The sequence below is a fragment of the Aestuariibaculum scopimerae genome, from assembly GCF_059428085.1.
The window spans coordinates 87672-203014 of the sequence record NZ_CM182089.1; the positions used below are offsets into that span (position 1 = coordinate 87672).

103 protein-coding genes, 1 tRNA gene and 1 pseudogene (2 of these 105 cut by a window edge) are annotated in these 115343 nt (G+C 35.7%); 44 read left to right on the forward strand and 61 right to left on the reverse strand.

Translation table 11 applies throughout. The annotated features are described in order from the left end of the window. The 4 genes from AC5SR4_RS00410 to AC5SR4_RS00425 form a co-directional block, all read left to right on the forward strand. On the forward strand, window positions 1-355 hold the 3' portion of the coding sequence (locus AC5SR4_RS00410; RefSeq protein WP_495357571.1) for an L-threonylcarbamoyladenylate synthase. The gene continues 206 nt to the left of window position 1, outside the view; 355 of the gene's 561 nt are visible here — the last part of the coding sequence; its start codon lies beyond the left edge, outside the window; its stop codon occupies window positions 353-355. Window positions 356-575: 220 nt separating this feature from the next. Continuing rightward, entirely contained in the window at window positions 576-1994 is a 1419-nt protein-coding gene (locus AC5SR4_RS00415) for a CCA tRNA nucleotidyltransferase (RefSeq protein ID WP_495357572.1), read from the forward strand. A gap of 23 nt (window positions 1995-2017) precedes the next feature. Beyond that, the gene (locus AC5SR4_RS00420) at window positions 2018-3034 is read left to right on the forward strand and encodes a COX15/CtaA family protein (RefSeq protein WP_495357573.1); all 1017 of its coding nucleotides are present in this window, start codon (window positions 2018-2020) and stop codon (window positions 3032-3034) included. A gap of 37 nt (window positions 3035-3071) precedes the next feature. Next, window positions 3072-3587, forward strand: coding sequence for an IS1096 element passenger TnpR family protein (locus AC5SR4_RS00425; protein WP_495357574.1), 516 nt, complete (start codon window positions 3072-3074; stop codon window positions 3585-3587). Between the two features lie 13 nt (window positions 3588-3600). Here the strand turns inward: AC5SR4_RS00425 and AC5SR4_RS00430 are convergent, their stop codons facing one another. Beyond that, on the reverse strand, window positions 3601-4662 hold the full coding sequence (locus tag AC5SR4_RS00430; protein ID WP_495357575.1) for a hypothetical protein: 1062 nt from the start codon (window positions 4660-4662) through the stop codon (window positions 3601-3603). Between the two features lie 114 nt (window positions 4663-4776). Here AC5SR4_RS00430 and AC5SR4_RS00435 point away from each other — a divergent pair, with 114 nt between their 5' ends. The 6 genes from AC5SR4_RS00435 to uvrB all read left to right on the forward strand — a co-directional run bounded on the left by AC5SR4_RS00435 (window position 4777) and on the right by uvrB (window position 19176). Further along, window positions 4777-5688: an ABC transporter ATP-binding protein gene (locus AC5SR4_RS00435; protein ID WP_495357576.1), complete on the forward strand. Its 912-nt coding sequence runs from the start codon at window positions 4777-4779 to the stop codon at window positions 5686-5688. Between the two features lie 11 nt (window positions 5689-5699). Continuing rightward, window positions 5700-6524 carry an ABC transporter permease gene (locus tag AC5SR4_RS00440; RefSeq protein ID WP_495357577.1) on the forward strand — a complete coding sequence of 275 codons (825 nt, stop codon included), beginning with the start codon at window positions 5700-5702 and terminating at the stop codon, window positions 6522-6524. Between the two features lie 47 nt (window positions 6525-6571). Beyond that, window positions 6572-9322, forward strand: coding sequence for a T9SS type B sorting domain-containing protein (locus AC5SR4_RS00445; RefSeq protein WP_495357578.1), 2751 nt, complete (start codon window positions 6572-6574; stop codon window positions 9320-9322). 127 nt (window positions 9323-9449) lie between these two features. Then, window positions 9450-12131, forward strand: coding sequence for a T9SS type B sorting domain-containing protein (locus AC5SR4_RS00450; protein ID WP_495357579.1), 2682 nt, complete (start codon window positions 9450-9452; stop codon window positions 12129-12131). 124 nt (window positions 12132-12255) lie between these two features. Beyond that, window positions 12256-17145: a T9SS type B sorting domain-containing protein gene (locus AC5SR4_RS00455; RefSeq protein WP_495357580.1), complete on the forward strand. Its 4890-nt coding sequence runs from the start codon at window positions 12256-12258 to the stop codon at window positions 17143-17145. A gap of 27 nt (window positions 17146-17172) precedes the next feature. Next, window positions 17173-19176: an excinuclease ABC subunit UvrB gene (gene uvrB, locus AC5SR4_RS00460; protein WP_495357581.1), complete on the forward strand. Its 2004-nt coding sequence runs from the start codon at window positions 17173-17175 to the stop codon at window positions 19174-19176. Window positions 19177-19239: 63 nt separating this feature from the next. Here uvrB and AC5SR4_RS00465 read toward each other — a convergent pair whose 3' ends face one another. After that, the gene (locus AC5SR4_RS00465; RefSeq protein ID WP_495357582.1) at window positions 19240-19647 is read right to left on the reverse strand and encodes a TerB family tellurite resistance protein; all 408 of its coding nucleotides are present in this window, start codon (window positions 19645-19647) and stop codon (window positions 19240-19242) included. 372 nt (window positions 19648-20019) lie between these two features. Between AC5SR4_RS00465 and AC5SR4_RS00470 the strand changes: the two genes are divergently transcribed. Beyond that, the gene (locus AC5SR4_RS00470) at window positions 20020-20271 is read left to right on the forward strand and encodes a DUF1456 family protein (RefSeq protein ID WP_495357583.1); all 252 of its coding nucleotides are present in this window, start codon (window positions 20020-20022) and stop codon (window positions 20269-20271) included. 53 nt (window positions 20272-20324) lie between these two features. Here AC5SR4_RS00470 and sucC read toward each other — a convergent pair whose 3' ends face one another. Further along, a complete protein-coding gene (sucC, locus tag AC5SR4_RS00475; protein ID WP_495357584.1) occupies window positions 20325-21515 on the reverse strand; it encodes an ADP-forming succinate--CoA ligase subunit beta in 1191 nt (396 codons plus the stop codon). 199 nt (window positions 21516-21714) lie between these two features. On the opposite strand from sucC, the gene lysA reads away from it, so the two are divergent. From lysA to AC5SR4_RS00490, 3 genes are all read left to right on the forward strand, one after another. Beyond that, window positions 21715-22950 carry a diaminopimelate decarboxylase gene (gene lysA, locus AC5SR4_RS00480; RefSeq protein WP_495359131.1) on the forward strand — a complete coding sequence of 412 codons (1236 nt, stop codon included), beginning with the start codon at window positions 21715-21717 and terminating at the stop codon, window positions 22948-22950. Between the two features lie 316 nt (window positions 22951-23266). Continuing rightward, window positions 23267-24637: an MFS transporter gene (locus AC5SR4_RS00485; RefSeq protein ID WP_495357585.1), complete on the forward strand. Its 1371-nt coding sequence runs from the start codon at window positions 23267-23269 to the stop codon at window positions 24635-24637. 71 nt (window positions 24638-24708) lie between these two features. Continuing rightward, entirely contained in the window at window positions 24709-25653 is a 945-nt protein-coding gene (locus AC5SR4_RS00490; RefSeq protein ID WP_495357586.1) for a TolB family protein, read from the forward strand. 7 nt (window positions 25654-25660) lie between these two features. Here AC5SR4_RS00490 and AC5SR4_RS00495 read toward each other — a convergent pair whose 3' ends face one another. The 3 genes from AC5SR4_RS00495 to AC5SR4_RS00505 all read right to left on the reverse strand — a co-directional run bounded on the left by AC5SR4_RS00495 (window position 25661) and on the right by AC5SR4_RS00505 (window position 28660). Next, window positions 25661-26224, reverse strand: coding sequence for a hypothetical protein (locus tag AC5SR4_RS00495; protein WP_495357587.1), 564 nt, complete (start codon window positions 26222-26224; stop codon window positions 25661-25663). Between the two features lie 112 nt (window positions 26225-26336). Next, complete coding sequence (locus tag AC5SR4_RS00500) at window positions 26337-27713, reverse strand: M20/M25/M40 family metallo-hydrolase (RefSeq protein ID WP_495357588.1); 1377 nt, start codon at window positions 27711-27713, stop codon at window positions 26337-26339. A 74-nt stretch (window positions 27714-27787) separates the two neighbouring features. Further along, window positions 27788-28660 carry a PPK2 family polyphosphate kinase gene (locus tag AC5SR4_RS00505; RefSeq protein WP_495357589.1) on the reverse strand — a complete coding sequence of 291 codons (873 nt, stop codon included), beginning with the start codon at window positions 28658-28660 and terminating at the stop codon, window positions 27788-27790. A 349-nt stretch (window positions 28661-29009) separates the two neighbouring features. Between AC5SR4_RS00505 and AC5SR4_RS00510 the strand changes: the two genes are divergently transcribed. Beyond that, on the forward strand, window positions 29010-29759 hold the full coding sequence (locus AC5SR4_RS00510) for a hypothetical protein (RefSeq protein WP_495357590.1): 750 nt from the start codon (window positions 29010-29012) through the stop codon (window positions 29757-29759). Window positions 29760-29941: 182 nt separating this feature from the next. Here AC5SR4_RS00510 and AC5SR4_RS00515 read toward each other — a convergent pair whose 3' ends face one another. The 6 genes from AC5SR4_RS00515 to AC5SR4_RS00540 all read right to left on the reverse strand — a co-directional run bounded on the left by AC5SR4_RS00515 (window position 29942) and on the right by AC5SR4_RS00540 (window position 36277). Continuing rightward, window positions 29942-31105, reverse strand: a complete 1164-nt coding sequence (locus tag AC5SR4_RS00515; protein ID WP_495357591.1) for a sigma-54-dependent transcriptional regulator — start codon at window positions 31103-31105, stop codon at window positions 29942-29944. Next, window positions 31098-32015 (reverse strand): mechanosensitive ion channel family protein, encoded by a 918-nt coding sequence (locus AC5SR4_RS00520; protein WP_495357592.1) that lies wholly within the window; start codon window positions 32013-32015, stop codon window positions 31098-31100. Before AC5SR4_RS00520 ends, AC5SR4_RS00515 begins: the two co-directional genes overlap by 8 nt. 56 nt (window positions 32016-32071) lie before the next feature. Next, entirely contained in the window at window positions 32072-33388 is a 1317-nt protein-coding gene (locus AC5SR4_RS00525; RefSeq protein WP_495357593.1) for an ABC transporter permease, read from the reverse strand. A 5-nt stretch (window positions 33389-33393) separates the two neighbouring features. After that, a complete protein-coding gene (locus AC5SR4_RS00530; RefSeq protein ID WP_495357594.1) occupies window positions 33394-34320 on the reverse strand; it encodes an ABC transporter ATP-binding protein in 927 nt (308 codons plus the stop codon). A 283-nt stretch (window positions 34321-34603) separates the two neighbouring features. After that, window positions 34604-35719 carry a molecular chaperone DnaJ gene (dnaJ, locus tag AC5SR4_RS00535; protein ID WP_495357595.1) on the reverse strand — a complete coding sequence of 372 codons (1116 nt, stop codon included), beginning with the start codon at window positions 35717-35719 and terminating at the stop codon, window positions 34604-34606. A gap of 9 nt (window positions 35720-35728) precedes the next feature. Next, window positions 35729-36277, reverse strand: coding sequence for a nucleotide exchange factor GrpE (locus AC5SR4_RS00540; protein WP_495357596.1), 549 nt, complete (start codon window positions 36275-36277; stop codon window positions 35729-35731). Between the two features lie 168 nt (window positions 36278-36445). Between AC5SR4_RS00540 and AC5SR4_RS00545 the strand changes: the two genes are divergently transcribed. Next, window positions 36446-37699, forward strand: a complete 1254-nt coding sequence (locus AC5SR4_RS00545; protein WP_495357597.1) for a hypothetical protein — start codon at window positions 36446-36448, stop codon at window positions 37697-37699. On the opposite strand, the gene AC5SR4_RS00550 is transcribed toward AC5SR4_RS00545, so the two are convergent. Further along, entirely contained in the window at window positions 37691-38596 is a 906-nt protein-coding gene (locus tag AC5SR4_RS00550; RefSeq protein WP_495357598.1) for a TIGR01777 family oxidoreductase, read from the reverse strand. The genes AC5SR4_RS00545 and AC5SR4_RS00550 overlap by 9 nt on opposite strands. A gap of 214 nt (window positions 38597-38810) precedes the next feature. Beyond that, on the reverse strand, window positions 38811-39497 hold the full coding sequence (gene mnmC2 / locus AC5SR4_RS00555; RefSeq protein WP_495357599.1) for a tRNA (5-methylaminomethyl-2-thiouridine)(34)-methyltransferase MnmC2: 687 nt from the start codon (window positions 39495-39497) through the stop codon (window positions 38811-38813). An 82-nt stretch (window positions 39498-39579) separates the two neighbouring features. On the opposite strand from mnmC2, the gene AC5SR4_RS00560 reads away from it, so the two are divergent. Then, a complete protein-coding gene (locus AC5SR4_RS00560; protein WP_495357600.1) occupies window positions 39580-40647 on the forward strand; it encodes a branched-chain amino acid aminotransferase in 1068 nt (355 codons plus the stop codon). Between the two features lie 44 nt (window positions 40648-40691). On the opposite strand, the gene AC5SR4_RS00565 is transcribed toward AC5SR4_RS00560, so the two are convergent. Further along, a complete protein-coding gene (locus AC5SR4_RS00565; RefSeq protein WP_495357601.1) occupies window positions 40692-41078 on the reverse strand; it encodes a pyrophosphohydrolase domain-containing protein in 387 nt (128 codons plus the stop codon). A gap of 452 nt (window positions 41079-41530) precedes the next feature. Continuing rightward, window positions 41531-43561 (reverse strand): dipeptidyl-peptidase 3 family protein, encoded by a 2031-nt coding sequence (locus tag AC5SR4_RS00570; protein ID WP_495357602.1) that lies wholly within the window; start codon window positions 43559-43561, stop codon window positions 41531-41533. A 242-nt stretch (window positions 43562-43803) separates the two neighbouring features. Between AC5SR4_RS00570 and AC5SR4_RS00575 the strand changes: the two genes are divergently transcribed. Both AC5SR4_RS00575 and crcB read left to right on the forward strand, forming a co-directional pair. After that, window positions 43804-44826 carry an SRPBCC family protein gene (locus AC5SR4_RS00575; RefSeq protein WP_495357603.1) on the forward strand — a complete coding sequence of 341 codons (1023 nt, stop codon included), beginning with the start codon at window positions 43804-43806 and terminating at the stop codon, window positions 44824-44826. Beyond that, on the forward strand, window positions 44827-45198 hold the full coding sequence (gene crcB, locus AC5SR4_RS00580; RefSeq protein ID WP_495357604.1) for a fluoride efflux transporter CrcB: 372 nt from the start codon (window positions 44827-44829) through the stop codon (window positions 45196-45198). Here crcB and AC5SR4_RS00585 read toward each other — a convergent pair. Then, on the reverse strand, window positions 45195-45800 hold the full coding sequence (locus tag AC5SR4_RS00585; RefSeq protein ID WP_495357605.1) for a DUF1684 domain-containing protein: 606 nt from the start codon (window positions 45798-45800) through the stop codon (window positions 45195-45197). The two genes, crcB and AC5SR4_RS00585, sit on opposite strands and share 4 nt — an antisense overlap. A gap of 263 nt (window positions 45801-46063) precedes the next feature. Here AC5SR4_RS00585 and AC5SR4_RS00590 point away from each other — a divergent pair, with 263 nt between their 5' ends. Next, window positions 46064-47290 carry an MFS transporter gene (locus AC5SR4_RS00590; protein WP_495357606.1) on the forward strand — a complete coding sequence of 409 codons (1227 nt, stop codon included), beginning with the start codon at window positions 46064-46066 and terminating at the stop codon, window positions 47288-47290. After that, window positions 47275-48243, forward strand: a complete 969-nt coding sequence (locus tag AC5SR4_RS00595) for a YpdA family putative bacillithiol disulfide reductase (RefSeq protein ID WP_495357607.1) — start codon at window positions 47275-47277, stop codon at window positions 48241-48243. Before AC5SR4_RS00590 ends, AC5SR4_RS00595 begins: the two co-directional genes overlap by 16 nt. A gap of 15 nt (window positions 48244-48258) precedes the next feature. Here AC5SR4_RS00595 and AC5SR4_RS00600 read toward each other — a convergent pair whose 3' ends face one another. Then, the gene (locus AC5SR4_RS00600; RefSeq protein ID WP_495357608.1) at window positions 48259-48702 is read right to left on the reverse strand and encodes an Lrp/AsnC family transcriptional regulator; all 444 of its coding nucleotides are present in this window, start codon (window positions 48700-48702) and stop codon (window positions 48259-48261) included. 125 nt (window positions 48703-48827) lie between these two features. On the opposite strand from AC5SR4_RS00600, the gene AC5SR4_RS00605 reads away from it, so the two are divergent. Continuing rightward, a complete protein-coding gene (locus tag AC5SR4_RS00605) occupies window positions 48828-49223 on the forward strand; it encodes a hypothetical protein (RefSeq protein ID WP_495357609.1) in 396 nt (131 codons plus the stop codon). A gap of 308 nt (window positions 49224-49531) precedes the next feature. Here AC5SR4_RS00605 and AC5SR4_RS00610 read toward each other — a convergent pair whose 3' ends face one another. The 3 genes from AC5SR4_RS00610 to AC5SR4_RS00620 all read right to left on the reverse strand — a co-directional run bounded on the left by AC5SR4_RS00610 (window position 49532) and on the right by AC5SR4_RS00620 (window position 54183). Then, window positions 49532-50113, reverse strand: a complete 582-nt coding sequence (locus AC5SR4_RS00610; protein WP_495357610.1) for a Crp/Fnr family transcriptional regulator — start codon at window positions 50111-50113, stop codon at window positions 49532-49534. Window positions 50114-50193: 80 nt separating this feature from the next. Then, window positions 50194-50613, reverse strand: coding sequence for a hypothetical protein (locus AC5SR4_RS00615; RefSeq protein WP_495357611.1), 420 nt, complete (start codon window positions 50611-50613; stop codon window positions 50194-50196). A 156-nt stretch (window positions 50614-50769) separates the two neighbouring features. Further along, the gene (locus AC5SR4_RS00620; RefSeq protein WP_495357612.1) at window positions 50770-54183 is read right to left on the reverse strand and encodes a methylmalonyl-CoA mutase family protein; all 3414 of its coding nucleotides are present in this window, start codon (window positions 54181-54183) and stop codon (window positions 50770-50772) included. 181 nt (window positions 54184-54364) lie between these two features. Here AC5SR4_RS00620 and purU point away from each other — a divergent pair, with 181 nt between their 5' ends. Next, entirely contained in the window at window positions 54365-55219 is an 855-nt protein-coding gene (gene purU, locus AC5SR4_RS00625; protein WP_495357613.1) for a formyltetrahydrofolate deformylase, read from the forward strand. Between the two features lie 13 nt (window positions 55220-55232). Here the strand turns inward: purU and AC5SR4_RS00630 are convergent, their stop codons facing one another. Next, window positions 55233-55808 (reverse strand): hypothetical protein, encoded by a 576-nt coding sequence (locus AC5SR4_RS00630; protein WP_495357614.1) that lies wholly within the window; start codon window positions 55806-55808, stop codon window positions 55233-55235. Between the two features lie 195 nt (window positions 55809-56003). Between AC5SR4_RS00630 and AC5SR4_RS00635 the strand changes: the two genes are divergently transcribed. The 3 genes from AC5SR4_RS00635 (at window position 56004) to AC5SR4_RS00645 (ending at window position 57243) form a co-directional block, all read left to right on the forward strand. After that, window positions 56004-56705 carry a DUF4197 domain-containing protein gene (locus AC5SR4_RS00635; protein ID WP_495357615.1) on the forward strand — a complete coding sequence of 234 codons (702 nt, stop codon included), beginning with the start codon at window positions 56004-56006 and terminating at the stop codon, window positions 56703-56705. A 107-nt stretch (window positions 56706-56812) separates the two neighbouring features. Beyond that, window positions 56813-57001, forward strand: coding sequence for a Lacal_2735 family protein (locus AC5SR4_RS00640; protein WP_495357616.1), 189 nt, complete (start codon window positions 56813-56815; stop codon window positions 56999-57001). Window positions 57002-57090: 89 nt separating this feature from the next. Beyond that, entirely contained in the window at window positions 57091-57243 is a 153-nt protein-coding gene (locus AC5SR4_RS00645) for a hypothetical protein (protein WP_495357617.1), read from the forward strand. Here AC5SR4_RS00645 and AC5SR4_RS00650 read toward each other — a convergent pair. Genes AC5SR4_RS00650 through prfA form a run of 3 tightly spaced genes read right to left on the reverse strand, consistent with a single transcriptional unit; the run spans window position 57200 to window position 59875 of the window. Continuing rightward, the gene (locus AC5SR4_RS00650) at window positions 57200-57982 is read right to left on the reverse strand and encodes an ABC transporter substrate-binding protein (RefSeq protein WP_495357618.1); all 783 of its coding nucleotides are present in this window, start codon (window positions 57980-57982) and stop codon (window positions 57200-57202) included. The genes AC5SR4_RS00645 and AC5SR4_RS00650 overlap by 44 nt on opposite strands. A 1-nt stretch (window position 57983) precedes the next feature. Then, window positions 57984-58802 (reverse strand): orotidine-5'-phosphate decarboxylase, encoded by an 819-nt coding sequence (pyrF, locus tag AC5SR4_RS00655; RefSeq protein WP_495357619.1) that lies wholly within the window; start codon window positions 58800-58802, stop codon window positions 57984-57986. Continuing rightward, complete coding sequence (prfA, locus tag AC5SR4_RS00660) at window positions 58799-59875, reverse strand: peptide chain release factor 1 (RefSeq protein WP_495357620.1); 1077 nt, start codon at window positions 59873-59875, stop codon at window positions 58799-58801. The genes pyrF and prfA overlap by 4 nt, the downstream gene beginning before the upstream one ends. 405 nt (window positions 59876-60280) lie before the next feature. Between prfA and AC5SR4_RS00665 the strand changes: the two genes are divergently transcribed. Beyond that, window positions 60281-60946, forward strand: coding sequence for an ATP-binding cassette domain-containing protein (locus AC5SR4_RS00665; protein WP_495357621.1), 666 nt, complete (start codon window positions 60281-60283; stop codon window positions 60944-60946). A 139-nt stretch (window positions 60947-61085) separates the two neighbouring features. Here AC5SR4_RS00665 and AC5SR4_RS00670 read toward each other — a convergent pair whose 3' ends face one another. From AC5SR4_RS00670 to AC5SR4_RS00685, 4 genes are all read right to left on the reverse strand, one after another. After that, window positions 61086-63641, reverse strand: coding sequence for an adenosylcobalamin-dependent ribonucleoside-diphosphate reductase (locus AC5SR4_RS00670; protein ID WP_495357622.1), 2556 nt, complete (start codon window positions 63639-63641; stop codon window positions 61086-61088). A gap of 184 nt (window positions 63642-63825) precedes the next feature. Further along, window positions 63826-64788 carry a DUF3078 domain-containing protein gene (locus tag AC5SR4_RS00675; protein WP_495357623.1) on the reverse strand — a complete coding sequence of 321 codons (963 nt, stop codon included), beginning with the start codon at window positions 64786-64788 and terminating at the stop codon, window positions 63826-63828. 75 nt (window positions 64789-64863) lie between these two features. Next, complete coding sequence (locus AC5SR4_RS00680; protein WP_495357624.1) at window positions 64864-66042, reverse strand: AIR synthase related protein; 1179 nt, start codon at window positions 66040-66042, stop codon at window positions 64864-64866. A gap of 71 nt (window positions 66043-66113) precedes the next feature. Continuing rightward, on the reverse strand, window positions 66114-68300 hold the full coding sequence (locus AC5SR4_RS00685) for a glutamine synthetase III family protein (protein WP_495357625.1): 2187 nt from the start codon (window positions 68298-68300) through the stop codon (window positions 66114-66116). A 262-nt stretch (window positions 68301-68562) separates the two neighbouring features. On the opposite strand from AC5SR4_RS00685, the gene AC5SR4_RS00690 reads away from it, so the two are divergent. Further along, entirely contained in the window at window positions 68563-69585 is a 1023-nt protein-coding gene (locus AC5SR4_RS00690; protein WP_495357626.1) for a glutamine synthetase beta-grasp domain-containing protein, read from the forward strand. Between the two features lie 96 nt (window positions 69586-69681). On the opposite strand, the gene AC5SR4_RS00695 is transcribed toward AC5SR4_RS00690, so the two are convergent. Further along, window positions 69682-70626 carry a calcium/sodium antiporter gene (locus AC5SR4_RS00695; protein WP_495357627.1) on the reverse strand — a complete coding sequence of 315 codons (945 nt, stop codon included), beginning with the start codon at window positions 70624-70626 and terminating at the stop codon, window positions 69682-69684. Between the two features lie 312 nt (window positions 70627-70938). Here AC5SR4_RS00695 and AC5SR4_RS00700 point away from each other — a divergent pair, with 312 nt between their 5' ends. From AC5SR4_RS00700 to AC5SR4_RS00715, 4 genes are all read left to right on the forward strand, one after another. After that, entirely contained in the window at window positions 70939-71769 is an 831-nt protein-coding gene (locus tag AC5SR4_RS00700; RefSeq protein WP_495357628.1) for a hypothetical protein, read from the forward strand. Between the two features lie 203 nt (window positions 71770-71972). Beyond that, window positions 71973-72332: a BlaI/MecI/CopY family transcriptional regulator gene (locus AC5SR4_RS00705; protein WP_495357629.1), complete on the forward strand. Its 360-nt coding sequence runs from the start codon at window positions 71973-71975 to the stop codon at window positions 72330-72332. A 1-nt stretch (window position 72333) separates the two neighbouring features. Further along, window positions 72334-74031 carry a M56 family metallopeptidase gene (locus AC5SR4_RS00710; protein ID WP_495357630.1) on the forward strand — a complete coding sequence of 566 codons (1698 nt, stop codon included), beginning with the start codon at window positions 72334-72336 and terminating at the stop codon, window positions 74029-74031. Window positions 74032-74142: 111 nt separating this feature from the next. Next, a complete protein-coding gene (locus tag AC5SR4_RS00715) occupies window positions 74143-74295 on the forward strand; it encodes an SsrA-binding protein (RefSeq protein WP_495357631.1) in 153 nt (50 codons plus the stop codon). 81 nt (window positions 74296-74376) lie between these two features. Here the strand turns inward: AC5SR4_RS00715 and AC5SR4_RS00720 are convergent, their stop codons facing one another. Together AC5SR4_RS00720 and AC5SR4_RS00725 are read right to left on the reverse strand one after the other, a co-directional pair. Continuing rightward, window positions 74377-75654 (reverse strand): mandelate racemase/muconate lactonizing enzyme family protein, encoded by a 1278-nt coding sequence (locus AC5SR4_RS00720; RefSeq protein ID WP_495357632.1) that lies wholly within the window; start codon window positions 75652-75654, stop codon window positions 74377-74379. 259 nt (window positions 75655-75913) lie between these two features. Then, complete coding sequence (locus AC5SR4_RS00725) at window positions 75914-76276, reverse strand: endonuclease domain-containing protein (protein WP_495356048.1); 363 nt, start codon at window positions 76274-76276, stop codon at window positions 75914-75916. Window positions 76277-76642: 366 nt separating this feature from the next. Here AC5SR4_RS00725 and AC5SR4_RS00730 point away from each other — a divergent pair, with 366 nt between their 5' ends. After that, window positions 76643-77722, forward strand: coding sequence for a formylglycine-generating enzyme family protein (locus AC5SR4_RS00730; RefSeq protein ID WP_495357633.1), 1080 nt, complete (start codon window positions 76643-76645; stop codon window positions 77720-77722). Window positions 77723-77801: 79 nt separating this feature from the next. Here AC5SR4_RS00730 and AC5SR4_RS00735 read toward each other — a convergent pair whose 3' ends face one another. The 9 genes from AC5SR4_RS00735 to AC5SR4_RS00775 all read right to left on the reverse strand — a co-directional run bounded on the left by AC5SR4_RS00735 (window position 77802) and on the right by AC5SR4_RS00775 (window position 88324). Beyond that, window positions 77802-78503: a DUF4469 domain-containing protein gene (locus AC5SR4_RS00735; protein WP_495357634.1), complete on the reverse strand. Its 702-nt coding sequence runs from the start codon at window positions 78501-78503 to the stop codon at window positions 77802-77804. Between the two features lie 164 nt (window positions 78504-78667). After that, a complete protein-coding gene (locus tag AC5SR4_RS00740) occupies window positions 78668-79075 on the reverse strand; it encodes a hypothetical protein (RefSeq protein WP_495357635.1) in 408 nt (135 codons plus the stop codon). A gap of 108 nt (window positions 79076-79183) precedes the next feature. Beyond that, a complete protein-coding gene (locus tag AC5SR4_RS00745; protein WP_495357636.1) occupies window positions 79184-79426 on the reverse strand; it encodes a hypothetical protein in 243 nt (80 codons plus the stop codon). Further along, on the reverse strand, window positions 79413-79754 hold the full coding sequence (locus AC5SR4_RS00750) for a hypothetical protein (protein WP_495357637.1): 342 nt from the start codon (window positions 79752-79754) through the stop codon (window positions 79413-79415). Before AC5SR4_RS00750 ends, AC5SR4_RS00745 begins: the two co-directional genes overlap by 14 nt. A gap of 12 nt (window positions 79755-79766) precedes the next feature. Then, window positions 79767-79934, reverse strand: a complete 168-nt coding sequence (locus AC5SR4_RS00755) for a hypothetical protein (protein ID WP_495357638.1) — start codon at window positions 79932-79934, stop codon at window positions 79767-79769. Window positions 79935-80239: 305 nt separating this feature from the next. Then, window positions 80240-81595 (reverse strand): TlpA family protein disulfide reductase, encoded by a 1356-nt coding sequence (locus AC5SR4_RS00760; protein ID WP_495357639.1) that lies wholly within the window; start codon window positions 81593-81595, stop codon window positions 80240-80242. Next, complete coding sequence (locus tag AC5SR4_RS00765; protein WP_495357640.1) at window positions 81595-83013, reverse strand: RagB/SusD family nutrient uptake outer membrane protein; 1419 nt, start codon at window positions 83011-83013, stop codon at window positions 81595-81597. Before AC5SR4_RS00765 ends, AC5SR4_RS00760 begins: the two co-directional genes overlap by 1 nt. Window positions 83014-83025: 12 nt before the next feature. Next, window positions 83026-86247 (reverse strand): SusC/RagA family TonB-linked outer membrane protein, encoded by a 3222-nt coding sequence (locus tag AC5SR4_RS00770; protein ID WP_495357641.1) that lies wholly within the window; start codon window positions 86245-86247, stop codon window positions 83026-83028. Between the two features lie 865 nt (window positions 86248-87112). After that, complete coding sequence (locus AC5SR4_RS00775) at window positions 87113-88324, reverse strand: FecR family protein (RefSeq protein ID WP_495357642.1); 1212 nt, start codon at window positions 88322-88324, stop codon at window positions 87113-87115. Window positions 88325-88433: 109 nt separating this feature from the next. Here AC5SR4_RS00775 and AC5SR4_RS00780 point away from each other — a divergent pair, with 109 nt between their 5' ends. The 3 genes from AC5SR4_RS00780 to AC5SR4_RS00790 all read left to right on the forward strand — a co-directional run bounded on the left by AC5SR4_RS00780 (window position 88434) and on the right by AC5SR4_RS00790 (window position 90419). Next, window positions 88434-88997 (forward strand): RNA polymerase sigma factor, encoded by a 564-nt coding sequence (locus AC5SR4_RS00780; protein WP_495357643.1) that lies wholly within the window; start codon window positions 88434-88436, stop codon window positions 88995-88997. A gap of 40 nt (window positions 88998-89037) precedes the next feature. Continuing rightward, complete coding sequence (locus AC5SR4_RS00785) at window positions 89038-89382, forward strand: hypothetical protein (RefSeq protein ID WP_495357644.1); 345 nt, start codon at window positions 89038-89040, stop codon at window positions 89380-89382. Between the two features lie 113 nt (window positions 89383-89495). Beyond that, the gene (locus AC5SR4_RS00790; protein ID WP_495357645.1) at window positions 89496-90419 is read left to right on the forward strand and encodes a TolB-like translocation protein; all 924 of its coding nucleotides are present in this window, start codon (window positions 89496-89498) and stop codon (window positions 90417-90419) included. A 65-nt stretch (window positions 90420-90484) separates the two neighbouring features. Here the strand turns inward: AC5SR4_RS00790 and fucP are convergent, their stop codons facing one another. Genes fucP through AC5SR4_RS00810 form a run of 4 tightly spaced genes read right to left on the reverse strand, consistent with a single transcriptional unit; the run spans window position 90485 to window position 94526 of the window. Continuing rightward, entirely contained in the window at window positions 90485-91804 is a 1320-nt protein-coding gene (fucP, locus tag AC5SR4_RS00795) for an L-fucose:H+ symporter permease (protein WP_495357646.1), read from the reverse strand. A gap of 49 nt (window positions 91805-91853) precedes the next feature. Next, the gene (locus tag AC5SR4_RS00800) at window positions 91854-92651 is read right to left on the reverse strand and encodes an SDR family oxidoreductase (protein ID WP_495357647.1); all 798 of its coding nucleotides are present in this window, start codon (window positions 92649-92651) and stop codon (window positions 91854-91856) included. 6 nt (window positions 92652-92657) lie between these two features. Continuing rightward, window positions 92658-93497, reverse strand: a complete 840-nt coding sequence (locus tag AC5SR4_RS00805) for an amidohydrolase family protein (protein ID WP_495357648.1) — start codon at window positions 93495-93497, stop codon at window positions 92658-92660. Window positions 93498-93515: 18 nt separating this feature from the next. After that, entirely contained in the window at window positions 93516-94526 is a 1011-nt protein-coding gene (locus AC5SR4_RS00810; protein ID WP_495357649.1) for a zinc-binding alcohol dehydrogenase family protein, read from the reverse strand. Window positions 94527-94633: 107 nt separating this feature from the next. On the opposite strand from AC5SR4_RS00810, the gene AC5SR4_RS00815 reads away from it, so the two are divergent. Next, complete coding sequence (locus AC5SR4_RS00815; RefSeq protein WP_495357650.1) at window positions 94634-95653, forward strand: LacI family DNA-binding transcriptional regulator; 1020 nt, start codon at window positions 94634-94636, stop codon at window positions 95651-95653. Window positions 95654-95735: 82 nt separating this feature from the next. On the opposite strand, the gene AC5SR4_RS00820 is transcribed toward AC5SR4_RS00815, so the two are convergent. From AC5SR4_RS00820 to AC5SR4_RS00860, 9 genes and pseudogenes are all read right to left on the reverse strand, one after another. Beyond that, window positions 95736-96503 carry a toxin-antitoxin system YwqK family antitoxin gene (locus AC5SR4_RS00820; RefSeq protein ID WP_495357651.1) on the reverse strand — a complete coding sequence of 256 codons (768 nt, stop codon included), beginning with the start codon at window positions 96501-96503 and terminating at the stop codon, window positions 95736-95738. A 164-nt stretch (window positions 96504-96667) separates the two neighbouring features. Next, entirely contained in the window at window positions 96668-97324 is a 657-nt protein-coding gene (locus AC5SR4_RS00825) for a hypothetical protein (RefSeq protein WP_495357652.1), read from the reverse strand. A 273-nt stretch (window positions 97325-97597) separates the two neighbouring features. Next, window positions 97598-98512, reverse strand: a complete 915-nt coding sequence (locus tag AC5SR4_RS00830; protein ID WP_495357653.1) for a pentapeptide repeat-containing protein — start codon at window positions 98510-98512, stop codon at window positions 97598-97600. Window positions 98513-98521: 9 nt separating this feature from the next. Further along, window positions 98522-99388 (reverse strand): hypothetical protein, encoded by an 867-nt coding sequence (locus AC5SR4_RS00835; RefSeq protein ID WP_495359208.1) that lies wholly within the window; start codon window positions 99386-99388, stop codon window positions 98522-98524. 45 nt (window positions 99389-99433) lie between these two features. Next, window positions 99434-99607: pseudogene (locus tag AC5SR4_RS00840) on the reverse strand (RHS repeat-associated core domain-containing protein); the annotation flags it as partial. 177 nt (window positions 99608-99784) lie between these two features. Further along, the gene (locus AC5SR4_RS00845; RefSeq protein ID WP_495357654.1) at window positions 99785-100678 is read right to left on the reverse strand and encodes a tyrosine-type recombinase/integrase; all 894 of its coding nucleotides are present in this window, start codon (window positions 100676-100678) and stop codon (window positions 99785-99787) included. After that, window positions 100671-101585: a tyrosine-type recombinase/integrase gene (locus tag AC5SR4_RS00850; protein WP_495357655.1), complete on the reverse strand. Its 915-nt coding sequence runs from the start codon at window positions 101583-101585 to the stop codon at window positions 100671-100673. The genes AC5SR4_RS00845 and AC5SR4_RS00850 overlap by 8 nt, the downstream gene beginning before the upstream one ends. Window positions 101586-101643: 58 nt before the next feature. Continuing rightward, a complete protein-coding gene (locus AC5SR4_RS00855; protein WP_495357656.1) occupies window positions 101644-103344 on the reverse strand; it encodes a hypothetical protein in 1701 nt (566 codons plus the stop codon). Between the two features lie 82 nt (window positions 103345-103426). Further along, entirely contained in the window at window positions 103427-104077 is a 651-nt protein-coding gene (locus tag AC5SR4_RS00860) for a recombinase family protein (protein ID WP_495357657.1), read from the reverse strand. An 801-nt stretch (window positions 104078-104878) separates the two neighbouring features. Here AC5SR4_RS00860 and dcm point away from each other — a divergent pair. The 3 genes from dcm (at window position 104879) to AC5SR4_RS00875 (ending at window position 107202) form a co-directional block, all read left to right on the forward strand. Then, the gene (dcm, locus tag AC5SR4_RS00865; protein WP_495357658.1) at window positions 104879-105760 is read left to right on the forward strand and encodes a DNA (cytosine-5-)-methyltransferase; all 882 of its coding nucleotides are present in this window, start codon (window positions 104879-104881) and stop codon (window positions 105758-105760) included. A gap of 424 nt (window positions 105761-106184) precedes the next feature. After that, on the forward strand, window positions 106185-106862 hold the full coding sequence (locus AC5SR4_RS00870) for a hypothetical protein (RefSeq protein ID WP_495357659.1): 678 nt from the start codon (window positions 106185-106187) through the stop codon (window positions 106860-106862). Next, the gene (locus AC5SR4_RS00875) at window positions 106846-107202 is read left to right on the forward strand and encodes a 4-fold beta flower protein (protein WP_495357660.1); all 357 of its coding nucleotides are present in this window, start codon (window positions 106846-106848) and stop codon (window positions 107200-107202) included. Before AC5SR4_RS00870 ends, AC5SR4_RS00875 begins: the two co-directional genes overlap by 17 nt. Before the next feature lie 80 nt (window positions 107203-107282). Here the strand turns inward: AC5SR4_RS00875 and AC5SR4_RS00880 are convergent, their stop codons facing one another. Then, a complete protein-coding gene (locus tag AC5SR4_RS00880; RefSeq protein ID WP_495357661.1) occupies window positions 107283-107861 on the reverse strand; it encodes a hypothetical protein in 579 nt (192 codons plus the stop codon). 129 nt (window positions 107862-107990) lie between these two features. On the opposite strand from AC5SR4_RS00880, the gene AC5SR4_RS00885 reads away from it, so the two are divergent. Together AC5SR4_RS00885 and AC5SR4_RS00890 are read left to right on the forward strand one after the other, a co-directional pair. Beyond that, window positions 107991-108239, forward strand: a complete 249-nt coding sequence (locus AC5SR4_RS00885; protein WP_495357662.1) for a helix-turn-helix domain-containing protein — start codon at window positions 107991-107993, stop codon at window positions 108237-108239. A gap of 140 nt (window positions 108240-108379) precedes the next feature. Next, window positions 108380-108802, forward strand: coding sequence for a JAB domain-containing protein (locus tag AC5SR4_RS00890; protein WP_495357663.1), 423 nt, complete (start codon window positions 108380-108382; stop codon window positions 108800-108802). Window positions 108803-109325: 523 nt separating this feature from the next. Here AC5SR4_RS00890 and AC5SR4_RS00895 read toward each other — a convergent pair. The 6 genes from AC5SR4_RS00895 to AC5SR4_RS00920 form a co-directional block, all read right to left on the reverse strand. Continuing rightward, entirely contained in the window at window positions 109326-110306 is a 981-nt protein-coding gene (locus AC5SR4_RS00895) for an RHS repeat domain-containing protein (protein WP_495359132.1), read from the reverse strand. Between the two features lie 400 nt (window positions 110307-110706). Beyond that, window positions 110707-110997: a hypothetical protein gene (locus AC5SR4_RS00900; RefSeq protein WP_495357664.1), complete on the reverse strand. Its 291-nt coding sequence runs from the start codon at window positions 110995-110997 to the stop codon at window positions 110707-110709. 8 nt (window positions 110998-111005) lie between these two features. Then, window positions 111006-112061, reverse strand: a complete 1056-nt coding sequence (locus AC5SR4_RS00905; RefSeq protein WP_495357665.1) for an RES domain-containing protein — start codon at window positions 112059-112061, stop codon at window positions 111006-111008. Window positions 112062-112484: 423 nt separating this feature from the next. Further along, window positions 112485-112967: an ankyrin repeat domain-containing protein gene (locus AC5SR4_RS00910; RefSeq protein WP_495357666.1), complete on the reverse strand. Its 483-nt coding sequence runs from the start codon at window positions 112965-112967 to the stop codon at window positions 112485-112487. A gap of 11 nt (window positions 112968-112978) precedes the next feature. Next, on the reverse strand, window positions 112979-114187 hold the full coding sequence (locus AC5SR4_RS00915; RefSeq protein ID WP_495357667.1) for a GH-E family nuclease: 1209 nt from the start codon (window positions 114185-114187) through the stop codon (window positions 112979-112981). 125 nt (window positions 114188-114312) lie between these two features. Continuing rightward, window positions 114313-114386, reverse strand: a tRNA-Arg gene (locus AC5SR4_RS00920). A 214-nt stretch (window positions 114387-114600) separates the two neighbouring features. On the opposite strand from AC5SR4_RS00920, the gene AC5SR4_RS00925 reads away from it, so the two are divergent. After that, complete coding sequence (locus AC5SR4_RS00925; RefSeq protein WP_495357668.1) at window positions 114601-115158, forward strand: YeeE/YedE family protein; 558 nt, start codon at window positions 114601-114603, stop codon at window positions 115156-115158. Between the two features lie 3 nt (window positions 115159-115161). Further along, on the forward strand, window positions 115162-115343 hold the beginning of the coding sequence (locus tag AC5SR4_RS00930; RefSeq protein WP_495357669.1) for a DUF6691 family protein. The gene runs 232 nt beyond the window's last position; only the first 182 of its 414 coding nucleotides appear in the window; it begins with the start codon at window positions 115162-115164; the stop codon falls past the right edge of the window.

The following is a 115343-nucleotide window of genomic DNA, read 5'->3' on the forward strand; positions in this document are numbered from 1 at the left end:
TGTACCCCAAGTGGCCTTGAACATTATAGATATTACTGATAAACCTACTACTATTATATATGACGAAGCCCAGAATTTGGCCGCTAACTTAATTGCTGATGATGGGACTATTGCCATTAGAATTCCAGACGATGAATTTTGCTATCAGCTTTCAAGAAAGTTTAATGGCGCTATTGTTTCAACCTCAGCCAATATTAGTGGATACCCCACACCAAAATCGTTTAAAGAAATACACCCAGCCATTTTAAAAGGTGTAGACTATGTTGTAAATTTGCACCACGAAAAAATCTGCGCCAAACCCTCTTCTATTATTAAATTGAGCAATAATGGGGTTGTAAAGATCATTCGTCAATAAGCCTTAAATAGCCACGAATACACGAATATGTATGTCTAAAATTATTTATAAAGAAGAAAGTTATGCCATTGTTGAGCATTATTTGAAGTTTATAATAGTTTGGGAAGCGGATTTTCTAGACCATAAAAGAATCATTTTATAAAAAAGTCAATGCAGATCAACCCATTTAACATAAAAAAACATTCATGTCCCGACAGTTATCGGAATCGTGGCTAAAAAGATGAATTACAAGGAAGCACTACAACATAAAGTATTCAGAATAATTTCAAAATCTGCTAAGGAATTACATTTAGATAGTTATGTTATTGGCGGTTTTGTACGTGATTATATTTTAAAACGTGGCTCAGCCAAAGATATTGATGTAGTTGCTATTGGTGATGGTATTTCTCTGGCCAAGCAGGTTGCCAAAAACCTTCCTAACAATCCTAAGGTACAAGTATTTAAAACCTATGGCACTGCCATGTTAAGGTTTGAGGAAATTGAAATTGAATTTGTTGGTGCCCGTAAAGAATCTTATGATGAAGCCAGCAGAAATCCTGCTGTTGAAAATGGCACACTGGAGGACGACCAAAACCGTAGGGACTTTACCATTAATGCATTGGCCCTAAACCTCAATGATAATAACTTTGGGGATTTATTGGATCCCTTTAATGGTCTTAAGGATTTGGAAAACAAAATCATTCGCACACCATTAGACCCTGATGTTACTTATAGTGACGATCCGCTTAGAATGATGCGTGCCATTAGGTTTGCTACGCAACTTAATTTTACTATTGAAAAAGAGTCGTTAAATGCTATAACCAGAAATAATCATCGCATAAAAATTATTACTAAAGAACGTATTGTTGTTGAGCTTCATAAAATACTGGAAAGCGATGTGCCCTCTGTGGGCTTTTTGCTGATGGAACGAACAGGGCTACTTCGATATATTTTACCAGAACTTATTGCTTTAAAGGGTATTGATGAAGTGGAGGGTCAACGCCACAAAGATAATTTTTACCACACCCTGGAAGTGGTTGATAATATTGCACAAAATACCGACAATTTATGGCTGCGTTGGGCAGCGCTATTACATGATATTGGAAAAGCGCCTACTAAAAAGTTTAGTAAGAAGGTGGGATGGACATTCCACGGACATGAATTTGAAGGTTCTAAAATGGTGTACCGCTTGTTTAAACGCCTAAAGATGCCATTGAATGACAAAATGAAGTTTGTACAAAAAATGGTGCTTATGAGTTCACGCCCCATTGTATTGGCCCAAGATATTGTGACGGACTCTGCCGTAAGGCGTTTGATTTTTGATGCTGGTGATTATGTTGAGGACTTAATGACGCTTTGTGAAGCTGATATTACGACCAAGAACCCTAAAAAGTTTAAAAAATACCATAACAACTTTAAGGTTGTTCGCCAGAAAATTGTTGAAGTTGAGGAGCGCGACCATGTGCGGAATTTTCAACCGCCAATTTCGGGCGAAGAGATTATGGAAACTTTTGGTTTAAAACCGTCTAGGGAAATCGGAATTATAAAAGAAACTATTAAGGAAGCTATTTTGGAAGGCGATATACCTAATGAGTATCATGCTGCTTATGCATTGATGCTTAAGGAAGGTGAGCGACTTGGGCTAACAACTAACAACTAACAACTAAAAGTTAACAGTTAAGGATGAAAAGGGATAATAAGAACGTTATTTACTGGCTATTATTAGGCTGCTTGCTAATATTTACTATGGTAGTGGTTGGGGGTATTACTAGATTGACACATTCTGGTTTATCTATTTCAAATTATAAATTGATTTCTGGAACCATTCCTCCCATGAATGAAACGGAATGGCAAGAAGCTTTTGATCTGTACAAGCAATACCCTGAATACCAAAAGCTCAATAATCATTTTAATCTAGAAGATTTTAAGGATATCTATTTTTGGGAATGGCTGCATCGTGTTATTGGGCGCTTTATTGGATTGGTATTCTTGCTCCCTTTTTTATATTTTTTAATTACCAAACAGCTTACCAAGCCTACTATTAAAAAAGCGATTGTACTATTATGTCTGGGTGCTTTTCAGGGGTTTTTGGGCTGGTATATGGTAAAAAGTGGCTTGGTAGACAATCCTGATGTAAGTCATTACCGCTTGGCAGCGCACTTAACTACTGCTTTTATAACTTTTGCCTATACGTTTTGGGTGGCTTTAGATTTAATGTACCCTAGCAAAAAAGATATCCATAAGGGTTTTAGAAATCTAGTTCGCTGGGGTATGGCTATTTTATTACTGCAAATTATTTACGGTGCTTTTGTGGCCGGTTTAGATGCTGGTTTTATACATAACCATTGGCCCATGATGAGTGAAGGTAAATTTGTGCACCCCACGGTTTATATTGAGCAAACGCCTCTTTATAAAAATTTTATTGAAGGGAAGAGTGGTGTGCAGTTTGTTCATAGAATTTTAGCGTACCTCGTGGTTTTGGTTATTCTTATTATCTGGAATAAGTCTAGAAAACTGCCCCTTACCGCATTACAAACTAAATCTATAACCTTCTTATTGATTATTGTGGGGGTACAGTTTGTGCTAGGGGTGTTTACCATTCTTTTGCAGGTGCCTGTATGGTTGGGGGTAGCACACCAGGTTGGTGCTTTTTTCTTATTAAGTGCTATGACTTTTACCCTACATCGCTTTACTAAATAGTTTAAAAAAACATACCTTTGCATTTTACTTATTTGCCATGATTTATAGATTTAGAGTTATACTTGATAACGATACTGATGAAGATGTTTTTCGTGATTTAGAGATTCGGGAAACGGACACGCTAGAGGATTTACACAATATTATTACGCAGTCTTTTGGGTTTGATGGTACTGAAATGGCCTCATTTTATTTGAGTGATGACCAATGGAATCAAGGTGAAGAAATATCTCTTTTTGATCTTAGTGAGGATGGTTCTGCACGCCTTATGGAGGAAACCAGCCTTAATGATACGGTACATGAAAAACAAACCAGGCTTATTTATGTTTACGACTTTTTAAGTATGTGGACTTTTTATGTGGAATTGGCTGAAATTGTTGAGGAAACCAACGGTATTGACTATCCTAATTTGATGTTTGTACATGGGCAGATACCTGACAAGGCCCCAGAGAAAACATTTGAAGCTGATAATGACTTTAGTGATTTTAATGAGTTTGAGGATGATTTAGATTTGGATGACTACGATCATTTGGATTTTGATGAAAACTGGAATTAGCCCCCCCTTACGTTTATTTAAAGTTTTTGGGATTTACATTCTCATAATTGTTGGTTAAAAACTCTAAGGCATTTTTTAATATCTCCCCCATGGTTTTACAGGCTTTAAATTTGGGATCGGTGGTATATTCAAAGATTTTGTTTTTTAATAGGTCTATGTTTTCTGGCTTGGAAATACTATCTGTTACCATGCATTTTAAAAGTTCGTCTATTCTTCCATGAAAACTTTTTAGTCGTTTTACCAAAATGGAGCGTTCTTCTATTTTATATTGGTCGATAGATAAGCGTTGGAAGGTTTCTGATACCAATTCTACCATCTTTAGGTTTTCTTTAAAAAACTGGGGGCGGTATATGTTAAACTTGCCTTCGTAGGACTGCTGATCGAAATCTATAGCTCTTATTTTATATACAACATGGTCAAAATCGTGGGTTGGCACAATAACGTAATTGTATGAGCGCATATCGCCCAACAGTCTAATCATGCAGCGCTCGTTAAACTTTACAAACTCTTTTGCTATTTGTGATTTTTCTGATTTATCACATTTTGGCAAAAAGTTTTTTATAAACTCATCGCCCGGTATACCTGCTATGTGCTCTTCTATTAGGGTGTCTTCGTAAACTAAAAAGTTCAGGTTATAGGGCGATAGCATATGTTCTAGCTCTAAACCATACACGCGGGACGCATCGGCCCGCTTTATGTAAAAATAGGTGTAATTATCGTTTAGTATGTTCCTTATTTTTATTCTAAAAGGCTTTGAGTTTCCAAATGTACAGTAGTCTATGGCATCTACACTTAAAAAAGGTAGTGTGTTTTCGTTTCCATCGGAATGTAAAATGGTGTATACTTTTTTTAGGGACAGTTCTATCTCTTGGCGTTCATGCTCGTTATAGTAAACACGTATCCACAGCGTATCGTTGTCTTCTTTATCATAAACTACTATAGAGCCCTGAAAACGCAACAAGTCGTCGTAAAAAATGGGCAGCTTTATGTTTCTGTTATACTCAGAAAGATAGGCATGCAACTCTGTCGTAATGGGATACGAGGGTTTCTTTTTGGATATTATTAAATCGTCCATAAGCTCAAAGTTAAAGTTTTTATTCGTACCTGTGTAACAAAATATTTTATATATCGTCTTACTTTTATCTAACCCATACTAACCTTATTTTAGTAGCAATATAATATTAAACGTTTGGAACCTATTCTTACTATTAACAATCTCACAAAAAAATTCGGGTATTTAACAGCGGTAAAAGATTTATCTTTTACTATAAACAAGGGCAATGTGTATGGCATATTGGGTCCTAATGGTAGTGGAAAATCGACTACCTTGGGTATTGTTTTAAATGTTGTTAACAAAACTGCTGGTAGTTTTAAATGGTTTGATGGGCATACTTCTACGCATGATGCTTTAAAAAAAGTGGGGGCTATTATTGAGCGCCCAAACTTTTATCCTTACATGACTGCGGAACAAAATTTAAAACTGGTATGTAAGATTAAGGGGGTTGCTTTTAGTAATATAGATGAAAAGCTAACGATTGTGGGGTTACTGGACCGCAAAACCAGTAAGTTTAGTACTTATTCCTTGGGAATGAAACAGCGATTGGCCATTGCCTCTGCCCTATTGAATGATCCTGAGATTTTAATTCTTGATGAGCCTACTAATGGTTTAGATCCCCAAGGTATTCACCAAATACGGGAAATTATTAAAGCGATTGCTGCTAAGGGCACTACCATACTATTGGCATCGCATTTATTGGATGAAGTTGAAAAAGTATGTACCCATGTGGTGGTTTTAAGAAAGGGTGAAAAACTATATTCTGGCCGGGTAGATGAAATGATTACCAGCCATGGCTTTTTTGAGCTTAAATGTAACGACCAAGCCGCTTTGGTTAAACACCTTGAAAACCATAAAGCTTTTTCTAATGTGCGGATTAAGGACGATCTTGTTACAGCATTTTTAAATGAACCTTTTAGTTCTGAGGATTTTAATAAGGAGCTTTTTAATAACGGTATTATTCTTACCCACTTGGTACAACGCAAAGAAAGCTTAGAGGAACAATTTTTACAATTAACAGACAATTCCGATAGCTATCGGGACTAACCAATCATAACATGCTACGACTTTTAAATTTAGAACTCCAAAAGCTTTTGCTTAATAGAACCAGTAAGGTATTAATATTCATCTCTTTTATTTTACCGTTTTTCATTATTTTACTATCATCTTTAAAAATAAATGTCTTTGGTTTTTTCACACTGGAATTGGGCGAGTTGGGCATTTTTAATTTTCCAATTATCTGGCATTTAACTACCTTCTTTGCTTCGCAATTTAAATTCTTCTTTGCTATTGTAGTAGTGAGCATGATTGGAAATGAGTATAGTAATAAAACTATTAAGCAAAATCTTATTGATGGATTAAGTAAAGAAGAGTTTATTCTATCTAAGTTTTACACGATTGTTTTCTTTTCATTGGTTTCTACCCTATTGATAAGTCTAATTTCTTTATGCATCGGGTTGTATTATTCTAGTTATAATGAATTTGGCATTATTATAAGGGAAACTAATTTTTTAGTGGCCTACTTTATTAAGTTGGTTGGCTTTTTTAGCTTATGCTTATTTTTTGGGATGCTTGCTAAACGTTCTGCTTTTGCCCTCGCCTTTTTGTTTATACTATATATTTTAGAATGGATATTATTTGGCCTAATGTCTTGGAAATTGAATATGGATATTGCTGAAAAAATTCAGAATTTCTTTCCTCTTAAATCTATGTATAAGTTAATTGATCAACCTTTCCAGCGTATTGCTATGACCAAGTTTCCTGATAAAAATAACTTGACTTACGACTATGCTGTACATTGGTACGAGATAGCTATTGTATTGGGTTGGACAGCCTTATTTATCTTTTTGTCGTTTAGATTATTAAAAAAGAGGGATTTGTAATATCTTTAGAAGCAAAGTTTTATAAACTTTTTGGTTGCTAGTTAAAGATGAAATATTTACTTTCCATTACTTTTTGCTTTTTAAGCATGGGCCTGTTAGCGCAAAGTGAAGCTGCTAATTGGTTTTTTGGGTATGGTGCTGGTATTAGATTTGATCAACTTAACAGTACCGTTAGTTCTGTAAATAATGGCCGTATTATTACTAATGAAGGCTGTACTTCTATTTCGGACGACTTAGGAAATTTATTGTTTTACACGGATGGTTCTTCGGTATGGAACAAAAACCATGAGTATATGTACTTTGGCACGGGGTTGTTGGGTGATCGATCCAGCACACAATCGGCCATCATTGTTCCTAAACCAAATGATCCTGATATCTATTATGTTTTTACAGTAGGCTCTAGACAAAGCAATACGGGTTTGCATTATTCTGAAATTGATATGACCCAACAAAATGGTTTGGGTGCTGTTGTTTCTAAAAACAATCGACTTCTCAATTTATGCTCAGAAAAAATTACTGCTGTATTAAAGGATTGTATTTCTAACTCTATGTGGGTGGTTACTTTTGCTTCAGAAACAGGTAATCTTCCAGAGTATAACACATTTCATGCTTTTGAAGTTAGCACGAATGGCGTAAGCAATACATCGGTAACCTCAACATTTCCTATTAGCATACAAGATGCTAGGGGGTATTTAAAGCTATCTCCAGACGGCACTAAAATGGCCTGTGCCAACCAAAGTGCTGATGATAATAATTTAAGTTCTAAGGACGAACTTTATTTATATGATTTTGATACTGCTACGGGGAAAGTCTCTAACGCTGTTCCATTGACTATGTATGGGGAAGATCACAATCCGTATGGTGTAGAGTTCTCTCCCAATAGCCGATTGCTATACGTGCATTTCTTTAACAATTTTCAAGCGGATGAGGACCGCAGAGAGGAAATGAACAATCCTGCCAACTTCCATTCTACATTAGTGCAATTTGACCTTGCCCAAGCAGACATTCAAGGCTCTTTGAAGATTATAGACGAACGCCGCTTATACCGTGGTGGACTACAGTTGGGGCCTGATGGTAAAATTTACAGGGCGCTTTCTGCTACTTACAGTACTGGCTTACCGTATTTGGGCGTGATAAATAATCCTAATAATTTGGGGGTTGATTGTGATTATAAACATAATGCCATTGATTTGTCCCCGAATCTCTCGGCACAAGGTTTGCCTCCTTTTATACAATCTTTATTCAACATTCAAATTGATATTATTAAAAATGGGGAAAGCGACCTTAATTTGGTGCTATGTGAAGGTGATACTTATGATTTGGTTTCTGAAAGCATTCCTGGGGCTAATTATTATTGGACAAGGGACGGCATTGCGCTACCCAATACAACTTATAATTTAACGGTTACCCAAACGGGGCACTATAAAGTGGTTATTACACCTAATAATGGTGACTGTACTATAGAAGGGCAGGCTTTTGTGCTTTACAATAAAAATCCGGCTGTGAGCAATATTACTTTAACACAATGTGATGAAGATGGTGTAAAGGATGGCATTACCTATTTTAACTTGAACGAGGCTTATTTTCCTTCTTCCACATCGCCATCTGCCAGTAAGACAGCTAGTTTAATGGTGCAATTTTATACTGATGCTGCTAGAACTGTGGAAATAGATGGTGCTTCCTACAGAAATGTTATCAATCCGCAAACCATATATACAAAAGTTACCAATACTGAAACGGGGTGTTATTCTACATCGGAAATTACGCTTAATGTAAGCAGCACAGACGTTAATGATGTTATACTCCCTGCTGTATGTGATGATGATGGTACAGAAGACGGATTTCATTTATTCAACCTAAGAAATGCCAATGCTGAAATGCTACAGGGCATTTCTAACACGGGCTTAAATATTGCATATTATGAAACTTATGATGACGCGCTTTTGGAAACCAATCCTTTGAGTAATTTTTATACCAACACAATCCCATATGCCCAGACCATCTTTGCAAGGGTTGAAAACTCAAACGCCTGCTATGGTATTAGTGAGGTTGGTTTGATAGTAAACAAGCTGCCTGATATTGATACTGATGGCTTTGATTTTTACTGTTTGAATACATCGCCAGACCCTATTACCCTAAACGCCGGACTCTTATCTGGTACCACATCCAACCATACATATATATGGCATAATGGTGATACTACTTATGAAACTGAGGTTACGGGTACAGGTATTTATAATGTTACAGTTACCAATACCAATGGTTGTAGCAAAACGAAAACCATTCGGGTAGAACCATCCAATATTGCTACATTTCAAGAAATAAATGTGGTAGATGTAGCTGCAAGTAATACCATAACGGTTATAGTTACTGGTGAAGGTCTATATGAGTATGCGCTGTATGACAATGAAAACAACCTTTATAAACCTTACCAAAGCAGTCCTGTTTTTAATGATGTTTACCCAGGAATTTATAATGTTTATGTTAAAGATATTGAAAACAATTGTGGTATTGTTCAGGATCAAGTTTCGGTTATTGGATACCCAAAGTTTTTCACCCCAAATAATGATGGCTTTAATGATACCTGGCAAATTATTGGGATTTCCAGTATGTTCCAACCAAATACAAAGATTATGATCTTTGATAGGTATGGCAAATTAATAAAGGAAATAAACCCTTTGGGAGAAGGCTGGAATGGCTTATTTAATGGTAAAAGGTTACCTGCAGATGATTATTGGTTTACAGTAAGGTTACAAGATGGCAGGGTTTTTAAAAACCATTTTTCTTTAAAGTACTAAGCACTTCTCTCTTTAATAGTGATAAGTTAAACCATAGAACCTTAATCGGCACAATAGGTTTTTTAACTAAATTTTAATATTTAAAAAGGATGATTATCCTAAATTTGATATTCGTCCTAAAAGCTTAATGAAAAAGATACTCTACATTTTTACTTTACTGTTCCCTTTATTTCTAATTGGGCAAAAGCAAGCTGCTAATTGGTATTTTGGTCAAGGTTCTGGTTTAAGTTTCAATACCGAACCCCCAACAGTATTATCTGATGGTAGGCTCTATACTTTTGAAGGCTGTGCCACTATATCTGATAAAAAAGGGGACCTTTTATTTTATACCGATGGCATTACAGTTTACAATAAAATACATAGACCTATGCCTAATGGTTTTAGTTTACTTGGAGACCCTTCTAGCTCGCAATCGGCCATTATAGTTCCTAAACCTGATGATGAGAATATATACTATATTTTTACTGTTGGTTTTCAAATACCAGGCCTTCGGTTTTCTACAGTCGACATGCGTTTAGATGGTGGTAATGGCGATGTCATTTCATCAGAAAAAAATGTTATTTTATTAGGCAGTGCTGCAGAAAAAATTACAGCAGTAAAACATTTGGATGGTGAATCTATTTGGGTAATAGCTTTTGATGGTGGGACATTTCATGCTTATAAAGTTGGGGTAACAGGTATCAATAGAACATCTGTAAAATCATTTATTGGTGAATTTGTAGCTGACCCTCGAGGCTATTTAAAAGCATCTCCCAATGGAGAATACTTAGCCATGGCCAATCATGATTCCAATTCTTATTTACTAAGTTTTTTTGCTGGATCAGGTAAAGTTTTTCCAGGCCCTAAATTTGAGTTCAACCAAGTTGGTGAAAAAGCCTATGGTGTAGAATTTGACGCCGAAAGTCGGAAACTTTACGTAGACACCTTTACTGAAGAAGAAACGGACGATCCGGACAATCCTAAAAATACCCGATTTTTATATCAATTCGATTTATTTGCACCTAATCTTAATGCGTCAAGAATTTTAATCCATACTAGTCAAGACACCTACAGGGGAGCCTTGCAACTTGCTCTTAATGGCAAAATTTACCGGGCACTTTCCAGTCAATATGACGTTGGCTCCAGATATTTAGGTGTTATTAACAGTCCAGAATTAGATGGTGTACTTTGTGATTATGAGCACAATGCCATAGATGTTAGTCCAGGATTTAGGGCAAACCTTTCTACTCAAGGTTTACCTCCATTTATCCAATCGTTATTCTTCTTTACCATTAATGTTAAGAATGCCTGTGTTAATGAAGCAGCTGAGTTTTCTTTAAACACACTAGAAGAGGATTATACAGTACTATGGGATTTTGGAGATGGCACTACATCTACAGAAATAAACCCCATCCACCAATATGCTGCTGCTGGTAACTACAATGTAACAGCTATGATGCAATTAACAACTGGAGAAAGTAAAACCATTACAAAGCTTGTTCAAATATTTGAAGCACCTAACTTAATTCCTAACCAAGTACTTGAACAGTGTGATAATGATAATGATGGCATTGCCAATTTTAATTTGAATGATGCTTATAATTTGGTTGTAAACAGTAGTGAGGAATATGTTGTAGAATATTTTGAATCGGAATTAGATATTGCTAACGATAATCCTATAGATGCCAGTGTCCCTTATCAAAATCTAAATGCCAATCCCCAAGAGCTTTGGTTAAGAGCTACCACACAAATTGGTTGTATGGAAACAACAAACTTCTTTATACATGCTAATAGTGTTAACTTAGGCAGTATTGATGATTTTGTAGTATGTGACGATAGTGATAGTATTATTGATGATACTTATGGCCTATTCAATTTAGATGATAAGAAACTTTCTATAAGAAACCAGTTTGCTTTAGATCCAGATATTACACTCACTTTTTTTCCAACAGAGTTTGATGCAGAATTTAAAAGCAACCCTATTGAAGAAATAGAACTTATTTCTATGGCACAAACTTTATGGGTTAGAGCAGAATCTGACAGTCAGGGTTGTAGAGGTATAGAACCTGTTTCATTGGTGGTTAATACACTTCCACCACCAACTTTAAACGAAACATACTTTGTTTGCTTAAATACACCCAATGTTCCTCTAGAGATTATAGCTAACAATAGCTATGAAACTTTTGAATGGCGAAATGAAGACACTAATACACTTATTGAAACCAATAGCAGTGTAGAAATATACGAAATAGGTAATTACAGCCTGACCTCTTACCTAACCACTAATGGCTTACAATGTTCTAGAACTGAATATTTTACTGTAGATCCTTCTAATATTGCCACCCTACAATCTATAGATATAGTAGATGCCTCTAACAATAATACTATAACTGTATTTGTTAGTGGTGAAGGCACTTATGAGTATAGGCTACTAAATGAAAACAATCAAATTTATGCGCCCTACCAGGAAAACAATGTATTTCAAAATGTGTTTCCAGGGATATATAATGTAGAAGTAAGGGACATAAAAAATGATTGTGGGGTTATAAATGAATATGTTTCTGTAATAGGTTTTCCTAAATTCTTTACGCCAAACAACGATGGGCTGCATGATTATTGGCAAGTTTATGGTATTACTAGTATGTTTTACCCCAATTCAGTGATTCGTATTTATGACCGTTATGGTAAATTACTTAAACAATTAAGTCCGTTTGAACCTGGCTGGGATGGAAGTTTTAATGGCAAAAAACTACCCACAGATGATTATTGGTTTACAGTGAAATTAGAAGATGGTAGAGTATTTAAAAATCACTTTACATTGAAACGCTAAATAGAGCTAAATCCCAAAAATATGCATTTCATCCCTTATTATTTGCATTTCGTCTAAATATTATCTATTTTTCGCCCATAATTTGAACTAAAGTGTTATTTAGTACATACCCAAATAAGGTAAAGTGAAAAGACACCTACATTTATACTTTATTATAGCTGCATGCGTTTGTAGCTTTAATTTTATTTATTCACAACAAATCTCAATCAATGATGCTGTTGGGCTGCAACAACTTATTGAAGACTACCTTGTTGAGGGGTGTGTTGAAGTTTCTAATATAACAACAAGTGTTAATGGTAGTGCCAACGGGCTTTCAAGTTATGCGGAGTTTAGTCGTGCAGGTTCCAATTTCCCGTTTGAAAATGGCATTATGCTTTCCACTGGTAATGCGGCTTCTGGAGGCAATACCGCAAATACAAATCCGCTTAATGAAGGAACATCGAGTTGGGGTACCGACCCGGATTTAGAGGCTGCTTTGGGCATATCTAACACGCTAAATGCTACATCTATTGAGTTTGATTTTATATCGATTTCCAACCAAGTACAGTTTAATTATATTTTAGCCTCTGAGGAGTATACGGGCGTTAACCCATGTCAATTCTCTGATGGCTTTGCTTTTTTAATAAAAGAAGCTGGCAGTACTGCACCTTATGAAAACATAGCCTTAATTCCAGGAACATCTACGCCTGTGAACACCAATACCATCCATAACGAAATCATTCCAGGAAGCTGTCCTGCAGTTAATGAACAATATTTTGATGGTTATAATATAGGCGATACCAATTATAATGGTAGAACCACGGTGTTAACTGCTACAAAAACCATAGTGCCCTATGTACAATATCACATAAAATTAGTTATAGCCGATCAAACCGATGAAACTTTTGATTCGGCCGTGTTCATTCAAGGTAATAGTTTTAAGGTTTTAGACTTGGGAGATGATGTTGAAACCTGTGCCAGTTCGGTTCTTTTAGATGCTAATATACAAAACCCACAGGCTACCTATGCCTGGTTTTTAGATAACACCCTAATAAGTGGAGAAACAAATCCTACTCTTAATGCCATACAGACTGGCACATATAGAGTAGAGGTTACTGTTCCTCTGAATAGTTCGTCTTGTACAGAAACAGATGAAATCAATATCGTGTTAGACACTGAAGAGGCCATTAACCCAATATCGCCTTATCAACTTTGCGATGATTCCAGTGGGGATGGTATTGAAACCTTCAACCTCTCAAATAAAGATGCTGAAGTTATTAGCAATATTCCGTTTGTTAATTATACATTCAGTTACCATCTATCTGATGCTTTGGCAAGAAGTGGTACAGATCCAGGTGTTTCTGGATCTATTCAAAATACCATGGGCAATCCGCAAACTATTTATGTACGCATTCAAGATAATGATACAGGATGTTTAGGCTTTACAACTTTTGATTTGGTGGTTAACCCCATACCCAATATTGTTGACCCCACCCCTTTAGAAATTTGTGATAGTGATGGTAACCCTGATGGGCGCACCAGCATAGACCTTAGCCAAAAAGATGATGAAATTACGGGAGGACAAAGTACTTATGTAGTATCTTATCACTACAACCCAATTGATGCAGAAAGTGGAGCAAACCCTATCCCTCCTTTGTATGTTAATAACAATAATAGCGAAGTGGTTTATGTAAGAGTATTGGATTCCCAAACGGGTTGTGTAATTACCTCAACGTTAACAATAAATATAACGGTTAGTCCTATTGTAAATATGGACACACAATATATTGATGCTTGTGACCAAGATAATGATGGCAGTGCCAACTTTGATTTAACGCAGGTACTTAATGATATATTGGGAGGGTTAACTGGGGTTACACCTAGCTTCCATGAAACACAGGAAGATGCAGAAACAGGATCAAATCCTATTTCTAACCCTAATAATTACCAATACACCAATTCTAATCCTGAACCTGGTTCTTCTACCAAATATGTGAGAATTGAAGATGATAATACGGGTTGTGCATCAGTAGTCCCATTAGAAATACATACCAACTTATTGCTTACAGGTACCGATACAGGTGATTTTGCATTATGTGATACTGAAAACAGTACGGGTTATGTAGATTTTAGTTTAAACAGTGTAGAGACTTTTATAGCAAATAATTTACCAAACATCACGGTTACATTTTACGATAACCAAACTGATTTGGACAATGAAACCAATCCTATAGATAAAAGTGTTTTCTATCCTGTTAGTACAACCTTACCAAAAACACTCTATATAAAAATAGATAATGGCAATTGCTCTGAAGAAGCCGAAATTGTTTTACGCGTTAACCCTATTTTATTATTTCAACCTGTAAACCCGTTGCCTTATTGTGATACGGATGATGATGGCACCGTAAGTGTTGAATTGGCAACATTTAATGATTTAGTCACCAATGGAAATACCGATTTTACAGCCAGTTATTTTCCGACAGAGTTTGATGCAGAAAGCAATTACAATCAACTCCCACCATTTTATCCCGTAAACCAACAAGCAACCATCTGGGCACGAATCGAGAATATAGATTCTGGATGTTCTACAGTAAACAGTTTTGATATTGAGATTATCAATGCCCCTGCGGCAACGCCTCCTGCCCCAATTATTATTTGTGATGATGATGGAGATGGTGTTTCAACCATGCGCCTGGAAGATATTATTGATGATATTGTTAATGACCGCACAGGACTAACCATTGACTTTTTCACTTCCTTGGATGATGCCAATAATAATAGCAACCCTGTTAATAAACAAGCTTTTGATGCCGTAACACAAACCTTGTTTGTACGTGTGGATAACTCGCAATGTTTTAATATATTGCCTTTTGATGTTACTGTAAACACATTGCCTATTTTACCTACTATAGTACCTTTGCAGGTTTGTGAGGATGATTCCGATCAGACCGAAAGCTTTATGCTATATAGCAAAGATCCAGAAATTTTAAATGGACAATCAGGTAAAGAGGTGTATTATTTTGAAGACGAAACTGATGCTTTAGCTGGTAATCTAGCCAATGCTATTCCAAAATACAACCCTTACACCAATACATCAAGCCCGCAAACCATCTATGTTCGTGTAGAAAACATTTCAGACAGTAATTGTTCAGCAACAGGATCGTTTCTTATACAAGTAGCCTCCAATCCTGTTTATAGTCCTATGACAGATTATTTAATTTGTGATGACCTAAGCAATGATGAGAAAAATGAATTTGACCTTAACGAAAAAATTAATGAACTAAAGCAAGGTATTGCAAATCCTGACAATTTAAATGTTTCTTTTCACTTAACAGTATGGGAAGCCGATAGTAATATAAACCCTTTACCATTAACTTACACCAATGCCACCAATCCGCAAACCATATATGCCAGAATAGAAAGTGCAGATTCGCAGTGCTCTATTATAGAAGAGTTGGGTATTAACATTATTGCATCTCCCAACATTACCCCGGCATCTCCTTTTATTTTATGTGACGCCGATTATGATGGGCAAACTGTTTTTAATCTGGAAGATGCTGATTTTGATATTTTGGATAGGGTACAATCTGATATGGTTATTCATTATTTTGAAAATTTTGATGATATCAATCAAGATGATCCTCTAGATAATAGTATGGCTATCAGTAACCCCTCTGCTTACACTAACATTAGCAATCCGCAAACTGTTTATATAAAAGTTACCAATACCTTTACTGGATGTTATAGTACGATTCCATTAGAATTAAGCGTTAACCTCCCCCCCGTCCTAAACAATTTAGGCACTGTTGATACTTGTGATAACGATACAGACACTTACGACCTTAGCCAAGTAAATAATATGATAGTGGATGACCCTAGTGATAAAACCATTTCATATCACAACAGCCAAGCAGATGCCGACAATAATGTATCGCCTATTGGTAACATATTTAATTATACTGCTAGCAGTCATACTATCTATGTACGTGTTTCAGATAATACTAATGGGTGCCCCATTGTAGCGTCGTTCATTCTACAGATCAATCAAAATCCTATTGCCAACACGCCACCAGATTTGATAAGCTGTGATGATGACTTTGATGGGTTTTTTGAGTTTGATTTGTCTCAAAACCATAATGCCATAATAGGTGCCCAAAACCCATCTAATTATACTGTGTATTATTATAATAATAACATTGCTAATGCAGAACTAGATACCAACAGGTTAGGTGTTTTACATGCTGCTATTGATGGTGAAATCATTTATGCCAGAGTAGAAAACAATATGACGGGGTGCTACAGTATCACTCAATTTACAACCTATGTAAATCCATTACCAATAATCCCCATTGATGATGTAGAACCATTATGTGTTAATGATTTACCGCAAACCTTAAGTGCTGAAACTGGTAATATTGGAGATACCTATCTATGGGATAACGGTCAAATAACACCTGAGGTTTCTTTTGGTGTAGCAGATTTGGGTGATCATTGGGTTGAAGTTACCACGACAAATGGTTGTTCTTATACCAAGTTCTTTACGCTGATAGAATCTGAAGAAGCTACCATTAACTTTACTACAACCGTTGACTTTGCAGACCCTAATAGCATTACCGTTAATATAAGCGGTGTTGGAGAATATGTTTTTTTATTGGACGGCGGAGAACCACAAACTTCAAATGTTTTTGAAAATGTTACGTTTGGTGTCCATTTAGTTACCATAAGGGATTTAAACGGATGTAATGATGTTACTACAGAAGTTGTTGTGATAGATATCCCTAAATTCTTTACACCAAACAACGATGCTTTTTTTGATACGTGGCATATTGTAGGTATTGAAGAACTACCTGGTACTATTGTTTACATTTACAACCGTTACGGAAAGCTGTTAAAAACCTTACCAGACACTTCTGTAGGGTGGGATGGTACCTTTAATGGCGAAAATATGCCTTCTGATGATTATTGGTTTGTAGCCAAGGTTATCCAAAATGGTAATGCCTTTGATGTAAAAGGTCACTTTGCATTAAAGCGATAACACATTTATTTTGTGTAATTTTGCAAAATGCGTTTTAAAATTGAATCCAGATTTAAACCAACAGGCGATCAACCCCAAGCCATAGAACAACTTGTGAATGGGGTTTTATCCAATGAAAAATACCAAACCCTTTTAGGGGTTACTGGTTCGGGAAAAACCTTTACAGTTGCAAACGTTATTCAAGAAATACAAAGGCCTACATTGGTTTTGGCTCACAATAAAACCTTGGCCGCCCAGTTGTATTCAGAGTTTAAACAGTTCTTTCCAGATAATGCTGTAGAATACTTTGTGTCTTATTATGATTATTACCAACCCGAAGCCTATATTCCGGTTTCTGGTGTTTATATAGAAAAAGATTTATCCATTAATGAAGAAATAGAAAAAATGCGTTTAAGTGCCACCTCATCATTGTTGTCTGGACGACGTGATGTATTGGTTGTTGCATCTGTTTCTTGCTTATATGGCATTGGCAACCCCGTGGAATTTCAAAAAAGTGTTATTTCACTGGAACGTGATCAAGTTATTTCACGAACCAAACTGCTACATAAATTGGTGCAAAGCTTGTATTCTAGAACCGAAGCAGAATTTAATCATGGTAATTTTAGAATAAAAGGCGATACCGTAGATATTTTCCCCAGTTATGCCGATGATGCCTTTAGAATTCATTTTTTTGGAGATGAAATTGAAGATATTGAAGCCTTTAACATCCAAACCAATGAAGTTATTGAAAAATATGACCGATTGAATATTTATCCAGCTAATATGTTTGTAACCTCTCCTGCGGTACTGCAAAATGCCATAAAAGATATTCAGGACGATCTGGTAAAGCAACACGATTATTTTAAAGAGATTGGTAAGCATTTAGAAGCCAAACGCCTTAAAGAACGTACCGAATTCGATCTAGAAATGATACGCGAACTGGGCTACTGTTCTGGCATTGAAAACTATTCCCGCTACTTGGATGGCAGACAACCTGGTACACGCCCGTTTTGTCTTTTGGATTATTTTCCAGACGATTATTTAATGGTTGTTGATGAAAGTCATGTAACCATTTCGCAAGTACATGCCATGTATGGCGGTGACCGTAGTAGAAAAGAAAACTTGGTAGAATATGGGTTTAGGTTACCTGCTGCTATGGATAACAGACCTTTAAAATTTGAGGAGTTTGAAGCCATTCAAAATCAAGTTATCTATGTAAGTGCCACACCAGCAGATTATGAATTGAAAAAAACCGATGGGGTGTATGTGGAACAAGTAATTCGACCAACCGGACTATTGGATCCAGAAATAGAAGTCCGCCCCAGCCTTAACCAAATTGATGACCTTATAGAAGAAATTCAAGTGCGGGTGGAAAAAGATGAACGCACTTTAGTAACGACTCTAACCAAGCGCATGGCAGAGGAACTGACAAAGTACTTGGATAGGATTCAAATTCGATGCCGTTACATACACAGTGATGTGGATACCTTGGAACGTGTTGAAATTATGCAAGATCTTCGAAAAGGGTTGTTTGATGTATTGGTAGGCGTTAACTTATTACGAGAAGGTTTGGATTTACCAGAGGTGTCGTTAGTAGCTATATTGGACGCCGATAAAGAAGGTTTTTTACGTTCGGCACGATCCTTAACTCAAACAGTAGGAAGAGCTGCCAGAAACCTAAATGGGAAAGCCATTATGTATGCTGATAAAATTACCAATAGCATGCAAAAAACCATTGATGAGACAAATTACAGACGAGAAAAACAAATTGCTTACAATACAGAAAACAATATTAAGCCAAAAGCCCTAAATAAAAGTTTGGACAATGCCCTTTCAAAAAATTCCGTTAGTACCTATAGCTATGAATTAGAAGCTCTAAAAGCTGCAGAACCAGAAAGTGAGTACTTGAGCAAACCCGAATTAGAAAAGAAAATTAGAGAAAAGCGTAAACTTATGGAGGAAGCAGCCAAAGCGTTGGACTTTATTATTGCTGCCAAACTACGTGACGAAATAAAAGGTTACCAGCAAAAACTAGAAAAGCTAAAAGTGTAAACTTTCAGCTTTTCTTGTACATTAAAAAACAACTAATTTTAGACTTAGCAGAGAGATTGTTTTCTAATTATACTGTGTTTTAAATATGTCTATCAATACGTCTGGCGGTACAATTTTATTTGGAAAGCTTTCCATTAAATATAGTACTTTTGTTATAGACTCATGGCTTAAGCCCATACGCAAACCAAAATTGTACAACTTTATAACTTTTTTTGAATTGTCTTCAGTTTCACTATCAATATTCATCAATAAAACCAGTCTATGAAACTGTACAATACGCTCACTATGCGATTTTAAGTGAATATAATTAATGGGATGTTCTATTAAATAATCAAAATCTTCTCTTGAAATTTCAAGCTGTTTAGCAACACCAAGCAAAAAATTATACTCTATATTCTTTATATCCTTATCATACTTTGCAAAAGCAATCATTTCTGATAATAGACTTAATTTTTCTACTCTATTAATCATGCGTTAAGGGATTAATTAATTACACTATAAAGATACGAACAACCGCTACTTTTATAATCGTAGATATAATGTAACTTATCGAAAACCACTACGTATTTTATCGTAGTTTTCATTTATTTCATCTCAAAAAAAATTATTATTGATTAAAAACAGCCTCATTATTGCTCTTATAAAGATTGAATTCTAACACCTGAAAAATATTTTAAACTATTGATTAACAGATATTTATAATGTGGTTAAATTATAAAAAATTAAATTATTTTTAATAAATATTTAGGGTATCTTTACAAAAATTCTAAAAACGCTAGAAAGCGCTTAGCTATTTAAATTTCTTTTAAAAAGGGACTGAGCGCTTCTGTTTAAAATAAGGATATGACAAATAATGATATTTTAAAAAAATTACGGGTCGCTTTAAAATTAAGAGATGATGAAATTGTTAAAATTTTAGAGCTAGTGGATTTTAGAATTTCCAAAAGTGAGCTCGGTGCTTTTTTTAGAAAAGAGGACCACCCTAAATATATGGAGTGCGGTGATCAAATTTTGCGAAATTTTTTAAATGGCTTGGTAATTCACATGCGTGGCCCCATGCCAGAAAAGGATAATAGCAAACCACAAAAAAAATAAGGTGCCTGATTATTCCAAACACCTTATTATATATTTTATAAAAGCCAAGCGTTTTACGCCAATACTTCCTGTACTTTGTCTGCCGCTTCTTGAAACTCTGTAGCACTTAATACAGCTAAACCAGAATTATCAATTAAATCTTTAGCAATATCGGCATTAGTTCCTTGTAAACGTACTATAATGGGCACATTAATGGTCCCCATGTTTTTGTAGGCATCAATAACACCTTGCGCAACACGGTCACAACGTACAATACCTCCAAAAATATTAATTAAGATTGCTTTTACCGCTGGGTCTTTTAAAATGATTTTAAAAGCAGCTTCCACACGAGCTGCATCGGCAGTACCGCCAACATCTAAAAAGTTTGCTGGTTCGCCACCTGCTTGTTTAATTAAGTCCATAGTGGCCATAGCCAAACCAGCACCATTTACCATACAACCTACATTGCCATCAAGATCTACATAGTTTAGTCCCTTTTCGGCGGCTTCAACTTCTATGGCACTTTCTTCTCGTATATCACGCAAATCTAAATAATCCCTGTGTCTAAACAAAGCATTATCATCTATAGTTACCTTAGCATCTACAGCCATAATTTTATTATCACTTGTCTTTAAAACAGGATTGATTTCAAATAATGAGGAATCCGATTTAACATAAGCTGTATAAAGACTGGTAACAAATTTTGTCATTTCCTTAAACGCTACACCTGATAAGCCTAGATTAAACGCAATGCGCCTTGCTTGAAAAGGCATCAAACCAATAGTAGGATCTATTTCTTCTGTAAAAATTAAATGCGGTGTTTCTTCCGCAACAGTTTCAATGTCCATTCCTCCTTCGGTAGAATACATAACCATATTACGGCCTGTACTTCTATTTAGCAATACCGAAATGTAAAACTCACTCGTTTCGCTTTCACCTGGATAATACACATCTTCTGCCACTAAAACTTGGTGTACTTTTTTACCTTCGGCAGAAGTTTGAGGTGTAATTAGGTTCATACCTATAATTTGCCCAGCAATATCCTCTACTTCTTGTAAATTTTTAGCAAGTTTTACGCCACCACCTTTACCACGTCCACCAGCGTGTACTTGTGCTTTTATAACATGCCATCCAGTGCCTGTTTCTTCTGTTAATTGTTTTGCCGCTGCTACAGCCTCCTTTGCATTTTGGGCAACAATACCTCTTTGGATACGAACTCCAAAACTGTTAAGTATTTCTTTACCTTGATACTCGTGTAAATTCATAATTTGCTAAAATAGTTTAAGTAGGGCAAATGTAAATAATCATGTTAACTTACCCTAATATTTAATAGTGAAAACATTAGAATATAATAAACCTATTTCTAGTTGTTAAATATTTAACACAATGTTTAATATGTGAAATTTTTTTAGTTATTTATTTTTTATTTGATGTAAAGAAATATCTTTGACGAAAATTAAAATTATGTTGGAAAATCAATTGCTAAAAATTGTAGAGGAATTTGGTAGCCCTATTTATGTTTATGACACTGAAAAGATAGAAACTCAGTACAAAAGACTTACAAATGCCTTTAAGGGTGTAAAGAAGCTACAAATTAATTATGCAGTTAAAGCATTATCTAATATATCTATATTAAAATTGTTTAACGCCTTGGGTTCTGGTATTGATACAGTATCTATACAAGAAGTACAATTGGGCTTGGCCGCAGGCTTTTTGCCCGAGCAAATTATTTTTACACCTAACGGTGTTTCTTTATCTGAAATTGAAGAAGCCGCTAAACTGGGAGTTAAAATAAATATAGACAATCTATCCATCTTAGAACAGTTTGGCACCAAACATCCAAAAACACCTGTGTGCATTCGTATTAATCCGCATGTTATGGCTGGTGGAAACAGTAATATTTCTGTGGGGCATATCGACTCTAAATTTGGTATATCCATTCACCAAATACCTCATATATTGCGCATTGTAGAAAACACAAAGATGACCATTAATGGCATTCACATGCATACAGGCAGCGATATTTTGGATATTGAAGTCTTTTTATACGCTAGCGAAATATTATTTGAAACTGCTAAACAATTTAAAGACTTGGATTTTATCGATTTTGGTTCTGGGTTTAAAGTACCTTACAAAGAAGGTGATATTGAAACCAATATAGAAGAGTTGGGCAAAAAACTATCGGCTAGATTCAATACGTTTTGCAAAAACTATGGTAAAGATTTAACTCTAGCTTTTGAGCCTGGTAAATTTTTAGTGAGTGAATCTGGATACTTTTTAACGAAAGTTAATGCTGTAAAGCAAACAACCTCTACGGTTTTTGCTCAGGTAGATTCTGGATTTAACCATCTAATTAGGCCCATGTTTTATGGATCGCACCACGATATCATAAACATTTCAAATCCTAAAGGCCGCGAGCGTTTCTACACGGTTGTTGGTTATATTTGTGAAACAGATACGTTTGGAAATAATCGACGTATTAATGAAATTAATGAAGGGGATATACTGTGCTTTAAAAATGCAGGGGCTTATTGTTTCTCAATGGCCAGTAATTACAATTCCAGATTTCGTCCGGCTGAAGTTATGTGGCATAATAACAAAGCACACTTAATTAGAAAAAGAGAAACGTTTAATGATATTTTAAACAATCAAATTGAGGTAGATTTTTCAGTTAAAAAAACAAAACAGTTAGTAAAGTAACTGCCTTAATTATTTAAATACATCTTAGTTATAAAAAAGCGCAACCTCTGTTGCGCTTTTTTTTGCATTACGTTTTATTTTATGAATATTTTTCATAAAATTTGTTAATATTCAATATTTTATATATCATTATAGAATATTTACCTAAGTCTTTTTATTTAACGGCTCAAAAAAAATAAAGGCTTATATGTCCAGAACTCAACTGTCAACTACTCCCTATTACAACAAAACTATATATAACCTTTTCTCACATTATCAGTATTTTTTAGTATTAACCGTTTTTTACGCACAATAAAAAACAATCAAAGCAAACTAGATGAAAACTACAAAGGACTCTAACCAAAGTAAAAAACAGTTAAAATTCATATTATCTGAAAGTGCCTTATTAAGATATTTAAACTTTTCTATCTTATATATATGTGAAGGAATTCCCATTGGTATTATGTTTTATGCCATCCCTGCCTGGTTGGCTATGAACGACAAAACACCTTTGGAAATTGCAGCCTACATGGGCATTATTATCATTCCTTGGAGTTTTAAAGTTTTTATGGCCCCCCTTATGGATCGTTATACCTTTTTAGCAATGGGTCGTAAACGCCCTTGGATTATTGTAGGGCAAATAGGACTCATGATTAGTTTTTTTGCTTTAAGTTTTATCAAAGACCCATTAAACAATTTAACTGTTTTAATGGGTATTGGTTTTATTATAAACTTTTTTGGCGCCATGCAAGATATAGCCATTGATAGTTTGGCCGTAGATATTATTCCTATAGACCAACAAGCCAAAGCCAATGGCATTATGTGGGGCTCTAGAATTATTGGCCAATCACTTTCCTTATTAATCGGTACCTCTTTAATTAACAGTGTAGGTTTTTCTACTGCCACTTCGTCTTTAGCACTTGTAGTAGGTATTCTTATTGCCGTACCAATTATACTAAGGGAGCGTCCTGGTGAAAAGCTCTTACCGTGGACCATCGGGCAACCGTCTAAGGCCTCTGCAAGAGCACAGCTGAACAATTGGGGAAGTCTTTTTAAGAATATTTTCAAGGTCGTTATACTTCCTACCAGTCTACTTTTAGGAATTGGCATGTTTTTTACGGGAACACTAAGTGGCATAATCATGTCGTTCTTACCTATTTTTACTGTACAGGAACTAGATTGGAGTAATACTGACTATTCGCATGTTTATTCCCTAGCCACTTTAATTGGTGGTGGCCTTGGCATGCTTATAGGGGGCGTTTTAATTGATTATTTTGGAACCAAGAGAATGATTAATATTTTACTCATGGTCATGGTTATTCTGCTAAGCGGCTTTGGTTATTTTACGGGACTATGGACAAGTACTTTTGTTATTTACGGTTTTGTAATTGTTTATTACATAACCAGTACATTTTTGGACATCGCTATACTTGCCACGGCCATGAAGATATCCTGGGAAAAAGTATCGGCAACCCAATTTACGCTGTACATGACATTAAATAATTTAGGCAATGCTTTTGGGTCCTGGGGCTTAGGGCCAATAAAAGAGAAATTACCATGGAACTATGTCCTGTTCATCATTGCCTTAACGCCTTTAATAGCTCTTTTTATATACAGGCAAATCAACCTTAAAAAACATTTAGAAAGTATAGAAACCTTTAATACAACCAATACATCCACTTTAGCAATGGATGCTGTTAACAACTAACTTTCTTTTAAAGGAATTTCCAGATAAAGACCATTAATATATATTTTATATATTAGTGCTGCTATTAATTTATGACCAATTACATGCCTTGTAATTTCTTTTTAAAACAGATATTCCCTATTCTGGTTTTTTTTACCCTACCCTATGGGTATTCACAAGAAATGGGATTTAAAGAAGTTCAGTTAACGCACGCGGATGGTGATAGTCGTTATGCCAGTTACAATAAAGCAGGCACCGACATTATTTTTGAATCGAACAGAGATGGCCTTTGGCAAGTCTATACCATGGATGTTAACGGCAATAAACAAACGCGTTTAATGAATAGCAGCTCTAACGATCGGCGTCCGAAATGGCACCCGTTTAAAAACATGATTTTATTTGAGTCGGATAGAAGTGGTACCAACGAAATATACACCTATGATTTTGATAGTGGCAAAGTCAAAAAGCTACCCATCCGTCTTGAAGGTCATAAACAATATGCCGATTTTGCCCCCAATGGTATGGAAATGGTCTTTTGCCATCAAGAGCGAGGTGGTATTTGTAACATATACAAGTGTTCTACCAACGGCAAGCGCCTAAAAAAAATTGTTTCTAACGGCTATAACAACCTATATCCTAATTTTATACCTCGTGGGGATTGGCTTATTTATCATTCCAATAAAAACACACAGGGAGAAACGGATGTAATTTACAGTTACAGCATCATTACCGATGATCAAAACCGTTTGAGCTATTATATGGATGATAGCCGCTTTCCCAGTTGGTCTAATAAAAGAGGTAGCCGTGTGGCTTATGCCGCCAAGGTAAACGAGATGGAACATTCCGAAATTTTTATTATGCGGAATGATGGCACGCATAAAATCCAAATCACTTACAATGATGTGGAAGATATCCTCCCCATATGGTCACCCAATGATATCAATCTATTGATTACAGGTTTTAGAAATGGGCATTACCAAATTTGTAGAATATTATTGAAAGAGCCACTATCTCCAAACCAAAAACCTTTGGATTGATTTTTTTTTAATTGTTTTTTACTTTTCCAGAAAACAAACTAACATTTGATGTAAATGGGTTTCCCGAAGCACGGCGCAATAGCACCACCTGCCCGCAATGCCATAGCGCATCCGATATGGGGCCGTTGATAAGATTCCAAAATGGCACTTCAGTACTTTCCAAATCAAAAGGCGTCTCTGCTGCGTTCCTTAAAGCATCAGATACTACCTTAAAATTCGTTAAAGTCTGTTTGCGCTTAGCTGCAAAATCCAACGCATCCTCTGTTATATCTTTATCGGCATTTAAAATACTGTTTCTAATAAATTTGGACAACCCGTAAAGGTGATCTATCGTTTCTCCCGATGTTCTACCGGAGTCGCTTGACTTATATGCTAAATCTTCAGGACGTAGCCCTTCTGTTGCCCAATAATACCTAAACCCCAAGCCATCTACCATCCTGGCAGCAACAGTGCTTGCCGTATAAACCTCTGGATATTCAGGAATTTCATAATACGGTAAATCATCATGTGTTTTTTGAGCAAATCCGTTCATTGCAAAAAGTGTTGTTAAAATTAATAATGTGCGTTTCATAAATGTTTTATTTTAGACGTTAGACCGCTTCGCTATTAAATAAAAGGCTTGTTACTCATTAGCCCTTTGGTATGGTTTAAAACGGTATTTGTTTTTCTCAATTCTCTCCTCCCTACTTCACTCCATATTTATCAAACAAGTATATCAAGGAAGCCATCGTGGCAGCTCCAAGTTCCAACTCGCGTTTATTAATGGCATCAAAAGTATCACTACTAGCATGGTGGTAATCAAAATAGCGTTGCAAGTCAGGCACTAAACCAACCAGCACATTCGTATTGGTTTTTAGTAAATCGATATCACTCCCCGTACTGCCCTTTTCAAAATAGTGCACCAAATAAGGTTTAAATAAGGGTTGCCAACGCAATACTTGATTAAAATTGGCATCATTGCAATCAAAATGAAATCCGCGGGGTGTAAAACCGCCAGCATCACTTTCTAAAGCCAATACATGGTTTTCTCCCTTTTGCTTTATTTCCTCAGCATACTTATTGGCCCCTCTTAAGCCATTCTCTTCGTTCATAAACAATACTACTCGAATGCTGCGTTTGGGCCTTATTCCTACCTCCCTAAACAATCGCAGCACTTCCATTGACTGTACTACACCAGCACCATCATCATGCGAACCATCGCCTAAATCCCATGAATCTAAATGCCCCCCAACTACCATATACTCATTAGGAAATTCACTGCCCTTTATTTCGCCTATCACGTTATAGGACAAAACATCCTTTAGCTGCTTACAGTTGGTCTTAAAATAAAACTTTATGTTACTGTCTAGTTCCAGCATGGTACTTAACACTTCTGCATCATTGGTACTTATCGCAACAGCGGGTATACGATCCTCTGGCGGCAAGTCTCCATAAGTCATACTACCCGTATGTGGAAAATCGTCTAACCTTAAACTCATGGAACGCACAATAACACCAACAGCACCATATTTTGCTGCTTCAAGGGCACCCTTAACACGTTGGTTTACACTACCTGAATAAGCTTTATAGGTATCAATTAAATGAGGTTGCATGGGGCGATTAAAAAATACAATCTTACCTACCACATGTTCCTTTCCCAATTTTGCCAAGGCTTCAAAGCTATCAACCTCTACAACTTGTGCTTTAACACCTAATGATGGTGTAGCCACCGATCCTCCCAAAGCACAAATGTTAACAGTATTCGTTTTTCCTGGTACGGTTTCTATATAGGCATATTCTTTAGAACCGCGCACCCATCTGGGCACCATTACAGGTTGCAACCATACCTTATCCAACCCTAATTTGTCCAATACTTCCTTGGTATAAACTACGGCTCTTTCTGCTCCTAAGGATCCTGATAACCGACTCCCTATCTGGGTAGATAGGTAATTTAACCAATCGTAACTTTTACCATTAGTTAATGAGGCTGTATATATATTTTTTAAAACCGTTTCGTCCGTTTGGGCTCCTAACCCTATTGAAACAGCAATGCAGCTTAATAATAGTGCCTTTCTTAGCATGTAAAATATTTTTGAGTCTAAAAATAGTGTTTATAAAGAGCATTAAGTCTAAACAAAATCATAAAATATAAACGTTATTCGCTTTCTAACTGTTTCTTATACAGCTCTAGATTGGCTTTAACCTCGTCATCCAATTCAGGTTCTTGAATATCGGTATATTCACATAAGGTCTCATACATGGTTTTTGCAACTATGTAGCGTGCTGAAGATTTATCATCGGCAGGAATGGTGTACCAAGGTGCGTGGGGTTTAGACGTCCTATTAATGGCGTCTTCATAGCAGGCTTGATATTGGTCCCATAGCTTACGTTCCTTTAAATCACCTGGTGAGAACTTCCAGTTTTTTTCCTTCTTCTCCAAACGACGTAGCAATCGGTTCTTTTGTTCTTCTTTAGAAAGGTTTAAAAAAAACTTAAATATAATGGTACCATTGCTTGCAATATGTTTTTCAAAATCGTTAATCTGTTCAAATCGGACATCCCAAAAGGCATCATTTATATCGCTAACAGCATTAACACTGGGTATATTTTCACCTAAAATATAACTGGGGTGCACTCGGGTAACCAATACATTTTCATAATGGGTACGGTTAAAAACCCCAAATTTGCCCCTTGGAGGCAAGGCTATATAATGGCGCCATAAATAATCATGCTTAAGCTCTAATGGGGTTGGCACTTTAAAACTGTGCACCACAATACCACGGGTATTAAAATCTTTAAAAACCTCACGGATTAAACTATCCTTACCTGCTGTATCCATGCCCTGCAAGCACACTAAAACAGCGTATTTACCGTGGGCATACATGGTATCTTGTATTTTACCTAGTTTTTCCCTAAGGTCTTCAAGTTCTTTTTCGGCCTTTTTTATAACCACTTTGGTATTGGTATCCTTCAATGTAATGGGTGTTGTAACTTTAAAGTCGTTAGGGTTGATATGCTTTGCTTTCATTATTTTAGTTTTTGGGTTGTTGAGGGGACCGAGTTTCATAAGCCATCGATTTTTGCCAAACCAATAGTTTTCTGTAAGTATAGTTATTATTCATATTTTTTTATTTAAGAACTCCTTAAACTCAGTCCACTTAGTCGAGTTAGAAACTTTAAAACTAATACAAATTCGACGAAATACAAACCATTATATTTTAAAGCTCCATAGAAATTCAGTCCCTCTCAGTCCACTTAGTCCTCTCAGAAACTTCAAAACCTACACATAAATCTACAAATTCGACGAAATGCACCCCATTTTAATCAGTTTTATTTACATTTGGGCAACCTATTTATGAATTTAACCCTTATATACCATGAAAAACTACTACTTTTTTCTATTAGTTTTACTTGCAAATTTTCAATTTTACGGACAAACTTGTGGCGATGCTGATTCTGATCTTGTGTATGCCTATTCTAATGTTAAGTCTTCATATGAATCTAATAACATCTCACATTTAAAATACTATGCCAATCGGTCTTTAGAGTCCTTTAAACGTGCCAAGGACAAATTAAAGGATTGTGGTTGCGAAACAGGCTATGACCTGGTTTATGATGCTATTGATCTATTAGCAAAGGTAGACCCTGCTGAAACCTATGAAGATGGACGCTTTTTTGTAAAGCGTGCCCGCGATATTGCTAAAGAAAGTATTATTGCGCTTGATAAGTTTAATGCAGCCCAGGCAAATAACAACCAAACCCAAGCTAGCGAACTGGCTTCCTTAGAAGAACAACAATCGGTTTTAGAACAACAACGTTTGGATTTGCTTAGAAAAGAACAGGAAATCAAGCAAAAGCTTGCCGCCCAAAAACAAATGGAAACCAAGCTTAAAAAGGAACAATTGATCCATGACTATAAAGCGGTTATCACTACCAATGTAAAAAGCTATAACGAGTCCTTAAAAATTTGTGATTGCAACCATAAACCCATTATCTATAAAAGTTTTGATGCAGCTCTGGAAACTAAAAGTATGGACGAAATTAAAACCTATTTTATTAAGGATTTAAAAGCCCTGACTTCGGAGTATTTGAATACTTTAAGTGCTTGTGATGATTTAGCGGACTAGAACTCTAATTATATATATTATATTGTAAATATGGGGTGTTCTTTTAGAGTTTCTGTTAATTCTACACCCCTGAGGTATTGTTTCAATATATTAAGACAATACAATAATAAGACAATACAATAAAATGTATAGGTAAAAAGGTTGAATTATACCTTGCTTATAACAATCCTAATAACTAAAAGTTACTTAGAAGCAAACAGCTTTACATCTTGCTCACTTACGTCTTTACCTCCTAAAATAATCAATCGTTCCACAACATTTCGAAGCTCTCTAATATTACCTGTCCAATCATAATCCTGAAGTAATTTTACAGCTTTATCAGAAAATGTTTTTTGTGCCACGCCTTGTTCGTTTGCTATCTTCTCTGCAAAGTACTTTATAAGTAATGGAATATCATCCCGTCGGTCGTTTAAGGCCGGTACTTTTATTAAGATCACTGCTAGCCTATGGTATAAATCTTCACGAAACCTACCAGCTTCTATTTCTTTTTTTAGATCTTTATTGGTTGCTGCTACAACACGTACATTTACTTTAATGTCTTTATCACTACCCACACGCTGTATACGGCTTTCTTGTAATGCCCTTAAAACCTTGGCCTGGGCAGAAAGGCTCATATCGCCAATCTCATCTAGAAAGATGGTACCTCCACTGGCAGTTTCAAATTTTCCAGCGCGGTCTTTAACGGCACTTGTAAAGGCGCCTTTTACATGACCAAACAATTCGCTTTCAATCAATTCGCTGGGTATAGCGGCACAATTAACCTCAATCATGGGACCCGAAGATCGCTCGCTTTTTTGGTGCAACCAATGCGCCACCAATTCTTTACCTGTTCCATTAGGGCCTGTTATAAGCACTCGTGCATCGGTAGGAGCTACTTTTTCTATCATGTCCTTAATTTGGGATATGGCTTCGCTCTCGCCTATCATTTCAAAATTTTTGCTCACTTTCTTTTTGAGCAATTTGTTTTCTACCACCAATTCTTTTCTATCTAATGCATTGCGTACCGTATTAAGAAGTCGGTTTAAATCTGGTGGCTTTGAAATATAATCAAACGCCCCTAAACGCATGGTATTTACAGCTGTGTCTAAATCACCATGCCCTGAAATCATAACAATGGGTATTTCTGACTTTACTTTCTTAACAGCCTCTAAAACTTCTACGCCATCCATCTTTGGCATTTTGATGTCGCAAAGAATAAGATCGTAGTCATCATTTTTTATTTTCTCAACACCTTCTAAACCATCTTCAGCCTCTTCTACCTGATAGCTGTCATTCTCTTCTGAAAGGATTTTAACAAGGACTCTTCTAATGGCGGCTTCGTCTTCTATTACTAGTATCTTAGGCATCTTCTTGGGTTTTAGGTGTTGGGTTTAGGGTACCTGGGTTTGAAATGATATGTATATCGCGTTGCGGGAACGGTATAGTGACGTTATATTCCCTGAACAATCTATCTATTTCAAAACGGATATCGCTCTTTGGTATGTTAACATTAAAACTATCGGCTATGGTGAATATAACTTTAAAGTTTAAGGAACTGTCTCCAAAGTCCAAAAACTGAACAATGACTTCGGGCTCTGATAACACATCTGGGTGTGTACTGGCCGCTTGTGTTAGCAACTTTCTTACTAATTGAACATCGCTTCCATAAGCCACGCCAACTAATACACTTTCTCTAGTGGTACTTCCGTTTTGGGTCCAATTGTACAAACTGTTTTCTAGATATAAATGGTTTGGAATGACCAGTACTTTATTATCTATGGTAACGGCACGTGTGGTACGGAGTTTAATCTCTTCTACCCTACCTACTTTACCATCTAATTCAATAATATCGCCTACATGCACCGTTTGGTCTATTAAAATAAATACCCCTGAAATGATATCCTGAAATAGAGTTTGAAGTGCCAAACCTATACCTATTAATAAGGCTGCTGATGCTGCAAAAACGGCTGTGACATCTACTCCTACGGCATGCAAGGTTATAAGCAGGATGATTAGGTAAACCAACCACCTAAAATAACTAAATACAACATTGAACTTGCCTTTATCATCTTCTGGGAGCTTTCTGGTTATTATTCGTAATAAAAACTTTAGGAAAAGTGTTGTTATAAATATAACAGTGATAATAACAATAACATCTTTAACTGAAATACTAATTTTATCACTAAAATCGTAATGCTGGTTTAAAAACTCATTTACTTTGCTCATAAAGGAGTTTTCGCTAATCGTTTTTTCTATTTTATCTAATTCTTGTAGCATCTTTAATTTGATATTGTTAAGCAATTTAAACTTTTTCTTTTACTTGTAAATTTAACTTACTTTAATTTTATCCATTTAATCAATTCTTTATAACTTGGTTTTTTACCATACATTAAAATGCCTACCCTATATATTTTGGCTGCAAACCAAACGGTGAGCATAAATGTTCCTATTAAAATTAAAAACGATACCAATTGTTGCCAAAGTGAAACCCCAAAAGGTATACGCATTAACATAACCACTGGAGATGTTAACGGTATAAATGAAAATACGGTTGACACAGTACCATGCGGATCTTCTATAACTGTAAAGATACCAATATAAACGGCTAATATTAAAGGCATGATGATTGGCAATATAAATTGTTGTGTATCTGTCTCGTTATCTACTGCCGCTCCAATAGCTGCATACAGAGAGCTATACAATAAATACCCTCCTATAAAAAAGAAAATAAATGCAACAATTAAATTTAGTAATGGTAAATGGTAAAATGCGGTTATAACATCATGAACTTGCATATTAAGTTGGGGGTCTGCCACGGCCTGTTGCATCATGGCTTGTTGTGGTGTTTTAAATTGTGCCATATCTATACCAAATACTACAGATATGATGGTTAATAAAATGGCGCCAAAAATCATCCAAATAATAAATTGGGTAACACCCGCTAACGAAGTGCCTATAATTTTACCCAACATGAGCTGTACTGGCTTTACAGATGAAATAATAACTTCTATAATTCTACTGGTTTTTTCTTCAATAACACTTCGCATAATCATATTACCATAAATAATAATGAACATGAAAAGTAAATATCCTGCTGCACAACCAAATACGAGTTTTACAATACTATCAGTCTTGGATGTTTTCTCGCCTTCAAAACTTTCCTGATCTATGTTGACTAAAGTTTTTGAACTGTTAATCATACTAATATCAATCCCTTTTTCTTGCATCTTTTTATTAGTAAGTTCTGCTTCTATTTCATTTTCTAATTCTGAAATCAATGACAGTGATGGCGATTCTTCGGAATAAAACTTAATATGATTAGCAATGGAATCTATGTTAGTGACTTTCTCTATATGCAAAAGGCCATAACCTGAGCTTTCCTGCACCAAAGTCTTGGCCGCTTTTAAGGACATGTGTGATACAACATTGTAGGTAGTATGGTCGGTATTTTTAAAGGCGTTTTGAACAAAACCCGATTCATCTAAAATAGTAATGGTGCGTATCCTATCGTTATTTAATTGTGATAAATAAACTATAAACGCTGCAAGTGCTATAACAATTATAGGGCTTACAAACGTCATCACAATAAATGATTTGTTTCTCACTTTAGTAAAGTACTCCCGCTTTATTATTAGTGGTAAATGGTTCATTTAAATTAATTATTCTTTACAGTTTTTATGAATATATCGTTTACACTGGGTATTAACTCTACAAAATGCGACACATGGCCTTTTGTTGTTAAATAACTTAACAAATCGTTTGGTGTATGATTATTGGAAAGTTTTATATTTAGCTTTAACTCATTATCCAAGGTCTTGAAATTGGCATTGGTAACATCAAACTTTTGTGCTAATTCTTCTCGTAATCTAGTTTCGTTTGCTGCTTTTATACCTACTTCATAGGTATTTATTTTATACTGCCTTTTAATATCAATTAGTTTACCGCCCAGAATTTTATTGGATTTATTTATAAGCGCAATATCATCACACAGCTCTTCCACGGATTCCATTCTGTGGGTCGAAAAAATAACGGTGGCTCCTTGATCTCTTAGTTGCAAAATCTCGTCTTTAATCAAATTGGCATTTATGGGATCGAATCCTGAAAAGGGTTCATCAAAAATCAACAGTTTTGGTTGGTGCATTACTGTTACTACAAACTGGATTTTTTGTGCCATCCCTTTTGATAGTTCCTGGATTTTTTTGTTCCACCAGTTGCCTATTTCTAAACGGTCAAACCAATATTTTAAACGCGTTTTAGCCTCGGCTTTGCTTAAACCTTTTAATTGCGCCAAATACAATGCTTGTTCGCCTACTTTCATGGTTTTGTAAAGACCGCGCTCTTCTGGTAAGTAACCTATATCTTTAATATGCGAGGTGTTAAGCAACTCGTTATCTATATGCACGGTACCAGAATCGGGCATGGTTATTTGGTTAATTATGCGAATTAATGTTGTTTTACCAGCTCCATTAGGACCTAACAAACCAAAAATACTTCCTTTAGGTACAGATATGGATACGTTGTTAAGTGCTTTAAAATCTCCAAAGTTTTTAGAAACTTCGTTAACTTCCAGTAAGTTACTCATTTGCGATTTTTATTCTCTAGTTAATGGTAAATATATTAAATGTTAAGGGACCTAGCTCAGGACTTTAAACTTAATTTAAGAATCAACATGCTTAAAAACAAAACCCACCCTTAAAAAAGATTAAGGATGGGAAAAAAATTGCTATGAAAAAGAAAAATTATCACTAATGCAATATTAGTGATGAATCAAATATAGTTTTTTTTTCTTAAAAATTCCTAAAAACAAATAAGAACTTTGCAAAAAAATTGAAAGGGTAAATATATATATATAGCCTACTATTCTTTTAGGAAAACATATCTTTTACTTTTTCGAAAAATGATTTATCAGTACTTTCTGGTTTAGGCGTGAAATGTTCATCATCTTGCATACTTTCAAAAAACTCGCGTTGCTGTTTATTTAAGGTTTTTGGCGTCCATACATTTACGTGTACCAATAAATCACCCCTACCATATCCATTTATACTTGGAATACCTTTGCCTCGTAAACGTAAAATTTTACCTGATTGTACACCAGCTTCTATCTTAATGCGGACTTTACCTGTTACGGTATCAATTTCTTTAGATGTTCCCAAAACAGCTTCAGGATAACTAATGTATAGGTCGTAATGTAAATTATCACCTTCGCGTTGTAACCTTTCATGTTGCTCTTCTTCTATGACAACTATAATGTCTCCAGAAATGCCATTTCCTGGGGCTTCATTACCTTTTCCTGATACTTTAAGCTGCATGCCATCTACTACGCCTGCAGGTATTTTAATAGAAACGGTCTCTTCTATTACCTTTAGCCCTTGTGCATCAGCATCGGCGGGTTTTTTATCTATAGTTTGACCTGCACCGCCGCATACATTACAAGGTGCCGAAGTTTGCATTCTACCTAAAATAGTATTTGCTATTCGTGTAACTTGCCCAGTTCCGTGGCAAGTAGAACATGTTTTATAAGTGGTTCCTGGCGCTTGTACTTTTCGTTTTACCTTAATTTTTTTCTCAACGCTATTGGCTATTTCCTCTAGGGTTAGCTTAACGCGAATGCGTAAATTACTTCCCTTGGTACGGCGTTGTCCGCCACCTCCAAAACCAGAAAAACCGCCACCACCAAAAGCACCTCCAAATATATCACCAAACTGACTGAATATGTCATCCATATTCATACCGCCACCGCCAAAGCCACCGCCATTCTCAAAGGCTTGATGCCCAAATTGGTCGTAACGCGCTTTTTTGTCAGCATCACTCAATACTTCATAGGCCTCGGCAGCTTCTTTAAACTTTGCCTCAGCTTCTTTATTATCTGGATTTTTGTCAGGGTGATACTCAATTGCTTTTTTGCGATAAGCTTTCTTTATTTCGGCAGCTGTTGCTCCTTTGCTTACACCTAATATTTCGTAATAATCTCTTTTAGCCATGGTTTATCTTTATTGCCCTATTACAACTTTAGGAAAACGAATTACTTTGTCCCCTAGTTTATATCCCTTTTCTATAACATCAATGATTTTTCCTTTTAAATCATCTGTTGGCGCTGGTATTTGTGTAATAGCTTCATGATTATCGGCATTGAAAGCATCACCTTTAGCTGCCTCTATAACCGAAAGTCCTTTTTGTTGAAGTGTCGATTTCAATTTATTATTGATAAGCTCTACACCTTTTAAAAGTTCTTTTTCTTTTGTCTTGGAGATTTCCAAATACGCTCTATCAAAATCATCAAGAATTGGTAATAATGCTACCATGACATCTTGGTTTGCTGTTTTAAACAAATCAATACGTTCTTTAGCCGTACGTCTTTTGTAATTTTCAAACTCTGCAAATAAACGCAAAAACTTATCTTTCTCTTGCTTTAATTCTTCTTGAAGTTTTTCCTCTACTGTTTGTTCTTCAACAACTTGCTCTTCCACTTCAACTGTTTCGTTTTCTACAGCTTCTAACTGTTCTTTATCTATATCGTTTGCTTTGTCTTTTTTACTCATTGCCGTATCTAAATTTTTTACAAATACTAAAATTAGTTGGCAAAAGTACTGCCATTATTGTAAAAATGTCATAATGTCATCAATTAATTTTTACTAAATTTTAAACCTTTTATTTCTATGTAAGAAAAAAGATATATATTTGGTCTTCAATTTTTATATTATTATCAGATGACCAACTCAAAAATTATTAATAAGGCGTTAATCTTAATATTATTAATTGCCTTTGCACAAAACATTACTTCACAAAACAAATTAAACGAGAATTATGTTGAAGGTTATATCATCAATAATAACGGTGATAAAGTTAATTGCTTGATTCTTGATGGAGACTGGAGGAAAAATCCAGAACACATTACCTATAAAAACACTATTGATGCTAGTGCAGTTAAAGGTTTGGTAGAAAATATTTCTGAATTTGGATATGCCAATAACACTTACAAAAGATTTCAAGTAAAGATAGATATATCTAGTGCCAAGACTTATAAACTAAGTGAAAACAAAGAGCCTGTATTTGTAGACAAGACTTTATTTTTAAAATATGTTGTTAAAGGTGAGGCTAGTTTATTTTCTTATACGGATGATAACACCACTTTGTTTTTTTTCAGTAAAGACCATGCAAGTGCTGAACAGTTGGTTTATAAAAAATACCTAGTATCTGCTACTCGTGCAAAAGAAAACAACCAATACAAACAACAACTTAAAACACATTTGAACTGTGATACTTTTTCTATTGAAGATTTGAAAAAAACAAGTTACAATGAAAAAAGCTTAGCAGCGCATGTTGAAGCCTATAACAAATGTAAAAACCCCGATTATATTAATACAGTAGTTAATGAGCGTAAAAAAATAAAGTTTAATTTACTTGTAAAACCAAGTATTAATTTTTCTTCTTTTTCGACTGATACTAAGGCAGATAATATAGACCGATTAGATTTTGGAAGTAATACAAACTTAGGGTTTGGCATTGAAACTGAGTTTATTTTGCCTTTTAATAATGAAAGAATTGCTTTGGTTTTTGAGCCTACTTATCAAAGTTTTAAATCTGATATTGAGGACTATGTCTATGCAAGAGGGGCAACTTTCTCTAATACAACCGATGTTTCTATTGACTATAAAGTCATTGATTTATTATTTGGGGTAAAGTATTATTTCCCTATTAATGATAACTCTAAAATAGCCTTAAACTTCTTATACAATTTCAATTCTATTGATATGGGATCTGAGTTTGATTATGAAACAGAAAGTCTAGTTGACTTAGGGCTAAAAGGTAAAAACTATTTCACCTTTGGCCTTGGATACAGGTATAATAACAAGTTAAATTTAGAAGCCAGGGTTTCTTCAAACCAGCAAGTTATTTCGAACGTTAATTATTCTACTAACTATAAAAGGGTTTCTTTTATTATAGGGTATAATTTATTTTAACAAATCCACCAAAGCAGGCTGCAAATGGTAATATCTAAAATGGAAGCCCTTATCTTCTATTTTTCTAGAACTCACGCGTTGGCTCTCAAATAGTATCGTATGCATTTCTCCTAAAATCAATTTCATTAAGAATTTGGGAATATTAGGAAGGAATAATGGCTTATCAACTACATGGGCCATGGTTTTTGTTAGTTCTCTGTTGGTAACCGGATTGGGGGCAACACCATTAAAAATACCCTCCAACCTATATTTAAAAACATATACAAACAATCGGGACAAATCTTGAATATGAATCCACGATTGCCATTGTTCACCACTTCCAAAAGCGGCCCCTAAACCTAGCTTTATAGGTTTAAGCATTTCGGTTAGTGCACCACCATTACTTGATAACACCAAACCAATCCTTATTTTAGAAACTGTTATATCTAATTTTGAAAAGGCATCTACTTCCTTTTCCCATACCTTAACTACCTTACTTAAAAAAGAGGTTTCTGTGGTTTTAAAAGTCTCATCGTAATAATTTGTCAATGAATCGGGGTAAACCCCAACAGCACTGGCCGAAATAACTTGTTTTATACCATGTGCTTCACCTTTTAAATTATTAACCAGTAATCGGGTAGTTTCTTTCCTGCTAGACAGAATCTGTTTCTTATAATTGGGCGTCCATCGCCTTGAGACTGTTGCCCCCGCTAGATGGATAATAGCATCAACTCCTACAAAACAATTAACATCTATGTCTTGGGTTTTAGGATTCCAATAAAACCCTTTGTAAGTATCTGTTTGCTTTATTTTAGATTTACGTGTGGTAAGGTAATTAACAGCTATTTCCTTTTTAAGACAAAGTTTTACAATTTCCTGCCCAATTAATCCTGTCGCTCCTGTTATTAAAACTTTCATTAATCAATTTTTATATAAAGTTACAAAACGAGAACACCAATAACTATAGATTTATATAAGGTTTAACAGTATTTTGGAAATGTTACGCTTCCTTCCAGGCATAAGACATTTAGCTAACGCTCAATGTTACGCTTCCTTCCAGGCATACGATATTTAGCTAACGCTCAATGTTACGCTTCCTTCCAGGCATACGATATTTAGCTAACGCTCAATGTTACGCTTCCTTCCAGGCGCGCAACATTTCTCGTTTTCCTGGTGGGCCAGGTAGTTTTTCTACGGTAAACCCAACAGCCTGCATAGCTCTACGTACACTGCCTTTAGCAGCATACGTTACCAGTATGCCATTAGCTTTTAAAGCTTTGTACATGTTTTTAAACATAGTTTCTGTCCATAATTCTGGTTGTACCCTAGCCCCAAAGGCATCAAAATAAATTACGTTAAAAACATTTATTTCGTTTATTTCTGAAAAAAAACGCTTTTGCTTAGTCAGTAAGAAATGGGACGATATTGTGTGCGTCTCTCCCCAAGATACTTCATGAAGCATTTTGAAAGTTAATGCCATGTCTTCTACCTGTAATTGCTGTGGGTAATTGAGTTGCTTTATTTCATCCATAGGAACTGGGTAACCTTCCACACCAGTATAATGTATAGAAAGATTTAATTTTTCTGACTCTAAAAATGTTATAAATGCATTGAGCCCCGTACCATAACCTATTTCCAATATCGAAATCTCTTGATGGGGTTCTAAAACAAATTTGGAATTGTAATAGTGTAATCCATGTTTTATAAACACATGGTAAGCCTCTTGTATTGCTCCGTGCTTGGAATGGTATTGCTCATTCCATTCTGGTAAATGAATGGTTGTAGAACCATCGGCTGTAATAACTACTTCTCGCTTCAAATATAGATTTTTGACGATTTGTTACAAAGATACCCTTTTTAAGCGCCTTTTTACTTAAATTTGTAGCATAAAATAATAATATATGAACGCATTAATCAATGATATAGAAGTTATAAAAACCAAGACTTCTAAATTAAATGAGGTTGATTTCGACAATTTGGCTTTTGGCAGTGTTTTTTCTGACCATATGCTAGAGTGTGATTTTAAAGATGGTAAATGGGGTGCACCTAAAGTGGTACCTTATCAACCTATTACTTTAGATCCTTCTGCTAAAATTTTTCATTATGGACAATCCGTTTTTGAAGGCATGAAAGCCTACAAAGATGCTAATGGTGATGTGTGGTTATTTCGTCCTTTAGAAAACTTTAAGCGTTTAAATATTTCATCTAAGCGATTGGCTATTCCTGAATTACCCGAAAGTCATTTTATGGATGGTTTAAAAGCTTTGTTAGAAGTGGATAAGGCATGGATTCCTAAAAAGGATGGTAGCTCACTGTATATTCGTCCGTTTGTTTTTGCTTCTGGTAATGGCTTTCATGCATCGCCCGCAAATGCTTATAAGTTTATTATAGCCACTGCGCCATCTGGCTCTTATTTTTCTGGAAAGGTAAAAGTTTTAATTGAACAAACGTATTCACGTTCTGCAAACGGTGGTGTTGGTTATGCTAAAGCTGGTGGAAATTATGCAGGACAATTTTACCCAACGCAATTAGCCATAGAAAAAGGGTATCAACAAGTTATTTGGACTGATGATACTACCCACGAGTATATTGAAGAAGCCGGTGCCATGAACATTTTTGTACGCATTAATGATACACTAATAACGGGCCCTACCAGCGATAGAATTTTAGATGGTATTACTAGAAAAAGCATTATTGAATTAGCTAAGGCAGAAGGCATATCTGTAGAGGTTAGAAAAATTTCTGTGCATGAGGTTGTTGAAGCCGCTAAAAATGGCAGTTTAAAAGAAATGTTTGGTGCTGGAACCGCCGCTGTTATATCGCCCATTGCGGGATTTGGTTATAAGGATACCGACTATGAATTACCGGAATTAACAGATACTTATGCCAGTTATTTGAAAAAACGTATTACCGATATACAAACTAACAAATCTGATGACCCATTTGGGTGGCGTTATAAAATTGATTAAATTTTTAACTTATAAAAAAGGAGGAGCAATTGCTCCTCCTTTTTTTATTTATCTAAAATGGATGCAATGTTTGGCTTAAAATAATTAGGGCCTTTTAAAACTTTACCGTCTTCTCTATAAATAGGCTGGCCATCTTCACCTAATTTACTCATATTGCTACGTTGTATTTCTTCAAATACTTCTTCTATTTTATACTGCATACCATGCTCTATAATAGTACCACACAAAATATAAAGCATATCTCCAAGCGCATCGGCCACCTCAACCAAATCGTTATTATTGGCAGCTTCAAGGTACTCTTCATTTTCCTCTTTCATTAAATTAAAACGCAATTGGTTCTTTTCAATACCTAAATTGGCTTTGGGTGTTTCCCTATGCCCTATTTTAAATGCTGTATGGAATGCTTTTACGGCCTCTATTTTACTCTTCATTGTTATGATTTCATTAAATTTGCATAAAAATAGCCATATGTTTAGTAAAGGTCAAATCATTTTTGGAGTTTTATTTTTTATTGTCTTTGCTATTGTTATTACATATACATATCGCAAAGACCTTAAACTTCACAAACGCTTCTATGGAGGCAGTATATGGGTACTTATTGCATTTATTGCGTTTATTTTATTTATTTCTGCTATTAAGTTTTTCTTTAAATAGCAGCTGGGAAAAAACAAAGTTTTCTTGTTATATAAATAGTTGAGATTTTTAACGCAACCTTTTTGTAGGTTGTGTATCTATTAAATAACAAAAAACTTACACAATGAATCTACTAATTATCGTTAGCTCACTTATTGTCATTAATTTGCTCCTTTTATTTTTTAGCGTAAACAAAAAAACAGAACCTTAAATAAGGCTCTGTTTTTTTGTTTTTAACACCTTTAAAATACTAGTTGTATTCTGGCAAAAAGTTATAATTTTCACTGTAACTCAACATTTGTTCTGCAAATGTTTTTGGTTGTGTAACCTTAATAGCAATAATCTCACCTGCTTCATTTTTATCGACCATTAAAATAGGATTTACAAAACCACTATAAGGTGCAGAAGTAAATTGTTTATTGCGCTCTAAAACCTCAGCATGTAATTCCTGATCTACTTTTACGCCATAAGTCTCAACCAATGCCTGTACTGCTTCATAATCACCTTCAGATTTTATACGTTGCGTTTCGCGTAATAATTCCCCAAAGAGCTCACGAAGTTTTTCATAATCGTTAATATTAAAGTACGTTTTACCGTTTCTGGTAATTTTCTCAATAACGTTATCGTCCTTTCCCTTTTCAAAAACCCAGGCACTTACCCATTGCCTGTTTCGCATGTGCGCCTCTTCAACATCATCTCCTAAATTCAATCGGATCAATTGTGTCATCAATCCATTTCTTATATAAGAATCGTACGCAGCTTTCCCAACAGATTTCCAATCTTCTACCAAACCCAGTTCTTGCAATTTGGGACTATATGAAAAGTACAAGCCTACTAAGTCGGCACGTCCCTCCTCTAATGTAGATGCATAATTTTTTAATGTCTCCTTGGTAACCCCCACACCCGGATTTAATTGTCCTGATGCATGACCTATAACTTCATGTAAAGCTGTATGCAGTTTATCTGCTAGTTGCCCATAAGTTTCTTCAAGTCGTAATTCTTCATCATCATTTACAAACTCTTTTAAGCGTCCTGTACTACCAGCATTGTTAATAGACTCTATAAGGTTACCAAGAGATACCGATTTACTTCCAACTGCAGCACGAATCCAACTGGCATTTGGTAAATTTACTCCAATAGGCGAACTGGGTGATGCATCACCAGCTTCACCTGCTACATTTACAACTTTATAGGTAACCCCAACAACATTTTTCTTTTTGTGGGCATCCATTAGTGTAGAATGATCTTCAAACCATTGGGCATTTTTTGATAAAACAGCCATTTTTTCAGACATCTCAAAATCCTTTATTTGTACAATTGACTCATAGGAACCACGATAGCCAAGTGGATCGTTATACACTTCTATAAAACTATTAATATAATCTATATTGCCGGCTGTGGCACTCGTCCATGCTACATTATAATCATCCCAGGTTTGTAAATCACCTGTCTTATAATAGCTTATTAAAAGCCCTAAGGCATCCGCTTGTGGTTGATTTTCTGCAACACCTTTTGCTAATTCCAACCACTTAATTATTTCATCTATGGCACTTCCATAAAGACCACCCGATTTATATACACGCTCTTTTAATACACCATTGTCTTTTACCAACTGCGAATTTAATCCAAACGACAATGGTCTTTCTGGGTTTGGTGATTGTTTTGCCTTGTAAAAACTTTCCACGTCTGCATTAGTAACATCCGCCCCATAAAAATTCACTGCAGATAGGGACACATTGTCTATGTTTTTGCCTTGATTTACTTTTTTAACATCTTTATCATTAAAAATAACCTCAAACGGTTCGCCTTCTAATGTTGTATTTGTTTCTGCCAATAAGGTTTTTAAATACGCTTGGGAAAACCCTGGTTTAATCTTATCGTTTGAGTAATGATGGTGTATGCCATTACTAAACCAAACACGTTTTAAATAAGTTGTAAAAGCCTTCCAGTTTTCTGTAGTTTTATCGCCCGTGTAACTTGTATAAACATGTTCCAGGGTCTTTCTTATTTTAAGATTGTGTTTGTAGTTTTGGTCCCACATAATATCACGACCAGACAAACCTGCCTGTGTTAAATAATAAACCAGCTTTTGTTCTTTTAATGTTAGTTTATCCCAACCAGGAATTTGATACCTTAAAACCTTAAGATCTGCAAATTGTTCAACATTGTAATTAAAAGCCGTTTCTGTTTCTTTAGCAACTACGTTTTTAGGTTTATCCTGTCCGCAAGAAAACAAAACTATAGCCACTATAGCCAATACTAATATTGATTTAAATTTCATTTAATATATTTTTTGATTATTGATAAAAAAAGTGATGATAGCACGAACTAAATTATTGATTGTTTTTAATAACGCACATTTTATTATTGATTTATTATTTTCAACATTACAAATGTAACAATTTCCTAATTAAGAATTTTAAAATACCTATCTTTGTTCTAATCAAGCATTAAGGAAAGGATACGGCGCTAATAAAAATTTAGCGCGCGAGTATAAACCATTAATTTCTAAAAAATAAACATATGAAAGCCTTGAAGTACATTTCATTCTTAATACTCATTGCTATTATAGGCACTTCTATATATATTGCAGTACAGCCAAATACTTTTGAAGTTACCAGAACCAGAACCATCCAGGCACCTGCTGCTGTTATTTACAATCATGTTATCGATTATAAAACTTGGCCCTCTTGGTCTTCTTGGGTTGAAGCAGATGCCGATATGAAAATTACATTTCCTGAAGAAACTAAAGGCATTGGGGCTTCCTATTCATGGGAAGATGATGATGGTATTGGCACTATGAAAACGGTTGACGCTACACCTAGCACCTCCATACATCAAGAGATGCAATTTGAAGACTTTCCAGTCTCTAGCATCAATTGGGATTTTAAATCCAATAATGCAACTTCTACAGATGTTACATGGACCATTTCTGGGAAGGATTTACCCTTTGGCTTTAAGGCCTATACAGTTTTTGCTGGTGACATGGAAAAGCAAATAGGACCGCACTATGAACGAAGCCTTGAAAAATTGGATAGTATTGTTACTGAAGGCATGAAAAAATACACCATTACTGTAAATGGCTTAACAAACCATAGCGGTGGCTATTATTTGTACAATACAACTTCCTGTAAAATAACCGAATTAAAAAGCCATATGCAAACCATGTTACCAAAGGTTATTGCCTATGCCAAAGCCAACAACATAACTATGGCCGGAGCTCCATTTATAAGTTATATTAAATGGGACGTAACCAATAATGCCACTATATTTTCTTGCTGTGTACCAACTACTGAAAAAATCATTACAACACAAAGCGATATTCTTACTGGGCAATTCCTTCCCTTTAGAGCTGTAAAAACAACACTAAAAGGCAATTATAGTAATTTAAGCAAAGCTTGGGATACTACTATGGCATACATTCCCGAAAACGGCCTTAAATTTGCCGAAAACGGCCCTATGCTTGAAGTTTATTTAACCGATCCTGAAAGCACACCAAACCCTGCTGATTGGGTTACCGAAATATATATAGCTGTTAAGGAATAAATGAAGAATCTATTACTTGTTTTTTGCGGCGGCGGCGTTGGTAGTGTACTACGCTATATTATTGGTAAATATTTAAATAATACTGGAGATGGTATTCCTTATGGTACTTTTACCGCTAATGTTTTAGGCAGTCTTATAATTGGCATTATTTTAGGGTTGGCCATTAAAAACAATACGCTTTCTCAAAATCAAATCTTGCTTTTGGCAACGGGGTTTTGTGGTGGTTTTACAACGTTTTCTACGTTTGCATACGAAAACCATGTTTTTTTAAAATCGGGCGATTTTACAAGTTTTGCTATTTATACCATTGCCAGTTTTATAATTGGCTTCTTAGCCGTTTTTTTCGGCATCTACGTTGCTAAACTTTTTTAGTGTTTCTTAAAAGCTTTTACGCCAGCTTTAATTGGGGTTCTTAAAAAATTCTGTCTGGGTACCAGCGGGCACGAATACTTATCATTATAAGCACAGTAAGGGTTATAGGCCTTGTTAAAATCAATAATCATCGTATCACCTTCTGGAATACTGGCATCAATATAACGTCCACCCCCATAACTTTCCTCTCCACTTGTTTCATCAAAAAAAGGTAAAAATAAATAATCTTCATAACCTTCCCTGGTCATTAAGTCTTTATCTTGATAGATATTTAATTGATAAGATTTGCCTTGTAATTCAAAAGAAAGCACTCCAAAAATACGCTTTAGGGTTTTCCGTTCCGTGGTGGTTTTCATAGTTTCAAACCTGCTATTGGGCATTCGTTTTAAAGTAGCCGTAACCACATACATAGAGTCAAATTTAAAAAATTCCAAGCCTTTAAAATCCTTTCTGTCCGCATCTTTTAACGGCGAGGTAGAGGCATCTTTATATTCTGCATTCAATTCACGCTGAAATTCAGTTTCCCCCAATAAAGGTTGCTTTTTTTGTGCACAACTGGTAAAGCTAACAATTACAATTAATGCTGTTACTAGGTATTTCATAATAAATATTTAGTTTCAAAAATGCAACTTACAAATATTTTGCATAAGTTTGTGGCTCATAAAAAATTATCATGCGATATAACGTCACCTTTTGTAATAAGCAAATTAAGACTTCTAGAAGTAGATGTTGGGCTTATCATATATTGTGGTGATATAATTATAAAATATTACAATATGTAAAAGTCCGACTTATCAGTCGGACTTTTTATTTTTAGTCGGTAATCGACTTTTAATCAAAATAACACCTGGTTAAAATCAAAATAATGAAAACACTATTCAAAAACTATCTGGGCACCTTTAAAGGTCTATCTAAAGAAATTTGGTGGCTTGCGCTTATAACACTTATCAATAGGGCTGGCACTATGGTCATTCCCTTTCTATCACTTTACCTAAAAGAAGATTTGAATTTTTCGGTAAGTGATGTGGGTTGGGTAATGAGTGCATTCGGGCTAGGTTCGGTTGCTGGGTCATGGCTAGGTGGTAAATTAACAGATATTATGGGCTATTACAAAGTAATGGTAAGAAGCCTTGTTGCTACTGGCATCCTATTTATTGCTCTACAGTTTTTGCATTCATTCGCGTCTATTTGCATTGGCATTTTTGTTGTTATGTTGGTTGCAGACTCCTTTAGGCCGGCCATATTTGTTGCCTTAAATGCATATAGTAAACCCGAAAACAAAATTAGGTCTTTAACCTTAATTAGGTTAGCTATAAACTTGGGGTTTTCGGCTGGTCCTGCTATTGGCGGTCTTATTATTACTGGTCTTGGATATTCAGGTCTGTTTTGGGTAGACGGGCTAACCTGTCTTCTTGCTACACTGGTAATGGTTGAAGTTTTAAACCCTAAAAAGACCAAGGTTTTGGATGATATTAAAAATGAAAACCCTGTCTCAGCTTATAGTGATAAGGCCTTTTTAGTCTTTTTATTAGCTATGATGTTATTTGGTATTGTGTTCTTACAGTACTTTTCAACCATAACTATTTACTATAAAGATGTACATGTGTTAAGCGAACTACAAATAGGCTTACTTTTAGGGCTAAATGGCTTTCTTATTTTTATATTTGAAATGCCGTTGATTAAATGGCTGGAAAACACAAAATACACCAAGTTGGGCCTCATGTTTTTTGGTGCCGTACTAACAGGATTAAGTCTGTTTGTGTTAAATTTAACAAGTTGGTCTGGTATATTGCTTATAGGCATGTTATTTATGACTTTTGGTGAAATGATTGCATTTCCGTTTTCTAATGCTTTTGCAATAGATCGGGCTAAAAAGGGAAATCAAGGGGAATACATGGCCTTATACTCCATTTCATTTTCCATAGCCCATATATTTGGACATAATGCAGGGTTGCAAATGACGGCTAATTTAGGATTTGAAAACACCTGGTATATTATAACAGGTATTGCTGTTGTTTGTGCCTTAATATTGTTTAGTTTAAACAGAACATTAAAAACTCAAAAAAGAATAAAACTTTGGAAAGCAGTGTAGATATTATTATTGTAGGAGGTGGTCCCATTGGTATTGCCTGTGCTTTGGAATGTAAAAAAAGAGGTTGGAATTATGTGGTTTTAGAAAAAGGAGCGTTAACCAACTCGTTGTTTAATTACCCTAAAAACATGACCTTTTTTTCAACCTCTGAAAAATTGGAAATCAATGATATCCCATTTATCAGTAACAACCCCAAACCCAATAGAGATGAAGCTTTAGAATATTATAGACGGGTGGTAACCTCCAACAATCTTCGTATTAATTTATATGAAACCGTAAAAACCATTCAAAAAGAAGACGGCATGTTTTATGTAAGCACCAATAAAAATAACTACAATGCAAAATATGTTGTTATAGCAACAGGTTTTTACGATATACCAAAAACCTTGAATGTTCCTGGTGAAGATTTACCTAAGGTGACCCACTATTACAAAGAAGCCCACAACTATACCCTGCAAGACGTTATTGTTGTAGGTGCCAGTAATTCGGCTGTTGATGCCGCTTTAGAGATTTGGCGAAAAGGGGGACGTGTTACTATGGTTGTTAGAGGTCCATCTATAGGTGAACGTGTAAAATACTGGGTAAGGCCAGACATTATGAACCGCATTAGTGAGGGAAGCATTAAAGCCTATTTTAATTCAGAAATTACAAAGATAACGCCCCATGATGTTGAAATAAAAACACCCGAAGGAACTATTCTGCTACCTAATGATTATGTAGTGGCACTTACGGGGTATTTACCAGACTTTAAGTTGTTAAAGGATTGTGGTATCACATTATCTTCTGATGATAAAAGCATCCCTACCTATAATCCCGAAACCATGCAATCTAATGTTGAAGGGCTTTATCTAGCAGGCGTAATATGTGGTGGCAAGGAAACCCATAAATGGTTTATAGAGAATTCCAGGATTCATGCAGCATTGATAGCCAAGCATATTGAAACATTACATTAAAAACCAAACTATAAATTATTTAAGTGGTTTTAGTTCTTTATACCTTACCACGTGGGATAATACAATTTGCGTTTTTGTTTCTCCGTAAATAATAAGTTGGTCTATAAACGATTCTAAATGTTTTTGGTTTTTAAATACAACTTCCATAACAATGTTCTCATCGCCTGTAATCCTGTAGCAATTTAAAACCTCATCATAAGTCTTTACTTTTTCTAAAAAGGGCTTTAATTTACCAATAAAAGCACGTAAAGTAATTAAAGCTTTTAGTTGATACCCCATATCTAAAGGAGAAACCACTGTTTTGTAGGCTATTATAACACCAGCATCTTCCATTTTTCTAATCCGTTCGGCAACAGCCGGCGAGCTAATGCCCACTTGCCTCCCTATTTCGGCATTAGACTGCCTGGCATTTTGTTGTAAACACCTTAGAATCTTCCAATTAAGTGTATCCAAATTCATATAAAAAGAAATTTTACACTAAATACTTAATATTTAAAGTAAATATACACATTATCTTTAATATCTAAAGACATATATGGATAGTTGTGAGTAATTTTGAGAAAACTGCTAAGGAAAAATAAATTATGCTATCTAATACCCCATCAAACCTATCGGATTTACCGATTTATAAAAAAGCCATTGAGATTTTCGCGTTATCCCAAAGTATTTCTACGTACTTAAGGCACGATTTATCTACTTTAAAACAGGATGGGTCTGAAGATGACAATATTTATTTTACAGGCGACATTGTGCAACAATCCGTGTCACTTGCTCCAGAAATTGTAAATGTAGAATTAGAGCGTTATTCCGATAGAAAACACAAACACATTGCGTCTCTTAAGCGTCTTACTAACATGCTTTACAAAAATTCATATCGTTTAGAGCGTTCCAATAGTAACGGGAAAGATTTTTTACCAATTCTTCGCAGCGAGCTAAAAAAATTCAAGCAATTACAACGAACTTGGTTGCTTACACTATAAAAGAACAAAAATTATCCATACAAAAAACACACATCAAGCCGATGTGTGTTTTCTACTTTCAAGGAGGTTAAAATTTACTCAATGCCCTTGTTGATAATAGCAATTAACACCCGTACAAGAAGTCTTGCACGATGTATGCTGCTAATTTAATAGTTATAAAACCTATTTAATTTAGAAATCTTGCTTTTGAATTGACATATGTCAATATCCATACAAAATTTAAAAAAGGAACTGGGTTATAAGGTGGTGTTTGTTTTTAGTATGATTTAAAAAAACCTAAGCTGGTTTTAGAATGCCCCCATAAGCAATTACTTCTCAATACGCGACAATGTTTCAGGCCGCATGTTAAGCAAAGAAGCTAAATACTTTTTTGGCAGGCGTTTTACTATTTCTGGGTTAGTAATTTTAACAAAATAGAGATACCTGTCTTTAGCTCTTGGAATTCGAGCCATGAAAGCACGATACTCTGCTTGTAGATAATAATATTCCATTAAAATCCTATTTAAATGTGCCGCTTCTTTAAAATTTTCCAACGCAAAATGCATATCTTCATAACTAATACTTTCTGTATAGGTATCTTCTAAGCATTGAATATTTTCTAATGCCGGCTCTTTTTTAAAATAGCCTGAAATGGAGGTCACCATTTCGTTATCTACACTAACCCAAGTGGTAATTTCTTTATCTTTAAAATTAAAATAACCACGCACCAAGCCTTTTCTTATAATGTGAAGCCTATTACACATACCATCATTTTTCACAATAAAATCTCCCTTTTTATACTGTGATGACACTAATACATTAGATAGGTATTTATTAAAGGACTTAGAAAGTGGATATATAGCATTTAAAAAAACAATACTAAAAAGATTGTTGTACTTAGTTGCGGGCATAAATTCGGGTTATAATCTTCCCAAATATACTTTTTTTAAGTAAAAAACATTAATTAATACAAAAAAGTCATGAAATTAGATTAGATTTTTTCAAGCTTAAGTCCGCATCCCTCAATACATAGGTACCAGATAAACAAATAATTTCCTTCTATTTGGTAGTGTAGTTGATTTTCTTCATAGTCACAGTCGTCGGGTATAATTTTACCGCTACTAAAATCCGTCCCTTCAGTTTCCTCAAAAGTACCCAAATTTAGTTCTCCAACCATATCTGTATTGAAACACAAAGATCCATTGGTTACTACGGTACCATCGCTATAAAATTCAAAAGTCACATCACTATCAACGGGCTCAAAAGTACCACTACCATCCCCTGGGTCTGAATATGATTCTATAAGTTTCCATTTTCCAAGTAATTCAGCATCTTCCCTGGGGCGTTTATCCTCGTCGGAAGTACAATTTATTAAAAGCAGGGTACACAGTACTATAGCAATATTCTTCATATGTTTTTATATTTTAGATGTTTAGACCGCTTCGCTGTTAGATTACTCTTGCGCAAAGTTCGTTATTCGTTAATCTTTTCTTCTCTCTTATCTAAAGTAAGATACCTATTTCACCAAATAGTTGCGTATTAATGTAGTGTTTTTTAATAAATGTCCTTACATATTACGTCTGTACTGGCCACCAACTTCAAAAAGGGCATTGGTAATTTGGCCCAGTGAACACACTTTACATACTTCCATTAAGGCCTCAAAAATGTTTTCATTATGTATGGCCTTATCCTGAAGTGCTTTTAAAAGTGCTGTAGTATCATTGCCTTTGTGAAGGTTTTCTAAGGTTTTTATTTGAAATTCTTTTTCTGCCTCGGTGGCTCTTATAACCTCCATAGGAATTACCGTTGGCGAGCCTTTACTGCTTAAAAAGGTGTTAACTCCAACAATAGGAAACGCGCCATTGTGCTTTAAGGTTTCGTAATACAAACTTTCTTCTTGTATTTTACTTCGCTGGTACATGGTTTCCATAGCACCAAGTACACCACCTCTTTCGGTTATGCGGTCAAATTCCAATAATACAGCCTCCTCAACCAAATCGGTCAATTCTTCTATAATAAAAGCACCTTGCAATGGGTTTTCATTTTTAGCCAAGCCCAGTTCTTTATTTATAATTAACTGAATGGCCATAGCACGACGAACAGATTCTTCGGTTGGGGTAGTAATAGCCTCATCATACGCATTGGTATGAAGGGAGTTACAGTTATCATATATAGCATAAAGCGCTTGAAGCGTGGTTCTTATATCGTTAAAATCTATTTCCTGGGCATGTAGACTGCGCCCAGACGTTTGTATATGATATTTTAACATCTGTGCCCTGGGGTTGGCCCCATATTTATGCTTCATGGCTTTGGACCAAATTTTACGGGCCACACGACCAATAACGGCATATTCGGGGTCTATGCCATTTGAGAAAAAGAAGGACAGATTGGGTCCAAAACTATTAATATCCATACCCCTAGACAGGTAATACTCTACATAAGTAAACCCATTTGCCAAGGTAAATGCCAATTGCGAAATGGGATTGGCCCCGGCCTCTGCAATATGATAACCTGAAATAGATACGGAATAGAAGTTACGCACATTGTTATCAATAAAATATTCCTGTACATCGCCCATTAAACGCAAAGCAAACTCTGTTGAAAAGATACAAGTATTTTGGGCCTGGTCTTCTTTTAAAATATCGGCTTGTACCGTACCCCTTACTTGTGCTATGGTTTTTGCCTTAATGCCATTATAAACATCTTGTGGCAGTACTTGGTCGCCCGTAACCCCTAAAAGCATGAGCCCTAAACCATCATTACCTTCTGGTAAGTCTCCATTATATTTAGGACGTTCTACACCTTTCTTCTTATATATAGCATTAATTTTAGATGTTACTTCTTTTTCCAGCCCCTGTTCCTTGATATAAATCTCACACTGCTGATCGATAGCCGCATTCATGAAAAAGCCCAAGAGCATAGGTGCAGGACCGTTAATGGTCATACTTACCGATGTCATTTCATTGGCTAAGTTAAAACCAGAATAGAGTTTCTTGGCATCGTCTAAACAGCAAATGCTTACTCCTGCATTTCCTATTTTTCCATAAATATCGGGGCGGTAATCTGGATCGTTACCATAAAGCGTTACACTATCAAATGCTGTAGACAAACGTTTGGCAGGCAATCCCGCACTTACATAGTGAAAGCGACGGTTGGTACGTTCAGGGCCTCCTTCACCCGCAAACATACGTGCGGGGTCTTCGCCAGTACGTTTAAAAGGGTACAATCCTGCTGTATAAGGAAATTCACCAGGAACATTTTCCTGCAAACACCATTTTAAAATATCGCCCCAAGCCTGGTATTTTGGCAGCGCTACTTTTGGTATTTGTAAATGGGACAGAGACTCTGAGTGCGTTTCAATTTTAATTTCTTTATCTCGAACTTTAAAGGCATAAACTGGGTTTTTATAAATGTTTACCTTGGTTTCCCAACCTATAATAACTTCCCAGTTAAAAGGATTTAAGTTCAACTTCATACGATCGAACTCCCCTAATAACAGCTTTAAAAAATCAGGATTCTTATTGGTTTTTATAGATGTGGTATCAATACCCGTCTTGTCTAATACTGGTGTCTTGCCCGCAACAGTCTCAATGGTTTTGTAAATACCATAAAGTTTTTGGGCTACTTCTACCTGTAGCGCCCCATCTTTATCATAATTACGGTTGTTTTCTGCAATTTCTGAGAGATAGCGCGTACGATTTGGTGGAATAACAAATATCTTTTCGCTCATTTCTTTAGAAATCTGGAAGGTAGATTTTAAATCGGCCGCAGTTTTTTCTACAAGCTTATCCATAATGGCCTTGTAGAGTGTGTTCATACCAGGGTCATTAAATTGAGACGCTATGGTTCCAAAAACAGGTAAATTGTCCGAATTGGCATCCCAAAGGTTATGGTTGCGTATGTATTGTTTTTTAACATCCCGTAGGGCATCTAAAGCACCGCGCTTATCAAATTTGTTAATAGCTACCAAATCAGCAAAATCCAACATATCTATTTTTTCCAGCTGGGTAGCTGCCCCAAACTCTGGAGTCATTACATACAAAGAAACATCACTATGCTCTAGAATTTCGGTATCACTTTGCCCTATTCCTGATGTTTCTAAAACAATCAAATCAAATGCTGCTGCCTTGAGTACTTCTACAGCTTCACCAACATATTTAGATAAGGCTAAATTGGATTGTCTGGTTGCCAAGCTTCGCATGTAAACACGCGAATTGTTAATGGCATTCATACGAATGCGATCGCCCAATAGCGCACCACCTGTTTTTCGTTTTGAAGGATCCACTGAAATAATACCAACGGTCTTTTCTGGAAAATCCAATAAAAACCGTCGTACCAACTCATCCACCAAACTCGACTTTCCGGCACCTCCTGTTCCCGTAATACCTAATATAGGAGTCTTGGCATTGGCATTAATTTTGGCAATTTGTTTTAAAATGGGCTTTGCGGTGTCTGGAAAATTTTCAGCTGAAGATATCACTCTTGCAATGTCTCCAGGACGCTTGTTTTTAAGCGCATCTACATCTATATTTAAAGTGTCTCCTATAGCAAAATCAGAAGCTTTCACCAAATCATTAATCATGCCCTGAAGCCCCATTTCACGACCATCATCGGGCGAGTATATCCTGAAAATACCATAATCCATTAAATCTTTAATCTCAGCAGGTAATATAACACCACCACCGCCACCAAAAATCTTAATGTGTCCCGCGCCTCTTTCCTGTAACAAGTCGTACATGTACTTAAAATACTCATTATGCCCGCCTTGGTAAGATGTTAAACAAATGGCATTAACATCTTCTTGAATGGCTGTATTTACCACTTCTTCTACACTCCTATCATGACCTAAATGAATGACCTCAACACCAGTGGCCTGAATAATACGGCGCATAATGTTTATGGCCGCATCATGACCATCAAATAATGAGGCTGCTGTTACTATGCGTACTTTATACTTGGGCTTATAAGGAGTTATATGCATGATTTTTAAAGAAAATTATTATACAGGGTGCAAATTTACGAAATATTCAAAAAAATAAACTATTTACAAATGATTTTCTAAAATTAGAATTACAAATACCGCTTGTTTAATTTTTAGGTTATTTTTGAGGACGTAAATGACCGGAGAGCATGTATTTTGCTTTATAAAACTTTTTTCTTGCATGAACAAGATAACTATTTTAGTATACTGTAAAGACCGACCCAATATTATAGCAAGTGTTACCAATTTTATTGCTGAAAAGCAAGGTAATATTGTGTATTTGGACCAACATGTTGATAGGGAGCAAAACATCTTCTTTATGCGTTTGGAAAGTGAGTTTACCCACCAATCTTTTTCTACAGATACTTTTAAAAATGCTTTTGAAACAACACTAGCTAATAGTTTTGAAATGAAATGGCGGATTTACTCCTCTGAAACCAAACCTAAAATGGCATTGTTCATCTCTAAATACGACCACTGCTTATATGACCTATTGGGGCGTTATAACGCTGGCGAACTTAACTTAGAAATCCCTTTCATTATAAGCAATCATTTAGATTTAAAGCCAATAGCCGATAGTTTTAAAATTCCGTTTCACCACATTCCTGTTACTAAGGACACCAAGCTAAAGGCAGAAGAAAAACAATTAGAACTGCTTGAAAAACATAATATCGACTTTATTGTTTTGGCACGTTACATGCAAATTATATCTGGCAAGTTAATAGACAGGTACCCTAATAAAATCATTAATATCCACCATTCGTTCTTACCGGCTTTTGTAGGGGCTAAACCTTATCACTCGGCTTTTAAACGTGGTGTAAAGATTATTGGTGCTACCAGCCATTATGTTACTGAAGAGCTTGATGGCGGCCCAATTATAGAACAGGATGTGGCACATGTATCGCATTCCTATACGATTGCCGACTTAATTGCTAAAGGACGTGACTTAGAAAAAATTGTATTGGCTAATGCCGTTAAATTACATACCAATAGAAAGGTAATGGTGTATAATAACAAAACGGTTATCTTTTCTTAAATGCGAAAACAGGTTAATTAATGCGATGCACGCTTAAAGCTTCTTGTATTAAATTCTGTAACAAAGAGCGCTCCGTTTGTTCTGGATTTACATCTTGAAAACGTATTAAAAATGGTGCCATCTTATCCATACCCATGTCATTGTTCATGCTTAAAAGCACACTTTTCCATAGGGCTGTAAGTGTTTCTATAATCTTAAAATTATCCTGGTACTTTAAACTTATTTGGTTGGAAAGGCTTTTAATATAGCTCTTGCAAAGTAGCGGGTTTTTAAACAGTCTTCTAAAAAATATTTGGGTCGCTTCCTTTATAGCGCTCTCGGTATTTAAATCTTTAATATAAAAATCGCTTTTTGTTTTAGCATTGCCATTGGCCAATAACAAAAATGTACTAACTATTAAGTCTTGGTAGGACACAGTAGCATAATAATACACATCTAAACCCAAATTGGTGTTAATAGCCATAACATCATCTTTAATAATATCCTTTAAAAATGCACTTAGTGAAGCTACCTGACCAGACGAAATCAATAATTCCTTCTTTAAACTCTTGTTTGAAATACTTACTATTTTAAGGTTTGGCTTTAGCACAAATTATGTATGATTAAATTATAACACACTCTTTTTAAGAATCCTGCAAATTAAGATAGTTAATTTTATCAAACCTACAAAATATTGTTATTTAAGGTTTTAAATATAAATGGATTGTAATTATCCATAAATAAATTATATTGATAAGCTATATGGGATGTTTTTGTATTTTTGAGCATCTATAAATCTACTTTTATGAAAAAAATATGTATTATCCTTACTGTACTAGTATCGTTTTATTCCTGTGCAGAACTACAACAAGTTGTTAATCAATTACCTCAAGCAGGTATTGGTAATGAAGAAATTGCTTCTGGTTTACGGCAAGCCTTAAACATGGGAATTGAAAAACAAGTAAGCAAACTAACCCAAACTGATGGTTTTTATAAAAATGAATTGGTTAAAATCCTGTTACCAGATGAACTTCAAAAAGTAGATAAAGCCCTTCGTGATATTGGTTTGAGCAAATTAGCTGATGAAGGCCTGAAAGTTTTAAACAGAGCTGCCGAAGATGCTGTAAAAGAAGCCACCCCTATTTTTGTGGATGCCGTAAAAGGTATTACGTTCGCCGATGCAAAAAATATTTTATTGGGGAGCGACAATGCCGCTACGTTATATCTAACCAATAAAACGGAAACTGCTTTGTATGATAAATTCCACCCTGTTATCAATAGCTCTTTTTCCAAAGTAGGGGCCGATCAAGTTTGGGCCAACTTAATTAATAAATACAATAGCATTCCGTTTACGGCAGATGTAAATCCAGACTTAACGGACTATGTTACTGGTGAAGCTTTAGAAGGCGTTTATACCATGATAGCTGTAGAGGAAAAGGAAATACGCAACAAAGTAGCATCTAGAACCACCGATTTATTGAGAAAAGTATTTGCCTTGCAAGATTAAAAAGCTGTTCTTTATACATATCCATACATATAACTGAAAATAATTGCTGTATTTTTTTAGTTATAAATAAAAACATGTATATTTAAGTACTTGTTACACAGTGTCTAATGGATAGAACCAATATTATAATAGGTAATCAAGAAAAGCTGTTTACACGTTATAAAGAACTTGTAGAGCATGCTTACAATTTGCGTCAAACTGACGCAGCGTTGAGTGATATCTCGGAATATAAAGCCATAGAACTTCTCAATAAGCTTAACAGACTAAAGTTCCTATCTATCAAAAGATTACTGTAGTTTTAATTTAATTATTTATTTTCAATTCTTTAACCTTCTACTTACGTCTAAATCGGCATTATTTACGTACTTTACTGAAAAAGAACGTTATGAGCACACATTTTTGTAGAGTAGGGAAGATTAAACCAAATGCCGACAAATTAGTTGGCAAAAAAGAATTGGAAGCCAGTTTAATTAAATTCATAGAAGCTATGAACCCTACAAATGCTTTGGCTTTGGAAAAGCTTGGCGCCAAGCTTTAAAATATGGGAAGGCTTTTATAAGCCGTGATCCATACCAGGAAAACATTTCCCCATCTACCAACGTTATTGTTGCCTGGGGATAATACGCTTTCATTTCCTCAATATGTTTTTCCTTAAAGGGAAATGGTTCACTAGAGAGCAATACCAAATCAACATCCTTTTTTAATGTTTCACGTTCCAGATTGATTGCCGGATAACGCATGGTATCAGAATACACATTCTCTAATTTACAAAGTTTTAATATGTGGTTGATAAAAGTATGGTTGCCTGCCACCATCCAAGGATCTTTCCAAATAAAGTAGGCAACTTTTAAAACAGGCTGATTGGCTATATAGGACTCAAAACTTTCAAATACCTGGCAGATGCTATCGGTAATGGTTTTGGCTTCGACTTCTTTGTTAAAAAGGTTTCCGTATTGCCTAATCAATTCCAAACTATCGGTTAGCGTATAAATATCCGAAACATGTACCTCACATATGGCTTCACAGCTTTCTACAATGGCTTTGGTATTTTCCTCTTTGTTACAAAGTATAATGTCGGGCTTTAAAGCCTTAATCTTATCCAAATGAACTTGTTTGGTGCCACCCACAACGGTCGCCTGGGTTCTGATAGGTTCAGGATGTACACAAAATTTGGTAACGCCCACCAATTGAGCTTCCAACCCTAAATCACATAACAATTCTGTCTGACTGGGAACTAATGACACAATCCGTTTGGGTGTACGTTCCAAATGAAGCATTTTAAAGCGATTTCAAAATACCCGCCATTTCTTGCTGTAACTCCTGCGCCTTTTTAGCGGCGGCCTGGGCAAAATCTTCTGTATTGGAGGCATAAATAATACCTCTTGAGGAGTTGATAAGTAAACCAACATCCTCCGTCATACCATATTTGCATACGTCCTGCAGGTTGCCACCCTGGGCTCCAACGCCTGGTACTAATAAGAACGAATCCGGAATAATTTTACGGATGTCTGCTAAGTACTCTGCTTTTGTTGCTCCTACGACATACATTAGGTTTTCAGCATTTTCCCAGGTTTTGGAGGTTTCTAAAACTTGTTTATACAATTCCTTTCCGTCCACAGTCTTGGTTTGAAAATCGAAAGCACCCTCATTAGAGGTCAATGCCAACAGAATAGTATGTTTGTCTTTAAATGCCAGAAAGGGCTCTACAGAATCTTTCCCCATATAAGGCGCTACCGTAACACTATCAAACGCTAAATCCTGAAAAAAGGCTTTGGCGTACATGGTACTGGTATTACCAATATCGCCACGTTTGGCATCGGCTATGGTAAAAATATCAGGGTACTTTTCATTAAGATACGTAATGGTCTTTTCTAAGGCTTGCCATCCAACAATACCATAGGCTTCATAAAAAGCAATATTAGGTTTATAAGCAACACATAAATGATGGGTAGCGTCTATAATAGCTTTATTAAACTCAAAAATAGCATCTTCTTCCTTTAACAGGTGTTGTGGAATTTTATTCAAATCGACATCCAACCCTATACATAGAAAGGAGTTCTTTTTTTTTATCTGTTTAATCAGTTCGTCTGTTGTCATATAGCGTGGTCGCTGGCTTTTAGCTTTTCGGTATTCTCAGCTAATTGTAATTCATCTATTATTTTCTGGATATCGCCATTAACGATGTTTGATAAATCGTAAAGAGTAAGTCCGATACGGTGATCGGTTACACGTCCTTGCGGGTAGTTATAAGTTCTAATCTTAGCACTTCTATCACCAGACGACACCATACTACCCCGTTTGGCAGCATCTTCTTCCTGTTTTTTGGCCAGCTCTAAATCATACAAACGCGAACGCAATACTTTAAAGGCTTTTTCTTTATTCTTATGCTGCGATTTTTGATCCTGACATTGGGCCACCAATCCGGTAGGGATATGTGTTAAACGTACTGCGGAATAGGTGGTGTTAACCGACTGCCCTCCCGGACCTGATGAACAGAAATAGTCTATACGTACATCTTTAGGGTTAATCTCTACATCAAACTCCTCCGCCTCTGGAAACACCATCACCGTTGCTGCACTGGTATGTACGCGTCCCTGCGTTTCGGTTTGTGGCACACGTTGTACACGGTGCACTCCAGCTTCAAACTTTAAGGTACCATAGACATCTTCACCACTAACCTCAAATTGAATCTCTTTAAATCCGCCATTGGTACCCTCACTAAAATCTACCGTATCAACTTTCCAACCTTTACTTTCACAATACTTGGTATACATCCTAAAAAGATCTCCAGCAAAAATACTAGCTTCATCACCGCCCGTGCCTGCGCGCAATTCTACCACCGCGTTTTTAGAATCTTCAGGGTCTTTTGGTATGAGAAGAAACTTAATTTCATCTTCCAACTTTGGAATACGCTCTTTAGCTTCATCATATTGCATTTTAGCCATTTCAACCATTTCTGGGTCGCTGCCCTCTGCAATAATATCTTCAGCTTCTTTTAAATTATTGGTAACTTCTATGTATTCATCTCGTTTATCTACTAAAACCTTAAGGTCTTTGTATTCTTTGTTTAATGCTATGTATCGCTTCTGGTCAGTTACTACATCTGGCTGAATGATCAAATCACTCACCTCATCAAATCGTTGCTTTACTATTTCTAATTTGTCTAACATTTACCTTTTTAATTGTGCCCCCAAAAATACGATAATTTATGAATTCTTAATATTTACAACCTCTTGATATCTACAATTGTTAAAATATTTATTTATTTGAACCGTTATTAATATCATGATGCATAAATTATCATCAATATTTGTGTTTTACAAGCGGTTTATGCATTATTCATTTGTGCTTAGCATGGCCCTACTTCCCCTTTGCAAAAATGAAATATTTTTGGTGCAGGCGATAAAACTCTTTTTAGTTGGTTTTCTATGGTACTTTATTAATGAAACCAAGGCCAAGCAAACCTTTGTTTTATATAAAAATTTGGGAATATCTCCATTTTTACTATTTTTAGTTTTTTACATTATCGATTTATTTTTAACACTACCCATTCTGCTAATACTTAAAGAGTTTACATGATATTTGAAATCGACAACGTTGAGCTTTACTTTAAAAGCAAACGCATTTTAAACGGTATTTATCTCAAGGCGGAAACTGGGAAAATCACTGGGGTTTTAGGAAGCAATGGTTGTGGCAAAAGCTGTTTACTTAATATTGCTTTTGGTAACCTAAAACCTAAATACAAACTTATAAGAATAGATCACAAACCTATTTTGAAACCACTTTACCGAACAAATCTTGTTGCCTATTTACCACAACATCATTTTATCCCTAATAGCTTAAAAATTAAAGCAGCTTTTAAACTTTTTAGAGTAAACTGGTCTGAATTTGTAAACCATTTTGAAGATTTCTCAATCTTTAGAGATACAAAATTTGGAAAACTATCCGGGGGTGAACGGCGAATAATAGAATTCTATATTACCCTAAAAAGCAACAAAAAGCTCATCTTGTTGGATGAACCTTTTTCTCATGTTGCACCATTGCACATTGACAAAATTAAAACCTTGATATCCCAAGAGAAAAAGCAAAAAGCCATTATAATCACTGATCATATGTACAGGCATACCATCGACATTTCAGACGCTATTTACCTGATAAAAAATGGTAACACAAAACTCATTAATACACTTACTGAACTTGAGGATTACAGGTATTTAAGCGTAGGGGCATTAGGCAATTAATTTTATTGAAACCAACCTCCTCGACTTCAATTTTCCATCTAAAATTAAAGTGCTTTTCCTCAAACCGAACGCTAGGCAAAAAGACCTGTTAGGTTTTAAAACCTAACAGGTCTAATAAATTATTAATTGCAGTTTTTAATTATCCGCATTTTGAAGATCCACAATCTTTACAAGTTAGGCAACCTTCTTGATAAATTAAGTTTTCCGACTTACAACTATCACATCGCTGACCTTTGGCTTTAGTGCCATCTTCAACATAACGTTTTAGGGCACGAACCACACCATTTTTCCAGGTATTGATGGATGCACTGTCCAATTGTAAGCTATTGATTAAATCCACTATTTTATCAATAGGCATCCCATGGCGCAAAGTACTGGAAATCAACTTAGCATAGTTCCAAAACTCTGGGTTGAACTTATGCGACAGGCCTTCGATAGTCGTTTTGTAGCCTCTTGTATTTTTATACTGAAAATCGTAACGCGATGTCCCATCCTCGTTTCGGTTTTTAATGATAAGCCCCGTATTCACCCAACGCGGGATTAAAATGCCGTCTTCATCATCGGCCAAACCAGTAAATACCTCATAGGGTTTTTCATCAATCAACCCTATAAAGGCAATCCACTTTTCCTTATTGTTTTGGAAACGCACCACATCGGCTTCCAAAACTTGCGGACGTTTTTTAGGAAAAGCCGTTAGAATATTATTGGGTTCTTCCTCTTTTTTCTCGTCATTGGAAATCAATACACCAGAACGCGAACCATCCCGATATACGGTTACGCCTTTACAGCCTGCTTCCCATGCTTTTAAATATAGCTCGCCTACCAGGTCTTCAGTAACATCATTGGGTAAATTAATGGTAACACTAATAGAGTGGTCTACCCATTTTTGTATAGCGCCTTGCATAGACACCTTACTTAACCAATCTACATCATTGGAAGTAGCCTTGTAGTAAGGCGATTGTTTAATTAAATTGTCGATAGCTTCTTGCGATAAGTTTTGGGTAGTATCTATACCATTCACCTCCATCCATTGCTTGAAACGATGGTGGAACACCACATATTCCTCCCAAGAGTCGCCTACCTCATCTACAAAATCTACACGTACGTTCTTATCATTAGGGTTTACTTTACGTCTGCGTTTATAAACGGGCAAAAATACGGGCTCAATTCCAGAAGTTGTTTGGGTCATTAAACTGGTAGTACCCGTAGGTGCTATAGTTAGCAAGGCTATATTACGTCTGCCGTACTCCAACATTTCATAGTACAATTTACTATCGGCTTCTTTTAAGCGCTTAATAAAAGGATTGTTTTTTTCTCGCTCTGCATCAAAAATGGGGAAAGCACCACGTGCTTTTGCCAAATGTACAGAAGCACGATAAGCTTCAATAGCAATCGTTTTATGTACTTTTAACGAAAAGGCATTGCCGGCTTTACTTCCATATTGTATGCCCAAAGCTGCCAACATGTCCCCTTCGGCGGTGATACCTATACCAGTTCTACGCCCTTCTTCAGCTTTTCGTTTTATATTAATCCATAAATTGCGTTCGGTGCCTTTTACCTCATCCAATTCTGGATCGGCATCAATCTTCGCTAAGATATTATCAATTTTTTCCAGCTCTAAATCTATAATATCATCCATAATACGTTGTGCTGCGGCCACATGGTTTTTAAACAACTTAAAGTTGAATTTAGCCGATGGTGTGAATGGCTGCTCTACATATGAAAATAAATTAATGGCCAATAACCTGCAGGAATCATAGGGACACAAGGGTATTTCGCCACAAGGGTTTGTAGATACGGTATTAAAGCCTAAATCGGCATAACAATCTGGAATGGATTCATTAATAATAGTATCCCAAAACAAAATTCCTGGTTCGGCCGATTTCCAAGCGTTGTGCACTATCTTTTTCCATAAATTATTGGCATCAATCGTTTTTGAAACTTTAGGATGCTCACTAAACACAGGATACTTTTGTATATAGTCTGTATTGGTTTTAACCGCTTCCATAAAGGCATCGTCTATTCTTACGGATATGTTGGCCCCCGTCACCTTGCCTTGTTCTAATTTGGCATTAATAAAATCTTCAGAATCTGGGTGGTTAATGGAAACCGATAACATTAAAGCACCTCGCCTACCATCTTGTGCCACTTCTCTAGTGGAGTTAGAGTAGCGTTCCATAAAAGGCACCAACCCTGTTGATGTTAATGCTGAATTTTTAACCGCTGAGCCTTTAGGCCTAACATGCGATAAATCATGGCCCACCCCACCACGTCGTTTCATAAGCTGTACCTGCTCTTGGTCAATCTTCATAATACCTCCATAAGAATCAGAAGCTCCCTTATTTCCTATAACAAAACAATTTGAGAGCGATGCGATTTGGTAAGGGTTACCAATACCTGCCATAGGGCTACCCTGTGGCACAATATATTTAAAGTCTTTTATAAGGTTGTAGATATCGTTTTCTGATAACGGATTGGCATACTTTTGTTCCACACGGGCCAATTCTTTGGCAATTCGGCGGTGCATATCATCGGGGGTTAACTCGTAAAGGTTACCTTGGGAGTCTTTTAAGGCATACTTATTTAACCAAACACGGGCGGCTAAATCATCATTCTTAAAATAGTGTAATGAAGCCTTAAAAGCTTCATCTTGGGTGTACGTTTTGGATGGAAGTTTAGATATATCTACATTCATTGTTATTTTAGGTTTAAGTTTTTATAGAATGACCCTAAAGTAACAAAATATTATCAAGCTAAAACATGACAAAAGTCATAAAGTTTACAACAACAGAATGTTAATAGCTTGAAAAACAGATGATTAATTTTTTATTAACATTAAAAAGTTAACAAATTATTTAAATAAAGAAGTAACTGTTGTTTTAGAAGTCTACTGCAAAGCCAATACCCAAAAACTGTTTCCATTGCACTTTAGCACCAGCTTCATCAAACTCCCCTTCTATTTCAGAAGGCTTTGATGTTTTTACATCATCATCATAACGTATGTGAGAGCCCAAAGTGGCTTTTACAAAGCTGTTAACTTTAAAATCGAAATCCAACTTCCAGTCTACATCTAAATTACCAAAGTTATTGATGTAGTCGGAATAAAGACTCACCTCATGTTTCATGTTTATATTATTGGTAACTTCCATCTCATAACTATTGGTAACTAAAACACCAACTTCTTTTCTAATCCGTTCTCCTTCTTTAATTAAGTTACCTTCTTCATCGTACACAGCTGGTTCTACACCAAAAGACCCCACATTGGCCAAATCCTTATCCAGCACAAAGGTTGCTTTTAATGTTAATGGCGAAAAGTAAAATGATAATTTTTCAATACGCTTCCCATACTCCATTCCGCCACCAAAAAACAAATAACCAGGTGCTAAAAATCTAGATATGGGTTCGCTGGTATCGGGGTATCTATAACCATTAAGCAACTGCGTTCTAAAGTTTAAGCGAGCAGAATAAAACCAATTGGAAAGGCTATCTGGTTTATACCCAATGTTAGAGTTTATTTCCAATAAATCATCCGATTTTCTTAGCTCTTTAGATTGTTGTTTGTTAATACCAAACCTTAGCAAGCCATCATTCTTCCATGAAAAATATTTATCGGTATAATTGGCAGATGTTTCAAACCCCAAAAGCCCAGAAATGGAATTGGCACCCCCAGAATTCCAGTTTTGAAAGGATACCTGACTTAAATAAACGGATCCTTTATTTTTATTGACCCATTGCGGACCTGTATATTTTTCTGGTTTAACTTTTAAAAACAATGAATCTGGTTGGGCGGTAATAATTTGGGAAAGAAAACAAACAAATAATGGCAATAAAATGTTTTTCATGGTTTTGTTAGTTATTTTTTTAACGACATTTTTCCTAACTCATCAATAATCGTTCCATTTTGGAATAACGATATTTTAATAGGTAAACTCACCAAACTCACTTTTTATTGTAAGTTTTTTTGTTTTTGATGCTTCAACGCGTCCTATTACTTTTGCATTTACATTAAAGGACTTTGATATTTCAATAACAGTCTCGGCAATTTCTGGAGCTAGATACAGCTCCATTCTGTGTCCGCAGTTAAAAACCTGGTACATTTCTTTCCAATCGGTTTTACTCTGCGCCTGAATGAGTTTGAACAATGGCGGAATGGGGAACATGTTATCCTTTACTATATGAAATTCATCTACAAAATGCAAAATTTTGGTTTGCGCTCCACCCGAACAATGTACCATGCCATGAACAGTATCGCTATTGAATTTAGATAGTATTTTTTTTATAATGGGTGCATAAGTACGGGTTGGCGACAACACCAATTTACCAGCATCAATAGGGGCATCCTCTACAGCATCGGTCAGTTTTACATTTCCAGAATACACCAAATCATCGGGTACTGAAGCATCAAAACTTTCCGGGTACTTTTTAGCTAAATATTTATGAAACACATCATGCCTGGCAGAAGTCAATCCATTGCTACCCATACCTCCATTATAATCTTTTTCATAGGTTGCCTGTCCAAAACTTTCCAAACCAACAATCACGTCACCCACCTGTATGTTGGCATTGTCTATTACATCACGACGTTTCATTCTAGCGGTTACTGTAGAATCTACAATAATGGTTCTTACTAAATCGCCTACATCAGCTGTTTCGCCACCTGTGGAATGTATGGTCACTCCAAAGTCTTTTAATTCTGAGATCAATTCCTCAGTCCCATTAATAATGGCCGAGATCACCTCGCCTGGTATTAAGTTTTTGTTGCGACCAATAGTTGAGGACAACATAATATTATCTGTAGCGCCCACGCACAACAAATCGTCAATGTTCATAATAAGCGCATCTTGGGCTATGCCTTTCCATACAGAAACATCTCCGGTTTCTTTCCAGTACATGTAAGCCAAGGAAGATTTTGTGCCAGCACCATCCGCATGCATAATCAAACAATAATCAGCATCATTGGTTAAATAGTCTGGAACAATTTTACAAAAAGCTTTTGGAAACAGGCCTTTATCTATGTTTTTAATGGCATTGTGCACATCTTCTTTTGATGCCGAAACTCCGCGTTGTGCGTAGCGTTTAGAAACTTCTTGACTCATAGTGTTGAATTGTGGTGCAAATTTAATTTTTTTGAATTAAAAAATCCCGCTTTTGTAACGGGATTTAATAACTATCGTGTAAACAGTAATTCTCTATATTTTGTTAACGGCCATATCTCATCGTCCACAAGCAGTTCCAACTTATCACAATGGTATCGAATTTCATCAAACAAAGGTTTTACCTCATAGCAATACGCCAATGCCTTCTTTTCAACATCTACAATGGTATTGGCCTGTCGCCTAGCATCCGTCATTTTGGTTACATTGGCATTAATGGCCTCTATGTGCTTTGAAATATCCTCTATTAAGTTTACCTGCTCTTTTGATACCGTTTCAAACTTCTTTTCAAATATTTCTTTAAGACCTTTTACATTTTCAATCAATATATTCTGGTATTTAACAGCAGTTGGCACAATATGGTTTCTTGCAATGTCCCCAAGCACGCGCCCTTCTATTTGAATGTGCATAATGTAAGCCTCCATTTCAATTTCATAACGCGCCTCGGCTTCTATCTTACTCATTACCTGCATCTCTTCAAATAAGGCAATTGCTTGGTCTGATATCTTGGCTTTTAAGGCTTCAGGTGTGGTTTTATTATTGCTCAAACCTCGTTTTTTCGCTTCATCTTCCCAGGCTTTATCATAACCATTGCCTTCAAACAAAATAGCCTTAGTAGATTTAATATACTCGCGCAAAACATTAAAAATAGCCTCGTCTTTCTTTAGGCCTTTCTTGTCTATTAAGATGTCTACCTCTACTTTAAAATCTTTTAATTGCTTTGCCACAATGGTATTTAAAACCGTCATGGGGTTGCCACAGTTTGCTAAGGACCCTACGGCCCTAAACTCAAATTTATTTCCTGTAAATGCAAAGGGCGATGTTCTGTTTCTATCTGTATTATCTAACAACACATCGGGTATCTTTCCAATCACATTCAGCTTTAATTCTGTTTTTTCCTCTGGCGACAACTTACCTTTGGTAACGCCTTGAAGTTCTTCTAAAACCTTGGTTAATTGCTGACCTATAAATACGGATATAATGGCTGGCGGTGCCTCATTAGCACCCAACCTATGGTCGTTACTTGCCGAGGCTATCGAAGCCCTTAACAAAGCTTCATACGTATGTACCGCTTTTATGGTATTGATAAAAAAGGTTAAAAACTGCAGGTTGCTCATAGGCGTTTTTCCGGGTGCCAACAAGTTAACACCTTTGTCGGTAGACAGCGACCAGTTATTGTGTTTTCCAGAACCATTAATGCCCGCAAAGGGTTTTTCATGCAGCAATACCTTAAGGTTATGGCGGGATGCCACACGCCCCATAACATCCATTAACAGCGAGTTGTGGTCTACTGCTAAATTGGCTTCCTCAAAAATTGGAGCGACTTCAAACTGGTTGGGCGCTACCTCATTATGGCGGGTTTTTACTGGAATACCCAAAAGCATGCACTCTGTTTCCAGCTCACGCATAAAGTTTAAAGCCCTGGTAGGAATAGATCCAAAATAATGATCATCCAATTGCTGGCCTTTGGCCGATGAATGCCCCAATAGGGTGCGCCCCGTTAAGGTAATATCTGGGCGGCTTTTGGCAAGCATATTATCTATTAAAAAATATTCCTGCTCCCAACCTAATGACGAGGTTACCTTTTTTACATTTTTATCAAAATATCTACAAACTTCGGTTGCTGCATTATCAACCGCATTAAGCGCTCTTAACAAAGGCGTTTTATAATCCAGGGCCTCGCCCGTATATGCCACAAAAATGGTTGGAATACAAAGCGTTGTACCATAAATAAATGCAGGCGAAGAAGGGTCCCAAGCTGTATAGCCCCTTGCCTCAAATGTGTTTCTTATACCACCACTGGGGAAACTGGAAGCATCTGGTTCTTGCTGCACCAATTGGCTACCGCCAAACTTTTCTATGGACATACCGTCGCCAATCGTTTCAAAAAAGGCATCGTGCTTTTCTGCCGTGGTTCCTGTTAATGGTTGAAACCAGTGGGTATAGTGGGTAACGCCTTTAGACAATGCCCAATCTTTCATAGAAGAGGCCACTTGGTCTGCAATGTTCCTGTCTATTTTTTTTCCAATCTTAACAGCGTTCATAACGCCTTTAAAGGCATCTTTGGTTAGGTATTGGCGCATGGCATTTTCGTTAAAAACATTTTTGCCAAATAGGTCTGAACGGCGCTCAGTTTCTGTAACCTTTACAGACGTGTGAGACAGGGATGCTTTTAAAGCATGAAATCGGAGTGTAGACATTAGCTTCTAATATTTAATTTATTTTTCACAAAAGTAACAATAACCTAAATATTACACCGAATGATTGTGAATTTCTTAATTAACAATTTTTCAATTTTAACATAAAAAAATATGCTTTTTTTAATATACACTATAAAAAAATGGGGTATAAATAAAAATAACTTCAAGATTTCTTAAAATACCCCTATAAAATTTGCAGTACAATAGAAAAAATTATATTTGTGTAATTATTACTAATTATTTCATTTATAAAATATTTATTATGGCAAAAATTAAATTAGAATACCTTTGGTTAGACGGTTATTTCCCTACCCAAAACATGAGAAGCAAAACCAAAGTTGAAGAGCATGACGATTTCAAAGGAACCCTTGAAGAAGTTGGAAATTGGTCTTTCGACGGATCTTCTACAAGACAAGCTGAAGGTGGATCATCTGACTGTATCTTAAAACCTGTAGCTATCTATCCAGATCCAGATCGTATTAACGGATACTTGGTTATGACTGAAGTTTTAAATCCTGATGGCACACCACACGTTTCAAACGGTAGAGCTACCATTGATGATGAGGATGATGATTTCTGGTTTGGTTTTGAGCAAGAATATTTTATAATGGATACTAAAACACAATTACCTTTAGGTTTCCCTGTTGGTGGATACCCTGCACCACAAGGTATGTACTACTGTTCTGTTGGTGGAAAAAATACCCACGGTAGAGATTTAGTTGAAGAGCATGCTGATTTATGTATTGCTGCTGGATTAAATTTTGAAGGTATTAACCAAGAGGTTGCTTGCGGACAGTGGGAATTCCAATTATTCGCCCAAGGCGCTAAAAAAGCTGGTGATGAAATCTGGGTTGCTAGATACTTACTAGACCGTTTAACTGAAAAATATGGTTACTACATTGATTATCACCCAAAACCTCTAGGAAAAGATATGGACTGGAATGGTTCTGGTATGCACGCTAACTTCTCTAACTCTACATTAAGAACTTGTGGTGATAAAGAAGTTTACGGTAAGATTTGTGAAGCTTTCCGTCCTGTAGTAGACGAGCATATTGCTGTTTATGGTGAGTTTAACGACCAACGTTTAACTGGATTACATGAAACGGCTGCTATTACAGATTTCTCTTGGGGTGTATCTGATAGAGGTGCCTCTATACGTATTCCAATTGCCACTGTAGAAAGAGGTTACAAAGGATGGTTGGAAGATAGACGTCCAGCTTCTAATGGTGATCCATACAAAATTGCAGCTAGAATTATTAAAACTGTAAAATCTGCCAAAATTTAATAATTAAGTTTATTACTTACTTTGTTCATAATAAAAAAGGGGTTACAAAAATTTGTAACCCCTTTTTTATTATATCTGTTATACTACCCTAAACCACTAAGACCTGGTAAACAGTACATACATAAATACACCATATCCCAAAGCCAAAATAAAGCCTTTTATTTTATTTATTTCAAAACGCTTGGGTAAAAATACCATAGGCAATAATACTAGGGCAAACCCCAGCATCCAGAAAATATCCCTAGAAAGAATTAAGGGCTCGGTTACCGGAATGGGCTTTATAATAGAAGTAAGCCCCAATACCGATGCAATATTAAAAATATTAGACCCCAACAAGTTCCCTAAAGAAATCGCTTTTTCTTGTTTTGCAGCTGCAATTATAGAAGCTGCCAATTCGGGCACACTGGTACCTACTGCTATTAAGGACACCCCAATAACTGCTTCACTTACACCAACAGATAAAGCAATAGCCTTGGCACCATCTACCAACCACTCACTACCAAAATACAATGCCACGGCCCCAATAAGCAACCATACCACAATTTTAAAGTTTGAAACAACGGCTAAGGACTCATCCACCTCTTCTGCTATCTTATCTTTCTTAGTACTACGTATCAGCACAATTAAAAACAGCCACAGCCCTATAAATAATACGCCCCCTTCTATGGCAGAAAGCTGCTCATCATTCCATAAAAAATAATAAAGCAACAAACTAAACAGTACCATAACCGGCCAATTTAGCTTGTAAAACGATTTATCTACGGCTATACTACTTATCATGGCCGTAATACCCAATACCAACCCTATGTTAGCAATATTAGATCCTACTACATTATTAATGGCTATGGCTGGCGAACCCGTTAAGGCTGCTTGCAAGCTTACCAAAAGCTCTGGTGCCGAGGTGGCAAACGAAACCACCGTCATACCAATGACCATTTTTGATATTTTAAACTTAAACGATAAGGCTACGGACGAGCGTACTAAAAACTCACCCCCTACTACAAGAAGTGTAAATCCAAGGATAACCCAAACCAAACTCATAAATATTACTTTTTTGCGAATATACCATTTCGGCAGATTTATACCCTTAAATAATTTTCACATTTATTAACACTCAATGCGTTTGCATTTTAAAGTTTAGTTAAACTTTTTTAATGAAAACCATTATGCAATAATTTTATTGTGGGAATAGAGAGGTTGACAGTCGCAGTACTTGAAAGACCACTAATTTATAATCTAAAAATCGAACTATCTAATAATCTAATAATCGAAAAAACCATAACAACATGAAATAGAGAATTGAGAATTGAGAATTGAGAGTGAGTACAATTAATAATTAAAAACTATAAACAGATGAAATCTAAACATGTATTAAAAATAGGCGTTGGCCTGTTGGCAATTGTGATTTTAAGCTTCATTTCTTTTAAAAGTTTTGCTCATAAAACCACAAATACTGAACGCTCCAAAAACATTCTAAAAGACGGTAATGTTATTGTCACTATCGACAAGAAAGCCAGTGCTGATGATTTTAAAGAGATTAAAAGTATGCTTGATGAATACGATATTGCGGTTACGTTTAGTAACATAGAACGTAATGATCTGGGAGAGTTAACAGCACTTAAAATTGAATTGAAAGCTGGTAGCAACAAAGCTGTTAGCAGTGTAAACAGTTCGTTTCCAATCGGGCAAATTACGTTTGGCCGAAAGGATGGAACCTTGTTTATTTCGCCAAGTAAAACCGAACAGGGCGCCTTTGGCTTGTTTAACCAACCCAACTTGTTTGCCTTTGATAACGATTCTATCATAGGGCAACATTTTAAGTCGTTTAGCCATTTTAATTTTGATGACTTTTTTAACAACGATGATGACGCCTTTTTCTTTGATGGTAAATCCCTGAACATAGACCAATTACGGGACCAAATACAAAAACAGTTTGAAAGTATGTCCCCCAATGGTTTTCCTGGGTTCTTTGAGCCCCAAAATCCCAACCATTTCAATTTTAAGGACAGTCCAAACTTAGATAAGCTTATTATTATTGATGGTAAAACATCAAATTTTGAAACTTTAAACAATTTAGCCAAGGCTAATAAGCTTAAGGCAGTAGACGATTTAAAGCCCGAAACCGCCATGAGTATTTATGGCGACAAAGCTAAGGATGGCGCTATTATAGCGACTACCAAGTAGCCATAACCGGGCTTTTATTCAAGAGGCTGTTTACCCCCCCCTTCTGTTTTAAACAGCCTCTTTTTATTATGTTAAAAAACTAAAAATTTCGTTAAATAACTATATACATAGTTGTATAACTAAAAAAATAGTTATATGTTTGAAATGCACTAAAACAACCCATTGTTGTTCTTCTATTTTTAAAATTAAAACATGGTAACTATATGGATAAGCTAACTAATAAAGAGGAAGAGATCATGCACATTTTATGGCGGCTAGAGAAAGCTTTTGTAAAAGATGTGCTTGCCGAAATAAAAACCGATAAACCACATTACAACACCCTATCTACTATTATCAGGAATTTAGAAGATAAAGGTTATGTGGGGCATCAAGCCTATGGAAAAACCCACCAATACCACCCTATTGTAAGCAAGGAAGCCTATAGAAAACGGTTTATGAACATGGCTATAGATAATTACTTTAACAACTCTTATAAAAATATGGTATCCTTTTTTGCCAAGGAAGAAAAGATAAGTGTTGAAGAGCTTAAAGAGATCATTGCTTTAATAGAAAACAAACAATAATATGGAATATTTATTAAAAGCAAGTGCCGTAGTGGCCATCTTTTACCTATGTTACAAATTGTTTTTACAACGCGACACTTTTTTTGAATCTAACCGATGGTTTTTATTATTGGGCTTAGCAACATCCTTTTTAATCCCGCTGTGGGTTATTCCTGTTTATGTGGCTTATACACCTGTAGAATTACCTGCGTTTATAATGGAAGGTAGTGAGCAAGCACCAACCCAGGTTGTTTCTACATTTAATATTATAGACTACCTACCTCTTGTATATGGTTTGGGCTTTATTGTTTTTGCAACACGCTTTATTGTACGCATAACATCATTGCTCCTCTTAATCTCTAAACACAAAGGCATTAAAAAAGGCCGCTATACTTTTATAGAAACCAAAGAAACGCCTTCGCCTTTTTCATTCTTTAAATGGATTGTATATAACCCCGATTTATTTTCACAAGACGAAATTGCACATATCCTCACACACGAAAAAGTGCATGCCCGCCAATACCATTCTATAGATATTGTAGCGACGCACTTAAGTTGTATTGTATTGTGGTTTAACCCGTTTATATGGCTTTACAATAAAGATTTAAAACAAAATTTAGAGTTTATAGCAGACCAGGTCACTTTAAACCAAGCGCAATGCAAAAAAAGCTATCAATACACCTTGCTTAAAACAAGTATGCCATCCCATCAAATGGCTTTAAGCAATCATTTTTATAATTCATTAATCAAAAAACGAATCGTTATGTTACACAAATCAAAATCAAACAAAATCAATGGCATTAAGTATGCCCTAGTTATTCCTGTATTGGGATTATTTTTAATGAGCTTCAATACCAAAACCATTTATGTAGAAACCAACAAAGTACCAGAACACACATTGTATAAGAGCGCTATAGACTATTTTCCTGTAGACGATTATAATGAAGAAACTACGCCACAGCAAAGGGATGTTAAACCTAATGACTATAACACTCAAGACCCAGAACCCTTTAAAGTTATCATTACCAAAGACTTTACCGATGCCGACTTAGATAGAATCATTAACCAAGCAAAGAAAAAGGGTATTAAACTAACGTTTAGCAACATAAAACGCAACGCTAAACATGAAATTACGGCTATTGAGGCCACCTTTAAAACCAGTAAATCTTCTGGAAACTATAATATGCATGGCCATGAATCCATTAAATCTTTTATGTATTACCAAGACGCAAATGGCTACGGCTTTTCAACCATAGCAGAAGATACTAATGAACACAAGGTAAGCAATAATACTACTGGCCTTAAAACTGTTAGTTATTCAACTAAAAACCAAGAAGCTACAGTTAGTACCAGCAAAGAACCAAATCCATGGGAAATTACCGTAGGTCGTGCTAAACCAAAAAACGCAAAAACCTATAAGCTTTCCAAGGACAGCATTTCTATAAGCTATGCCCTATCAGAACCTAGAAACATTAAGCTTAAAAACAGCATGGAGGAAAAAACACAAGAACCCAAACCGGGTATTACTATTAGACCCTTTCAAAATGGCAAAGAGCCCTTGTATATTTTAAATGATGTAGAAATTTCAAAAGAGGAATTACAGGAGATCGACAATGAAAACGTTACAAGCATAAATGTTATAAAGGATGAAACAGCCACCAAAAAATATGGCGATAAAGCTAAAAATGGTGCTATAGAAATCACCACTAAAAAAGACTGATAACAAATAATCTTCAAAAAAACCTGCAGGGTTTAACCGCTGCAGGTTTTTTATGCGCTCACTTTTTGGCCCACAAATCCGTTGTATAAGTTTTTAGTAATTTTGTAGACCATGAAACAGCAACTATTTAAAATCTTAGCCAAAATAAACAAGGCCGTTTTGCCCAGTTATTCTAAAAAGCGATTAGACCTCGCTAAAGCCAACAAACTTCAAATGGCCATTATTGGCTGGCGGTATTATGTTACCAAGAATGCTTTGGGCTAGTTTTCAGTCGCAGTCGCGGTCGCGGTGCTTACTCAATACTGAAAACTGCAACTGTAAACCGAGACTGAGACTGAAACCGGACTACCCAGTTACAACCTCATGTTTTTCTATAAAACTAGGTTCAAAAGTAACGCCCATGCCTGGGCCCGTGGGTACTTTTACCTTACCATCGGCACCGGGCAATAAGGTAGAGGTTTTACACTCAAACGCCATATCGTCATTAAACGGCTCTTTTAATTCGTGGTACTCGCCTGCATTGGGAATGGCCGATACAAAATGCAACATATATAAATACCCAATGTTAGAGACATGTGGGGTGTGTACTTTTCCCAAAACCTCAGCCATACGTGCCACGCGCATGCTCTGTATCATGCCTCCAAAATAAAACATATCGGCCTGTACAACCTGTATGGCATCATTGCCCAATAGCCATCTAAAGTTTCTCATACTAGGCTCCTGTTCGCCACCAGCTATCTTAATATGCAGCGCATCGGCCACTTGTTTGGTTTCTTCATACCAATCAAAAGGCACGGGCTCTTCAAAAAAATCATAGTTATTGGCTTCCATAATCTTGCCTATTTTTATGGCCTCTTCTACACCATAAGACCCATTGGAATCGGCACACAGTACCATATCGTCCCCAAAGGTTTTTCTAGCCAAAGGTATCAATCGTTCCGAACGGTCCTTAGGTGTTTCTGGATGGCTCATTCTACCACCTACTTTAAACTTTATGGCTTTAGCGTTAGAAACTTCTAGAGCACTCTGCAAGTGTTCTATAGTGGCTTCGGGGGTAATGTAGCGTTCGCTATTGGCCTGGTATAGCTTAATATTGGTATTGTAAACAGTATCGCCTATTAATTGCCCCATAGGCAGGTTGGCCAAATGGCCCAACATATCCAAAATAGCAAACTCCAAAGTGGCCAATGGCACCCACAAGGCCACGCTTTGCAGTTTGTAATTGCTTTTATACACATACACCTCATTTAACAGGGCTTCTAAATCCCTGGCATCTTTCCCTATAAAAAAAGGCTTTAAGCGTTTTACAAAAATGGGGTACAGGGTTTCCATTTGGCTGTTAGAAAACGAGAAACCTTCGGCACCATCAGTAGAACGTACCCTACATATAAAATTGTCCTTGTAACGCAGCAAATCAACCGACTCTATAATCACGGGGCTCGAGAACAGCGCCGTCCTTAAAACAGGGCGGCTGGCAGCGGCATCAATCTTTTGGTAGCGTAAATGGGCCTCATCTACTTGTTGTTTTTCTGCCTTGGTAGTACAGGATGCCAAACTGGGTATGGTAGCGCCCATACCCCCTATTAAAGCGGTTGTTAAAAAGTCTCTGCGATTGGTTTTCATAGCTTAGTGGTTTTCAAAAGGTTAAAAGTGTATTGAAAGATAGGAAAAATTGGGAACAAGACCGCTTTGCTGTTTTAAACAACCTTTGTTCACATAACAGTCATTCCTTAATAGGAAAGCAAAACCATCTGTGGGGATCATTTCAATGTTTCCCCAAATTTTAATGCACTGTAGAACGACTCCTCTCTTCCTTTTCCGAAGAGGGGACGATAATTGCTTTAGCAATTATCAGGGGAGTTAGATAGTCACTACAGGTTTTTTAGTCCTTAAAATGAGAGGCTATTTCATCCAAAACTTGTATCAGGGAATCAAAGACCATTTTGTTCTCAAACCGTAGAACCCTATAGCCAAAACTTTCCAGGTACTTGGTCCGTCTGGCATCATAGGCCTCTGCTAAGGGGTTGTTGTGCACTTCCCCATCCAATTCAACAATCAATCGTTCGGCAGCACAATAAAAATCGACAATAAAATAGCCTATGCTGTGCTGTTTTGTAAATCTTCTGCCTCTAAGCTGTCTGGCCTTTAAATGCTTCCAAAGGAACGCTTCGGCAGGTGTCAGGTTGTGGCGCAATTCCTTTCGGAAATTTTCAAGCTCTTTTTTGTTATGGACTTTCTGGGACATAAAGCGAATATAGATAAAACTTAAATAATTAAATAAGATATGTTTTAAATGTTGTTTTATGCTTTAAAAAAGGCTTACTGTTGCTAAAAAACTCCCCGGATTGTTGTTGCACAATGCCCGCGCGCCTCCTGGCCCCCTTCACTAAATCTTTCCACTGGAAAGATTTTTAACGCTTGGTCCCCCCATCTTCGGAAAAGAAGAGGGGAGCCCATATCGCGTTCCATTTAGTATATCGGGTTAATTTTAAATTGTATATACAGCATAGTTTTATAAAAAGTGGGCGTACTACCAATGGGCAAACCTAACGCCAAGCCCTAGCTATTAAAAAAAACCAATTCGCTATATTTACACCTCAAAAAAATAAACATGACCAAATACTTTTCAATAACCATACTGCTATTTGCAACGCTTGCTATCTGTGGTTGTAAGCAACAGACCAAAAACCCTGATGCTAATAACACCCAAGCACCTACTAAAACTCCTGAGGGTATGGTTTGGATCCCTAAAACCACCTTTACACTGGGTGCCAAAACAAACGATACCTATGCCATGCCACGGGAAAAGCCTGCACACCAAGTAACGGTGGATGGTTTTTTTATTGATATAACCGAGGTGACCAATAAACAGTTTAAGGCGTTTGTTGATGCTACCGATTATGTTACGGTGGCAGAACGCCCTATTGACTGGGAAACCATGAAAAAGGAGCTGCCGGAAGGTACACCCAAGCCCCACGATTCGGTACTGCAACCGGGCAGTTTAATCTTTAATAAAGATGTTAACAAGGTGGCCAATATGGGGAATTATGCCCAGTGGTGGACCTGGAAAGTTGGTGCTAACTGGAGGCACCCTGAAGGCCCCGGAAGCTCTATTGAAGGTAAAGATCTTTTTCCTGTGGTGCACATTGCTTTTGAAGATGCCCAAGCTTACTGCAAATGGGCCCAAAGGCGCTTGCCCACTGAAGCTGAATGGGAAGCTGCTGCTCAAGGTAAGCATGTAGACCAAATTTATACCTGGGGCAACAACCCAGAGGTATTAAACCAAAATGCCAATACCTGGCAAGGGGTGTTTCCTGTAAAAAATATACCTGAAGATGGCTTTGCTTTTATAGCCCCTGTTAAATCGTTTCCCCCAAACAGTATGGGTATTTATGATATGCTGGGCAATGTTTGGGAAATGACCAGCGATTTGTTTAATGTAAATTACTACCAAACGTTAAACCCCACTACCCCATTGGTAAACCCCAAGGGTGCCGATACCAGTTTTAACCCCGACAACCCGTACCAACAAGAGCACGTTATTAAAGGGGGCTCGTTTTTGTGCCACGCCTCATATTGCGCCAGCTTTCGTATTTCGGCCAAGATGGGCATGACGCCCGATTCGGGATCGGATCATACCGGGTTTAGAACCGTGGCTACGCCAGATATGTTGGGTATAAAAAACGAGTAGGCTACTTACCTCTAGGCAACTAGCCTACTTGCCTAGAGGCGAATAGGTAACTCGCCTCTAAGTGAGTAGCCTATTCGGCTTAGGCTCCTAATTGTAGTATGGGGCCAAAAATCTCTTCCCGCAAGCTTTTTCCTTGGTACCTGCTGTTACGAACAATAAGCCTGTACTGCCCATCCACCAAATCATTAGGCAGGTGTATACGTAAGGTTTTGGGGTGATTTTGCCGTATATCGTCCAATGGTGTTTCTACGCCAGTAGCTACATCGGTAAGAAACACGCCCTCGCCCGGAAGGTTGTATTGCAGTTTTAGGTCTTCGCCTTGAATCTGTATGGCATCCCCCTTGGTGATGTACTCGTCCTGGAGTTGTGTTTTTTCGTCTAGCACATGGTTAATCTCAGGACCGGCCTCAGTAGGTGGTACAAATTTTAAGGTAATTTCCGCTAGCCCCTTGGTGAGTACGTTTTTCATTTTTAGGGTAATCACCACGGTATGTCGGTCGGGATCAAAGCGGTCATCAATATTTACAAATACCCCATTGATGTCGTAACGAATGTCCAGATAATCATCAGAGTAGCCTTCCCCCTTACTAATACAGTCGGCCACATAACCCCAATAGGCATGGTGGCAGGCCGTAAATTCGGTTGGTTTTAAAATCGATCCGCTGCGGGTAGCCTCGTTCATATTATCCTGTAGGCTTCGCATAATCAGGTTAATAACTTTTCCCGAACGGTCGTTTGGGTCTTCAGTTGTTAGTTTGTTGTCATACGTTGTGTAATCCATAATTTTCTATTTTAATGGTTAATATTTAGTTTTTCAATTTTCACCTGCTTGCCAGCAGGCTGGTTTTTAGTTTAACTGTCCCTTTCAAGTTGAGATTCTTCGGTCGTTGCCTCCCTTTGAATAACAAACTTTTTACTTTCTACAAGACGCTGCATTGTACCTCCCTAATGACTAATCACCAATCCCGTTATTACCCCTAAGGCAACACCCCCAACCCCAGCGCCCACCAGGCGCCAAAGGTTCTGGCGTTCCTGCTGCTTTAGGGTTTCTTGGGTACTTAGCAGCTGTATTTGCATTTCCGATAGTTTCATGTCGGTAAGCAACAAGCGGGTCTTGATCTTTAGGTTGCTGTTCTTGATGTACTGTAACAGGTCCTGGATGTTGCCGTTCTTCTGTTTAAGGAGTTCCTGCACCTGTTCGATCTGTTGGGTTTCCTGTTCCAGCAGTTTGGTCATGGCCTCCCGGCAGGGGGCACCCAATGGCACGGCAATGCTGTCGGTTGCCTGTGGACCCTTGGTTTGTGCCAGGGCCATGTTGGCTGTTAGTAGGGCTATTAGTAAAGTGTATTTCATTTTGTTTATTTTTCGATAGTTCGATTTTTAGATAGTTCGATTTTTAGATTATAAATAGTGGTCTTTCAAGTACTGTGACTGCGACTGTCAACCTCTCTTTACTCCATTTCACAACAGGCTCCACGCCACCTCCCGCACCTCGGGCATATCGGCCAGTGCATGGGCCAGGGCCCACAGCCTTGTGGCGGTGGCGTCCAGGGTCATGTGGATGGCATGGTCCCTAAGGTGCCATTCCAACAGGGTAATGCTGCCGCGTGACCTTTTTACGGGCTCGAGTATCTGCTCTGCTACGTCTATGGCGGGCACTTTGGTGATGACCTCCAGTGCCCTTGGGCCTTTAGGGCTTTTCATAATGGTTAAGGGAATCTTTTAGGTTCAACAATTTGTCTTTCCACTGCAGCAGCAGGGTGTCCAGCTCGGTATTGGTGGCCCGGTCGCGGGCCTCGTACAGGTAGAGTTTTTGCTGTACCTCGTTTAGGTACTCCTGGGCCTGTACCAACTGTTCCTGGGCATTGTGTATGCGCTGCTCGGCCGCCTGTAGCTTGTGCTGTAGGCTACGGGTGTTCTGTAACTGGACCAGGTTGATGAGCAGCATGAGCAGGCTCAGGGCCCAGCCCAGAAATTTCCAGATGGGGCGCGACATCCTGGCCCACAGGGATATGGGTAATGATTTGTTCATAAATATATGGTTTTAGTTTAGGTCTGTTTTTTTTGCTGTGCCTGCTTTTGGGATGTGCCCAATGGGCCTGTTCGCCCCTGGGTGTTTATATGTTATCGGGCTGTGGATGGTGGCAGCCATGTGCCGGTGTAAGTGGTACCTAGAGCCCGTTAGCGGGCTTTTGATAGATTTGGTAATCATGTGTATTTAGTTTTAGTTGTAGGTCTTTTTACCGTGGCCTGTTGTAATTGTGTATTTATATATGTAAATATATAAAACAATTCATAAATACCAAAGGAATATAAAACTTTTTATAAAATTATTTCGTACTTAAGTGTTATTAGTGTAAGATTTTAGTTTGTTTAAGTGCCCTAGACGGGATTTGGGCACTTTTTAAGGGAGGTATGTTGTTGTTTTAAAACCCACTGCGACCATAAGGATGCGCAATAAAAACAAATGTCAAAATTTGTAATGCATCCTTAGGGGGTTGCAGTGGGGTTTTGGTTTTATTGCTCTAGGGTTTTGGTTTTTGGTTTGGGGTCTCTTATGACTAGGACTTTCATTTCTTTTTCTCCTTTTATCAGGTCTAGGCCGTTTTTTTGCAACCCTTTTTTTACTTCATTAAAATCAGTCATAACAGCTTCGAAATAAATATCAATATTTCCTTCTATTCTTGTTTCGTCTATTAGCGGATAATTTTTAGTGTATTTAGATAATTTATAGTCAAGATTAGATAATAAAACATCTATTGATACATTGGTATAATTTATTCCATCAAACCCATTATTCATTGATTTAGTGCCTCCTTTAGTTTTTATACTATTTTTTCTATTTTTGATTTTAACTAATTTATAGCATGGCATTTTTCGGATTTCTGTATAGGCTATGTATCCGAAGTAATTCTGTAAATCTCGTTGCATTATACCCATAATATTATCTTTAGTAATTCGAGATTCAGGAAGAATTAAACTATAATCATATTGAGATTCTCTAACTTTATTTATTTTACCAGTATTGTCTTTAATTTCTATTATTGGATGATAGTAATAATTTGCATATAGGGAGTCATTACCGTAACCCCAACTTCCATTTCCAAAAAAGGCAAACCTATATAGCATAGAAAAAGGAATATTTAAAACTTGAAATTGTGTTTTTGTGATTTCATATCCTTTGATATCCCATTGAAAAAGAAACATATGACCTTTATTGTCTCTTTTTTTTCTGAACAAAGATCTTTGATCAAAGTCTGTATCTCTACCTCCATTCCCATTGACAAGAAAAGGTTTGTTATAGTCAAAATTATTTTCTTTTACATTTTCACTGTCATAACTGAGGTTTGTAAATTCAAAAGATTGATTATCTAAAAACAATTGAATATTGTCTTTGTTAACTTCAGAAGATCCTGTCACAGCTTCCACAAAACCTTCTTTATCAATCCAAATCACATAAGGAACACCTTTTATCTTAAATTGTTTGGATATAATTGAATCATAAGCAACTGGAAATGGCAGGTTGTATTTTTCTTTATATTTTTCATATGAAGCTTTCGTTTCGTCATGATATTTATTATTAGTTGTACCCACTAATAATATCTGTAACCGATCTCCAAATTCTTTTTTTAATTCTCCTATTTTTGGAAAACTAGTAAAGCAAGAAATACATCCTAATGAAAAAAAATCAATAATCATAGGCTTACCTTTAAGTTCAGATAAACAAATATTAGTATCAACATAATATTGGACATCTTGAAAGCAAAATTCTGGAATTTCCTTTCCTATTACTGGATAACTCTTGTTTTCATTGTTTTGAGCTCCCAAAAAGAATGAAACTGGAATTAAAAATAAACTAATTATACTTTTCATTAATATCCTAAGTTTTGAGTTAAATTAGGGTTATTCAGTATTTCTGATTCGGGTATAGGATATAATACATCTGTAGATTGCCAGTCACTTTTTAAAGAACTAAGTACAGAGTCGGCCTCACCAGTCCGTTTTAAATCCAACCAACGGTGCCCCCATTCGGTAAATAACTCTACATATCTTTCCTGCCTAATTGCTTCTAAAAGAGATGTGCTATTATTAGCTTCAGTATCTAATAAACCAGCTCTATTTCTAATTACATTAATATCAGATTTGGCGCCAGAAATGTTGTTTTGCTGAGCTCTTGCCTCAGCCCTAATCAAATATTGTTCGGCCAGTCTAAATACCATGGAATACTCGGTAAGTGGAGCTCCGCTATTTTGAACTTTATATTTATGAGCATAAAAATAGTCACTCCCATTAATCCTTAAACTATCAACCCATACAATTCTTCGTTTATCATTACTATCAAAACTATTAGCAAGTTTCGAAGTTAAAGAAACTAAACCTCTGCTATTAGATGAGGTTGTATGAAAAAGCCTTGCCTCATAAGTATTATATTCTGGAATCACAGGCAATAACTGCCAAATTGCTTCAGAGCTATTTTTAAGAAAAACATTTTCAAGATCATTATTTAATTTATACAACACCACATTTTCAATAATAGAAGTTGATTCTATTTCTGCGTTTTGCCAATCACCAGTATATAAATAAACTCTGGATAGCAATGCTGAAGCCGTACTTTTATTAGGTCTTGTTTTTTCATCATTAGAAAACGAATAATCCTCTGACAGTTTGGTTTTAGCATCCTTTAAATCTTCTATTATTTGTTGATATACTTTTGATTCTATTGACCTAGGTGCTACATTGTTAATTCGATAATCGGTTGAAACAACCAAAGGAATTTCCCCAAATAAATTCAATAGATAGAAGTGGCAGAATGCTCGAATGAATTTAGCTTCTCCAATTAATTGATTTTTTAGATTTTCAGATACTGAAAAAGAATTTTCTAAACCTTCAATAACAGCATTTGAATAATATATTATTTCATACATTTTGTCCCACAGTGCACTGCTTATATAGGGGTTAGTTGGAATTATTGAATTCAAGAAAAATTGATTTCTATCAGATGAACTTGTGTGGCTAAATAGTTCGTCCGAAGACAATCCTGTAAAATAAGCAACGCTTCCATTACCGCCCGAAGAAAAGGAAGTATTGCTATTAATCATTTCAACATAGATGCCTTTAATTGCTGAAGAAGCTGTTGCATCATCGTTATAAACTGTTTCTGAAATAATTTGATCTTTAGGGGGGTCTATTTCAACTAGATTTTCACATGAGAAAAATGTGATAAATATTATCATTATAAATAATAAATGCGTCTGATAAATTGACTTTATTGTATAGTTTGTTTCTTTCATAATATTTAAATGTTAAAATGTTACTTGTAAGCCCAATGCAATAACTCTCAGAGGAGGCAATACTCTCAAGTTTCGGGTCTCAGGATCTCCTAAAAAATTAGTTATAGTAAATAAATTTTGTGATTCAACATAAATCTTACTATTTGATATTTTTAATTTAGATGTCAATTTATTAGGAATGCTATAAGAAAAAGACAAATTCTTAAGTCTAATATATGAGGCATCAGTTATTACTTTATCACTGTTTAACATTGCTGAGTATGTTCCACCGTCATATGAAAATGCTTGAATGTCTGAATTATCACCAGGGCTTTGCCAACGGTTTAAAACTAAAGTTGGTTGATTCCCAAAAGAGCCTGGTGGGGAAAAAGAAGACCTGTAATCACGCGCCGTTTGCTTTACAAATTGAAAAAAAACATCTAGTTGTAGCCCTTTGTACTGAAAAGTATTCAATATTCCTCCAAAGAATTTTTCTCCTACCTTTTTCAAGAATTGTAGGTCAGGTGTGCCATATGATCCACTATCATCTACATCTTCAAATGAGTAAAATCCAGTATCAGGGTCTACACCTGTATAATGATATGTTTTTACTAAGTCTAAAGAGGAACCTACTTGATATCTATTTGAATATGATGATCCTTCTATGTTGGGATATGAAACTAACTTACTTTTGGGTATTGTAATATTAAAATTTGTATCCCAAGAAAATTTTTTATTATTAATATTGGTGCTTTTTAATTCAATTTCAAATCCTGAGTTTTGAAGTGTTGCCGGAAGATTATATTGTATAGAAGAAAAGCCTGTTACTTTAGAAAGGGAATATCCAACTAGTTGATTTGATGATTTGTTTTTGTAATAACTAGTAGATATACTTATTTTATCACTATTAAACCCTAAGTCTATACCTATCTCAAATTTTTTATTGGTTTCCCAAGAATAATCAGGGTTGGCTAAACGTGTTGGAATCAATGCTGAAGAGTTATTATAAACCTGAGAGGTTGCTGAATAAGTTTCTAAATATCCATAATCTGGAATTTGATCATTTCCCGTTATACCATAACTTCCTCTTAATTTTCCATAACTTAAGTAAGGGATAGCATTTTTAATAAAATTTTCTTTTGAAAAAAGCCATGCTGCTCCAATTGCTCCAAAATTTGCGAATTGCTTGTCTGGCCCAAAACGACTAGAACCATCTCTTCGACCTGTAATATTTAAGATGTATTTTTCACTAAGATTATAATTAATTCTTCCAAATATTGCGTTATACCTATATTCATTAAAACCTGTATCATTTACAACAATATTAGGTGCTGCTTTTAAGTTTTCTAATAAAGCATCACTTGTATAACCTGAAGCAAAGAGAGAGCTTGATTCCTGTTGACTATCTTGAATGGTTGATCCAACTAAAATTTTTAAAATCCCATTACCTATTTTATTTTGATATTCTATTTGAGGTTCTAAAATCCAAGTTTTAACCATGTTATCTCCAAATCGGGAATAACCAGTAGGGTTATAAAAAGGATCTAAAGAACTAATAGGGACAAGAGATTTTTCTTTTAAATGCAAATTAGTATAACCCATACTAGTCTTAAAAGTTAAGCTATTTGTTATATCATAGCTTAAAACCAAATTAGAAATTAAATTGTCAGTGTTGGTTTTATATGTTCTTAGTAATTGTCCAAAAGGATTTTGCCATGTTGAACTTTCCCAATTTAGAGAACCATCTTCATTATAAATTGCAGGTGCATTTGGTGGAAGCAATATTGCTTGAGAAGTAAAGTCAATAGCAGCCAAATTATGATTGTCTGAAACATAACTGGTAGAAAAATTGACTCTAAATTTTTTATTGTTTGCAACATGTGAAAAGTTAAAATGGCCTGATTTCTTTTGATAATTGCCATCCCCTGGAAAAACAGTACTCTCTTTATAATAGCCAGTACTAATTGAGAACTGTGTACTTTCATTTCCTCCAGAAACTGCTACTTGTGTATTTGTTATTTGAGCAGTACCACCAATAAGTACTTCTTGCCAATCTGTATATCGATTAGGATCCCATATCATGATGTCAGGAAAAAACGATGCATATTCAGGAATTAAAAATGACTCATAGCCACTATTTGTAATTCCTTCTAATTGCATTTCAAGATATTGTTCGGTATTTAGCAAATCTATCTTTTTTGATACTTCACCTAAACCTGTATAGGTATTAACTTCCACTTTTGTTTTACCTACTGATCCTTTTTTTGTTGTAATTAATATGACTCCATTTGCTCCGCGAGATCCGTATATAGCTGTTGCATCAGCACTTTTTAGTATTTCTACGCTTTCAATATCACTGGGGTTTATAGAGTTCAAGGGACTAGTTCTATTAAGAAAAGGGGATTCTGTATAGACAGATTTTAAACTTGTGGAAGTAAAAGGAATACCATCAACTATATATAGCGGATCATTTCCATTTGACCTCAAACTATTCTGACCACGTATTTCTACTTTAATATTACCACCAGGAAGTCCATCCCATTGATTTATATTAACACCTGGCATTCTTCCTTGTAAAGCTTGCAAAGGGTTGCTTACGGGTTGCTTTTCAATAGTTTCTGATGAAACTTTTGAAATGCTCCCTGTAGCAGTCCGTCTAGACGTCTTATAATACCCCGCATTAATAGTCACTTCATCCAATTCACTGATATCCTCTTTAAGTGATACATTAATGGTACGTTGGCTTCCTACAGTTACCTCTTGCGTACCAAACCCCAATGCCGAGAACACCAATACATTTTCGGGGTTGGGTACGGTAATGCTATAATTCCCATCTAGGTCAGTAGCAGTCCCCTTGGTAGTGCCTTTAATAAGTACGGTGGCGCCGGGAATGCCTAGGCCCTGGGCATCGGTAACCGTACCGGTTACCTGTATTTGCTGTATGGTACGGCCGTCTTTAATAATAATGGCATCGTTTTCGGTAAGTATTACATTAAAATGACCTTGGGTAACAATGTCCCTTAACAGCTTAGCGGCACTTACTGTGCCCTTTTTTAGGTGTAGTGGTTGGGCGTTTTTAAACAAATCGGCCTGGTACATAAAGTTGTAGTCGGTTTGTTGCTCTATGAGATTAAAGACCTCATCGGCCGTAAGGGTACGGTCGGTATCTATAACTACCTTGGTATTTTGCGAGAGGATGTCGCCTGAAGACAAGCTAAACACGGCGGTACAAAATAAGAATATAAAGGTTCTCATAAGGAGTTTTAAGACACCCTTTTTAATATAAAAAGGTGTTGTTATACAGTTAATTTCCATAAATTTGTTTTGTATTGGTTAAACTTTTTTAATTAATACTAAGTAGAGGGTTGAAGCTGGTACACCGCAAATGTTTGGCTTCGCTCTCTTTTTTTGGTTTAGAGGTTTTTGTCTCGCAAAGGCGCAAAGGCTTGCTCACTCTAAACTCACTATATTCTGAATCCTGAATTCATAATTCATAATTGTTATGTTGGATGTTGTTGTTTCATAATTTGTGGTTTTAGTGGTTAGTTTTTCACTTTTAGCTTTTGGCTTCTCGCCTCTGGCCTCTAGCTTCTGGCTTCTAGCTTCTGGCTTCTAGCTTCTAGCTTCTGGCTTCTGGCTTCTGGCTTCTAGCTTCTAGCCTCTAGCCTCTAGCTTCTGGCTTCCATAAATATACTTATTATTACTTTTTAATTTAAATTGTTTACTTATTTATATAAAATAGTTTTTCATTTTTAGTTGTTTTTGTTTATCCTCTACGAGGAATTGGTGTTCTATCTTAATTTTTTTGCTACAATGCTTGAACCGCTACGCGGTATTTTTCACTCTTCACTTTTAGTCTTAGATTTCTCGATTACTAGATTTTTCGATTATTAGACACTCCGAACTCTGAACTCTGAACTCATAACTTGTTTTCACTTTTAGTTGTTTTTGTTTATCCCCTACGGGGAATTTATATAGCGTTATAACATTTTTGCTACAATGCTTAAACCGCTACGCGGTATTTTTCACTTTTCACTTTTAGTTTTTCACTTTTAGTTTTTCACTTTTCACTTTTCACTTTTCACTTTTCACTTTTCACTTTTAACTTTTCACTTTCAACTCACCTAAGTATAACTTGCTTGCCATGTATTTCATAATTTACCTGGTTTAGGGTTTTTATAATATCTAGTATTTCTATAATGTCTTGATTTTTATTTAGTACGCCATTAAAGGTGACGGTCTCTAAAGCTTTGTCTGTAAACTGAATATCCATATCGTACCAACGGGATAGGACTTTCATGATGTCTTTTAGCGGTTTGTTCCTAAAACTGAATATGCCGTCTTTCCAGGCAATTTCACGGTATACATCGGTTGGTGTAATGCTAAGGGTGTTGGTGGTTTTGTTGAGGGTAGACTGGGTGTTGGGTGTTAGGTGTTGGGTGTTGGGTGTATGGTGTTGGGTGTTGGCAGTGACAGCCACATATCCTTCTACTAACGTTGTGTATATGTTGGTTTCGTCTTTGTAGGCTTTGATGTTGAATTCGGTGCCTAGGACTTCGACTATTTGGGTGTTGGGAGATTGCTTCGTTCCTCGCAATGACGGCGTTAAAACTTTGAAATGCGCACCGTTGTGTTCGGTAGCAGGGGAAACATCGAAATAGGCTTCGCCGTAAACAAGGGTGACTTCGCGGGGCTGACCTTTTGTAAAGGCTACGGGGTAGGTTATTTGCGATTCGGAGTTAAGCCATACTTTGGTGCCATCGGCTAAAGCCAATTGGTATTGGCCGCCTCTTGGAATCGTTAATGTATTGGTGTTGGGTGTTGGGTGTTGGGTGTTGGGTTGCTCACTGTTGTGGTTGATTGTGTAGGTTATGGCTTTGCCATTGCTGGTGGCGTTGGCGGTTTGGTACACACTGTCTTTTTCTAACACGACCAGCGAACCGTCTTCTAGGGTTAGGGTGGCTTTGTTGGTGCCGGGCTGTATTTGGTTGTTGACTATTATTGGGTGTTGGGTATTGGGTGTTGGGTGTTGGGTAAACCAATAGCCAACTGCTAACAGCCCAATAAAAATAGCGGCGGCGGCGTATTTGTAATAGGGTACAAAACGTTTTTTGGTTTTGCCTGCTATATGCTGCTTGGCCTTTTGTAATGGTAACTGGTGGCTAAAGGTTGTTTTAGATTGTACTAAGCAATGTATTTCTACAAATTGGTTAAAGTAGGTTTGGTTGCGGGTATCTTCCTGAAGCCATGCGGTTAGCTGCGTGGCTTCGCTTTCAGACAGGGTATTGTTTAAAAGCTTTATTATTAAACGATCTATGGTGTGCTGCTTCATTTTTTTTTGACGCTTATTTGTACCTATGACGCAAATAATTGTAAAAACCCCCTATTTTGTTTTTATTTTTTTCATTTTTGTAAAGTAAATTGTTTTTACGTTCCTTAAAATGAGCCAAGATCAAGACGATATTAATAATACACTCAAGGCCCTAAAACGGGGGGACCAAAAGGTGTTTGAGCACTTGTACACAACCTATTATGATAAGTTGTGTGGCTACTTGTACAGTTATACTAAAGATAAAAATATTATTGAAGATATTGTACAGGAAACTTTTATTAAGTTATGGAACAACCGCCAAAACATAGTGGTAACAACTTCTTTTAAAAGCTATTTATACAAATCGGTTTACAATAATTTTATAAGTTCACGCAGAAAGCAACAACACCGTAGTGAGGCCCTAATGGAATATCTTAAAACGGCTGTAAACCGTTACACCGATATGGATGATGATTATAAAACCCAGCAACTTAAAAAACTGGATGCCTGTATTGAGGAACTGCCCAAACGTTGTAAAAAGGTGTTTATTACAAATAAAATTGCTAAATTGAACTATGCCCAGGTTGCCGAAAAGTTTAGCATATCTAAAAAAACGGTTGAGGGGCATATTTCTAGAGCGTTTAGCTTTTTACGGGATTGTATGTTGGGCAATACGCCTTCGGTAGGGGCTTGAAAATGAGTAGTACTTGGTTGTAAATAAATAATTAATTTGAATGAAAACCATAATCCAAATATCTTTGGCAATTCTCTTATTACAAAGTTGTACAGATAAGGACAATGACAAAGACTTACTAGGACATTGGATTTCTACAAAAAGTGCAAATACTGTAGCATTGCATTTTTTTAAGGATTCTATGATGTACCATGCTTGGGAAAAGACAACAAAATTTTCTTGGAAAAGTGATGGAACAAAAATTTATTACACGCAACCTGCAAGTAGTGACCCTAAATTAGTAACCGATTTTAGTCTAGAATATAAATTGAATCGGGAAAAAGATACTTTATTACTAAAACTCCCTAATTCTGAACTTTCAAGTGAATTTATAAAAACAAACTGAGTAAAAAACACCATTTCTACTAATTTAAAACCAGTGGGTACTGCCAACCCTAGTTATCTTCAAAAAATACTATCTTTAACCTGCTACAGATTTTTTACTTTAAAATCTTTATTATGGTTATACGTCTTTTAGCTTTTGTTATTTTTTTGCCTGCCTTACTGTTGGCACAAGAGCCTATAAAGGTTATGGCTTTTGATGCCGATTTGAGTGACTTTTTAAATCTGCGCGACCTGTGCGTATCTAAAACTGGTAATGAAGCCTATTTTACCATACAAAGTGTTAACGGAAACATTTCGCAAATTGCCTGTGTAACAAAGGTTAAGAACACATGGAGCCACCCTGTGCTGCTGCCTTTTAATGATGGGTTTATGTATATGGAACCTTTTTTATCGCAGGATGGCAAGCGTTTGTATTTTGCATCTAACCGACCTCTTGATAGTACTTTAACAACTAAAAAGGACTTTGATATTTGGTATGTTGAACGCCATTTGAAAACAGCGCCGTGGTCTGCTCCCATAAACTTAGGACCACCTGTAAATTCTGAACTGGATGAGTTTTACCCCAGTTTAAGCAAGAACAATAACCTATATTTTACAATGGATGCCCCTAATGGTTTGGGCAAGGACGATATTTACATGGCCACATGGCAAGGAAATGCTTATGCACCACCCAAACTATTAAGTACGGCTATAAACAGCGATGGGTATGAGTTTAATGCTTTTGTATCGGAAAACGAAACCTTTTTAATATATACCAAGTACCGTGCTGAAGATGGCTATGGTAGTGGCGATTTATACCTCTCTAAAAAAGATGCCAATGGCCAGTGGCAAACTGCAAAAAACTTAGGCAATGTTATTAATACCCCCTTTATGGAGTACTGTCCGTTTTACGATGAAGCCACCCAAACCCTTTACTTTACCAGTCGTAGGGACAACCTAAAGCCCAAAGCTTTTAAAAATGCCACCGAATTGGCAACGTATTTAAATACGGGTGAAAATGGGTTGAGCAAGCTTTATAAGGTTGTGGTTGGGCTTTAGTATTTTTGGTAACTTCCATTAAAGTTATTTGCATTAATGAAGAATGAAGCAGTATCCTTTGGTTTTTATTTTGCAAACTTATTTTTATACACTCCCACCCCATAATAACCAATTACCACAAAACAGAGTGCTGGTAGAATAAATGAAAAGTTAACCTCGGGAACCCCCAAAATAGTAATATCGGTATAGCCAATACCTCCCAAATCCAAAATCATTCCTTGAAATGTTGGCATAAGCGCACCCCCTACTATGGCCATAACCAAAAATGCTGCTCCAAATTTAGCATCTTCCCCTTGGCCTTCAAGTGCAATACCGTAAATGGTTGGGAACATGATAGACATAAAAAATGAAATGCCCACCAAAGCATAAAGTCCAACTATTCCCGTAACAAACATGGTGGTAGCCGTACAAAGCAATGCACCAATTGAAAAATAAAATAAAAGTTGACCGCTATTTACATATTTTAACAGGGCTGTGCCAATCCATCTGCCCGTTAAAAAAATTACCAAGGCACTAATGCCATAGGTTACAGCCGATTGATTATCGATACCGATAGATTCGGCATATTGGTACAAATAGGTCCAGCACATAATTTGTGCGCCAACATAAAACGCTTGAGCAATAACGCCCCAAACAAACTTTGGTGACTTGAACAAACGCTTAATGGAATTTCCAATATGCACCTGTGTTTCCTGTTCTTTGTTTTTAGGCATTTTCATAAAAGCGATCAGCACAAAAAAGCCAATTACTACCAGGCCTAATATTACATAGGGATTTCGAATAACCTGTAAGTCAGACGTTCTAACAACGGCTTTGGCTGTTTCGCTAAGGGTTTCATAAACCGAGGACCCATCAGGATTTAAATCATCAGACTGCAACGAACCCAAAATAAATTTCTGGGCCACAATAAGCCCTCCTAAAGCGCCTATTGGATTGAACGCCTGCGCTAGATTAAGACGCTGCGTGGCGGTACTTTCATCTCCCATAGATAGGATGTATGGGTTAGCCGTGGTTTCTAAAAACGCCAAACCAAACGTTAAAATATAAAGGGCTGCCAAGAAAAACCCAAACGCTTCAAAAGCGGCGGCAGGATAAAATAAAATGGCACCAATAGCATACAGTACCAGCCCCATTAAAACCCCTTTTTTATACGAATACCTATTTACAAAAATAGCTGCTGGCAATGCCATGGTAAAATAGCCACCATAAAAAGCAAGCTGCACCAGAGAGGCCTGAAAGTTATCAAGTTCTAAAACCTTTTTGAACGCTGAAACCATTGGGTTTGTTATATCGTTGGCAAAGCCCCAAAGCGCAAAAAGGGAGGTTATTAAAATAAAAGGAACTATTACAGATTTGGCTACTACTGGTATTTTATTTTTGGTCATAAGGTTTAGTTTAGTTGGTGTTGTTTTTTTGAAGTTGGCTTTTTAATTTTTATTCACTGTTCGTTAAAAGTGAGCGGTCTAAATGTATATAGCCCCCATCAACCGCAATGAACTGTCCTGTGGTATGCGATGCTTTTTTTGAAATGGTGAACAAACATTGGTCTGCAATTTCGGCTGGTGTGGTCATTCTATTTTCCAAAGGGATTTTCTTTACTATGGCTTTTAGCTTTTCTTCACCGTTTTCTAAAGTTTTTATCCAGTTGTTGTAAGCCGGTGTCCAACTTTCTGCTATAACAATGGCATTACAGCGTATACCATGCTTAATTAAATCTACGGCCCACTCGCGCGTTAACCCGTAAACGCCACCTTTTGAAGCGGCATACCCCGAAGTACCACCCTGGCCTGTAATGGCTACTTTAGAACCAATGTTCAATATATTGCCCTTAACTTTTTTTAACATGGGCAAGCAGTACTTTACCATAGCAAAGTAACTCACCATGTTCAATTTTATGGAATACATAAAATCTTCCATAGGACTATCCAATCCAGCACCATCATTTACGCCCACATTGTTAATTAAAGCATCTACCCTACCATATTTTTCTTCAATTATCTTGGCAGCTTGTTCTATTTGCTTGTAATCAGAAAGGTCGGTTTTTATAAAAATAGAATCGATACCTCTATCCTGAAGTTCCTTTTCATAACCGTATCCACGGTCGTTTCTGCATACAATTACGGGAATGGCCCCTTCGTTAGCTAAATGCTGAACAATGGTTTCGCCAATGCTGCCCTTAATTCCCGCAGCCCCTGTAACTACAATGACTTTATCTTTTAATCCTAAATCCATTTATAATTATTTAGTTAGTTGTAAGTTGTAAAATTTAATGGCATTTTTACCCATAACCGCCTCTTTTTCGCTTTCTGAAAGCTTGCTTATAAATGCCGTTACAATGGCTTTTACTTGGGCATAGGTTCCGGCTACCAAACATACTGGCCAATCGGAACCGTACATGATGCGTTTGGTTCCAAAAGCATTAAAAACCAAGTCTAGGTAGGGTTGTAATTGTGCTTCGGTCCAAGACCCATAATCGGCCTCGGTAATCATTCCCGAAACTTTACAATAAACGTGCTCGCATTTTGCAATTTCTTTCATTAAGGTGGCCCATCCATCAAAAAAGCCGTCTTTTATGTATGGTTTTGCAATGTGGTCTATTACAAACTTTTGGTTTGGAAAACGTTTTACAAATTCCAGAACCGCCCCCAATTGATGGGGAAACACCAAAATATCATAAGTAAACTGGTGTTTTTCCAGAGCTTTAATGCCTTTTAAAAAGTTTGGCCGTAACAAAAAGTTAGGGTCGGGCTCCCCTTGAACCACATGACGAAATCCTTTTAATTTTTCAAAAGTCCCATACTTTTCTAAAACCGTTTCAACCGTATCATCTCGCAAATCTGCCCACCCAACAACGCCTTTTATAAAATCGTATTTTGAAGCCAAATCCAATAGAAAATCCGTTTCTGCCAACGTTTGGTCCGCTTGCACGGCCACACAACCATCTACCCCGTTATTAGAATAGACTTCCTTTAAATCTGAAGGCATAAAATCCTTTCGGATAACCGCCATATCATCATCAATCCAATCGTGCTTTACAGGTTCGTATTTCCAAAAATGCTGATGTGCGTCTATGATCATTTCTTAATCTCTAAAATTTTAATTAAAACTTACTGTTGCTTTAATAACCCCTGTTTCTGGTTTTAACCAACTATCAAAGTTTTGAATCATTTCTGTAAAATCCACAGAATGCGTGATAAACGAATCTGTTGGAAATTGGTTAAGCACGCTAATAACATGCTCAAAATCTTCGGTTGTGGCATTTCTGCTACACATTAAAGTCATCTCTTTGGCATGGATTGCTGGGTGGTTATACACTAAATCGCCTTTGGACAAGCCCACTAAAATAAATCGTCCACCATGGGCCATATAGCTTGGGCAAGCCTCTAAAGCAAATTTACTTCCAGAAGCATCAAAAACGGCGGTACATAAATCGCCATTAGTTATTTTGGAAATCTCTTCTACGGCATTATCCCCCGCCTTAACAATATAGTCTACACTTATCTTTTCTTTGGCATAGGCCAATCGCTGTTCATTCATATCTATAGCAATTACTTTTGCACCCGCAATTTGGGCCAATTTCATAATACCAATACCTATAGGGCCACAGCCAACCACTGCAATAATTTCCCCTTTTTGGATATTGGCCCGCCTAATGGCATGGGCACCAATTGCCAAGGGTTCAACAATGGCCATTTCGTTATCTGAAAGGTTGTTAGCAGGTAATAAAATAGTGTCTGGCACAGCGATTTGCTGTTGCATACCACCATCGGCATGAACACCCAAAACCCTAATGTTTGTACAGCAATTTGTTTTTCCGTTTCGGCATGCAATACACTTGCCACAACTTACATAAGGCATTACTACAACATTGTCTCCTGCTTTAATGCCTTTCTCATTATCATCAATTTCCAGAACCTCTGAAGCCAATTCATGACCTAAAATTCTTGGATAGGTAAAAAATGCCTGATTACCACCGTAAGCATGTAAATCGGTACCGCAAATGCCCACCTTTTTTATTTTTAACAAAGCTTCACCTGGATTTCTTTTTGGAGCTTCTTTTTCCTTTAGTTGAAACTCACCTGGTTTTTCGCAAACTATATATTTCATTTACTAGTTGGTTCAATCGATTGAATTAAAAAGAACAAAGTTTTATTGTGTTCAATAAGCTAAATTAATTAATTTTATTCAATCGATTGAATAAGCACATCATAATTTTGAAAAAAGCAACCATTAAAGATATTGCTAACATTTTGGGTATTACGCCTTCAGGTGTGTCAAAAGCATTAAATGATCATCCAGGAATAAGCAAAAAAACCAAGGAAGATGTAAAAAGAGTAGCCCAGGAACTAAACTATCAACCAAACAAATTAGCTACTGCTTTAAGAAAAGGTAAAAGTAATTTAGTTGGGGTTATTATACCCAGAGCAAGCAGTCATTTTTTTTCTACTGTTGTTGAGCATATAATTGAAAGGCTTAGCAAAGCGGGCTATAATGTAATTATAACGCAGTCTAATGAATCCTATGAAAGGGAATGCAGGAATATAGATTCTCTACTTTTTACTCAGGTTGATGGTATTATTGCTTCTATGGTTAACGAAAAGAAACCTTTGAATTATTTCAAAAAAATCAAGGATAAAGGAATTCCTCTAGTTATGTTTGATAGGGGTGATGATGGATTGCATGTTGACTATGTTGGAATTGATGATTTTAAAAGTAGTTTTTTAGTGGTTGAGCATTTAAAATCCCAAGGGTGTAAGCGGATTGCGCATATTGGAGGATTTAGACATACTAGTATATATAAAACTAGAATTGAAGGATTTAAAAGTGCTTTAGTAAGTCAAGGCCTTCCGGTTTATGAGGAATTAATATTTGAGAGCCATCTTCAAATTGAAGATGGCCGTAAAATAATGTCGCAACTATTAGAATATGATTGTCCGCCCGATGCAATTTTTACAGCAAGTGATTTTGCAGCACTAGGTGCCCTGCAAGTATTACTAGAAAATAATGTAAACGTTCCAGAAGACATTTGTGTTGTGGGTTTTAGTAATGAACCTTTTTCTTCATTGGTAAAACCTGGAATTTCTACTGTAGAACAACATTGTGATCAAATTGGTAAACTGGCCTCGGAAGCATTTTTAAATAGAATTTATGATATAAAAGGAAATATTCATAAGTTCATCGATTTGAGGTTAGACCCTAAATTAATAATTCGTGAATCATCAAAAAGAATTTAAGCTTATAAGGCATCCCAATCATCAATTTTGAATATTCATCTAACCCAAGGTAAAAATTAATTATTAAAAATACTCTTTATAATTATTTCCCTAATAACCTACCAAAAAAGCCTTTGTCTGGCTTCCTATCCGCTGCCTTCTCAATCGAGTCCGTTTGCTTTTTTAATAATCTTTGTTTCTTTTTTATAGCAGCTTTTATGGAATCGTTCTTTTTTTTGATTTTTCTATTCTGCCTTATTTTTATACGCTTTAAAGAATCTGCTTTCTGCTTTGCCTTTCTCTCTATTTTAATTTGAACTTTTTCAATTGAATCTCTTTTTCTTAAAAGACGTTCAATAAGGTTTTTAGGCCTTTCATCAAACGTTTCATGGTTTCTGTGATAGGTGGTATCTTTTTTCACATGGTCAATCCAATACCCTTGCTTTAAATTATTTCTATATTTACCTTCTATTATAATATTTCCTAAAGAATCAAAAGCTGTGTAGCTTCCTTGTCTGTAGCCATCAAACCAAGTTTCAATAGCCTTTAGTTTTCCATTTCTATACCAGGTTTTCCAATCGCCAATTTTTAAACCATAATTAAACTCTCCTTTTTCCGCCAATTGGTTTGACTTATAATATTTCAAGTAATCTTTGTGTAAAACCTCTCCTCCTGCGTTTGAAAGAGTACTATGAACTTCTCCAGATCTATACCAATAATATGTTTTGTTTTCATAAAACCCAATTGGTTTTACCGATGTAACATAACATTCTATATCGAAATTATGACTTCGAATTATTTTTTTTTGAATGTCTGATGAAAATGCAATGCAACCAAAAAATATTACCGGAAGAATGATACGTTTTTGCATAGAATAACTAATAGCTTTAAAGCTTAAAAGTATATCTAATAATCCTTAAAGCATTAAGGGGTTGCCTTATAAAATGATGGTAAATCCCTAATGCTGTTAATTGCTAATAAATTAGCAGTCGTGTTTATGTGTTTTTAAAAAGAGAAGTTAAGGCTTATAAGGAATTATAAACCTTCGCATTTATCTGCAAGTTCATAAAAATATTTCATCCCATGTTTTTTATATATTTTTTTTTGCTCAGCTACTTGCATAAACTCACTACAATCTTTAAAATATTTTGCTAATCTTTTTAAGTTGTTCTTGTTGTTGGTATTGGCAAAATTATACTCTATTGTTGTACTTCCTGCTTTGGTTACAAATATCTGCGTGTGATTAAATTTGTTACTTGCGGTGGTTGTATCGTAACTATAAAACTCAAAATTGTCTCCAATAAACACATACTCACACATTCTAGGAATTGCTTTTTCGGGACTATACAAAACTTTATAATATCTGGTTATTATACCTTCATCATATACCAAATCGGGATTTTTACTAATCAACTTTTTATATTGTTTTATTAATGATTCACTTGGAGCCAGTGTTATTTTTTTTATTTCTGTGATTGGGAATTTTTGGCAATCTTTATTATTTTTCCCTTTACATATTTTTATTTTATCATCACCTGATGAGCCAGCTATTGCAAAACTGGATAATTTACCTTCTATAATATTACCATTAAATAATTCAATCTTACTTTTTTTAACGGTTGCTTCTTGAGAAAAGCTATTAAGTGAAGCAATTAAAAAGAGGCATAAAACGGAGTGAATTTTTAAAGTCATGGGGTTTGTTTTAATTGATGTTATACATTATATGGATTCATTCTTTTATACATTTCATACCAAAAATAAACATGTAAATATGCTTCAAATTACTTCTGTTTTTGAAACATTTAATTTTTTCCATGTCCTAATTTAATAGACGTTGCTTTAATAAACCCTTATTTTAAGGGTTATTAGCAATTTTTATCATAACAGATGTATAAATGAACGTGTAAAAATAGTAGTCAATATTTACACTAACTATTGTTTTTCATCGTTTTATAATCAATACTTTTACCATGTCCTGATTTGATACATTGCCGAAACATCAAATTCATCCAGAACACTTATAATTCTATCTGCGACTTCTCTTTCTGGACTAACATCTTTAATATTCAGTATAATCCATTTTTGATTTTCAGAAAACCTTTTATATACATTATAGAAAATTGTAGCTTCCCTACTTTCTCGATTTTCCCAATTTTCGATTTCTTTTTTTAAAAATTCTAGTCTTTCATTCCATAAGTTGTACTTTCGGTAGTCATTACCTTTTGGAATTATAACTGTGGATAAATCACAATCATTCGAAAAGTTCATTTTTTTTAATTGAGCTTCTCGAAAAGAAACATTTAGCATTTCATTTTTTTTTGGAATCCCATATCTTTCGATATCATCAGGATGCGCAAAATCCCCTCTAAACCAACATTCAACTAATTCACCAACAAAATTACATGCAACAAAAGAACTTGCCTTGAAATCAAGCTTTTTTAGCTTGCAATTAATAAATGAAACTTTATTAAATTCAGGTCTTATAAAAATTGCTTTATTAAAATTTACTTTATCGAAGTAAACGTTATGATATTGAGAACCATCATAACCCAAGGCACTATCAGTGAAGTTACAATCTTCAAATATCACATTGTTAAATATATTATTCCCTTCTGTAAAGCTTTTAAGATTGGATTTTTTAAATATACAGTTGTTAAAAACACAACTATCAAAGTATGTTGAACTAAGATTAGCTAATGAAAAATCTATATTAATGAAATGACTTCCTTTAAATTTTATTTTACTTAAGTCAATTCCTCTATAGTCAACCAACCCATCAATATTCGAGAAAGGTATCGCTATATCCTTAAAATCATATCCTCTTTTTAGTTTATCAAAAATATCGCCACTTAATGGTATCCACCTATTTTTTACATTCATAAATTTTTATTAATTACCTGACATCATTTTTTGCGCTGTTGATAACAATTGACCTTCTCCATATTCTAAAGTATATTTAGCTTCATGTCTAGCCCAAGCTCCTGGAGTAGTCATATCCCACCACTGACGAGTTGCTCTATTGAAAAAGTCTGGTCCATTATTTATACTTCCCTCAAGAAAGTTTACTCTAGCATCATCTCTTATCATTTCTCTTACCAAGTTATCAATTCTATTACCTCTATACATTGGCCTCAAATATGGATGTCTTTGTATCGCCTCAAATTGAGCGTTTGTAAAAGCATTATTCCCTAACTCATCAATTCGACGAGCGGCATCATCAGTATATTTTTGCAATATTTGGGTTATGCTTTGCTCCTCTGATGCTAGAATTCCGTTAAAATTAAAAAACTTTGTACCAACTTTAGCAGTTGTATTAGTAAAAGCACCAGCAGGAGCGTAAGTCATCATAACATCTTCCGCCATGTAAAAATAGACAGTAAAAATCCATAATTTTTGCCTTAACCTTTCCTCTCTTGCCTCTTTATCCCATTGAGCAAATTTTTTCTCCCAATAAGAACCCCATTCATTTTTATGCCTTATTTTAGCCTCAGCATAAGTTTCCCCCGGTTTTCCATGGAGAACTTTCCATTGTTCAAAGGTCATACTTATATCACCATCCAAAATCTCTGAAGTCCAACTGTCTCTGTCAATTTCTCGAGTATCATTATTAGATTTGACTCTTTTAATCGCAGTAATTACAACTTCTTCAAGTAGCATTCCGCCTTCAGGCACAAACACAAACTCTTTTTGAGGACCGTCTAATGGCTGTTGACTGGAATTAGGGTCATTTGCAGCTTCTAAACCTTCGAGTTCCATTGACATTATTGGAGTGTTTGCTCCAAATTGATAAGCTGATAGAAACGGATACCTAAATTCTAAAGGGTCAGGGCTAAAAAATCTACCCACACGAGGGTCATGCATCCTAAAGGTATAATTCAAGCTATTGCCTTCACCCTTAACCTCATCATCCTTTTCCTGTCCTTGGAAACCGTAACGATAGCTGTCGCTACTACCGTGCCTATTAGGCAGCAACATCCCGAATGGATAACACCTTATATACTATTTTAAGGATTGTTTTATTTAAAAGAACGTAAGGTTAAATACAAATTAACCGAGGTCTAAAATACAAAAAACCACCTAGTTTCCTAGATGGTTTTTCATTAATTTTTAATGGTGTTTACCTTAAATTATTCTATAAAAAATTAACTTGAATTAACTAAACATGGTTTCCATTGGGTGATGAAATTCCAGCTTTTTATGAAGGTCATCAATACTTTTAAAATCATACCGCTGCACACTGGTTACATACTTATAACCGCCTAAATACTGTGCTTCTCTCAGTCCTAATTCCTTTACCCAAATGGCTACCCTAGATTGTTTCAACTGTTTAAAATCTCTTATATAATGAAACTCTTTTGTTAGTCTGGTTATCATTCTGCATAAAGCTCCGTTGAGGTGGGTGGCTTCTCCTGAACTAAAGAACAGATTGTCGGTGTTTCTTCTGAATTGTTTTAATAGTGCTGGTCTTATATCATAGATATAGTTTGATAGGTGCAACATCTGTTTGGGGTTGAGGTCAATATACCTTTCGTTGGATATAGTGGTTGCGGGTACGTATATGCGCCCTTCTTCTAAGTCCAAATGGTGGAGTTGCAATTGTTCGAGTTCTTTTCTCTGTAAGCCTAAAAACATTATCATGCCCAACATACATCTGTCACGCTTTTGCACTAGGGTATTGGCTGAGGTTTCTCGATAGATGGTATCTAGAAATTCTTCATCTAATAATTGTATGGGTGTGGTTCTGTCACTCTTGGCAAGGCGGACCATGAGCATGGGATTGGATTTCATACCGATACTATGATTAAAATGGGTTATGATGCCCTTATAGCCTTTTACGGTGGAATGTGCATCACCACGTTGTTGCCTGTGGGCTATAAAATCATAGCTTTCCTGAAGGGTTACTTTCTTTGGTTCTATGGTGTTATCTTCTAGCCAATCTAGGTACTTGTTAAGACAGTTTTTGTAAGCGGTGCATGTTCGGTGCTGGATTCCCAAATGGTCGCTTATATAGTGTTCAAATTGCTTTATTAGCTTATTTCTATCCATAGTATTCGTGTTTTAGGTGGGTGTATATCATGGTGCTGTCCAAATTTCTGTGTCCCAGAAATTGGGCTACGTCTGTTAACGGTAAAAAGCGGTGCAAATGGGTGGCTATGGAGTGCCTCAATAGATGGCATGTTATTTTTTTGGGGAGATTGACCTTCTCATTTAATCTGTCCATGATTTTAGCTAAGTTGCTATTGCTCATTGGGGTTCCTCGTTCTGATATTAAAAAATTGGTTAATGTGCTATTGGAATCCAGCATATGGTTCCTGACGTTGAATAAATAATCTTCAACATGTTGCTGTACACTTTTTGTCATGGGTATGTCTCTGGAATATTTGGTCTTGGTTTTGTCGACATGGATTCTGCCTTTGTTTAGGTCTATGTCGTTTGTATCTAATAAGATAACTTCTTTGCGCCTTAATCCACAGCCATATAATAGACTTAGAATGGCTTTATCTCTGATTCCCAGCATGGTATCATCGCATGCACCAAATAGTTCTTTTATTTCTTCTTCTAATAAAATGGTCTTTGATGTGGTTTTATTTTTGACTAATCGGATGCGGATACCGCTCTGTCCTTTGCCCACGGCTACTCCAGTTAACCCCAATGCGAATTCAATAAACCTAAGTACGGCTTCTCGGTGTTTTTCCAGATAGCCGTCGGACATACCGCCCGCTTTGGTTTCTAATGGTCTTGTCTTTAGGTATTGAAAATATTTATTTATTAGTTTTTGGTCTATTTGGTTTAGCTTGGTCTTGCCGTTTTGTTCCATGTAGTATAGAAATTCTTTTGCCATGTTGGGCTTTATATATTGTTGGTCTTTGGATGCGCCTTGGGTCTGTAATCTTATTCTAAATTGTTCCAATGCGTTTTTAAATGTTTCGTTTTTTAGGTTTAGTTTTTTCATTTGATAATCAAAATTTAATTATTTTTTACTTTTATTTTCAATTGATGCTTTAAGCACCTTATATACATTGTTTAAGTTTCTCAAAATACTGGGTTAGCCCTTTTGTATCGTAGCTTGAGCCTCTGAGAAACTTATGAGATACTTCTGTTTTAAATGCTTCAAATCGTTCAATTGGTGTATTGTCGTTCCAACTGATTATTTTGTACGTGTAACCGTCTTTTCGGTTTCCACCTGTGCGCTCTATTTTGTTGTAATCGTATAGGGTGTTGATGTGCCTCGCCAATGTTGCTGGGTACATTTTTAAACGCTCTCGCATGCCTTTTACCGTAAACTCGGCTTGTTGGTAATCTTCTTTATGTTCTTGCCTTAAAATGGCTTTAATGTTACTGAATGTATGTGCTATTTTATAGTTGAGTTCTGTTTCTTCTTTTACCCATAGGTCCTGAAAGAGTTCCAATGTGGTCAGGATGTGTTTTGGCTGGACTTCTATTTGTAGCATGTTGCCGTTTTTGGTCACACCCAATTGTTTTTGGTGCAATAGTGTGACTAGGTTCGTCAGTTTTAGGAACTGTTTTATTTGCCTGTGGTCTTCATCGAAATACCTTGCCACGTTTAGCTGTTCTAAATGTGGATTGATGACATTAACAGCTTTTAGCTCTCTAAAAATAAACTGTAATAGTTGGGTGGCTTGTTCTATTTCTTTTTCATCTATTAATCCAGCACTTGCCTTAATGGCTTGGGTGGTGAGGGCTTCTTTGATGGTCTTTGGATTATTGAGTGGAAGGGTTATAACGTTATCGTTGTTTGTGAGTTCGTTATAACCTGCGTTTGTGGAACTGATAAAACTTAATTTGCCGTTTACCAATCGGCTCTGTGCCCTGTAGGTGCCTTCGTTTGTGTTCTCGGTAACCAACCTATCGACTTGTCCCTGGCAAATGAGTTCTGTTAGGGCGGTGTTGTTCTTTCCTAATTTATCTATGGTTGGCAATAAGAGTACTTTATGGTTCCAATAGTCCTTGGTGGGGGCATAGTACAGTACGCTATCACTAATTGAGGTTTTATAGCGATTGACCTCGGTGGGCAATATCCTTGAAAATGATTGTATGAGTTCGTTTGTGAGTTCTGGATTGCCCTGTAATATGGCATGTGTGGTGCTGTTGAGTTTACTGCTCAGAGCTATTAAAAACAGTTGTAATCCTGTCTTGGAGCATGCCATACCTGATTGGAACAATAGCTTTTGTAAGTCTTTTGTTAAAGTGCCGCTTCTTAACAGTTTGTCTATCTGTTTGCTGGTTTTGGGCTGAGGTGATGCTGTGGCATGGCTTTCTTCTATATGGGTGCATTTATCTTTGCGGTACTGTTCCAATCTTTCGGTTAAATCATAAATAAAGTCGGTTATTTTGGTTACATCCAGTTTTAATTTGATTTGCGCCTGTTTGATAAAATGCTGGATGTTGTTTTCATTGTATAAATCGACATTGTTGCGATAGACATCGGTTGCGCTCTGTTGGGGACGTCTGGCTATCTTTAACAGTACATTAAACCTTGTCAATACTTGGGTATGGATACCGCCTATTACTTCTGCTTCTAGGTTTTCACGTTTATACTTTATGTAATCTGGATTGGTCAGGTCCAGACCGTATTTATTTAGTGTCGGTGCTTCTGCCTGTGGTGTTGTAAGTGGGTCGAATGTTATTTTTGGAATTTGCACGGCATGCCCCTTGCCGTTCAAAGTATTTTCCATACTTTTGGACTTCATATAATTTATTATTTAATTTAAACAGTTGAGTAATAATTTAAAAACATCTAAAGTCTCGATAGCCGTCGAGGCTTTTGTTTTTTTATGCTACTTGTAAAACTTCTAATTCATCTTTTATATATTTTCTAACTTTTGCCACAGTTCCCAAGGATACCTCATAGACCTTGGTACATTCACGAACTGAAAAACCACGTTTTAGACCTTCCACTACTTTTTGGTGCTTCTTTAAAAAATCTACTTTACTTTCTGTGGTTCCACTATATCTTCCACAATGAACACCATTGGCTTTTGCTTGTGCCATCCCGCTCTTAATTCTGTCTATTGTGGTCCTGCGCTCGTTTTTAGCAAATAGAGATAACATGTGTAACATCATTTCAGTTTGCATATTCATTTCACCTTCTTCATTAAGTGTTTCTGACTTAAGGTCATGTAAATAGATGCTGATGCCATAACCATGCAGTTCCTCTACCAATTTTAATGTCTCCAAAGTTGAACGTCCAAGTCTCGATACCTCAGTTACTAGCACTTTTTTAAACATACCCAATTTAGCTTCTTCCAAAAGTCTTTGGATTCCAGCACGCTCATCATTGGATTTAGCACCACTTATTTTCTCAGTAATTATACTTACCACTTGATACCCATTTCTATCTGCTACTTTTTTCATATCTACAACTTGACGTTGATAATCTTGTTCTTGTGTACTTGTCCGTCCAAAAATTGCTACTGGCTTCATAATTTTAAATTTTTATGTTAATCTTAATCGCTGTGTTATAAAAAAAGGTTAACCGATTTTAGTAACTGTTTTACTGGTCTTTCTCCCTGTTTCAGGAGCTTCTCGCCGTTATGGAGAAACCTAAACCTTTTTTTGTAACGCTTTTCAAATATGGAAGGAAATATGTTTCCTTGCCAGCATTTTCTCGTTTTCCCGTTATAATGCGGAAAAAACTTTTTATTCGTAATTATCCCGCTCTTATAGATTTTGTCATTTTTAGACATGCCAATCCTACCTTGCCTGTAGCACATACCATGGCAATTAAATGTCATTATTTTAAAATCTAGATTATTTTGTCTTTTAGTCCTTGAGTAAGTACCATTTCAATTACTATTATAAGACATGACAAAGATTGTTATTTTTATTATATCACGCAAGCGTAAAATTCTCATAATGTTGCTTTTACGAATAATTTATTTAAAATTTTTGGACTAAAATTTCAAAAAGCTGAATTTTGGATATATCACATAACATTATATATAAATCACTGTAAATCAGTTTTTTATAAAGTTTTTTGTTCAAAATCTATAAATTTCACTTTTAGAGCGTTAATTTTAAAAAAATCATAAATTTTTGATGAATATTTAAAAACAATGCTATTTCATTGCGAAATTCATATTGATAATTTTAAAATTTTGATAGCATTTTGCATTTTAAGTTAAAAATCTTCTATCAAAAAAGCGAGTTTTACTCTTTTAGGGCTCTAAAGTGAAATAATCTGGCGGTTGCTCATTGGCAAACTATTTATCTAGAAATAGATAGATGGAAAATAAAAAAATTAATGTTCTGAATTTGTTTTCAGGAATTAATGTAACCGAATTAGCCTTAAAAGAACTTGAAATACCAGTAAACAAATCATATCAATCTGAAATATGCCCTTCGGCAATAAAAGTATGTCAGCATCACTTTCCCAATGCGATACAATTAGGAGATATTAGAAATATTGATGGTAACGCACTACCAAAAATAGATTTGCTAGTTGCTGGTAGTCCATGCCAAGACCTGTCAAGTATAAAAAAGGACCGTAAAGGATTGAAAGGTGAAAAATCTTCTTTGTTTTTTCACGCATTGAGACTATTAAAAGAAACTAAACCAAAGTATTTTTTATTTGAGAATGTTGGCTCAATGTCTAAACATGACAAACACCGTATTGATGAGCTTTTGGGTGTTAAAGGTATTAAGATAAATTCAAATCTCGTTTCAGGTCAGAATAGACATAGAATATATTGGACCAACATTCAAACCGTAATACCTAAAGATAAGAACATTCTATTAAAAGATATAATTGATAACGGTTACGTTGACCGCAATAAGAGTAATTGTTTATTGACAAAAAATTTACCGCATACCAAAAATGGCTTGATAAGGTATTTAACTAAATCCATTGGGCAAGTCGTTTTTCATGACAAAAATTTTTCAGATTTACCTAAAACGAAAAAACTTGAACTAATTCAAGATATGAATGATGATGAGGTTAAAAGCCTGTTTCGATTGATGAGCGTGAGCGAACTTGAACGACTGCAAACATTGCCAGTTGGCTACGTTGGTGATATACTAAAGAAAACACCTGCCACACATGCCATTGGGAATGGTTTTACCCTTGAATTAATAAAACATATAATATCTCAGGCTAATTTCATGTAAAATGATTTTCGATTTATGTCAATACTGCTAAATCTAATTTAATTACGGTTTATTTACCAGTTACGACACCCTTTCTAGGAAGTATTTCAAAGAAAATCAATTATTTTTTGATTAAAACCATTCTTTACAACGGACAGGTATTCACTGGTAAAAACCACATTTTCAACACATTATATATTTACAAATGAACTTGCAGAAAACCTCGCTTATAATGGGCTTTTACAAATGTCGTCTTTTTGGGGGAACGAACATATTTATAAATAGAGCCACGAAAAATCCATAAATAAAGATTACGACAAAAGTCAATTAATTTTTTTTTGAAATTTTCGGCTAAACTCTTGACTTTAAGGACAAATGGCGTATGATTGAATAAATAACTGCAAGAACTCTTGTATTAGGTTTTTGCGCCCTAAAATAAAAGACTATGAAATTAAAAAATTGGTACACTACACAGGAAATTAGTGATATATGCAGAATATCAACTAGGACACTTGAAAGAAGAAGGGATAAACTATTAAAAGAAAACCCTGAATTAGATTGGTTCAAAATGAAATCTAAACCATTTAAGTACAGCTATAAGATGATGGAAGAATTTACCAGTCCAGAACTCTTTGAACTCATTAAAAGAAATAGAAGTTTATCCAACACTATAGAATGTATGCACAGAAATGATACCCTTGAACAACACCTATCATTCTTAAATTGGGATTATTTTTTGACTGTTACCTATGAAAAACTAAAAACTAAAATGGAATGTATAAGTGTTATGAGTGAGTTATATCATGAATTTGAATCTAAAAGCTCTGGTACCACCAGAATGTTCTATACAACCGAAACCTATTCGGTCAGTAAAGGCAATCATAACCACTTTGTTCTTAAATCAAACCTAAAGTTATATGAGGTGAGGCAACTTATGGAAAAGCTTGAACCTGCTGTCGGCATTATAGATGTCCAAAAATATGATTATGAATTAGCCGCTATATTTTACATCTGTAAAGAAATGAATAAAAATGAAAATGAGCTTTATTGGGGTGTACTTGGTAATAATTTAGAATCCGACGGTATTCAAATTAAAAAAATAAGAGATGCAAGCAATCTTTAACAGCATAGGTCAAACAGTTGCCTGGTTAGACCATAAAGATGTATATAATACTAAAGGCTTTTTTATTGGGTTTCTCAAGAGCAATCATGTTTATAATAGGTTTTCAGAGTATTGTGGTACTTTAAAACATAGTTTCTTTAGAGACAAGAATTGCTATGTAGTAGCTTTTATGAAAGGTGCTAAAAAAGGGCCTATACTTCCATCGATTAAACCGATACCGCACCGACCCCGCTTAAAGAAAAAGTCTCCAATAAAACCATCACCGCCACCACCTTCAATAACCCCTCAGAAATCGAAGTGGTCTAAACTCGATTGGGATGGTTTCATGTGGAGTATATAATTTGAAATTTTGTTTCTTATAAATCTACTACTATGAATTAAATTTAATAGAATATTATATTAGTATTTATCAATATAGGCCTAGGCGGTTTCAGGGTATAGTTCTATTTCATCCTCTATTCTATTTATTTGATTTATTTGCACAGAAAACTCCCCACTAACGGTTAAATCTACAGCATCCACATCATTTTCATTATTTCTCAGCAATAAAGAATATTTGACTATCATTTTACCTTCTAGGTAAATAATTTCCATTGTAGTTCCCTCAACCCAAGAACTTAAATAATATTCACCATCAATATATTCATGGTCGTCGTCATACTCTATAAGCTGCACTTCGCCAATTTTAAATGGTGATGCTGAACTGTTACTTCCATAATATACACCAGCTTCGGGCAAATCATTGTCATCGAAATCTGCATAAAAGTCTATGGTTAGATACCAGCCTTGTCCATAAAGAAAATCTACACCATATAATTTTTTTATTTCTAGGTCTTTACTCAAAAAGCTAAAAGTCGCTCCAGAAGACCAATAAGAATCTGAAAGGTAATACATGTTTTCAAATTTTATGTCTTTAGGTGAAACTTCGCCACCATCACCAGATGAACATGATAAAACACTAAACATTAGAAGAATAAAGGGTAAAATTAATTTTTTCATTTTTATTAGTTTTAATTATTTATTGAGCAAATATATCAAAAATATGCGTGTAAACAACCCCTATTATACAATCCCTTGTTTACTCGTTTAATTCCATAGTTTTCAATTCTATTTTAATGAAAACTTATTATGGCAAGAACTCGAAAAAGTCCAATTCCTGAAGTGGTTATCAATTTTGGAAAAAGAATAAGAGAATTAAGGACTGAAAAAAAAATGTCTCAAATGGATGTAGGTGCGGCTATTGGCGTAGATAGAGAAAACATTCGGAAATACGAGAAAGGGCTACAGGAACCTAAACTATCTACTATTGTTAAATTTGTTGAGGTATTTGATGTTTCCTTTAATGAGTTGTTCAATTATATAAATGAAAAACAATAAGCCCTCTGAAGAGATGTTTATGTTTTTCTTATGATTAAAGTATGAGCTGATGGTATTAATATAAAATAATTTATAGTTTTAATATATTAAAATCCGTCTTTTTAAGACGGGTTTTTTATATTTGATAAAAAGTAAAAATAATGACAGTACGCTTACCCAAGGATGAAAACGGGAAAATAAAAGGTAGTGAAGATTTAGCACGAATTATGCGTAAAATTTTGCTAAGACAAAATAAACTTCATCGACAAAAAGAATACTTCTGGACCATAGGGTTAACTAATAAATTAGATATTGCATACATCGAGTTATTGACCATTGGAAATTTAAATAAGAACTATATTGAGCCTATTGAGTTATTTCACTTTGCGGTTTCAAAAAAATGTAAGCTATTGGTATTATGTCACAATCATCCAAGCGGTGATACTAAATTTAGCGAAGCCGATATTGAGACTACTCTTAAAATAAAAAAAGGTGCTGATATTTTGGGCATGAAAGTCTTAGACCACCTTATAATTAGTGAGGGTGAAGAATATTCCAGTTTTAGTGATTTAGATAAGATTTAAATAAATAAGCCCCTAAAAAGAGGCTTATACTTTTATTAAATGAACTCATGAAAATAGCAGTCAATATTTTAACTAACTATTGTTTTTCAATATTTTAGAATTAAAATTTTTATCATATCCTAATCTAACACATTACCTAATTTGGCACATTATCTTACCTATCAATATTATTTTTGACAAAAAATATGCCATACAAAATAAAACATCCTCCTATAATATATTTTAAAAAAGATGGAATAAAATTTGACTCATCTGTATCTAGCCCCAATAAAATGCAAATTATTCCAAAAATAATGATCCATCCTTTTTTATAATACATAGTTCTTATTTTTTTGTATTAGCCGAGTTTAATCTTGTTTTTTCTTTCTAAAAAAAAGAAACAAACCATAGGAGGCGAAACTCACACCAACAACTAGAATAGACCATTTTAATAATACTTTAGAATAGTCAATAAATTTATTTGATACCAAAATAATAACTCCTATGGTCAAATAATTATTCCAATATTTCATATTTAAGGCTTTTAATCTTCATCTTTTTGTCTATCAGCTTCATCTTGTACTGCCCCCTGAGCATCAGAGATTGTGTCATAAACACCAACTATATCAATTAATTTCTCTGCCTTCGAAATATCATTGATTCCTAATCCGACATCAATAACGTCATATACTCTTTCTCCATTTTCTCCTAAAAACTCTCCTACCAAATATTTTATTGGTTTAGCCTCTTTTCCATCATGAGCAGCTCTTGGGTCTATTATTTTATTGACTCCGCCACTAATCTCATCTATGGATAAAGTTAATTGAGTAATTACAAGTACTGATGCTAAACCTCCCGAACCAAACTCTTCAATTGTAGCAGTAAGAACACCTATAGTTCCAATAGCAATATCCGTAAATCCCTCTGCATAAATTCCCCATTTCTTTTCTTGAAAGTCTTTCTCATTTGCTATTGCTATTAATGATAATTCTCTATCCTTAACGTAATTATCATAATATGCTTTTATATTGTATTTTTCATCAATATACAAGGACAATGTACCTGCCCTTATTCCATCATACTTATCATTATGAGAATCTAAAAATTGAATTTGTTGTTGTCTAATCGCCCAATCAAGCCCTTTATAATAAATCCTAGTTCTTTCTTCTATCATTTCCCTGGTTAAATCAATCAGGTGGTCTTCTGTTATTACTCTTAACTCACTATCTCCATTCAAATATTTCTGGTGAATAGAAATCATTTTTTCAAGTCCTTCTAATTCAATAGCATCTATGACCCTATTTTCACTAAATGCATACGAACTATTCCAAGGAAATTCATGTGCTAATGGGTCAACCGCAAAGAACCTACCCACCCTAGGGTCGTGCATTCTAAATTTATAATTTATAGAGTTGCCCTCGCCTTTAACTTCATCATCTTTTTCTTGACCTTGGAAACCATATCTATAACTATCACTTGAACCATGTCTATTAGGCAACAACATCCCAAATGGATAATACCTTATATACTATTTTAAGGGTTATTTTATTTAAAAGAACGTAAGGTTAAATACAAATTAACCGAGGTCTAAAATACAAAAAACCACCTAGTTTCCTAGATGGTTTTTCATTAATTTTTAATGGTGTTTACCTAAAAAAAAAACTCACAATCAACACCAAAGCACTCTAATATTCCCGTTTCAGTTCTATAATTATCTTGTATAAATATCTCTACTAACTATTGTTTTCAGCGTTTTGTAATCAATACTTTTACCATGTCCTGATTTGATACATTACCCTAAAAAGAGACTTATACTTTTATTAAATGAACTCATGAAAATAGTAATCAATATAGTCGTTAACTATTTTTTTTCAGTATTTTATAATTAAAACTTTTATTGTGTCCTAATTTGATACATTAGCTACTTATTTAGGCATTCTAAGCAACAAAGATTTTAATCTTATTTTTAATTTTTCATCATAAACACATTCACAAGGTTTTAATCCATCTAGTAAAGGAACTGTATTGTTAATCCAATTAAAACAATTACTACCAAAAATACCATAAGTAACCTTTGATATATCTAAATTATAATCAAGAGACTTCAATAATTCTTCTTTAGATTTAAAATCATCCCATCCTTTATTATAAAAGTTAACAAACCTATTCCAGTGTTCATCACTAGTGTAATATTTCTCAAGTTCATGCTTTTTCATAAATTTATTTAATCTATATCTTTTAAAATAACTAAATTAGTTCCTCCTTCGTTTCTAGCTGAAGGAGCTAAAATACCATCAAACCCATTATCTACCGCATATTTTCCAATTTTTTGGGTTGCTTCATAACTCTCACTAGCAATATCTTCTAACGTTACCCCCAAGCTCTTTCTAACACTAGCATCTGTTAAATCTAATACATTATTTAATGTAACTTCCTTACTAACAAGAATTCTATTGTTTGCAACAGAATTACCATAGCTAACTATTTCATCATATGCCGTAATTGCGTCTGTACCCGCATAAACTCCTCCTATCCCTTCTTCGGTATACCTGTGATTAGCTAAAATATTTCCGTCATGTTTTGTCCAAGTAGTTCCAACTCTTTCTGGAAGCTCAAATCTAAAAACTCTGCCTTGGTATTTAATACCTTTTGTTGCTCGTATAACATTACCTAAAATCATTCCAGCGATACCACCACCAGCTTCATAAATAGCATTTTTAGATAATTCGCCTGTTTCTATTTCTAGTTTTTCTGCTTTCTCTATGTCCCCCGTTCCCCTTGCTTCTCTGGCTTTTTCAGAAGTATCCATTGCTCTGCTCAAATCACCCATGGCATACCCCATACTTCCAATCCCTAAAATCCTACTTACTGTTCCACCTGTAAAATAAATATCAGCAGCTACTCCAATTATAACTATACCTGTAACAGCACCAGATGTTTTGCCTTTCTCAAAACTCTTTCTTAATTCTACATTTTCAGCATGAGTGTGATTATTTCTAAAGGTAATTAAACTTGGGTCATACCAATAACTTAAATCTTTCTCCTTGCCTTCTAATTCAGTTGCGTTTATTACTACATTTTCACTAAAAGAGTATGGCGAATTATGAGGGTATTCCCTAAATAAAGGGTCTGTTGCAAAAAACCTACCCACCCTAGGGTCGTGCATTCTAAATTTATAATTTATAGAGTTGCCCTCGCCTTTAACTTCATCATCTTTTTCTTGACCTTGGAAGCCATAACGATAGTCCCCACTTGAACCGTGCCTATTAGGCATTAACATACCAAATGGATAACACCTTATATACTATTTTAAGGGTTATTTTATTTAAAAGAACGTAAGGTTAAATACAAATTAACCGAGGTCTAAAATACAAAAAACCACCTAGTTTCCTAGATGGTTTTTCATTAATTTTTAATGGTGTTTACCTAAAAAAAACTCACGATCAAAACCAAAGCACTCTAATATTTCCGTTTCAGTTCTATAATTATCTTGTATCAATATCTCTACTAACTATTGTTTTCAGCGTTTTGTAATCAATACTTTTACCATGTCCTGATTTGATACATTACCCTAAAAAGAGGCTTATACTTTTATTAAATGAACTCATGAAAATAGTAGTCAATATTTTTACTAAGTATTGTTTTTCAGTATTTTATAATTAAAACTTTTATTGTGTCCTAATTTGACACATTACCTACATTATCAGTTCTTTTCTAAAATTTCGATGACTTGCGGGTAGTTTAATACCCTTGCAATTTGCAAAGGAGTTTTATCTACCTTATTTGACTGGTTTTTGTCAGCACCATGGATAAGTAGAAGTTGTATCATTTCTAACCTTGTTCCAAATCCTTTATCATTCATAATTGCTGTCCATAAAGCACCATTACCATGAGTATCTTGCAGAGAAACATCTATATTTTTAGCCAACATGTCCTCTAAAACTTCTCTATTATAATTAAATGCCAAAATATGCAAAGAAGACATTCCTTTATAATTTTGATGATTTAAATCAATGTTTTTTGAAATCAGGTATTTCGATAATTCATGCAAACTACGGGTGATTGCTATCATGAGCATATTATAATCATCCTCATCTTTTATGTTGATATCAATATTGTTTTTTTTTATATAATCGATGATGTATTTCTCATCTTTTTCGTTTCTTATAAGATTAAATATGCTCATATAAAAATTTATTATTGACCTCTTTCGGGTCTAGGTGTTCCTTCATTTACGCCACTCCTATTAGAAGATGGATTTTCAGGTATATATTTACTTGAGTCATTATACTCATCTAACACTTGCTCCCATGTTTTATTACCGTCGATATACTCCTGTCTAAGCTTATGCCATTCCTCACCTGGTATATGCCCCATATCCCATTGACCAACTCTAGATTTTGACTTGTCCCAAGTAATTATCTCTCCTGTATTAATATCAATAACATTACCATTGACATCTCTAGCTGCATTTTCCCAAACTTCTTCCACAACTCCCTGTCTAAAAGATGGTCTATTTCTCGATTTATATATTCGTTCAACAACCTCTCCAAATTCTCTAACAGCTTCATCCGCAAAATCTTCTATAGGAAGCCTATTAATCGATTTTGAAAAATTACTAAATTTAAAAGCTTTAGTTCCTTTTAAAAATGGAGCAACTTCTAGTGCAACAAAAATTGCTTCTACTGTTCCCCATAAATATTCCCCTTGAGAATAGTTATCAATTGCATAATAAGTTCCTGCTACTGGATTAAATTGAGTGCCTAGAAGCCATATTGGATTTGAATTCCTTACATAATTATTATAGGCTTCTACTGACCTGTTATATTGCTCAACCTGTTGTTCTCTCTCCCTTTTTAGATATGGAAGCCTTCCCCATTTTTCAGCATCTTGTCTAGTTTGATAAAAACCAAATTGAGAGATATCTGGTGGATTATATGTAATAGGAACCAAATCCAACTGAATTTTAGACGTCTCTTTCTTTAATTCATTCCAATAATAATACTCCTCTAACCCATCTAAATCCATTGCTTGAATAGGAGTGTTGCCTGCAAACTGATATGGAGTATAATGTGGGTAACCTTTAAAAAGAGGGTCAGTACTCAAGAATTTACCAATCCTCGTGTCATAAATCCTAAAACCATAATCATATTGCACACCTTCACCTTTGACTTCATCATCTTTTTCTTTTCCATTAAAGCCATATCTATAACTATCGATTGAGCCGTGTCTATTAGGCATTAACATACCAAAGGGATAATAATCATTAAAAACAAGAACGTCTGGTGTAAAGTTAGTAAAATTAAGCGGGTCTGCAACCAATTTTCGATCACTTACAACACTTAGTACGTTTCCTAGATGGTTACTGAGCTCGTAACGCTTATCGCCTGCCAATCTTTGGAACATGCTATACATGTCTTAAATCTGGGGGTTTAGCAAGTGCCCCCCCAAAGCGCCGCTTTGGAAATAAAAAATCCAAACGTTAAATCAAGCTTGCTTGAATTTATAAGTTTGGATTCTTTATTTATTCGTGACCACGCCAGGATTCAAACCTGGAACCTCTTGAGCCGTAATCAAGTGCGCTATTCAGTTGCGCCACGTGGCCTTTTTTTGTGCGTGCAAATATAGTCTTTTTATTAAATTTCTACCAAATTTTTATCATATTTGTTTCTTATATTAAATGAATCAAAAACGAAAGGTTTAATAGGCTTATAAAATCTCTATTCCTTAGTTTTTTACATTCGTTGTTAATTTGATTTTTGGTAGTATTTGTTACATAGCAAAAAATACTTCTGTAGATTTGCAGTAAATAATTAAGTATGAATTACATTTTAGATCCTTGGCCTTGGTATGTTTCTGGCCCCTTGATAGCGCTTGTTATGGCTTTATTGCTTTTTTTTGGAAAGACCTTTGGTATGTCTTCCAACTTAAGCACCATGTGCTCTATTCTTGGTGCCGGTAAAAAAGCAAGCTTTTTTAAATTTAACTGGAAAGACCAATCATGGAACTTAACGGTGGTAGTAGGTGCTGTTATTGGCGGATTTATAGCTGTGCAATTTTTATCTAATGATGTAGTAACTGATTTAAACCCTAAAACTGTTAACGAACTTACACAAATGGGATTTAAAAACCCTGGTGCCGATTTGGTGCCAAAAGAAATGTACAGTTTAAAAACCATTACAACGCCTAAAGGCATATTACTATTGATTATTGGTGGGTTACTGGTTGGCTTTGGAACGCGTTATGCTGGTGGCTGTACCTCGGGGCATGCTATTTCAGGACTTAGCAGCTTACAAAAACCATCTTTAATTGCTGTTATTGGTTTTTTTATTGGTGGACTACTTATGGCCAATTTTATTTTACCCTTAATTTTTTAGACTATGAAGTATTTAAAGTTTTTATTGGTAGGCATCTTTTTTGGAATTGTTCTTGTAAAGTCTGAGGCTGTTTCATGGTACCGTATTTATGAGATGTTCCGTTTTCAATCATTCCACATGTATGGCATTATAGGAACAGCTATTGCCAGTGGTATTTTATTTCTTCAAATTTCTAGGAAAGGGTA

What these genes read in the sequence shown, in the direction of transcription:
- AC5SR4_RS00740 (WP_495357635.1), bottom strand. Translation starts at nt 79,075, where the DNA reads ATGAAATACACTTTACTAATAGCCCTACTAACAGCCAACATGGCCCTG.
- AC5SR4_RS00670 (WP_495357622.1), bottom strand. Translation starts at nt 63,641, where the DNA reads ATGAATGTAGATATATCTAAACTTCCATCCAAAACGTACACCCAAGAT.
- AC5SR4_RS00810 (WP_495357649.1), bottom strand. Translation starts at nt 94,526, where the DNA reads ATGAAATATATAGTTTGCGAAAAACCAGGTGAGTTTCAACTAAAGGAA.
- AC5SR4_RS00470 (WP_495357583.1), top strand. Translation starts at nt 20,020, where the DNA reads ATGACAAATAATGATATTTTAAAAAAATTACGGGTCGCTTTAAAATTA.
- AC5SR4_RS00700 (WP_495357628.1), top strand. Translation starts at nt 70,939, where the DNA reads ATGAAATCTAAACATGTATTAAAAATAGGCGTTGGCCTGTTGGCAATT.
- AC5SR4_RS00835 (WP_495359208.1), bottom strand. Translation starts at nt 99,388, where the DNA reads ATGGAACTCGAAGGTTTAGAAGCTGCAAATGACCCTAATTCCAGTCAA.
- AC5SR4_RS00485 (WP_495357585.1), top strand. Translation starts at nt 23,267, where the DNA reads ATGAAAACTACAAAGGACTCTAACCAAAGTAAAAAACAGTTAAAATTC.
- AC5SR4_RS00925 (WP_495357668.1), top strand. Translation starts at nt 114,601, where the DNA reads ATGAATTACATTTTAGATCCTTGGCCTTGGTATGTTTCTGGCCCCTTG.
- AC5SR4_RS00725 (WP_495356048.1), bottom strand. Translation starts at nt 76,276, where the DNA reads ATGTCCCAGAAAGTCCATAACAAAAAAGAGCTTGAAAATTTCCGAAAG.
- AC5SR4_RS00850 (WP_495357655.1), bottom strand. Translation starts at nt 101,585, where the DNA reads ATGAAAAAACTAAACCTAAAAAACGAAACATTTAAAAACGCATTGGAA.
- AC5SR4_RS00525 (WP_495357593.1), bottom strand. Translation starts at nt 33,388, where the DNA reads ATGAACCATTTACCACTAATAATAAAGCGGGAGTACTTTACTAAAGTG.
- AC5SR4_RS00650 (WP_495357618.1), bottom strand. Translation starts at nt 57,982, where the DNA reads ATGCTTCATTTGGAACGTACACCCAAACGGATTGTGTCATTAGTTCCC.
- AC5SR4_RS00635 (WP_495357615.1), top strand. Translation starts at nt 56,004, where the DNA reads ATGAAAAAAATATGTATTATCCTTACTGTACTAGTATCGTTTTATTCC.
- AC5SR4_RS00680 (WP_495357624.1), bottom strand. Translation starts at nt 66,042, where the DNA reads ATGAGTCAAGAAGTTTCTAAACGCTACGCACAACGCGGAGTTTCGGCA.
- AC5SR4_RS00600 (WP_495357608.1), bottom strand. Translation starts at nt 48,702, where the DNA reads ATGAATTTGGATACACTTAATTGGAAGATTCTAAGGTGTTTACAACAA.
- AC5SR4_RS00570 (WP_495357602.1), bottom strand. Translation starts at nt 43,561, where the DNA reads ATGAAATTTAAATCAATATTAGTATTGGCTATAGTGGCTATAGTTTTG.
- AC5SR4_RS00755 (WP_495357638.1), bottom strand. Translation starts at nt 79,934, where the DNA reads ATGATTACCAAATCTATCAAAAGCCCGCTAACGGGCTCTAGGTACCAC.
- AC5SR4_RS00875 (WP_495357660.1), top strand. Translation starts at nt 106,846, where the DNA reads ATGCAAGCAATCTTTAACAGCATAGGTCAAACAGTTGCCTGGTTAGAC.
- AC5SR4_RS00890 (WP_495357663.1), top strand. Translation starts at nt 108,380, where the DNA reads ATGACAGTACGCTTACCCAAGGATGAAAACGGGAAAATAAAAGGTAGT.
- AC5SR4_RS00805 (WP_495357648.1), bottom strand. Translation starts at nt 93,497, where the DNA reads ATGATCATAGACGCACATCAGCATTTTTGGAAATACGAACCTGTAAAG.
- dcm (WP_495357658.1), top strand. Translation starts at nt 104,879, where the DNA reads ATGGAAAATAAAAAAATTAATGTTCTGAATTTGTTTTCAGGAATTAAT.
- AC5SR4_RS00800 (WP_495357647.1), bottom strand. Translation starts at nt 92,651, where the DNA reads ATGGATTTAGGATTAAAAGATAAAGTCATTGTAGTTACAGGGGCTGCG.
- AC5SR4_RS00500 (WP_495357588.1), bottom strand. Translation starts at nt 27,713, where the DNA reads ATGCTAAGAAAGGCACTATTATTAAGCTGCATTGCTGTTTCAATAGGG.
- AC5SR4_RS00855 (WP_495357656.1), bottom strand. Translation starts at nt 103,344, where the DNA reads ATGAAGTCCAAAAGTATGGAAAATACTTTGAACGGCAAGGGGCATGCC.
- AC5SR4_RS00730 (WP_495357633.1), top strand. Translation starts at nt 76,643, where the DNA reads ATGACCAAATACTTTTCAATAACCATACTGCTATTTGCAACGCTTGCT.
- AC5SR4_RS00490 (WP_495357586.1), top strand. Translation starts at nt 24,709, where the DNA reads ATGACCAATTACATGCCTTGTAATTTCTTTTTAAAACAGATATTCCCT.
- AC5SR4_RS00705 (WP_495357629.1), top strand. Translation starts at nt 71,973, where the DNA reads ATGGATAAGCTAACTAATAAAGAGGAAGAGATCATGCACATTTTATGG.
- AC5SR4_RS00735 (WP_495357634.1), bottom strand. Translation starts at nt 78,503, where the DNA reads ATGGATTACACAACGTATGACAACAAACTAACAACTGAAGACCCAAAC.
- sucC (WP_495357584.1), bottom strand. Translation starts at nt 21,515, where the DNA reads ATGAATTTACACGAGTATCAAGGTAAAGAAATACTTAACAGTTTTGGA.
- AC5SR4_RS00675 (WP_495357623.1), bottom strand. Translation starts at nt 64,788, where the DNA reads ATGAAAAACATTTTATTGCCATTATTTGTTTGTTTTCTTTCCCAAATT.
- AC5SR4_RS00540 (WP_495357596.1), bottom strand. Translation starts at nt 36,277, where the DNA reads ATGAGTAAAAAAGACAAAGCAAACGATATAGATAAAGAACAGTTAGAA.
- AC5SR4_RS00750 (WP_495357637.1), bottom strand. Translation starts at nt 79,754, where the DNA reads ATGAACAAATCATTACCCATATCCCTGTGGGCCAGGATGTCGCGCCCC.
- AC5SR4_RS00900 (WP_495357664.1), bottom strand. Translation starts at nt 110,997, where the DNA reads ATGAAAAAGCATGAACTTGAGAAATATTACACTAGTGATGAACACTGG.
- AC5SR4_RS00420 (WP_495357573.1), top strand. Translation starts at nt 2,018, where the DNA reads ATGAAAAGGGATAATAAGAACGTTATTTACTGGCTATTATTAGGCTGC.
- AC5SR4_RS00685 (WP_495357625.1), bottom strand. Translation starts at nt 68,300, where the DNA reads ATGTCTACACTCCGATTTCATGCTTTAAAAGCATCCCTGTCTCACACG.
- AC5SR4_RS00830 (WP_495357653.1), bottom strand. Translation starts at nt 98,512, where the DNA reads ATGAATGTAAAAAATAGGTGGATACCATTAAGTGGCGATATTTTTGAT.
- AC5SR4_RS00640 (WP_495357616.1), top strand. Translation starts at nt 56,813, where the DNA reads ATGGATAGAACCAATATTATAATAGGTAATCAAGAAAAGCTGTTTACA.
- AC5SR4_RS00605 (WP_495357609.1), top strand. Translation starts at nt 48,828, where the DNA reads ATGCTATCTAATACCCCATCAAACCTATCGGATTTACCGATTTATAAA.
- AC5SR4_RS00820 (WP_495357651.1), bottom strand. Translation starts at nt 96,503, where the DNA reads ATGCAAAAACGTATCATTCTTCCGGTAATATTTTTTGGTTGCATTGCA.
- AC5SR4_RS00530 (WP_495357594.1), bottom strand. Translation starts at nt 34,320, where the DNA reads ATGAGTAACTTACTGGAAGTTAACGAAGTTTCTAAAAACTTTGGAGAT.
- AC5SR4_RS00905 (WP_495357665.1), bottom strand. Translation starts at nt 112,061, where the DNA reads ATGTTAATGCCTAATAGGCACGGTTCAAGTGGGGACTATCGTTATGGC.
- purU (WP_495357613.1), top strand. Translation starts at nt 54,365, where the DNA reads ATGAACAAGATAACTATTTTAGTATACTGTAAAGACCGACCCAATATT.
- AC5SR4_RS00845 (WP_495357654.1), bottom strand. Translation starts at nt 100,678, where the DNA reads ATGGATAGAAATAAGCTAATAAAGCAATTTGAACACTATATAAGCGAC.
- AC5SR4_RS00565 (WP_495357601.1), bottom strand. Translation starts at nt 41,078, where the DNA reads ATGAAGAGTAAAATAGAGGCCGTAAAAGCATTCCATACAGCATTTAAA.
- AC5SR4_RS00745 (WP_495357636.1), bottom strand. Translation starts at nt 79,426, where the DNA reads ATGAAAAGCCCTAAAGGCCCAAGGGCACTGGAGGTCATCACCAAAGTG.
- AC5SR4_RS00885 (WP_495357662.1), top strand. Translation starts at nt 107,991, where the DNA reads ATGGCAAGAACTCGAAAAAGTCCAATTCCTGAAGTGGTTATCAATTTT.
- AC5SR4_RS00915 (WP_495357667.1), bottom strand. Translation starts at nt 114,187, where the DNA reads ATGTTCCAAAGATTGGCAGGCGATAAGCGTTACGAGCTCAGTAACCAT.
- AC5SR4_RS00860 (WP_495357657.1), bottom strand. Translation starts at nt 104,077, where the DNA reads ATGAAGCCAGTAGCAATTTTTGGACGGACAAGTACACAAGAACAAGAT.
- AC5SR4_RS00790 (WP_495357645.1), top strand. Translation starts at nt 89,496, where the DNA reads ATGGTTATACGTCTTTTAGCTTTTGTTATTTTTTTGCCTGCCTTACTG.
- AC5SR4_RS00575 (WP_495357603.1), top strand. Translation starts at nt 43,804, where the DNA reads ATGAAAGCCTTGAAGTACATTTCATTCTTAATACTCATTGCTATTATA.
- uvrB (WP_495357581.1), top strand. Translation starts at nt 17,173, where the DNA reads ATGCGTTTTAAAATTGAATCCAGATTTAAACCAACAGGCGATCAACCC.
- AC5SR4_RS00760 (WP_495357639.1), bottom strand. Translation starts at nt 81,595, where the DNA reads ATGAAAAGTATAATTAGTTTATTTTTAATTCCAGTTTCATTCTTTTTG.
- AC5SR4_RS00715 (WP_495357631.1), top strand. Translation starts at nt 74,143, where the DNA reads ATGAAACAGCAACTATTTAAAATCTTAGCCAAAATAAACAAGGCCGTT.
- AC5SR4_RS00775 (WP_495357642.1), bottom strand. Translation starts at nt 88,324, where the DNA reads ATGAAGCAGCACACCATAGATCGTTTAATAATAAAGCTTTTAAACAAT.
- AC5SR4_RS00765 (WP_495357640.1), bottom strand. Translation starts at nt 83,013, where the DNA reads ATGAAAGAAACAAACTATACAATAAAGTCAATTTATCAGACGCATTTA.
- AC5SR4_RS00505 (WP_495357589.1), bottom strand. Translation starts at nt 28,660, where the DNA reads ATGAAAGCAAAGCATATCAACCCTAACGACTTTAAAGTTACAACACCC.
- AC5SR4_RS00825 (WP_495357652.1), bottom strand. Translation starts at nt 97,324, where the DNA reads ATGACTTTAAAAATTCACTCCGTTTTATGCCTCTTTTTAATTGCTTCA.
- AC5SR4_RS00785 (WP_495357644.1), top strand. Translation starts at nt 89,038, where the DNA reads ATGAAAACCATAATCCAAATATCTTTGGCAATTCTCTTATTACAAAGT.
- AC5SR4_RS00695 (WP_495357627.1), bottom strand. Translation starts at nt 70,626, where the DNA reads ATGAGTTTGGTTTGGGTTATCCTTGGATTTACACTTCTTGTAGTAGGG.
- AC5SR4_RS00770 (WP_495357641.1), bottom strand. Translation starts at nt 86,247, where the DNA reads ATGAGAACCTTTATATTCTTATTTTGTACCGCCGTGTTTAGCTTGTCT.
- AC5SR4_RS00545 (WP_495357597.1), top strand. Translation starts at nt 36,446, where the DNA reads ATGACCAACTCAAAAATTATTAATAAGGCGTTAATCTTAATATTATTA.
- AC5SR4_RS00515 (WP_495357591.1), bottom strand. Translation starts at nt 31,105, where the DNA reads ATGCCTAAGATACTAGTAATAGAAGACGAAGCCGCCATTAGAAGAGTC.
- AC5SR4_RS00610 (WP_495357610.1), bottom strand. Translation starts at nt 50,113, where the DNA reads ATGCCCGCAACTAAGTACAACAATCTTTTTAGTATTGTTTTTTTAAAT.
- dnaJ (WP_495357595.1), bottom strand. Translation starts at nt 35,719, where the DNA reads ATGGCTAAAAGAGATTATTACGAAATATTAGGTGTAAGCAAAGGAGCA.
- AC5SR4_RS00780 (WP_495357643.1), top strand. Translation starts at nt 88,434, where the DNA reads ATGAGCCAAGATCAAGACGATATTAATAATACACTCAAGGCCCTAAAA.
- AC5SR4_RS00910 (WP_495357666.1), bottom strand. Translation starts at nt 112,967, where the DNA reads ATGAGCATATTTAATCTTATAAGAAACGAAAAAGATGAGAAATACATC.
- AC5SR4_RS00510 (WP_495357590.1), top strand. Translation starts at nt 29,010, where the DNA reads ATGAAAAACTACTACTTTTTTCTATTAGTTTTACTTGCAAATTTTCAA.
- AC5SR4_RS00615 (WP_495357611.1), bottom strand. Translation starts at nt 50,613, where the DNA reads ATGAAGAATATTGCTATAGTACTGTGTACCCTGCTTTTAATAAATTGT.
- prfA (WP_495357620.1), bottom strand. Translation starts at nt 59,875, where the DNA reads ATGTTAGACAAATTAGAAATAGTAAAGCAACGATTTGATGAGGTGAGT.
- fucP (WP_495357646.1), bottom strand. Translation starts at nt 91,804, where the DNA reads ATGACCAAAAATAAAATACCAGTAGTAGCCAAATCTGTAATAGTTCCT.
- AC5SR4_RS00560 (WP_495357600.1), top strand. Translation starts at nt 39,580, where the DNA reads ATGAACGCATTAATCAATGATATAGAAGTTATAAAAACCAAGACTTCT.
- AC5SR4_RS00880 (WP_495357661.1), bottom strand. Translation starts at nt 107,861, where the DNA reads ATGAAAAAATTAATTTTACCCTTTATTCTTCTAATGTTTAGTGTTTTA.
- AC5SR4_RS00665 (WP_495357621.1), top strand. Translation starts at nt 60,281, where the DNA reads ATGATATTTGAAATCGACAACGTTGAGCTTTACTTTAAAAGCAAACGC.
- AC5SR4_RS00585 (WP_495357605.1), bottom strand. Translation starts at nt 45,800, where the DNA reads ATGAAATACCTAGTAACAGCATTAATTGTAATTGTTAGCTTTACCAGT.
- crcB (WP_495357604.1), top strand. Translation starts at nt 44,827, where the DNA reads ATGAAGAATCTATTACTTGTTTTTTGCGGCGGCGGCGTTGGTAGTGTA.
- lysA (WP_495359131.1), top strand. Translation starts at nt 21,715, where the DNA reads ATGTTGGAAAATCAATTGCTAAAAATTGTAGAGGAATTTGGTAGCCCT.
- AC5SR4_RS00425 (WP_495357574.1), top strand. Translation starts at nt 3,072, where the DNA reads ATGATTTATAGATTTAGAGTTATACTTGATAACGATACTGATGAAGAT.
- AC5SR4_RS00450 (WP_495357579.1), top strand. Translation starts at nt 9,450, where the DNA reads ATGAAAAAGATACTCTACATTTTTACTTTACTGTTCCCTTTATTTCTA.
- AC5SR4_RS00870 (WP_495357659.1), top strand. Translation starts at nt 106,185, where the DNA reads ATGAAATTAAAAAATTGGTACACTACACAGGAAATTAGTGATATATGC.
- pyrF (WP_495357619.1), bottom strand. Translation starts at nt 58,802, where the DNA reads ATGACAACAGACGAACTGATTAAACAGATAAAAAAAAAGAACTCCTTT.
- AC5SR4_RS00690 (WP_495357626.1), top strand. Translation starts at nt 68,563, where the DNA reads ATGGCAAAAATTAAATTAGAATACCTTTGGTTAGACGGTTATTTCCCT.
- AC5SR4_RS00520 (WP_495357592.1), bottom strand. Translation starts at nt 32,015, where the DNA reads ATGCTACAAGAATTAGATAAAATAGAAAAAACGATTAGCGAAAACTCC.
- AC5SR4_RS00550 (WP_495357598.1), bottom strand. Translation starts at nt 38,596, where the DNA reads ATGAAAGTTTTAATAACAGGAGCGACAGGATTAATTGGGCAGGAAATT.
- AC5SR4_RS00445 (WP_495357578.1), top strand. Translation starts at nt 6,572, where the DNA reads ATGAAATATTTACTTTCCATTACTTTTTGCTTTTTAAGCATGGGCCTG.
- AC5SR4_RS00590 (WP_495357606.1), top strand. Translation starts at nt 46,064, where the DNA reads ATGAAAACACTATTCAAAAACTATCTGGGCACCTTTAAAGGTCTATCT.
- AC5SR4_RS00440 (WP_495357577.1), top strand. Translation starts at nt 5,700, where the DNA reads ATGCTACGACTTTTAAATTTAGAACTCCAAAAGCTTTTGCTTAATAGA.
- AC5SR4_RS00495 (WP_495357587.1), bottom strand. Translation starts at nt 26,224, where the DNA reads ATGAAACGCACATTATTAATTTTAACAACACTTTTTGCAATGAACGGA.
- AC5SR4_RS00720 (WP_495357632.1), bottom strand. Translation starts at nt 75,654, where the DNA reads ATGAAAACCAATCGCAGAGACTTTTTAACAACCGCTTTAATAGGGGGT.
- AC5SR4_RS00710 (WP_495357630.1), top strand. Translation starts at nt 72,334, where the DNA reads ATGGAATATTTATTAAAAGCAAGTGCCGTAGTGGCCATCTTTTACCTA.
- AC5SR4_RS00465 (WP_495357582.1), bottom strand. Translation starts at nt 19,647, where the DNA reads ATGATTAATAGAGTAGAAAAATTAAGTCTATTATCAGAAATGATTGCT.
- AC5SR4_RS00415 (WP_495357572.1), top strand. Translation starts at nt 576, where the DNA reads ATGAATTACAAGGAAGCACTACAACATAAAGTATTCAGAATAATTTCA.
- AC5SR4_RS00645 (WP_495357617.1), top strand. Translation starts at nt 57,091, where the DNA reads ATGAGCACACATTTTTGTAGAGTAGGGAAGATTAAACCAAATGCCGAC.
- AC5SR4_RS00620 (WP_495357612.1), bottom strand. Translation starts at nt 54,183, where the DNA reads ATGCATATAACTCCTTATAAGCCCAAGTATAAAGTACGCATAGTAACA.
- AC5SR4_RS00430 (WP_495357575.1), bottom strand. Translation starts at nt 4,662, where the DNA reads ATGGACGATTTAATAATATCCAAAAAGAAACCCTCGTATCCCATTACG.